102 protein-coding genes and 4 pseudogenes (1 of these 106 cut by a window edge) are annotated in these 113369 nt (G+C 62.5%); 41 read left to right on the forward strand and 65 right to left on the reverse strand.

The features are described 5' to 3' along the window. Window positions 1–111 precede the first annotated feature (111 nt). The 7 genes from ACLGGT_RS03425 to glpD are packed head-to-tail and all read right to left on the reverse strand — an operon-like array spanning window position 112 to window position 7744. Complete coding sequence (locus tag ACLGGT_RS03425; protein WP_198133554.1) at window positions 112–1830, reverse strand: ABC transporter substrate-binding protein; 1719 nt, start codon at window positions 1828–1830, stop codon at window positions 112–114. A 43-nt stretch (window positions 1831–1873) separates the two neighbouring features. After that, complete coding sequence (locus ACLGGT_RS03430; RefSeq protein WP_008279274.1) at window positions 1874–2146, reverse strand: DUF2160 domain-containing protein; 273 nt, start codon at window positions 2144–2146, stop codon at window positions 1874–1876. A gap of 13 nt (window positions 2147–2159) precedes the next feature. After that, window positions 2160–3002, reverse strand: a complete 843-nt coding sequence (locus ACLGGT_RS03435) for a carbohydrate ABC transporter permease (RefSeq protein ID WP_008279275.1) — start codon at window positions 3000–3002, stop codon at window positions 2160–2162. Further along, on the reverse strand, window positions 3002–3874 hold the full coding sequence (locus ACLGGT_RS03440) for a carbohydrate ABC transporter permease (RefSeq protein ID WP_008279276.1): 873 nt from the start codon (window positions 3872–3874) through the stop codon (window positions 3002–3004). Before ACLGGT_RS03440 ends, ACLGGT_RS03435 begins: the two co-directional genes overlap by 1 nt. Beyond that, window positions 3874–4968 (reverse strand): ABC transporter ATP-binding protein, encoded by a 1095-nt coding sequence (locus ACLGGT_RS03445; protein ID WP_151977173.1) that lies wholly within the window; start codon window positions 4966–4968, stop codon window positions 3874–3876. Before ACLGGT_RS03445 ends, ACLGGT_RS03440 begins: the two co-directional genes overlap by 1 nt. A 9-nt stretch (window positions 4969–4977) precedes the next feature. Then, on the reverse strand, window positions 4978–6066 hold the full coding sequence (locus ACLGGT_RS03450) for an ABC transporter ATP-binding protein (protein ID WP_081507614.1): 1089 nt from the start codon (window positions 6064–6066) through the stop codon (window positions 4978–4980). Window positions 6067–6082: 16 nt separating this feature from the next. Further along, the gene (gene glpD, locus ACLGGT_RS03455; RefSeq protein ID WP_437195047.1) at window positions 6083–7744 is read right to left on the reverse strand and encodes a glycerol-3-phosphate dehydrogenase; all 1662 of its coding nucleotides are present in this window, start codon (window positions 7742–7744) and stop codon (window positions 6083–6085) included. A 238-nt stretch (window positions 7745–7982) separates the two neighbouring features. On the opposite strand from glpD, the gene ACLGGT_RS03460 reads away from it, so the two are divergent. Next, on the forward strand, window positions 7983–8768 hold the full coding sequence (locus tag ACLGGT_RS03460; RefSeq protein WP_008279280.1) for a DeoR/GlpR family DNA-binding transcription regulator: 786 nt from the start codon (window positions 7983–7985) through the stop codon (window positions 8766–8768). Here ACLGGT_RS03460 and ACLGGT_RS03465 read toward each other — a convergent pair. Beyond that, window positions 8756–9010, reverse strand: coding sequence for a DUF167 domain-containing protein (locus ACLGGT_RS03465; protein WP_437197390.1), 255 nt, complete (start codon window positions 9008–9010; stop codon window positions 8756–8758). The genes ACLGGT_RS03460 and ACLGGT_RS03465 overlap by 13 nt on opposite strands. Window positions 9011–9123: 113 nt before the next feature. On the opposite strand from ACLGGT_RS03465, the gene ACLGGT_RS03470 reads away from it, so the two are divergent. Together ACLGGT_RS03470 and ACLGGT_RS03475 are read left to right on the forward strand one after the other, a co-directional pair. Then, a complete protein-coding gene (locus ACLGGT_RS03470; RefSeq protein ID WP_219435677.1) occupies window positions 9124–9702 on the forward strand; it encodes a nitroreductase family protein in 579 nt (192 codons plus the stop codon). Then, window positions 9699–10406: an EI24 domain-containing protein gene (locus ACLGGT_RS03475; RefSeq protein WP_437195048.1), complete on the forward strand. Its 708-nt coding sequence runs from the start codon at window positions 9699–9701 to the stop codon at window positions 10404–10406. Before ACLGGT_RS03470 ends, ACLGGT_RS03475 begins: the two co-directional genes overlap by 4 nt. Here the strand turns inward: ACLGGT_RS03475 and ACLGGT_RS03480 are convergent. Together ACLGGT_RS03480 and mce are read right to left on the reverse strand one after the other, a co-directional pair. Beyond that, complete coding sequence (locus tag ACLGGT_RS03480; RefSeq protein ID WP_008279284.1) at window positions 10372–10656, reverse strand: DUF1467 family protein; 285 nt, start codon at window positions 10654–10656, stop codon at window positions 10372–10374. The two genes, ACLGGT_RS03475 and ACLGGT_RS03480, sit on opposite strands and share 35 nt — an antisense overlap. Then, window positions 10656–11060: a methylmalonyl-CoA epimerase gene (mce, locus tag ACLGGT_RS03485; RefSeq protein ID WP_008279285.1), complete on the reverse strand. Its 405-nt coding sequence runs from the start codon at window positions 11058–11060 to the stop codon at window positions 10656–10658. Before mce ends, ACLGGT_RS03480 begins: the two co-directional genes overlap by 1 nt. A gap of 147 nt (window positions 11061–11207) precedes the next feature. Here mce and ACLGGT_RS03490 point away from each other — a divergent pair, with 147 nt between their 5' ends. Genes ACLGGT_RS03490 through pdeM form a run of 3 tightly spaced genes read left to right on the forward strand, consistent with a single transcriptional unit; the run spans window position 11208 to window position 15083 of the window. Next, the gene (locus ACLGGT_RS03490; protein WP_081507610.1) at window positions 11208–11909 is read left to right on the forward strand and encodes a response regulator; all 702 of its coding nucleotides are present in this window, start codon (window positions 11208–11210) and stop codon (window positions 11907–11909) included. A gap of 44 nt (window positions 11910–11953) precedes the next feature. Further along, a complete protein-coding gene (locus ACLGGT_RS03495) occupies window positions 11954–14362 on the forward strand; it encodes a ligase-associated DNA damage response DEXH box helicase (protein ID WP_437195049.1) in 2409 nt (802 codons plus the stop codon). A 43-nt stretch (window positions 14363–14405) separates the two neighbouring features. After that, the gene (pdeM, locus tag ACLGGT_RS03500; protein ID WP_008279288.1) at window positions 14406–15083 is read left to right on the forward strand and encodes a ligase-associated DNA damage response endonuclease PdeM; all 678 of its coding nucleotides are present in this window, start codon (window positions 14406–14408) and stop codon (window positions 15081–15083) included. Here pdeM and ACLGGT_RS03505 read toward each other — a convergent pair. Then, on the reverse strand, window positions 15071–15937 hold the full coding sequence (locus ACLGGT_RS03505; protein ID WP_437195050.1) for a LytTR family DNA-binding domain-containing protein: 867 nt from the start codon (window positions 15935–15937) through the stop codon (window positions 15071–15073). The genes pdeM and ACLGGT_RS03505 overlap by 13 nt on opposite strands. Before the next feature lie 90 nt (window positions 15938–16027). Between ACLGGT_RS03505 and ACLGGT_RS03510 the strand changes: the two genes are divergently transcribed. After that, window positions 16028–16441 (forward strand): PaaI family thioesterase, encoded by a 414-nt coding sequence (locus ACLGGT_RS03510; protein ID WP_437195051.1) that lies wholly within the window; start codon window positions 16028–16030, stop codon window positions 16439–16441. 27 nt (window positions 16442–16468) lie between these two features. On the opposite strand, the gene ACLGGT_RS03515 is transcribed toward ACLGGT_RS03510, so the two are convergent. Beyond that, on the reverse strand, window positions 16469–17155 hold the full coding sequence (locus ACLGGT_RS03515; RefSeq protein ID WP_437195052.1) for a class I SAM-dependent methyltransferase: 687 nt from the start codon (window positions 17153–17155) through the stop codon (window positions 16469–16471). A gap of 91 nt (window positions 17156–17246) precedes the next feature. Here ACLGGT_RS03515 and aat point away from each other — a divergent pair, with 91 nt between their 5' ends. Then, the gene (gene aat / locus ACLGGT_RS03520; protein ID WP_008279292.1) at window positions 17247–17888 is read left to right on the forward strand and encodes a leucyl/phenylalanyl-tRNA--protein transferase; all 642 of its coding nucleotides are present in this window, start codon (window positions 17247–17249) and stop codon (window positions 17886–17888) included. On the opposite strand, the gene ACLGGT_RS03525 is transcribed toward aat, so the two are convergent. The 5 genes from ACLGGT_RS03525 to ACLGGT_RS03545 form a co-directional block, all read right to left on the reverse strand. Continuing rightward, the gene (locus ACLGGT_RS03525; RefSeq protein ID WP_257898223.1) at window positions 17855–18214 is read right to left on the reverse strand and encodes a DUF2155 domain-containing protein; all 360 of its coding nucleotides are present in this window, start codon (window positions 18212–18214) and stop codon (window positions 17855–17857) included. The genes aat and ACLGGT_RS03525 overlap by 34 nt on opposite strands. Then, the gene (mlaD, locus tag ACLGGT_RS03530; RefSeq protein ID WP_008279294.1) at window positions 18211–18672 is read right to left on the reverse strand and encodes an outer membrane lipid asymmetry maintenance protein MlaD; all 462 of its coding nucleotides are present in this window, start codon (window positions 18670–18672) and stop codon (window positions 18211–18213) included. Before mlaD ends, ACLGGT_RS03525 begins: the two co-directional genes overlap by 4 nt. A 10-nt stretch (window positions 18673–18682) precedes the next feature. Continuing rightward, complete coding sequence (locus tag ACLGGT_RS03535; protein ID WP_437195053.1) at window positions 18683–19066, reverse strand: NADH:ubiquinone oxidoreductase subunit NDUFA12; 384 nt, start codon at window positions 19064–19066, stop codon at window positions 18683–18685. 159 nt (window positions 19067–19225) lie between these two features. Then, window positions 19226–20494 carry an ATP-dependent Clp protease ATP-binding subunit ClpX gene (gene clpX, locus ACLGGT_RS03540; protein WP_008279296.1) on the reverse strand — a complete coding sequence of 423 codons (1269 nt, stop codon included), beginning with the start codon at window positions 20492–20494 and terminating at the stop codon, window positions 19226–19228. 146 nt (window positions 20495–20640) lie between these two features. After that, window positions 20641–21273 (reverse strand): ATP-dependent Clp protease proteolytic subunit, encoded by a 633-nt coding sequence (locus ACLGGT_RS03545; protein WP_008279297.1) that lies wholly within the window; start codon window positions 21271–21273, stop codon window positions 20641–20643. Between the two features lie 262 nt (window positions 21274–21535). Between ACLGGT_RS03545 and ACLGGT_RS03550 the strand changes: the two genes are divergently transcribed. Beyond that, window positions 21536–21874, forward strand: a complete 339-nt coding sequence (locus ACLGGT_RS03550) for an ArsR/SmtB family transcription factor (RefSeq protein WP_008279298.1) — start codon at window positions 21536–21538, stop codon at window positions 21872–21874. Window positions 21875–21895: 21 nt separating this feature from the next. Here ACLGGT_RS03550 and ACLGGT_RS03555 read toward each other — a convergent pair whose 3' ends face one another. The 7 genes from ACLGGT_RS03555 to ACLGGT_RS03585 all read right to left on the reverse strand — a co-directional run bounded on the left by ACLGGT_RS03555 (window position 21896) and on the right by ACLGGT_RS03585 (window position 28986). Next, the gene (locus ACLGGT_RS03555) at window positions 21896–23131 is read right to left on the reverse strand and encodes an acyl-CoA dehydrogenase family protein (RefSeq protein WP_437195054.1); all 1236 of its coding nucleotides are present in this window, start codon (window positions 23129–23131) and stop codon (window positions 21896–21898) included. Window positions 23132–23201: 70 nt separating this feature from the next. Then, complete coding sequence (locus ACLGGT_RS03560; protein ID WP_008279300.1) at window positions 23202–24230, reverse strand: GlxA family transcriptional regulator; 1029 nt, start codon at window positions 24228–24230, stop codon at window positions 23202–23204. Continuing rightward, window positions 24211–25317 (reverse strand): ABC transporter ATP-binding protein, encoded by a 1107-nt coding sequence (locus ACLGGT_RS03565; RefSeq protein WP_081507603.1) that lies wholly within the window; start codon window positions 25315–25317, stop codon window positions 24211–24213. Before ACLGGT_RS03565 ends, ACLGGT_RS03560 begins: the two co-directional genes overlap by 20 nt. Continuing rightward, window positions 25314–26114 (reverse strand): ABC transporter permease, encoded by an 801-nt coding sequence (locus tag ACLGGT_RS03570; protein WP_081507602.1) that lies wholly within the window; start codon window positions 26112–26114, stop codon window positions 25314–25316. The genes ACLGGT_RS03565 and ACLGGT_RS03570 overlap by 4 nt, the downstream gene beginning before the upstream one ends. Then, window positions 26111–26953 carry an ABC transporter permease gene (locus ACLGGT_RS03575; protein ID WP_008279303.1) on the reverse strand — a complete coding sequence of 281 codons (843 nt, stop codon included), beginning with the start codon at window positions 26951–26953 and terminating at the stop codon, window positions 26111–26113. Before ACLGGT_RS03575 ends, ACLGGT_RS03570 begins: the two co-directional genes overlap by 4 nt. A gap of 73 nt (window positions 26954–27026) precedes the next feature. Next, on the reverse strand, window positions 27027–28139 hold the full coding sequence (locus tag ACLGGT_RS03580) for a polyamine ABC transporter substrate-binding protein (RefSeq protein ID WP_437195055.1): 1113 nt from the start codon (window positions 28137–28139) through the stop codon (window positions 27027–27029). A 46-nt stretch (window positions 28140–28185) separates the two neighbouring features. Continuing rightward, the gene (locus ACLGGT_RS03585; protein WP_008279305.1) at window positions 28186–28986 is read right to left on the reverse strand and encodes a creatininase; all 801 of its coding nucleotides are present in this window, start codon (window positions 28984–28986) and stop codon (window positions 28186–28188) included. Between the two features lie 94 nt (window positions 28987–29080). Between ACLGGT_RS03585 and ACLGGT_RS03590 the strand changes: the two genes are divergently transcribed. Together ACLGGT_RS03590 and ACLGGT_RS03595 are read left to right on the forward strand one after the other, a co-directional pair. Further along, entirely contained in the window at window positions 29081–29971 is an 891-nt protein-coding gene (locus tag ACLGGT_RS03590) for a LysR substrate-binding domain-containing protein (protein ID WP_008279306.1), read from the forward strand. A 102-nt stretch (window positions 29972–30073) separates the two neighbouring features. Beyond that, the gene (locus ACLGGT_RS03595) at window positions 30074–31291 is read left to right on the forward strand and encodes a M24 family metallopeptidase (RefSeq protein WP_081507599.1); all 1218 of its coding nucleotides are present in this window, start codon (window positions 30074–30076) and stop codon (window positions 31289–31291) included. 131 nt (window positions 31292–31422) lie between these two features. Here ACLGGT_RS03595 and ACLGGT_RS03600 read toward each other — a convergent pair whose 3' ends face one another. Further along, complete coding sequence (locus ACLGGT_RS03600; protein WP_437195056.1) at window positions 31423–32337, reverse strand: threonine/serine dehydratase; 915 nt, start codon at window positions 32335–32337, stop codon at window positions 31423–31425. Window positions 32338–32417: 80 nt separating this feature from the next. Between ACLGGT_RS03600 and ACLGGT_RS03605 the strand changes: the two genes are divergently transcribed. Continuing rightward, window positions 32418–33233, forward strand: coding sequence for an LOG family protein (locus tag ACLGGT_RS03605; RefSeq protein WP_151977145.1), 816 nt, complete (start codon window positions 32418–32420; stop codon window positions 33231–33233). A 78-nt stretch (window positions 33234–33311) separates the two neighbouring features. On the opposite strand, the gene ACLGGT_RS03610 is transcribed toward ACLGGT_RS03605, so the two are convergent. Further along, on the reverse strand, window positions 33312–34346 hold the full coding sequence (locus ACLGGT_RS03610) for a succinylglutamate desuccinylase/aspartoacylase family protein (protein WP_437197391.1): 1035 nt from the start codon (window positions 34344–34346) through the stop codon (window positions 33312–33314). 144 nt (window positions 34347–34490) lie between these two features. On the opposite strand from ACLGGT_RS03610, the gene ACLGGT_RS03615 reads away from it, so the two are divergent. Next, the gene (locus tag ACLGGT_RS03615; RefSeq protein ID WP_437195057.1) at window positions 34491–35093 is read left to right on the forward strand and encodes a methyltransferase; all 603 of its coding nucleotides are present in this window, start codon (window positions 34491–34493) and stop codon (window positions 35091–35093) included. A gap of 239 nt (window positions 35094–35332) precedes the next feature. On the opposite strand, the gene ACLGGT_RS03620 is transcribed toward ACLGGT_RS03615, so the two are convergent. Next, entirely contained in the window at window positions 35333–35986 is a 654-nt protein-coding gene (locus tag ACLGGT_RS03620) for a peroxiredoxin (protein WP_008279313.1), read from the reverse strand. A 132-nt stretch (window positions 35987–36118) separates the two neighbouring features. Here ACLGGT_RS03620 and ACLGGT_RS03625 point away from each other — a divergent pair, with 132 nt between their 5' ends. Both ACLGGT_RS03625 and ACLGGT_RS03630 read left to right on the forward strand, forming a co-directional pair. Next, on the forward strand, window positions 36119–37561 hold the full coding sequence (locus ACLGGT_RS03625; protein ID WP_437195058.1) for an aldehyde dehydrogenase family protein: 1443 nt from the start codon (window positions 36119–36121) through the stop codon (window positions 37559–37561). A gap of 4 nt (window positions 37562–37565) precedes the next feature. Beyond that, entirely contained in the window at window positions 37566–38288 is a 723-nt protein-coding gene (locus ACLGGT_RS03630) for a glycosyltransferase family 25 protein (protein WP_081507596.1), read from the forward strand. A 4-nt stretch (window positions 38289–38292) separates the two neighbouring features. Here ACLGGT_RS03630 and preA read toward each other — a convergent pair whose 3' ends face one another. The 5 genes and pseudogenes from preA to mnmD form a co-directional block, all read right to left on the reverse strand. Next, window positions 38293–39597, reverse strand: a complete 1305-nt coding sequence (gene preA, locus ACLGGT_RS03635; RefSeq protein WP_437195059.1) for an NAD-dependent dihydropyrimidine dehydrogenase subunit PreA — start codon at window positions 39595–39597, stop codon at window positions 38293–38295. A 3-nt stretch (window positions 39598–39600) separates the two neighbouring features. After that, on the reverse strand, window positions 39601–40101 hold the full coding sequence (locus tag ACLGGT_RS03640; protein WP_037296719.1) for a hypothetical protein: 501 nt from the start codon (window positions 40099–40101) through the stop codon (window positions 39601–39603). 3 nt (window positions 40102–40104) lie between these two features. Then, window positions 40105–41433: an NAD(P)-dependent oxidoreductase gene (locus ACLGGT_RS03645; protein ID WP_437195060.1), complete on the reverse strand. Its 1329-nt coding sequence runs from the start codon at window positions 41431–41433 to the stop codon at window positions 40105–40107. Window positions 41434–41582: 149 nt separating this feature from the next. Next, window positions 41583–42448 (reverse strand): annotated as a pseudogene (locus ACLGGT_RS03650) (DMT family transporter). Window positions 42449–42458: 10 nt separating this feature from the next. Then, window positions 42459–43135 (reverse strand): annotated as a pseudogene (gene mnmD / locus ACLGGT_RS03655) (tRNA (5-methylaminomethyl-2-thiouridine)(34)-methyltransferase MnmD). Window positions 43136–43199: 64 nt separating this feature from the next. Between mnmD and ACLGGT_RS03660 the strand changes: the two are divergent. Together ACLGGT_RS03660 and ACLGGT_RS03665 are read left to right on the forward strand one after the other, a co-directional pair. Then, a complete protein-coding gene (locus tag ACLGGT_RS03660) occupies window positions 43200–44228 on the forward strand; it encodes an NAD(P)/FAD-dependent oxidoreductase (RefSeq protein WP_151976719.1) in 1029 nt (342 codons plus the stop codon). Then, complete coding sequence (locus ACLGGT_RS03665; RefSeq protein WP_151976721.1) at window positions 44225–44638, forward strand: VOC family protein; 414 nt, start codon at window positions 44225–44227, stop codon at window positions 44636–44638. Before ACLGGT_RS03660 ends, ACLGGT_RS03665 begins: the two co-directional genes overlap by 4 nt. A gap of 4 nt (window positions 44639–44642) precedes the next feature. Here ACLGGT_RS03665 and ACLGGT_RS03670 read toward each other — a convergent pair whose 3' ends face one another. From ACLGGT_RS03670 to lgt, 4 genes are all read right to left on the reverse strand, one after another. Next, a complete protein-coding gene (locus ACLGGT_RS03670) occupies window positions 44643–44774 on the reverse strand; it encodes a hypothetical protein (protein WP_257788533.1) in 132 nt (43 codons plus the stop codon). A 245-nt stretch (window positions 44775–45019) separates the two neighbouring features. Next, the gene (gene pgeF, locus ACLGGT_RS03675) at window positions 45020–45775 is read right to left on the reverse strand and encodes a peptidoglycan editing factor PgeF (protein WP_437195061.1); all 756 of its coding nucleotides are present in this window, start codon (window positions 45773–45775) and stop codon (window positions 45020–45022) included. Beyond that, complete coding sequence (locus ACLGGT_RS03680) at window positions 45772–46833, reverse strand: class I SAM-dependent methyltransferase (RefSeq protein ID WP_437195062.1); 1062 nt, start codon at window positions 46831–46833, stop codon at window positions 45772–45774. Before ACLGGT_RS03680 ends, pgeF begins: the two co-directional genes overlap by 4 nt. After that, window positions 46830–47720, reverse strand: a complete 891-nt coding sequence (gene lgt, locus ACLGGT_RS03685) for a prolipoprotein diacylglyceryl transferase (RefSeq protein ID WP_437195063.1) — start codon at window positions 47718–47720, stop codon at window positions 46830–46832. The genes ACLGGT_RS03680 and lgt overlap by 4 nt, the downstream gene beginning before the upstream one ends. Before the next feature lie 95 nt (window positions 47721–47815). On the opposite strand from lgt, the gene ACLGGT_RS03690 reads away from it, so the two are divergent. Beyond that, the gene (locus ACLGGT_RS03690) at window positions 47816–48073 is read left to right on the forward strand and encodes an accessory factor UbiK family protein (protein WP_008279327.1); all 258 of its coding nucleotides are present in this window, start codon (window positions 47816–47818) and stop codon (window positions 48071–48073) included. Here the strand turns inward: ACLGGT_RS03690 and epsE are convergent. Continuing rightward, window positions 48058–49275 (reverse strand): exopolysaccharide biosynthesis GT4 family glycosyltransferase EpsE, encoded by a 1218-nt coding sequence (gene epsE, locus ACLGGT_RS03695; protein ID WP_219435664.1) that lies wholly within the window; start codon window positions 49273–49275, stop codon window positions 48058–48060. The genes ACLGGT_RS03690 and epsE overlap by 16 nt on opposite strands. A gap of 92 nt (window positions 49276–49367) precedes the next feature. Here epsE and ACLGGT_RS03700 point away from each other — a divergent pair, with 92 nt between their 5' ends. The 7 genes from ACLGGT_RS03700 (at window position 49368) to ACLGGT_RS03730 (ending at window position 65799) form a co-directional block, all read left to right on the forward strand. Beyond that, complete coding sequence (locus tag ACLGGT_RS03700; protein ID WP_219435663.1) at window positions 49368–50210, forward strand: glycosyltransferase family 2 protein; 843 nt, start codon at window positions 49368–49370, stop codon at window positions 50208–50210. A 78-nt stretch (window positions 50211–50288) separates the two neighbouring features. Continuing rightward, window positions 50289–51656, forward strand: coding sequence for an oligosaccharide flippase family protein (locus tag ACLGGT_RS03705; RefSeq protein WP_437195064.1), 1368 nt, complete (start codon window positions 50289–50291; stop codon window positions 51654–51656). A 104-nt stretch (window positions 51657–51760) separates the two neighbouring features. After that, the gene (locus ACLGGT_RS03710; RefSeq protein WP_437195065.1) at window positions 51761–58150 is read left to right on the forward strand and encodes a type I polyketide synthase; all 6390 of its coding nucleotides are present in this window, start codon (window positions 51761–51763) and stop codon (window positions 58148–58150) included. Next, window positions 58147–59109, forward strand: a complete 963-nt coding sequence (locus ACLGGT_RS03715) for a glycosyltransferase (RefSeq protein ID WP_437195066.1) — start codon at window positions 58147–58149, stop codon at window positions 59107–59109. The genes ACLGGT_RS03710 and ACLGGT_RS03715 overlap by 4 nt, the downstream gene beginning before the upstream one ends. After that, the gene (locus tag ACLGGT_RS03720) at window positions 59106–63617 is read left to right on the forward strand and encodes a MupA/Atu3671 family FMN-dependent luciferase-like monooxygenase (RefSeq protein WP_437195067.1); all 4512 of its coding nucleotides are present in this window, start codon (window positions 59106–59108) and stop codon (window positions 63615–63617) included. Before ACLGGT_RS03715 ends, ACLGGT_RS03720 begins: the two co-directional genes overlap by 4 nt. Next, window positions 63614–64273 (forward strand): 4'-phosphopantetheinyl transferase family protein, encoded by a 660-nt coding sequence (locus tag ACLGGT_RS03725; protein ID WP_437195068.1) that lies wholly within the window; start codon window positions 63614–63616, stop codon window positions 64271–64273. Before ACLGGT_RS03720 ends, ACLGGT_RS03725 begins: the two co-directional genes overlap by 4 nt. Window positions 64274–64500: 227 nt before the next feature. Further along, window positions 64501–65799: a Wzz/FepE/Etk N-terminal domain-containing protein gene (locus ACLGGT_RS03730; protein ID WP_219435658.1), complete on the forward strand. Its 1299-nt coding sequence runs from the start codon at window positions 64501–64503 to the stop codon at window positions 65797–65799. Window positions 65800–65805: 6 nt separating this feature from the next. On the opposite strand, the gene ACLGGT_RS03735 is transcribed toward ACLGGT_RS03730, so the two are convergent. The 13 genes and pseudogenes from ACLGGT_RS03735 to ACLGGT_RS03795 all read right to left on the reverse strand — a co-directional run bounded on the left by ACLGGT_RS03735 (window position 65806) and on the right by ACLGGT_RS03795 (window position 78986). After that, the gene (locus ACLGGT_RS03735; RefSeq protein ID WP_081507581.1) at window positions 65806–66279 is read right to left on the reverse strand and encodes a CoA-binding protein; all 474 of its coding nucleotides are present in this window, start codon (window positions 66277–66279) and stop codon (window positions 65806–65808) included. A 202-nt stretch (window positions 66280–66481) separates the two neighbouring features. Beyond that, window positions 66482–66781: a hypothetical protein gene (locus ACLGGT_RS03740; RefSeq protein WP_081507580.1), complete on the reverse strand. Its 300-nt coding sequence runs from the start codon at window positions 66779–66781 to the stop codon at window positions 66482–66484. Window positions 66782–66851: 70 nt separating this feature from the next. Further along, on the reverse strand, window positions 66852–68918 hold the full coding sequence (locus ACLGGT_RS03745; protein WP_437195069.1) for an exonuclease domain-containing protein: 2067 nt from the start codon (window positions 68916–68918) through the stop codon (window positions 66852–66854). Beyond that, window positions 68911–69294 (reverse strand): response regulator transcription factor, encoded by a 384-nt coding sequence (locus ACLGGT_RS03750; RefSeq protein WP_008279339.1) that lies wholly within the window; start codon window positions 69292–69294, stop codon window positions 68911–68913. Before ACLGGT_RS03750 ends, ACLGGT_RS03745 begins: the two co-directional genes overlap by 8 nt. Before the next feature lie 30 nt (window positions 69295–69324). Further along, window positions 69325–69831 carry a hypothetical protein gene (locus tag ACLGGT_RS03755; protein ID WP_008279340.1) on the reverse strand — a complete coding sequence of 169 codons (507 nt, stop codon included), beginning with the start codon at window positions 69829–69831 and terminating at the stop codon, window positions 69325–69327. Window positions 69832–69834: 3 nt separating this feature from the next. After that, complete coding sequence (locus tag ACLGGT_RS03760) at window positions 69835–71673, reverse strand: DUF294 nucleotidyltransferase-like domain-containing protein (protein WP_437195070.1); 1839 nt, start codon at window positions 71671–71673, stop codon at window positions 69835–69837. 118 nt (window positions 71674–71791) lie between these two features. Continuing rightward, window positions 71792–73555, reverse strand: a pseudogene (locus ACLGGT_RS03765) (sodium:solute symporter family protein). A gap of 15 nt (window positions 73556–73570) precedes the next feature. Then, window positions 73571–73831 carry a DUF4212 domain-containing protein gene (locus ACLGGT_RS03770; RefSeq protein ID WP_081507577.1) on the reverse strand — a complete coding sequence of 87 codons (261 nt, stop codon included), beginning with the start codon at window positions 73829–73831 and terminating at the stop codon, window positions 73571–73573. 68 nt (window positions 73832–73899) lie between these two features. Beyond that, window positions 73900–74586, reverse strand: coding sequence for an adenylate kinase (locus ACLGGT_RS03775; protein ID WP_008279344.1), 687 nt, complete (start codon window positions 74584–74586; stop codon window positions 73900–73902). Between the two features lie 13 nt (window positions 74587–74599). After that, the gene (gene acs / locus ACLGGT_RS03780) at window positions 74600–76540 is read right to left on the reverse strand and encodes an acetate--CoA ligase (RefSeq protein ID WP_008279345.1); all 1941 of its coding nucleotides are present in this window, start codon (window positions 76538–76540) and stop codon (window positions 74600–74602) included. Between the two features lie 318 nt (window positions 76541–76858). After that, on the reverse strand, window positions 76859–77149 hold the full coding sequence (locus ACLGGT_RS03785) for a DUF6525 family protein (protein ID WP_151976753.1): 291 nt from the start codon (window positions 77147–77149) through the stop codon (window positions 76859–76861). After that, a complete protein-coding gene (locus ACLGGT_RS03790; protein ID WP_437195071.1) occupies window positions 77139–77750 on the reverse strand; it encodes a DUF1826 domain-containing protein in 612 nt (203 codons plus the stop codon). The genes ACLGGT_RS03785 and ACLGGT_RS03790 overlap by 11 nt, the downstream gene beginning before the upstream one ends. An 18-nt stretch (window positions 77751–77768) precedes the next feature. Then, window positions 77769–78986 (reverse strand): GTP-binding protein, encoded by a 1218-nt coding sequence (locus ACLGGT_RS03795; protein ID WP_037296946.1) that lies wholly within the window; start codon window positions 78984–78986, stop codon window positions 77769–77771. Window positions 78987–79114: 128 nt separating this feature from the next. Here ACLGGT_RS03795 and uvrB point away from each other — a divergent pair, with 128 nt between their 5' ends. Both uvrB and copM read left to right on the forward strand, forming a co-directional pair. Next, on the forward strand, window positions 79115–81313 hold the full coding sequence (uvrB, locus tag ACLGGT_RS03800) for an excinuclease ABC subunit UvrB (RefSeq protein ID WP_037296948.1): 2199 nt from the start codon (window positions 79115–79117) through the stop codon (window positions 81311–81313). 257 nt (window positions 81314–81570) lie between these two features. Continuing rightward, complete coding sequence (gene copM, locus ACLGGT_RS03805) at window positions 81571–81942, forward strand: CopM family metallochaperone (RefSeq protein WP_437195072.1); 372 nt, start codon at window positions 81571–81573, stop codon at window positions 81940–81942. 94 nt (window positions 81943–82036) lie between these two features. Here copM and ACLGGT_RS03810 read toward each other — a convergent pair whose 3' ends face one another. Beyond that, on the reverse strand, window positions 82037–82777 hold the full coding sequence (locus ACLGGT_RS03810) for a YebC/PmpR family DNA-binding transcriptional regulator (protein WP_008279353.1): 741 nt from the start codon (window positions 82775–82777) through the stop codon (window positions 82037–82039). A gap of 154 nt (window positions 82778–82931) precedes the next feature. Between ACLGGT_RS03810 and bchE the strand changes: the two genes are divergently transcribed. Continuing rightward, the gene (gene bchE, locus ACLGGT_RS03815) at window positions 82932–84593 is read left to right on the forward strand and encodes a magnesium-protoporphyrin IX monomethyl ester anaerobic oxidative cyclase (RefSeq protein ID WP_437195073.1); all 1662 of its coding nucleotides are present in this window, start codon (window positions 82932–82934) and stop codon (window positions 84591–84593) included. Further along, entirely contained in the window at window positions 84586–85182 is a 597-nt protein-coding gene (gene bchJ / locus ACLGGT_RS03820; protein WP_437195074.1) for a bacteriochlorophyll 4-vinyl reductase, read from the forward strand. Before bchE ends, bchJ begins: the two co-directional genes overlap by 8 nt. A gap of 3 nt (window positions 85183–85185) precedes the next feature. On the opposite strand, the gene ACLGGT_RS03825 is transcribed toward bchJ, so the two are convergent. The 3 genes from ACLGGT_RS03825 to uraH all read right to left on the reverse strand — a co-directional run bounded on the left by ACLGGT_RS03825 (window position 85186) and on the right by uraH (window position 88322). Next, the gene (locus ACLGGT_RS03825) at window positions 85186–86958 is read right to left on the reverse strand and encodes an SLC13 family permease (RefSeq protein WP_008279356.1); all 1773 of its coding nucleotides are present in this window, start codon (window positions 86956–86958) and stop codon (window positions 85186–85188) included. A 152-nt stretch (window positions 86959–87110) separates the two neighbouring features. After that, window positions 87111–87923 (reverse strand): TIGR00282 family metallophosphoesterase, encoded by an 813-nt coding sequence (locus ACLGGT_RS03830; RefSeq protein ID WP_008279357.1) that lies wholly within the window; start codon window positions 87921–87923, stop codon window positions 87111–87113. 54 nt (window positions 87924–87977) lie between these two features. Continuing rightward, entirely contained in the window at window positions 87978–88322 is a 345-nt protein-coding gene (uraH, locus tag ACLGGT_RS03835; protein WP_008279358.1) for a hydroxyisourate hydrolase, read from the reverse strand. Window positions 88323–88434: 112 nt separating this feature from the next. Here uraH and uraD point away from each other — a divergent pair. Next, a pseudogene (uraD, locus tag ACLGGT_RS03840) lies at window positions 88435–88941 on the forward strand (2-oxo-4-hydroxy-4-carboxy-5-ureidoimidazoline decarboxylase); the annotation flags it as partial. Window positions 88942–88979: 38 nt separating this feature from the next. Here the strand turns inward: uraD and ACLGGT_RS03845 are convergent. Then, a complete protein-coding gene (locus ACLGGT_RS03845) occupies window positions 88980–90017 on the reverse strand; it encodes a hypothetical protein (protein WP_437195075.1) in 1038 nt (345 codons plus the stop codon). 256 nt (window positions 90018–90273) lie between these two features. Here ACLGGT_RS03845 and hutG point away from each other — a divergent pair, with 256 nt between their 5' ends. The 6 genes from hutG to ACLGGT_RS03875 all read left to right on the forward strand — a co-directional run bounded on the left by hutG (window position 90274) and on the right by ACLGGT_RS03875 (window position 96715). Beyond that, entirely contained in the window at window positions 90274–91086 is an 813-nt protein-coding gene (hutG, locus tag ACLGGT_RS03850) for an N-formylglutamate deformylase (protein ID WP_008279361.1), read from the forward strand. 128 nt (window positions 91087–91214) lie between these two features. Beyond that, entirely contained in the window at window positions 91215–92228 is a 1014-nt protein-coding gene (locus tag ACLGGT_RS03855; RefSeq protein ID WP_375552904.1) for a TAXI family TRAP transporter solute-binding subunit, read from the forward strand. Window positions 92229–92312: 84 nt separating this feature from the next. Continuing rightward, a complete protein-coding gene (locus ACLGGT_RS03860; RefSeq protein ID WP_437195076.1) occupies window positions 92313–94346 on the forward strand; it encodes a TRAP transporter permease in 2034 nt (677 codons plus the stop codon). Then, the gene (locus ACLGGT_RS03865; protein ID WP_437195077.1) at window positions 94343–95014 is read left to right on the forward strand and encodes a class I SAM-dependent methyltransferase; all 672 of its coding nucleotides are present in this window, start codon (window positions 94343–94345) and stop codon (window positions 95012–95014) included. Before ACLGGT_RS03860 ends, ACLGGT_RS03865 begins: the two co-directional genes overlap by 4 nt. 76 nt (window positions 95015–95090) lie before the next feature. Continuing rightward, the gene (locus ACLGGT_RS03870; RefSeq protein WP_081507566.1) at window positions 95091–95798 is read left to right on the forward strand and encodes a DUF484 family protein; all 708 of its coding nucleotides are present in this window, start codon (window positions 95091–95093) and stop codon (window positions 95796–95798) included. After that, window positions 95795–96715, forward strand: a complete 921-nt coding sequence (locus ACLGGT_RS03875; protein ID WP_219435644.1) for a tyrosine recombinase XerC — start codon at window positions 95795–95797, stop codon at window positions 96713–96715. Before ACLGGT_RS03870 ends, ACLGGT_RS03875 begins: the two co-directional genes overlap by 4 nt. 22 nt (window positions 96716–96737) lie before the next feature. Here the strand turns inward: ACLGGT_RS03875 and ACLGGT_RS03880 are convergent, their stop codons facing one another. From ACLGGT_RS03880 to ACLGGT_RS03905, 6 genes are all read right to left on the reverse strand, one after another. After that, window positions 96738–97946, reverse strand: a complete 1209-nt coding sequence (locus ACLGGT_RS03880) for a CpsD/CapB family tyrosine-protein kinase (protein WP_437195078.1) — start codon at window positions 97944–97946, stop codon at window positions 96738–96740. Window positions 97947–98112: 166 nt separating this feature from the next. Further along, window positions 98113–100218, reverse strand: coding sequence for an NAD-dependent epimerase/dehydratase family protein (locus ACLGGT_RS03885; RefSeq protein ID WP_437195079.1), 2106 nt, complete (start codon window positions 100216–100218; stop codon window positions 98113–98115). A gap of 11 nt (window positions 100219–100229) precedes the next feature. Beyond that, window positions 100230–101189 (reverse strand): glycosyltransferase, encoded by a 960-nt coding sequence (locus tag ACLGGT_RS03890; RefSeq protein ID WP_437195080.1) that lies wholly within the window; start codon window positions 101187–101189, stop codon window positions 100230–100232. Further along, entirely contained in the window at window positions 101186–102433 is a 1248-nt protein-coding gene (locus tag ACLGGT_RS03895; protein WP_437195081.1) for a glycosyltransferase, read from the reverse strand. The genes ACLGGT_RS03890 and ACLGGT_RS03895 overlap by 4 nt, the downstream gene beginning before the upstream one ends. Beyond that, entirely contained in the window at window positions 102430–103329 is a 900-nt protein-coding gene (locus tag ACLGGT_RS03900; RefSeq protein WP_008279372.1) for an NAD-dependent epimerase/dehydratase family protein, read from the reverse strand. Before ACLGGT_RS03900 ends, ACLGGT_RS03895 begins: the two co-directional genes overlap by 4 nt. After that, on the reverse strand, window positions 103320–104474 hold the full coding sequence (locus tag ACLGGT_RS03905) for a Gfo/Idh/MocA family protein (protein WP_437195082.1): 1155 nt from the start codon (window positions 104472–104474) through the stop codon (window positions 103320–103322). Before ACLGGT_RS03905 ends, ACLGGT_RS03900 begins: the two co-directional genes overlap by 10 nt. 209 nt (window positions 104475–104683) lie before the next feature. On the opposite strand from ACLGGT_RS03905, the gene ACLGGT_RS03910 reads away from it, so the two are divergent. Continuing rightward, window positions 104684–105433, forward strand: coding sequence for a WecB/TagA/CpsF family glycosyltransferase (locus tag ACLGGT_RS03910; protein ID WP_437195083.1), 750 nt, complete (start codon window positions 104684–104686; stop codon window positions 105431–105433). On the opposite strand, the gene ACLGGT_RS03915 is transcribed toward ACLGGT_RS03910, so the two are convergent. Genes ACLGGT_RS03915 through ACLGGT_RS03930 form a run of 4 tightly spaced genes read right to left on the reverse strand, consistent with a single transcriptional unit; the run spans window position 105387 to window position 109316 of the window. After that, entirely contained in the window at window positions 105387–106337 is a 951-nt protein-coding gene (locus ACLGGT_RS03915) for a metal ABC transporter permease (RefSeq protein WP_437195084.1), read from the reverse strand. The genes ACLGGT_RS03910 and ACLGGT_RS03915 overlap by 47 nt on opposite strands. Next, window positions 106337–107536 (reverse strand): metal ABC transporter permease, encoded by a 1200-nt coding sequence (locus ACLGGT_RS03920; RefSeq protein ID WP_437195085.1) that lies wholly within the window; start codon window positions 107534–107536, stop codon window positions 106337–106339. The genes ACLGGT_RS03915 and ACLGGT_RS03920 overlap by 1 nt, the downstream gene beginning before the upstream one ends. A 2-nt stretch (window positions 107537–107538) precedes the next feature. Continuing rightward, window positions 107539–108330 carry a metal ABC transporter ATP-binding protein gene (locus tag ACLGGT_RS03925; protein WP_008279377.1) on the reverse strand — a complete coding sequence of 264 codons (792 nt, stop codon included), beginning with the start codon at window positions 108328–108330 and terminating at the stop codon, window positions 107539–107541. Beyond that, entirely contained in the window at window positions 108327–109316 is a 990-nt protein-coding gene (locus ACLGGT_RS03930; RefSeq protein ID WP_437197392.1) for a metal ABC transporter solute-binding protein, Zn/Mn family, read from the reverse strand. Before ACLGGT_RS03930 ends, ACLGGT_RS03925 begins: the two co-directional genes overlap by 4 nt. 111 nt (window positions 109317–109427) lie before the next feature. Here ACLGGT_RS03930 and ACLGGT_RS03935 point away from each other — a divergent pair, with 111 nt between their 5' ends. From ACLGGT_RS03935 to katG, 4 genes are all read left to right on the forward strand, one after another. Then, window positions 109428–111071: a long-chain fatty acid--CoA ligase gene (locus tag ACLGGT_RS03935; RefSeq protein WP_437195086.1), complete on the forward strand. Its 1644-nt coding sequence runs from the start codon at window positions 109428–109430 to the stop codon at window positions 111069–111071. Further along, a complete protein-coding gene (locus tag ACLGGT_RS03940) occupies window positions 111068–112090 on the forward strand; it encodes a phosphotransferase family protein (RefSeq protein ID WP_437195087.1) in 1023 nt (340 codons plus the stop codon). The genes ACLGGT_RS03935 and ACLGGT_RS03940 overlap by 4 nt, the downstream gene beginning before the upstream one ends. Further along, complete coding sequence (locus tag ACLGGT_RS03945) at window positions 112087–112506, forward strand: PaaI family thioesterase (RefSeq protein ID WP_008279381.1); 420 nt, start codon at window positions 112087–112089, stop codon at window positions 112504–112506. The genes ACLGGT_RS03940 and ACLGGT_RS03945 overlap by 4 nt, the downstream gene beginning before the upstream one ends. Window positions 112507–112665: 159 nt before the next feature. Then, window positions 112666–113369: the 5' end (the start) of a catalase/peroxidase HPI gene (katG, locus tag ACLGGT_RS03950; protein ID WP_437195088.1), read on the forward strand. The gene runs 1462 nt beyond the window's last position; 704 of the gene's 2166 nt are visible here — the first part of the coding sequence; its start codon is at window positions 112666–112668; its stop codon lies off the right edge, out of view.

Raw genomic sequence — 113369 nt, forward strand, 5'->3', positions numbered from 1 at the left:
TGGTCATCCTCGGGCTTGACCCTAGGATCGCCCTACCCCGTCATCCTCAGGCTTGACCCGGGGATGACGGAAAGGTCCGGGGCGCGCGGCACGCGCCCCGATGCATTTCACTTACTGCCAGGACTTGATCAACTCGTCATAGGCGATGGTGACCGGCTCTTCGTCTTCGTTCTCAAGTTTGGCCTTGGGGGCACCGGGCTGACTCAGCCAATGCTCGGGGTCCATTTCCTCGTTGAGTTTCGGGCCGATGTCGCCTTGGATGCCAGCGCGCTCAAGCCGCTCAAGCACGCGCTCTTGATCCGCGCAGAGCGCATCAAGCGCCTCTTGCGGGGTTTTGGCGCCCGACATGGCATCGCCGATATTCTGCCACCAAAGCTGGGCCAGTTTCGGATAGTCGGGCACGTTGGTGCCGGTGGGCGACCACTGAACGCGCGCGGGTGAGCGGTAGAATTCCACAAGGCCGCCCAGCTTGTCGGCGCGCTCGGTAAAGCTGTCGTGCTGGATCGTCGACTCGCGGATGAAGGTGAGGCCGGTGTGGGCCTTTTTCACATCCACGGTTTTCGAGGTCACGAACTGCGCATAGAGCCACGCCGCTTTGGCACGGTCGACGGGGGTGGATTGCATCAGGGTCCAGCTACCGGCATCCTGATAGCCCACTTTCATGCCCTCTTCCCAATAAACGCCATGTGGGCTGGGGGCCATGCGCCATTTCGGCGTGCCGTCTTCGTTCATCACCGGCAGGTCGGGTTTCACCGAGGCTGCGGTAAAGGCGGTGTACCAGAACATCTGTTGCGCAACGTTGCCCTGCGCGGGGATTGGGCCCGCCTCAGAGAAGGTCATGCCAGCGGCGGCAGGGGGCGAGTATTTCTGAAGCCACTCGATCGCCTTGGTGACGGCATAGACCGCCGCAGGGCTGTTGGTGGCACCGCCACGCGCGACACAGGACCCCACAGGCTGCGAATTTTCATTCACACGGATGCCCCATTCATCGACCGGCAGGCCGTTGGGTTCACCCTTGTCGCCCATCCCGGCCATGGACATCCACGCGTCGGTATAGCGCCAGCCAAGGCTGGGGTCTTTCTTGCCATAGTCCATGTTGCCAAAGACTTCGCCCTCGACGCCCAAATGGCTGAGGTCACGGCCGGTAAAGAATTCGGCGATATCCTCATAGGCCGACCAGTTGACCGGAACGCCCAGATCATAGCCGTATTTTTCTTTGAAATCGGCCTTGTTCTTGTCGTCGTTGAACCAATCGTAGCGGAACCAGTAAAGGTTGGCGAATTGCTGGGTTGGCAGTTGATAGACCTTGCCATCGGGGCCGGTGGTGAACGAGAGGCCCACGAAATCGTCGATATCAAGCGTCGGGCTGGTCACATCCGCACCCTCGCCTGCCATCCAGTCGGTCAGGTTGCGCACCTGCTGATACCGCCAATGGGTGCCGATAAGGTCACTGTCGTTGACATAGCCGTCATAGATATTCTCGCCCGACTGCATCTGGGTTTGCAGTTTTTCGACCACATCGCCTTCGCCGATGAGGTCATGCGTGACCTTGATGCCGGTGATGGCGGTAAAGGCCGGGGCCAGCACCTTGGATTCGTAGCTATGCGTGTCGATGGTTTCCGACACAACCTTGATTTCCATGCCGGAAAAGGGCTGAGCTGCGTCGATGAACCACTGCATTTCCGCCTCTTGCTCGGCGCGGGTAAGCGACGACAGATCGCCGATTTCCGCATCGAGAAACGCCTTTGCCGCCTCCATATCGGCAAAGGCGGGCGAGGCCATCAGGCCCAGCGACACCAGCGCGGTGGTTGTTTTCATTCGAAAGTTCATGGTTTCCCTCCCTAGGTGAACTTTGTTGGTGATTGATCCCGGTCTAAACCCAGCGAAACACCGCCGCGGCATAGATCAGGCAGAGGATCAGCGCATAAGGCTGGTTCGCGCCGACAATTCCGAGCCAGGCCAGGTTGAGAAAGGCCGAGCCGAGAAGCGTGATGAAAAGACGATCGCCGCGCGTCGTCTCGATCCGAAGGATGCCAACACGCGGGGTTTCGGGGAATTTGATCGCCAGCACCGTGAAGGTGATGAGCAGCGCCGCGATGACCCCGAAGAAGATCGCGGTGGGGAGTGTCCAAGCCATCCAGTCCATGTTTAGTCCTCCCTCAGACGCGGCCTAGGGCGAAGCCCTTGGCGATGTAGTTCCGCACGAAATAGATCACGAGCGCGCCGGGCACGATGGTGAGCACCCCTGCCGCCGCCAGAACGCCCCAATCGAGACCGCTTGCCGACACCGTGCGCGTCATGGTGGCGGCGATGGGCTTGGCATCGACGCTGGTCAGCGTGCGGGACAAGAGCAATTCCACCCATGAGAACATGAAGCAGAAGAACGCGGCCACGCCTACGCCCGATGCAATCAGTGGCATGAAGATTTTCACGAAGAACCGCCCGAAGGAATAGCCGTCGATATAGGCTGTCTCGTCGATCTCTTTGGGGACGCCGCGCATGAACCCCTCTAGAATCCACACGGCCAGCGGCACGTTGAAGAGGCAATGCGCCAGCGCCACAGCGATATGCGTGTCAAACAACCCCACGCTTGAATAAAGCTGAAAGAACGGCAGGGCAAAGACCGCAGGAGGGGCCATCCGGTTGGTCAAAAGCCAGAAGAAGAGATGCTTGTCGCCCAAGAAACTATAGCGCGAGAACGCATAGGCGGCAGGCAGGGCCACGGCAATCGACAGAACCGTGTTCATCACCACATAGATCAGCGAATTGACATAGCCCATATACCAACTGGCATCGGTGAGGATGGTGGCATAATTCGCCAGAGTCGGGCTCTGCGGCCAGAGCGAGAAGGTGCCAAGGATCTCGTCATTGGTCTTGAAGCTCATGTTCACGAGCCAATAGATCGGCAAGAGCAGGAACACGAGGTAAAGCACCATCACCACGTTGACGCGCGGCAGGGCAAGGCCACGTGTGGTGCTGCGGGTCGCGGTCAGATCGGCCATCACTTGCCCTCCCGTTTATCGAGATTGACCATGACTGTGTAAAACACCCATGAAATCAGCAGGATTACGAGGAAATACATGATCGAAAAGGCGGCGGCGGGGCCGAGGTCGAATTGCCCGAGCGCCATTTTCACGAGGTCAATGGAGAGGAACGTCGTGGCATTGCCCGGACCGCCGCCCGTGACCACGAAAGGCTCGGTATAGATCATGAAACTGTCCATGAAGCGCAGGAGGATGGCGATCATCAGCACCCCCGTCATCTTGGGCAATTCAATATAGCGGAACACGGCCCAGCGGCTGGCCTGATCAATCTTGGCGGCCTGATAATAGGCGTCGGGGATAGATTGCAGCCCGGCATAGGCCAGAAGGGCGACCAGCGAGGTCCAGTGCCAGACATCCATCACGATCAGCGTCACCCAAGCATCCACCGCATCCTGAGTATAGTTATAGTCCACCCCCAGCGCCGCCAGCGTATGCCCCAAGAGGCCGATATCGACCCGGCCAAAGATTTGCCAAATGGTGCCTACCACGTTCCACGGGATCAAGAGCGGCAAGGACATGAGCACAAGGCAGACCGACACCCAGATGCCGCGCTTGGGCATATTGAGCGCCACCAGAATGCCCAGCGGCACCTCGATGGCGAGGATGATCGCGGAAAAGATCGCCTGCCGTTGCAGCGCGTCCCACATCCGCTCTGAGGCGAGCATTTCTTCGAACCACTCCAGCCCCGCCCAGAAGAACTGGTTGTTTCCAAAGGTATCCTGCACCGAATAGTTGACCACGGTCATCAGCGGGATCACGGCGGAGAACGCCACGAGGATCAGCACAGGCAGGACAAGGAACCATGCCTTTTGATTGACGGTCTTCTCCATCACGCGGCCTCCTGCGCCTGAGATTTCGGCGTGACGCGCCAGTCATCGGCATAGACGTTGATCGCCGCCGGATCGAAGGTAAGGCGCGTCATTTCGGGCGAAATCAGCGCGCCCTCGGCGGCAATGGCGTTGATCTGAACCCCGGCCAATTCGCAGCGGACGATCTTGTGACGGCCCACATCCTCGATCCGCCGCACGGTCACTGGCAGGCCATCAGCCCCCGCCGTCAGACGCACGAATTCCGGCCGCACACCGATTTGCACCCGGCCTGTGGGGCGGGCATAGTCGGCCCCAAGCGGGATTTCGACGCCCTGCACCACGGCCTTGGTGCCGGAAACCTCTGCATCGAGCAGGTTCATGCCCGGCGAGCCGATGAAATAGCCCACGAATGTATGTTCTGGCCGCTCAAAGAGTTCCTGTGGGGTGCCCATCTGAACGACGCGACCGTCATGCATGACCACCACCTTGTCGGCAAAGGTCAGCGCCTCGGTCTGATCGTGGGTGACGTAGATCATCGTATGGCCAAACTCGTGATGCAGCGCCTTGAGCTGCGTTCTGAGTTCCCATTTCATATGCGGGTCGATCACCGTCAGCGGTTCATCGAAGAGAAGCGCGTTGACGTCTTCGCGCACCATGCCGCGACCAAGGCTGATTTTCTGCTTGGCATCTGCTGTAAGGCCGCGCGCCTTGCGGCCTAGCTCTGCCTCCATCCCGATCATGCGGGCGATGGTTTGAACCCGCTCGGCGATATAAGACGCCTCTGCCCCGCGATTGCGCAGCGGAAAGGCCAGATTGTCGCGCACGGTCATGGTGTCATAGACCACCGGAAACTGGAACACCTGCGCAATGTTGCGCGCGGCGGTGGCCTGATCGGTGACGTCCTGATCGTTGAAGAGGATACGGCCTTGGCTTGGGCGCAAGAGGCCTGAAATGATGTTGAGCAGCGTGGACTTGCCACAGCCTGACGCCCCCAAGAGCGCGTAAGCCTCGCCATCGCCCCAGACGTGATTGAGTTCCTTGAGCGCGAAATCCGCCTCGGACGCGGGGCGCGAGAGGTAGCTATGCGCGAGATTATCAAGCGTGATCTTGGCCATGGTTCCCCCTCACGCCGCCTCGGCATAGGGCGCGGGTGCGACCAGCGCGCCATCTGCCCCGAATACATAGACATGCGACGGATCAAGATAGACCCGCAACGCCGCCCCCAGTTTCAGATCGCGCACCCCGTGGATAAGACCCACCCAGCGCTCGCCATGGTGATCCAGATGCACAAAGGTTTCAGACCCGGTGATCTCGGTCACGTTGAGGCGTGTGTCAAAGGTCAGCGCATCGGCGGTATGCCGATCAAGTTCCAGATGATTGGGCCGGAAGCCCGCCGTATAGGTGCCGTCCGCCAGAGCGGCCATGCTGCCCAGCGCCTCGGCCGATTGCCCATCGCCAAAGAGGATGCGGTTGCCGGTCTTGGTGACGCTGAGGAAATTCATCGGCGGATCGCTAAAGACGCGCGCGGTCGTGGCATCGCGCGGTTGGCGGTAGACCAGCGGCGTGGGGCCGAATTGCGTGACACGCCCCTCCCACAGGGTTGCGGTATTGCCGCCCAAAAGCAGCGCCTCTTCCGGCTCTGTTGTGGCGTAGACAAAGATGCTGCCAGCCGCCTCGAAAATCTTGGGAATTTCGGCGCGCAATTCCTCGCGCAGCTTGTAATCGAGATTTGCCAGCGGCTCATCCAGCAGCACCAGCCCCGCCTCTTTGACCAGTGCGCGGGCCAGCGCGCAGCGCTGTTGTTGGCCGCCCGACAGCTCTAGCGGTTTGCGCGCCAGCATCGGGGACAATTGCATGAGGTCGGCGGTTTTCTTGACCGCTGCGTCGATTTCGGCGCTGGATTTGCCCATCAGGCGCAGGGGCGAGGCGATGTTGTCGTAGACGGTCATCGAGGGGTAGTTGATGAATTGCTGATAGACCATGGCCACGCGGCGATCCTGCACGCGCATCCCCGTCACATCCGCGCCGTTCCACAGAATGCGGCCTGTTGCAGGCACATCAAGCCCCGCCATCAAGCGCATGAGCGAGGTTTTCCCCGAGAGGGTCGGCCCCAGAAGCACGTTCATCGTGCCAGCCTCGAGCGTGAGATCGGTCGGGTGAATATGCACCTGCCCGTTCACACGTTTCGATACCCCCTTGAGTGTCAGCGCCATGCGGTCGATCCCTCCGTTATCCCTTGGCAGCCACGGGGGCAGCCCGATCAAGGCCGCGCTCGTGCTGCATCCAGTCGTCGAGCGCTGCAATCTGCGCCTCGGTCATCTTGAGGCCCAAACGGGTGCGCCGCCAGACCACATCCGCCGCCGTTCGGGCGTATTCATGGTCCATCTGCCAACGCACCTCGGCCCCGGTCAAACCGGCCCCGAAATCGGGGCCAAGATCGGCTGCCTCGCGCGCTTGGCCCAGAATATCCTGCGCCTCGGTGCCATAGGCGCGCACCAAGCGGCGCGCCCCTGCCGCCGTCAGAAACGGATAGGCCCGGTGCAGACTCTCTGTCAGCGGGTCAAACCCGTCAACGGGGAAATTACCCCCCGGCAGGGCGGCGCCTGCGGTCCAATCCGCGCCCGCCTCTGGAAAGAAGGGCCGCAGTTTGGCCAGCGCTGCCTCGGCCAATTTGCGATAGGTGGTGATCTTGCCGCCAAAGATGTTCAAAAGCGGCGCGCCCGGCCCCTCGGCCAATGTCAGCACATAGTCACGGGTGGCGGCAGTGGCGGATTTCGCGCCATCATCATAAAGCGGGCGCACGCCCGAATAGGTCCAGACGATATCAGCGCGTGTCACGGGCGTCTGGAAATACTCGGATGCAAAGCGGCAGAGATACTCGGCCTCTTCCGGTGTGCATTCCGGGCGGCTATCGGCCTGCCCATGTTCGGCATCGGTGGTGCCGATCAGGGTGAAATCCCCCTCATAGGGGATGGCAAAGATGATCCGCCCATCGGTGCCCTGAAAGAAATAGCATTTGTCATGGTCAAACAGGCGGCGCGTCACGATATGGCTGCCACGCACCAGCCGCACCCCCTCGGCAGAATTAAGGCGCAGCGTGCCCGAGATCACATCCTTGACCCAAGGTCCGGCGGCATTGACCAGCGCGCGCGCCTGCACCACCTCGGTGATACCGGTTTCCTGATCCTTGAGCGTTACCTGCCACAAATCACCCACACGCTCGGCTGATTGCACGCGGGTGCGGGTGCGGATGCGGGCACCACGCGCCGCAGCATCGCGCGCATTGAGCACGACAAGGCGGCTATCCTCGATCCAGCAGTCGGAATATTCATAGGCGCGGGTGAACTTGTCCTTGAGCGGCGCGCCCTCGGGCGCGTTGCGCAGATCAAGCGTAGAGGTCGCGGGCAGGATTTTCCGGCCCCCAAGATGATCGTAGAGAAACAGCCCCAGACGGATCAACCAAGCGGGCCGCCGCCCCTTCATCCATGGCATGACCAAATTGAGGATGCGAGAGGTCGGCGTTTCGCCCTCGAACCGCATATCGCGGTGGTAGGGCAGAACAAAGCGCATGGGCCAGCTGATATGCGGCATCGCACGCAGCAGCGTTTCGCGCTCGATCAGCGCCTCGCGCACCAGCCGGATTTCGAAATATTCGAGATAGCGCAGGCCGCCATGGAAAAGCTTGGTCGACGCGCTTGACGTGGCCCAAGCGAGATCGTTCATCTCGGCCAGTTCGACCCGCAATCCACGCCCCGCCGCATCACGGGCGATGCCACAGCCGTTGATGCCGCCGCCGATGACGAACAGGTCGATCACTGTGTTCCCGCGGCCCTGCGACACGCGCCCCTCCCACCGTAAGATGAGCGCAAACGAACCATTTTTTGACCACATCGGTCAAGAATGAATGTTCGTTTTGTTTCTTTTTAAAATACACCTATTGATTTTATTCAATAATTTTCCAAACCCACCTCACTTCAACGGGTGAACGAACGGATTTTGCCACCCAACACCGCGCCAGCAGGCGATCCGGGCTGTCGATTCGTCCGCCATGCCGCAGCGCGGCGGAGGCTTTGCTTGCAGAGATCCCCAAAACGAACATAATCGAACCTGTAACCGATCAAGGCCCGCCATGTCCCAGAGCTTTCGCCAACCCGACATTCTCGAAATTGCCCGCGCCGAAGGCAAGGTTACGGTCGAGGATCTCGCAGAACGCTTTGATGTCACCGTTCAAACCATCCGCCGCGACCTGACCGAACTTGCCAATGCGGGCAAGCTGGAGCGCGTGCATGGCGGCGCGATCCTGCCGTCTGGCGTGTCCAATATCCTGTACGAGGAACGCCGCCGCCTGAATGAGCCTGCCAAGGCCGCGATTGGGCGCGCCTGTGCGGCGGCTATTCCGCATAATGCCTCGGTCTTTCTGGACATCGGCACCACGACCGAAGCGGTGGCGCGCGAATTGATGGATCATCGCAACCTCATGGTCGTCACCAACAATATGAACGTGGCGCAAATCCTGCTGACCAACAAGGATTGCGAGATTGTCGTGGCAGGCGGCGCGCTCAGGCGATCCGACAATGGCTTGGTCGGCAATCTGACCGCGCGCACCATCGAGAATTTCAAGTTCGATTACGCGATCCTGGGATGTTCCGCGCTGGACGAGGACGGCGACATGCTCGATTTCGACATTCAAGAGGTGGTGGTGGGCCAGACCCTGCTCAACCGCTCGCGCGAGGTGTTTCTGGTCGCCGATCACTCAAAATTCCAGCGCAGTGCGCCGGTGCGGCTTGGGTCTATTCGCGATGTCGATCAGGTCTTTACCGACCGCCCCTTGCCGGCACCGCTGGCTGAAAACTGTATTGGTTGGGGTACGCGGGTGCAGGTGGCGGGCATGCCGGGCAAGCGTCAGTCGACCTGAAACACCTTGTCCCGGCTGGTGTGACCGCGCAGCAGGGTCAGGCGCGATTTTGGCAGGCCCAGCGCCTTGGCCAAGAGTTTTTGAACGGCGGCATTGGCCTTGCCATCCTCGGGCACGGTGGTGACATAGACCCGCAGCACGTCATCCTCTGCAACGATGCGATTGCGCGCGGCCTTGGGCGTGACCCGCAGGGTAAAGGTGGTGCCGGGCTGGGCCAATGCGCTGAGGTCGGGGATGTCCATGGCAGTGCAATAGCGGCTGGCTTGAGCCTGTCCAAGAGGATTTGCAGCATCGGGGCTTGACCCCGGGCGCGCGCTTGCCGACATGTGGGGGGCCTTGCAGGAGAAAGACACCGATGCCCACGCCCAATCCCGCCGCCCTTGATTTTCTGCTGTCGCGCCGCTCGCGCCCAGCCAAGACGCTGGGGCTGCCGGTGCCCGACAGCGACGCCCTGCGCCCGCTCTTGGCCGCAGCCACCCGCGTGCCCGACCACGGCAAGCTGGAGCCGTGGCGCCTGATCGTGCTGGAGCGCGCGGCCCTCGTGCGGCTGGCGGGGCTGGTGGCCGAAGCAGGCGCGCGGCTGGGCAAATCCCCCGAGGATATCGCCAAGGCCGAGACGCAATTCGCCGATGCGCATCTGGCCGTTGCCGTGATCGAGAGCCCGAAACCCTCGGACAAGATTCCGGCGATCGAACAGACCTATTCGGCGGCCTGCGTCTGTCTTAGCCTCTTGAATGCTGCCCTTGCCGCTGGTTGGGGGGCCAATTGGCTGAGCGGTTGGCCCAGCCATGACCGGGGTTTCGCGCAGACCGCCCTTGGGCTGGCCGAACACGAGCGTATCGCCGGTTTTCTCCATATCGGGACCGAAGGGGCCGCCCCGCCCGAGCGACCGCGCCCTGACATCGACACCATCACCACTTGGGTTTCGGAATGATTTTCGCCAGTTTCTTCAAGGCCTTGGGTCAGATCGGCGACCCGCGTTTTCGCAAGGTGCTGTTCTTGGGTGTGGGTCTGACGCTGGCCCTGCTGATCGCGGCCTATGCTGGTGTGCTCTGGCTCATTCAGGTGGCTGTGGGCGACAGCACCACCCTGCCACTGCTCGGCGAGGTGACATGGCTGGGCGATCTTTTGAGCGGCGCGTCGTTCCTGCTGATGATCGTTCTGTCGGTATTTCTGATGGTGCCGGTCGCCTCTGCCATCACCTCGATGTTTCTCGATACTGTGGCGCAGGCGGTGGAGGACCGGCATTATCCGCACCTGCCCCCGGCCAGCATCGTGCCCTTTGGTGAGGCACTGCGCGACACGATCAACTTTTTGGGCGTCATCATCGGTGCGAATATTGTGGCGCTGTTTCTCTACGCGCTTTTCACGCCCTTTGCGCTTTTCATCTTTTGGGGCTTGAACGGCTATCTGCTCGGGATGGAATATTTCCAACTTGTCGCCATGCGCCGGGTCGGGCGCGCGGGGGCCAAGACATTGCGCAAGAAACATCGTCTGACCATTTGGGCGGCTGGTGTGTTGATGGCGATGCCGCTTTCAATCCCACTGGTGAACCTGCTCATTCCGATCTTGGGCGCGGCCACCTTTACCCATATCTTCCACGCTACTCAGGCGCGGCGGGTGGGGCCATCCGGTTGAACATATCCAGATCGCGCACCGTGATCATTCCCGAAATGATCGTGCCACCGATAATGATCCAGAGCACGATGGCGATGCCGGTGGTGATCCACGCCTTTTTCTTGAGGTGGTGATGTTCGGGTGATCCCGCATGAGTGCCGGGCACGATCTGACCCAGATCCCCTTGGGTCTGAATGCGGATCGGCAGCACGACGAAAAACGTCATGAACCAGATCACGGCAAAGAGCACGATGGCCGAGGTAACGCCCATCAGACCTGCTCCAGTTCCACGAGGCAGCCGTTGAAATCCTTGGGGTGCAGGAACAATACCGGCTTGCCATGCGCGCCAATCTTGGGCTCTCCGCTGCCCAGCACCCGCGCGCCGGTGGATTTCAGATGGTCGCGCGCCGCGATGATATCCTCGACCTCATAGCAGACATGGTGAATCCCGCCCGAGGGGTTCTTATCCAAAAACCCTTGGATCGGGCTGTTTTCGCCCAAAGGATAGAGCAATTCGATCTTGGTATTGGGCAATTCGATGAAGACGACGGTCACGCCATGATCCGGCTCGTCCTGCGGCGCACCCACTTTTGCGCCAAGCGCATGGCGATACTGATCGGCGGCGGCGGTAAGGTCCGGCACGGCGATGGCAACATGATTGAGGCGTCCGATCATGGGGCAATCCTTTCGCATGAATTTCCCCTGTTATGGGGATGAACGCAGGAACTGACAAGCGACAGGGGGACGCAACCCGCGCATTAACCTTGCGTTCACCACAATCGGGCCATGCTGCGGGGATGTCGTGACAGAAGGATGCGCCCGATGACCGATCTTGACAGCCTTGCGCGCCCGCGCACCCCCAATGCCCAACGCCCGCTTTTGGGCATGACCGTTCTGGCGGTCGAGGATAGTCGCTTTGCCTCAGAGGCGCTGCGCCTGATGTGTCTGCGCAGCGGCGCACGCATCCGGCGCGCCGATTGCCTGACCTCGGCGCGGCGGCATTTGCAGGTCTACCGCCCGTCGGTGGTGATCGTCGATCTGGGCCTGCCCGATGGGCGCGGCGAGGATCTGATTGCCGAGCTTGCCCGCGCATTGCCCCGTGTGGGGGTGATCCTCGCGACCAGCGGCGATGCCGGGGCCGAGGCGCGGGCGCGCATGGCTGGGGCCGATGGGCTGCTGCTCAAGCCGGTGGCGAGCCTTGGCATCTTTCAGCAAGAGGTGCTGCGCCATGTGCCCGCCGACCGGCGGCCCCTTGGCCCCTATGCGGTGCAGGCCGAGGTGATCCACCCCGATCCGCTGGCGTACCGCGACGATCTTGACCATGTGCAAAACCTGCTGAGCCATGATCGCACGCCCGACATCCTAAGCTATGCGGCACAGTTTCTGGCCAGCGTTGCACGGGCCGCCGAGGATACCAGTCTGGCCGAGGCAGCGGCAGGGCTGACCGGGCATTGCCCCGAGGCGGGGATTGCGCGGGTCATGGGGCTGATCACGGCAAGGCTGGCGGCGCAGGCGGCGCTCTAGCAGGACGCTTTGCTTTGCCGCAGCCCACCGCTAGATAGGGCGTCATGCGCGCCCTTCCCGCCCCTCTTGCCACGTGGATTTCTGCCCGCAACTGGCAGCTTCACCCGCATCAGGCGGAGATGCTGGCGCGGGCGGATGATCCTGCGACGCTGCTTATCGCCCCCACAGGCGGGGGCAAGACGCTGGCGGGGTTTCTGCCATCCTTGGCGGATTTGGCAACAGGCGATCACGCCGGGCTGCACACGCTTTATATCTCGCCGCTCAAGGCGCTCGCGGCGGATATTCGGCGCAACTTGACCACGCCTGTCACGGAAATGGGCCTGCCCATCCGGATCGAGGATCGCACCGGCGACACCTCTGCCCATACCAAGCGCCGCCAACGCGCCGACCCGCCCCATATCCTGTTGACCACACCCGAAAGTCTGGCGCTGCTGACCTCTTACGAGGATGCGCCGCGCATTTTTGCAGGCCTGAAGCGCGTTGTGATCGACGAGATGCATGCCTTGGCCGAGAGCAAGCGCGGCGATCAGCTCATGCTGGCGCTGACCCGGCTTCAGGCGCTCTGCCCCGACATGCGGCGCGTGGGCCTGTCGGCCACGGTCGAGGACCCACCGGCCCTCGCGCGCTACATGGCACAGGGCAGGTCAGATTGCGCGATCCTCATGGCCGATCCGGGGCCGGAACCAGATATCGCCATGTTGGAGACCACGGAGCCGCCCCCTTGGGCCGGGGGCGGTGCCGCCTATGCCATTCCCGCCGTGCTGGATGCGGTGCGACAGCACAAGACGACGCTGATTTTCCACAACACCCGCGCACAGGCCGAGATTTTCTTTCACAACCTCTGGCTTGCCAATGACGACGCCCTGCCCATCGGCATCCATCACGGCAGCCTTGACCGGGTGCAGCGCGAGCGGGTCGAGGCGGCGATGGTGCGCGGCGATCTGCGTGCCGTGGTTTGCACCGGCAGTCTCGATCTGGGGCTGGATTGGGGCGATGTCGATCTGGTCATTCAGGTGGGCGCGCCCAAGAACGTCAAACGCCTTGTGCAGCGGATCGGGCGGGCCAATCACCGCTACAATGCCCCGTCCAAGGCGCGTCTGGTGCCTGCCAACCGGTTCGAGGTGGTGGAATGCCGCGCAGCCCTTGAGGCCGTGCGCGCCCGCGATCTGGATGGTGAGGCGCGCGGGCCGGGGCCACGCGATGTGCTGTGCCAGCACATCCTGATCCGCGCCTGTGCGGGGCCGTTCGAGGCGGATGTGCTCTTTGCCGAAGTGATCGGGGCCGGGGCCTATGCGCAGCTGACGCGTGCCGAGTTCGACGCCTGTCTCGAATTCTGCGCCACGGGGGGCTATGCGCTCCGGGCCTATGACCAATGGCAGCGCCTGCAACAGCGCACCGATGGCCTCTGGCAGTTGCGTGATCCGCGCTCGGCCCGGCTTATTCGTATGAATATCGGCACCATTCAGGACACAGACACGCTCAAGGTGCGGATGCGGCGGACGCGCGGCGGCAAACCCTTGGGGGAAATCGAAGAGGGCTTTGCCGCCACTCTCACCCCCGGCGATACATTCCTGATCGGCGGGCAGATCGTGCGCTTTGAATCCCTGCGTGAAATGGTGGTCGAGGTCAGCCGTGATCCCGGCCGCAAGCCCAAGATTGCCACCTATATGGGCACCAAATTCGCCACCTCGACGCAGTTGTCAGAACGTATCCTGCACATGCTCGGGGCCCCCGACTGGCCGGATTTGCCCACCCCGGTGCGCGATTGGCTGCACCTGCAACGGCAGATGTCGCAAATGCCGGAACCTGACAGCCTGCTGATCGAAAGCTTTGCCCATGAGGCGCGCGAACATCTGTGCATCTACGGCTTTGCCGGGCGCAACGCGATGCAGACACTGGGCCTTTTGGTGACAAAACGGATGGAGGAGACGGGCCTTGCGCCGCTGGGTTTCGTTGCCACCGATTACGCCACGCTGATCTGGGGGCTGGAGCCGGTGACGGATGCGGCCCCCCTCTTTGCCCCCGATGCGCTGCGCGAAGGGCTGGAAAGCTGGCTCATGTCCAATGCGGTGATGAAGCGCACTTTTCGCGCCTCGGCCACGATTGCCGGGCTTATTCAGCGCAACACCCCCGGCGCGCGGAAGAACGGGCGGCAGGCGACGCTCTCGTCGGATATTCTCTATGACACGCTGGTGAAATACGACCCAAACCATCTTTTGCTCGATATTACCCGACAAGAGGCGATGCGCGGGCTGGTGGACTTTGGCCGCATCGAAGAGATGCTGGCGCGCGTTGCAGGACGCATCACCCTGCGGCGGCTGGCACGGGTCAGCCCGTTTGCGGCGCCACTCTTCCTTGAAGCGGGACGCATGCCAGTGGAGGGGGCCGCGCAAGAGCGGCTTTTGGCCGAAGAAAGCGCGCGGCTCTTGGCGGCGGCGGGTCTTGCCCCCTGAGCACGGTCTTGCCATTTCATCGGCAAAGCGGCACCAATGCCGCATGAACGGTTACGGATTCACCCTCGCTGGAACGGCGTTAACGGCCTTGCCCTCGGGTGCGCTGTATTGGGAGGCGCGCAATTTGCTGTGTGTCTCGGACCTGCATTTGGGCAAGGCGCTGCGGCGTGCGCGCCTTGGCGAACCGCCCCTGCCCCCCTATGAAACCCGCGACACGCTGACCCGGCTCGAAAGCGATCTGCGCCGCACCGGGGCGGCAACGGTGATCTGCCTCGGTGACAGTTTCGATGACAGTGCCGCCGCCATGCATCTGCCCGAGGCGGAAAAGCTGTGGATCGCCAAATTGCAGGCGGGGCGCCGATGGGTCTGGATCGAGGGCAATCACGATCCGGGTCCGATTGACCTTGGCGGGGCACATATGGCCGAACTGCCGGTGCCGCCGCTGTTGTTTCGCCATATCGCCCGCGCGGGGCACAGTGGTGAAATCTCGGGGCATTATCACCCCAAGGTGCGGCTGGCCCTCAAGGGCCGCAGCCTGAGCCGCCCCGCCTTTTTGATCGACAGCGACCGGATCATTCTGCCCGCGTTTGGCACCTATACCGGCGGTCTTTGGTCTGACGATCCGGTGCTTACCGGGCTGATGCGGCGGGATGCGGTGGCGGTGCTGACCGGGGCCATGGCCCATGCGGTGCCCATGCCCCGCGGCACTTATCGCGCCTGAAACACCGCATCGAGACTGTCGATCACCCCCGCAGCCTCGAGGTTGGGGCGGTATTTTCGGCTGACTGGCACGCGGTCGCCATTCTTGAGCAGCAGGAATATCTTGCCGCCGCTCTCGCGCTCGGTGCCGCTGATGGCAGCAAAAGCAACCCAGTGCGACCGATGGGTGCAAATGCCCTCAACCGGCTCCATCTCTTCGATCGCATCGACAAGGCGCAAGCGCAGCGTTTCGATGCCGTCGCTGGTTGCCACCTCGACATAATGGTTATTGGCGGACAGACGGTGTATTTCGGCAAAAGGCGGGCAGGACAGTCGCCGATGCAACCGGGTTTGCGCGGGCGTCTCCGGCTTGGGCGCAGGGCGCGACCAATAGCTGGTCGGCGCCTCGGCACCGATTTGCCGCCGCACAACAAAAACCCCGCAGGCAATCAGAAAACTGTTGAGGGTAATCTTGATCGGGTTCAGATCCTCATGCGCCAAAATCGGGTCCATCCAGCCGCGCAGAAACCAGATCAACGGACCAAGGGCGATGCCGACAAGAAAACTTGCGCCAAGATCGAAAAGCGCCGGATGCCGCCCCCCCAAGAGCGCCCGCATGGTCGCCCGGGCAGCAAAGCCAACCAGGATGGCCGCCGTGATGACCGCAGCCCAATAGGCGGTGCGGATCGGCCAGCTCATTGTATCATAGCTTCCGAACGGGCCGGCCAGAACCGCAAAGCCCAATGTGGCCGTCCAAACATAGAATGTCACGGACGAGAACAGCAGTGAAAACGTATCTACAAAATGCAGGCGCAGATCAGACCAGTTCAACGTGCCACCCTTGTCCGTTCCCATTTCATATGCATTTATCAGCATGATTGCTCTAGTCCAACCTAACGTCGCCAGAGTGGTTCAATTTACTGTCAACGTAACGTGACATCATAAACAATGGGAAAGCCTCGGAAAATGTCCCCTGACATTGAACAGAAAATTCGCCGCAGCTTTGCGGCGCAGGCGATGATGACCACCTTGGGCGCGCGTCTTGTGGCCCTTTCTGACGGGGCCACGGTGATCGAGGCCCCCATTCTGCCCGGCAGCCGGCAACAACACGGCTTTGGCCATGCCGGTCTGACCTTTGCCATTGGCGACAGTGCGGCGGGCTATGCCGCGCTCAGCCTGATGGCCGACGGGGCCGAGGTGCTGACCACCGAGATGAAAATCAACCTGCTCGCCCCAGCGCAAGGAGAGCGCCTGATTGCCCGTGGCAGGGTGATCAAGCCCGGGCGTCGCCTTGTGATCGTGCAGGCGGATGTCTATGCGGTGCAGGATGGGGTTGAGACCCATATTGCCCTGCTCACCGGCACGATGATCCCGATCTGAGTGTGGACGAGGAATCACCACGCGCCGTCAGGCTGTGATTTCCGGGGTCAGGGTGAAACTCGCGCGCATTCCCAGCCCTGTGACATAGTAATCGTCCAGCCCGATCCGCACCTCTGGGTCGAGCACGGACCAGTCGATCCAATCAAGATCAAAGCCGGTATCATAGGCCACCATGGCAACCGCCCCCCGCCCCGGCACAAGCGCCGGGCGCGCGCGCCCTGCCACCGCCTCGCGCGTGCGGTCAATCCACAGAACCGGATCTTCGGTATCGACAAATCGGCCATCCACCACCACGAGGCGCGGGTGCAGATCCCGGATCAATTCAAAAAGATCATGCAGGTCGGCCACCTTTTCCAAGAGATCAAAAAGCACAATCACATCATATTGCCGCCCGGCCCGCACCTCTGATCGGATTTCCTCGACCGGATCGGCAGAGCGCAGATCAATCCGCTCGCGCAATCCGACATCGGGCAGCCGGCCAAACCGCTCGACCATGGTGGCATCCGTTTCGATCCCCACCACCTGCAAGGCCCCCGCCGCCGCCAACGCATAGCACCATGCCCCATCCCCGGCCCCGATCAGCATCACCGTCGAATCGGCAATCGCATGGCGATAGCTATCCACCAACAGCGCATGCCGCGCCTGCGCCCGGTTCAAGCCGCCGGTTTTGTCATCGCCCGCCTGCCGTTTGAACCCATACCCCATGATCGTCATCACACACCCATCAGCCTGTATCGCCTTTGGTCTTGTAACATGACAAAAGATAGCAAACCCTTAAGCGCGATTTGGTTCAGTACGCAGGCCCATGACAACACCCCTGACCCCCGCTCTCTTGCTTCAGGCCTATGCCTCTGGTGTGTTTCCCATGTCGGAACGCCGCGACGATCCCGAGGTGTTCTGGGTTGATCCGCACCGCCGGGGGATTCTGCCGCTTGATGGGTTCCACATTTCACGGTCGCTGGCGCGCCGGATGCGGCAAGGCCGCTATGAGGCCACGCTTGACCGTGATTTCGAGGCGGTGCTGCGCGGTTGCGCCGACCGCGCCGATACGTGGATCAGCCCGCCAATCCACCGCGCCTATATGGCGCTGCATCGTCAGGGCTATGGTCATTCGCTGGAAATCTGGCAAGAGGGGCACTTGGTTGGCGGGGTCTATGGCGTGGCGCTTGGTGCGGCCTTCTTTGGCGAGAGCATGTTTTCACGGCGCACCGACGCGTCGAAACTCGCCCTCGCACATTTGACCGACCATCTTGCCCTCTGTGGATTTCGCCTGTTCGATACACAGTTCATCACGCCGCATCTGGGGCGGCTAGGCGCGTTGGAAATTCCGCGCACGCAATATCGCGCGCTTTTGGAGGATGCGATGGAGGAGGAGGCGGATATCACCCGCCCTGCGTTCGATCCTGATCCGCGTCAGATCTTGCAGCGCAGGACCCAGATGTCATAGCGCGGATGTTCCAACGCATTCAGCGCCGGAGAAGAGGCCAGCATCCAGCCGGAAAAGATCACCGCGCCACCCGCCTGTTCGGAAATTGTCAGATAGGCATAGGCGTCTGCGGCCGGGTCGTCTTGGGGATACCGGCACTCGCCCAAGACCACGTCGAGCGAGCCAAACACGCCCGATTGCCCGTTGGCGAGTTCCAGATCCTGTGCGCTGCCGTTGATCTTGTCGAGGCCACGCAACAACGCGCCTTGCGCAACTGCCGCCACTTCCTGCGCCGTTCCCACGCCCGCGCCGAAGCAGAGCATAAGAGCGAGCCAGAGCGCTCTCATTGCGCCGTCTCTCCCTCGCCGCCCGAGACGAATTTCATCAGCAGAGATACAAGGCTGACCGACCCTTGGGTGAATTCGATCTCAGAGCCCGGTTCAACAGCAAAGGGCGAGCCGCCCGGCATGATTTCAACGTAATTGCCCCCCAACAGCCCCTCAGAGGAAATCGCGACAGCGCTGTCATCGGGCACGTTGATGCCTTCTTGCACGGTAAAGGTCGTCTTGGCGCGGTAGGTTTCCGGGTCAAGCGCGATCTGCGTGACCCGGCCAACCTTGACCCCGGCCAGACGCACATCGGTGCCCACGCTGACGCCATCAGCGCTGCGAAAACTGGCACTCAGTTGATATTCGCGCGCGCTGCCCGTGGTCATGCCGGTGGTCTTGCCCGCATAGATCAGAAATCCGACTGCGACAGCCAGAACCACGCCGCCAACCAGAACCTCGGCTTTACTCTCAGACATTTTCCTGTCCCTATTCCGGTGACCATGCCTCGTAATCGCGCCGCTCTGCGGGCGCTGCGCGGCGGATCGACCCTGCGGGCGCATAGGCCAGCGGCGTGCCGGTCAGATTCTCGCTATGCGGCTTTTCCCAAGGCTTATGGGCAAGTGGTTTGTCGGTCGGCGGCTCTTTAAAGGTGTGATGCAGCCAACCGTGCCAATCGGGATCAACGCGGCTTGCCTCGGCCTCGCCATTGAAGATCACCCAGCGGCGCTTGTCGTCGCGGGTGCGATAAAACACATTGCCCTGCGCATCCTCACCGACCCTGACGCCATTGCGCCAAGTGTAGAGTTGCGTATTGAGTGTCTGCCCGTTCCACCAAGTAACGGCGCGCAGCAAGGTGTTGAGAATGCCCATTCGACCCTCCGACATCATTCAATCCCGATATGGCGGATTTGATGGCGAAGGTCCAGTGCCCGCAACACCGCATGACAGGACAGGGGCCCCAACAAAAAGCCCGCAACACGACTGTTGCGAGCTTTTTGATTCGATTTTGGGTTGGCACGGCGGGCGGGATCAGCCCGCGCTGGCGCCTTCCTTCTTGCCCTTGCTTTCGGCGTAGATGACCAGCGGCGCGGCATCGGAATTGACCGCCTCTTCGTTGACCACAACTTCTTCGACATGGGACATGCTCGGCAATTCAAACATCGTGTCGAGCAGGATATCTTCGAGAATCGAGCGCAGACCGCGTGCGCCTGTCTTGCGGGCAATGGCACGCTTTGCCACAGCTTTGAGCGCGTCCTCGGTAAAGCTAAGCTGAGCACCTTCCAGCTCAAACAGGCGCTGATATTGCTTGACCAGTGCGTTCTTGGGCTGGGTCAGGATCGTCACAAGCGCCTCTTCGTCGAGGTCTTCCAGCGTTGCGATCACCGGCAAACGGCCCACGAATTCAGGGATAAGGCCAAACTTGAGCAGGTCCTCCGGCTCGAGATCGGTAAAGATCTCGCCGACGCCGCGCGCGTCATTATCACGCACATCAGCCCCAAAGCCCATGGCGCTGCCCTTGCCCCGTTGCGCGATGATCTTGTCCAGACCGGCAAAGGCGCCGCCGCAGATGAAGAGGATGTTTGTCGTGTCCACTTGCAGGAATTCCTGCTGCGGATGCTTGCGCCCGCCCTGTGGGGGCACGGCGGCCACTGTGCCCTCCATCAGCTTCAAGAGCGCCTGTTGCACGCCTTCGCCCGACACGTCGCGCGTGATCGAGGGATTCTCGGACTTGCGGGTGATCTTATCAACCTCGTCGATATAGACGATGCCACGCTGCGCGCGCTCGACATTATATTCGGACGACTGGAGCAGCTTGAGAATGATATTCTCGACATCCTCGCCGACATAACCAGCCTCGGTCAAGGTCGTGGCATCGGCCATGGTAAAGGGCACATCGAGGATTCGCGCCAAGGTCTGCGCCAGCAAAGTCTTGCCGCAGCCCGTGGGGCCGATCAGCAAGATGTTGGATTTGCTGAGTTCGATATCGCTTTTGCCGGAATTGTTCAGCCGTTTGTAGTGGTTATGCACCGCCACAGACAGAACCTTTTTGGCGCGCGCCTGACCGATCACGTAATCATCCAGCACCTTGCAGATATCGCGCGGTGCGGGAATCCCCTCACTCGACTTGATACCGGCGGTCTTGGTCTCTTCGCGGATGATGTCCATGCAGAGTTCGACACATTCATCACAGATGAACACGGTCGGCCCTGCGATCAGTTTGCGCACCTCATGCTGGCTTTTGCCGCAAAAGCTGCAATAGAGCGTGTTCTTGCTGTCGCCGCCTGAGTTATTCGCCATTCCGTACCTTTCGGGCCCTGCGCCGTCTGCCGTGCATGCGCCCCGCGCGGGGCCTCGTCTGTGATCTGTGCTGCCCTTCAGCTTAAGTCAGGCCGTATGGCACCACAATCCGAAAATATCCGGCCCGCCGTTGGGCCGGATCACGTTTACTTCGCGGCTTCGTCGCCCTTGTCGCGATTGGCCACGATCTCGTCGATCAAGCCCCAGGCCTTGGCCTCTTCGGGGGACATGAAATTGTCGCGCTCCAGAGCCTCTTCGACCTTTTTCAGGGTCTGGCCGGTGTGCTTGACATAAATCTCGTTCAACCGATCCTTGAGCTTTTGCGTCTCGCGCGCATGGATCATGATATCGGTCGCCTGCCCCTGATACCCGCCCGAGGGCTGGTGCACCATGACGCGGCTATTGGGCAGCGAGAAACGCATCCCCGGCTCGCCGGCGGTCAACAACAGACTGCCCATGCTGGCCGCCTGACCCACGACCAGCGTGCTGACCTTGGGCTTGATGTATTGCATCGTGTCATAGATCGACAGTCCCGAGGTCACGACCCCGCCGGGGCTGTTGATGTACATGCTGATTTCCTTGGACGGATTCTCCGCCTCAAGATGCAAGAGCTGTGCCACGATCAGGCTTGACATGCCGTCATGCACCGGGCCGCTCAGAAAAATGATCCGCTCTTTAAGCAGGCGCGAGAAAATATCATACGCCCGCTCGCCCCGGCTGGTCTGTTCGACCACCATCGGCACGAGGGTGTTCATGTAGATGTCCATAGGGTCTTTCATTACAGCCCGCCTGTCCTGCGCCCGACCGTTGCCGTCAGGCTTTGTCAATCACTCCGACCATAGCCGGTCAGTTCCTAAAGGAGTCTTAGTGTTGCGCCCAAGGGGCTGCAAGGGCATCGCTCGATTTTGTAGCAGAGCCCCTGAGCGATGGCGCTTTGCGCGCCACATCTGCTCACTTTTTCGCGCGTAAATGCGGCCAAGTTTTGCACATCCGGCAAAAACGACCTAGATACACCCAAATCAGCATCAGGATCCTAGAAAAATGCCGCTTCCCATTCTCGATGACACGCTCGACGCCGCCGAAATGGATCGCATGGTCGAAAATGCGACCACCGCCGCCAATTTCCTCAAGGCCATAAGCCATGAGGGGCGGTTGATGATTCTCTGCCATCTGGTGTCTGGTGAGCGGTCCGTGACCGAGTTGGAAACCTTGCTCTCGGCGCGTCAGGCTGCGGTGTCGCAGCAGTTATCACGCTTGCGCCTTGAGGGGCTGGTGACCGCTCGGCGTGACGGCAAGACCATCTATTACAGCCTCGCCGATGACCGGCCTCGCAAGGTGCTCGAAGTCGTCTACGAATTGTTCTGCGCGCCCAAACCCTAAAACCGCGCGACCGCCACCCAATCAGACCTTATCCTGCGTGTGCTTGCGCAACTCTGCCCGCGCCACCTGCCTGCGATGCACCGCGTCGGGGCCGTCGGCCAGACGCAGGGTGCGCACATGGGTCCACATCGCCGCCAGCGGCACATCCTGCGAGATGCCCTGCGCGCCGAACATCTGCACCGCCTCGTCGATCACCTTGAGTGCCACGCGCGGGGCCACCACCTTGATTTGGCTGATCCAAGGGGCGGCGGCGCGCGCGTCGCCCTGATCCATCATCCACGCGGCCTTGAGGCAGAGCAAACGCGCCTGTTCGATCTCCATCCTAGATTCTGCGATAATGTCGTAATTCGCGCCCAATTGCGCCAGCGGCTTGCCAAAGGCCTCGCGCGCAAGGCTGCGCTTGCACATCATCTCGAGCGCCGCCTCGGCCTGCCCGATCGCGCGCATGCAGTGGTGAATACGCCCCGGCCCGAGGCGACCTTGTGCAATCTCAAACCCGCGCCCTTCACCCAAGAGCAGGTTTTCCGCAGGCACCCGCACATCCGCAAAGTTGAAATGCATATGCCCATGGGGCGCGTCGTCATGGCCGTAAACCTGCATCGGGCGCAGTTTCTCGATACCGGGCGTATCGGCAGGGACGACAATCATCGAATGGCGCTGATGCTTGGGCAGGTCATCGCCGCCGGTTTTGACCATCACGATATAGACCTTGCAGCGCGGATCACCGGCCCCCGTGGCCCACCATTTCTGGCCATTCAGCACATAATGATCCCCGTCGCGCACACAGGACATGGCGATATTGGTGGCGTCAGAACTCGCAACATCCGGCTCTGTCATGAGATACGCGCTGCGAATCTCCCCCTCCAAGAGCGGGGCCAGCCATGCGGCCTTCATCGCCTCGGTGCCATAACGCTCGAACACTTCCATATTGCCGGTGTCGGGGGCGTTGCAGTTGAACACCTCGGCCCCCATCGGGGTCTTGCCCATCTCCTCGGCGAAATAGGCATATTCGACCGTGGTCAGGCCAAAGCCCCGCGCGCTGTCAGTCAGCCAGAAATTCCACAGCCCCGCCGCCTTGGCGCGCGCCTTGAGCCCTTCCAGAATCTCGGCCTGCCGGGGGGTATAGCCCCAGCGATCCCCTTTGCCGATTTCAGCGTGATACTCGGCCTCAAGCGGCATGATCTCGTCGCGCACCATGGCCGACACCCGCGCCAAAAGCGCGCGCATCTCGGGGCGCATTCCCAAATTCATATCCATATCACCGGCCCTTTGCTGTCAGTCGCCTCAATTGACAACATCAACCGCCCGGCGACAAGCGCTGTCGCACTCAGCCCGCGCGCCGATACTGCCCCGGCGAATGGCCAAAGCGGCTGCGGAATGTCTTGATGAACACCATGGGCGAGGCAAAGCCAGAGGCCATGGCAATCTCGGTCACGCTCAAGTCCGTCTCGCGCAACAGGCTGCGGCCATGATCCAGCCGCAGATCGCGGAAAAAGCGATAGGGCGTCTTGCGCAGATATTTCACGAAAAGCCGCTCCATCTGGCGGCGCGAACAGCCCGCCGCATCGGCCAATTCATCCATGCTAATCGGGGTTTCGATATTGGTCTGCATCACCTTGATCGCCCGCACCAACAGCGGATTGCGGCTATCCAGCGCATTGCTGATCGAGGCGCGCTGCGGGCTGCGCTCGGCCCGGCGTTGGCTATAGAGGCACATATCGGCCACCACATCGGCAAAGGGCCGGCCATAATCGGCCTCGATCATTTCCAGCATCATATCGGTGGCACCCACCCCGCCACCGCAGGTGAAAATCCCGCCATCCACCTCAAAGGTATTGCCCGTCACCTCGACCTCGGGGAATTTCTCGCGAAACGCAGGCTGGTTTTCCCAATGCAGCGTTGCACGCCGCCCCTCGAGCAGCCCCGCCTGCGCGAGCGAAATGGCCCCGGTGCAAATGCCCCCCACGCGCCCACCAAAGCGCGCATGCTGACGCAGCAGCGCCAGCAGGTCCTTGCTGCCCGTGCCGGTGCGCACGGTGCCGCCACAAACCACAAGATCGGTTTCACGCGCAAACGCCCCCAACGACTGATCGACATTCACCGACATGGCGCAAGAGCTGACCACCGGCCCCCCATCCTGAGAGGTGACGGTCCAGCGATAGAGCGGGCGTTGCGCCAGTTGATTGGCAATGCGCAGCGGATCAAGCGCCGCGCTGAACGCCAGCAGCGTGAAATCCGGCAGCAGGTGAAAGGCAAAATGCCGGGCAGGTTTGGTGGTCTCTATGGCAAAGAATGCCGCCCCCTGCGGCACAATCGCTTTGCGTGTGATATGGGCGTCATTCTCCGGGTAGGACATGACAGGCTTCGGGCTCCCAATGCAGGGTCAGGGGGCTTCCTGAATGCAGATCAATGGATGCCAGTTCACCATGACTTTTCTGCACCTTCAACTCCTCTCCTGCATCCGTCTCAAGAAAGACAATCGCCGAGGCCCCGACAAACTCTTCGCCGACCACCCGCGCGCGAATTCCCGGAACGCCCGCATCTGCCGCGCTGATCTGCATCTTTTCGGCGCTGACGACAAAAGACAGCGTATCGCCCACGGATTTCGCAGGGGTTTGAGGCGCTTTGACCGCAAATCGCCCATGCGCCGTCTCGACCTGCCACAGATCGCCCGTTTTCTCGACCAGCTTGCCGGTAAAGATATTCGCCGAGCCCAGGAATTCCGCCACGAACCGATTGCGCGGCGCATGATAGATTTCCTGCGGCGTGCCGATCTGTTCGATCTTGCCCCGGCTCATGATCACCACGCGGTCGGCCATCGAAAACGCCTCGGACATGGAATGGGTGACATAGACAAAGGTGATGCCCAGATCCTTTTGCAGATTGGACAGAACCGCCTGCATCCGCACCTTGAGATGCGCATCGAGCGCCGAAAGCGGCTCGTCCAGCAGCAGGATTTTCGGCTCTGTCACCAGCGCGCGCGCCAAGGCAACCCGCTGCCGCTGCCCGCCCGACAATTGCGAGATATTGCGATCCGCGAATTCAAGGATCTGCATCTTGTCCAGCCATTTGCGCGCCCGTTGCGCGCGCTCCGCCTTGCCCACACCGCGCATCTTGAGGCTGAATTCGACGTTTTCCTGCACCGTGAGAAACGGAAACAGCGCAAGGCTCTGCCAGACCATCGGCGTGTCGCGGTCCCATGTTGCCTTGCCGTTTACCCGCGCCCCGTCGAGATAGATATTGCCCTCGCTCGGGTCCTCGAGCCCCGCCAGCATCCGCAGCGTCGTGGTCTTGCCACAGCCCGACGAGCCCATGATCGCCAGAAACTCGCCGCGTCCGATCTCGAAATCCGCGCGTTCCACGGCGGTGAACTCGCCAAACCTTTTGACCACACCTTCCAGCCTGACAATGGCGTCGGATTTCACAGGGGTTTGCATGTTCATGGCTTGTCCTTTGTCGAATTGCGCAACAGCATCTGCGCCAGAATGATAAGTGTGATCGAACTGAGAAAGGCGAGCGAGCCGATGGCATTGATCCGCGGGCTGACCTGCCCCTGAAGAAAGCCCAGAATTTTCACAGGCAGCGTTTCATTGAGGCCCGAAACGAACCACGCCACCGCGAATTCATCAAACGACACCGCCATGGTGATGAAGAGCGCGGCAAAGATCGCGGGCTTGGTAAAAGGAATGATGACATGGCGCAGCGTCGCCCATTCATTGCCCCCAAGGTTCCACGATGCCGCCTCTAGATCCGGGTCCATCTGCGACAGACGCAGGCGGATGATCGCCATGGCAAAGGGGCTGCACATCACCCCATGCGCAATGATGATGGAAATCGCGCTGCCCGACAGATTGACGCGCGACAGGAACGCCAGCATCGCCAGCCCCATGATCACCACCGGAATGGTCGGTGGCAAAAGCGCGAGCGCGAGATAGACGTTCTTGCCAAAGAAGTTGTAGCGAAAATCTGTATAGGCCCCGCCAAATCCCAGCACCGTGGCAATCACCGCCACGATCAACCCCACGACCACCGTGTTCAGGAACCCGGCCCAGACAAACGGATCTTCCCAGATCAGCCGATACCACTCGGTCGAGAAATGCCCCAAGGGCAGCGACGGGAACCGGTCGGAATTGAGCGAAAAGACGAAGCTGCCAAGGATCGGCGCAAAGATGAAGAGGACACAAACCGCGATATGCAGTTTCAAGGCGCCATTGATCAGGCGATTGTCATTGCCGGTCATTTGCCGCGCTCCTTATAGGCATAGGTGATGGCGGCAAAGGCCACGGTCAGCAGCGTGCCGATCATCATCAACGCGACCACGGCAGCGCGCGGCCATTGCTGCCCGGATTTGGTGATATCGGTGATCAGGATCGACAGCGTTGGCGGATTGCCCCCACCCAGATAAAGCGGGCTGACGAAATCGCCAAACGACAGGATAAAGGCAAAGAGTGCCGCAATCACAAGGCCAACGCGCGCCGATGGCACGATCACCGAAAACACCGTGCGCAGCCGCCCGCAGCGCAGATTATGCGCCGCCTCGACAAAATCGCGATTGACGAAATTGAGGCTGAAAACCTGCAACAGGATCACCAGCGGCAGACAGAGCGTGACCATGCCCACCAGCGTCCCGAACGTGGTGTTGAGCATGCCAAAGGGCCCAACCCCCAGCATCCCCAGCGCGGCATTGATGATGCCCCCATCCGACAGGAACACCTGTAGCGCATAGATACGCACCAGATAGCTGGTGAAGAACGGGATGATCAGCACGAAAATCACCCATTGCTTGACCCGCTCCGACAGCTTGAATGAAATCGCATAGGCCGCCGGGAAGGCGATGGCGCTGGTCAGAACCGCGCTTGCCGTGGCCAGAAGAGCGGTGCGCGCATAGGCATCCCAAAAGGTGCCGCGCGTCAGGATACGTTCCCAATTGCCGAAATTCAGATCCGGCATCATCTGGAAATTGCGCACCGTCCAAAAGCTGATGGCGATCAGGAAAAGCAGCGGCACCGCAAAGAACGCCAACTGCCAGATCAAAAGGGGCAGCGACAGGGTGAGAGAGAATAGGCTGGGTCGGGTCATGGAATGCGGCTTTCTCAGAGGCAAGAACAGAGGGGCCGGGGTCTGGGGAGAAGAGACCCCGGCCAAGCCCCCGTCAGGCGCCCTTGTAGTCGGACCAGAAGTCGTTCCAGTCCTCAAGGCTTTGTTGCACAGGCAATTGGCGATACTGGATACGCCCTTCGCGGATCATGTCCATCGCGTTATGCTGGCCCAGCACCATATTCTGCCGCTTGGCCTCGGCGGGGTTGGTGGCATTCAGCACCTCCCAGCCTTTCTTGTTGGGGATGAGCGCGGGATAGGCGGCCATATCGGCGGATTTTGCTTGCCCCTCGGCTGAGGTGATCCACTGAATCCACTTGCGCGCCATGTCGTAATTCTGCGTGCCCTTGCCAATCGAAAACGACTCGGTCCACTGCAACCCGCCCTCTTCGGGAATGGTGGTGCGGACCTTGGCACCGTTCTTTTCCAACACGCCGGTAATCCAGTCACCAATCCCGGCAAAGGCCACCATCTGCCCATCATTGAGCGACGAGAAGGTGCCGCCATAGTCAAAGAACCCGCCGACCTGCCCGCGCAGCGCCATCGTGGCCTCTTGCACCTTGTCCCAGCCTGCGTCGTCGATGTCATAGGCAGACCCATTGCCCGCCGAGAGGCTCAGTTGCCCAAGGTTGGGCAAATGCCAGTCGAAATGCCCCAGCTTGCCGGTCACGCGGGCGTCCGAGAACACCGCATAGCTGGCCGCGTCCTTTTCGCTCAGCACATCGGTGTTATGCGCCACCCCCAGAAAGCCAAAGCGCGTGATCACGGAGTAGAGCGTGTCATCCTGCCAATGGCCGGGGAAGTTCTGGAACTCGGGGTAAAAATCATCAAAGGCGTAATCGGCGGCATCGAGCGCCTCGATATAGCCCGCCGCGTTCAACTGCTGCACATATTCGGCATCCGACAGGATCACATCATAGGTGCCCGCCGGGGATTGCGCGATCAGGCCCAGCATATTGTCGCCGCCAGTATAGTATTTCGGCGTGAACTTGACGTTATTCTCTTCTTCGAACGCGCCAACGATGTCAGGCTCTGCATGGCCATACCAGGCCAGCATCGACAGGTTGACGGTCTGCGCCGACGCCCGGATCGACAGGAACGGAGTGGCCAGCGCCGCGCCTGCGGTCATCTTCAAAAGGTGGCGGCGGGTGGGGGTTCTCAGGGTCATTGTGGTCTCCTTGTTGGCATGCATTTGTTTTTAATTTTCAATCCAGTCACTCAGCCGCCACGCGGTCGCGCGTTGCAAACTCGGTGCGCAGCGCCGCGACGATTCCGCGCGTGCAGACATCAATCAGGATGTCGCCCTTTTCCGCCGTGGCATTCTTGGGCGAGGACAGCGTGCCACTTGCGGGCGTCCACTCGGGATGCGGCGGATAGACATCGTAGGGCGGAAAACTCGCCGGCGCGTGATCCACCGCGCGCTCCAGCGATACAAGGTCTGGATAGAGCCGCAGCATGAGCGAGGTTTCCAGCACCCCGCCATGCTCGATATCCCAGCCCAGAAACCCCTCGGGGTATAGCTTGGCAATCGCCGCCTGATCGACAAAATCCCAGTAGGACAGCACCACGACCTTGGTGTCATGGATGCCCGACCAGCCCAATTCGCGCAGCGCAAGGTCGATCCCCTCGGCAATGAACCACGAATTCTCGAAATGACCATTCACGATGCAGATCTGACGGTTGCCGTGGCGCGCAAACTCGCGGATCACATCCTTGAGCGCATTCACAAGGCTCGCGCCATCAAGGCTGGTGGTGCCCGGAAAGAAATTGCCACCGCCAGATTTCTGCTGCGATTTATACCCATATGTAAACGGCGGCGCGACCAGCCCGCCCACCTCAACCGCCGCGCGGCGCGCAAATTCGGTGGGCAACAGCACATCGACATGCATCGGCATGTGATGGCCATGCTGCTCCATCGACCCAAGCGGGATGAGAATCGGCACCCCGCCACGCGCGACCCGGCGCTGATACTCGGGCCAGGCTAATTCTGCTGCAAAAACCGTATCTTGGGCCATGTCATCCCCTTTTCTCTCGGATTGAGGGACCCTAGAACAGCTTGCCTCATGCGCAAAATTCATAGTAACAATGCATGAATAAGGATTCTTAATCATGCGCCATTTCGTCAATCTGCAAACCGACCTGATCCGCACGTTTGTGACGGTGGTGGACCTTGGCAACTACACCGAAACCGGTCAGGTTCTGGGCCGCACGCAGCCCGCGATTTCCCTGCAAATCAAACGGTTGGAAGATTTGGTGGGCGCCAAACTCTTGCATCACAAGGGCAAGGTTCTGGAGCTGACACCGCAGGGGCACGCCCTTATCGGCTATGCCCGCGAGATGTTGCGCCTGAATGATCGTGCGGTTGCCAACCTGCACGAGGCTCAATTCATGGGCACGCTGCGGGTGGGTTTGCCCACCGATTACGCGATTGGATATTTTCAGCGCATCATCGCCGATTTCGCCCGCGCCAATCCCGAGGTGACATTCGACATCCGCTGCGACTGGAGCCGCAATATCCTCAGCCAGCTGCATGTCGATGAATTGGACCTTGCCATCGCCATCACCGATACGATGCCCGCGCCCTATGTCTCGCTCTACTGGTCAGAGCGCCCATTCTGGGTCTGTGGGCGCGACTATCAATTCTCGCTCGACAAGCCGGTGCAAATCATCGCCCACCCCAAGGGCTGCTTCTATCGCAAACGGATGATCGACGCACTGAACACCGAGGGGCGCGAATGGCGCATCTGCTTTGAGAGCCCCGGCATCACAGCCGTGCAAAACGCAGTGCTGGATGGGATGGGCGTGACGGCGTTGACCAAGAAAACGCTCCTGCCCGGCATGCGCGTGCTGTCACCCAAAGAGGGATTCCCACCGCTCGCCAATCTGCATGTCGGCCTCTTTTACAAACATATCAAAGCCTCTGACGCGGCGCTGAAACTGATCGAACAGATCACCGAAGGGGTCAGCGCATTCCGCAAACCAACGCATGCGCGCAGCTAGCCTACATTTCATTTTCTTATTCTCAGATCAAACCTATTAATTTCTTGCAGAGCCTCTTTGCTGGTAGCGGATAAACATCCAAGCCAGTGAGGAGAGACCCAAATGCTTGACGACATGTTGCACGTCACGGAATGGCACAACGGCGAAAAGGAGTTTTCGCCCTTTTCCGACAATGAAATGGCCCGCCGCCAGAACGAATTGCGCGTCTGGATGGCCGATAACAACGTCGATGCGGCGCTCTTCACGTCCTATCACTGCATTAACTATTACTCAGGCTGGCTCTACTGCTATTTCGGTCGCAAATATGGCATGGTCATTGACCAAAAGAACGCCACGACCATTTCCGCAGGCATCGACGGCGGCCAGCCCTGGCGGCGAACATTCGGCAGCAATGTCACCTATACCGACTGGCGGCGCGACAATTTCTACCGCGCGGTGCAGGGCCTGACCAAGGGTGCCCGCCGCGTCGGCATCGAGTTTGACCATGTTTCGCTCGATTATCGCCAGCTTTTGCAGGATGCCCTGCCCGGCGTCGAATTGGTGGACGTGAGCCAACCCTCGATGTGGATGCGCACCATCAAATCCGCCGAGGAAATCAAGCTCATCACCGAAGGCGCGCGCATCTGTGACGTGGGTGGCTATGCCGTGGCGGGCGCTGTCAAGGCAGGCGTGCCCGAACACGAGGTGGCGATTGCGGGCACAAATGCGATGATCCGCGAGATTGCCAAATCCTTCCCCTTTGTCGAACTGATGGACACCTGGACATGGTTCCAGTCGGGCATCAACACCGATGGCGCGCATAACCCCGTGACCAACCGCGTGGTGCAATCGGGCGACATCCTCAGCCTCAACACCTTTCCGATGATCTTTGGCTATTACACCGCGCTCGAACGCACGCTTTTTTGCGATCACGTCGATGACGCCAGCCTCGACATCTGGGAGAAAAACGTCGCCGTGCATCGCCGCGGGCTGGAGTTGATGAAACCCGGCGCGCGCTGCATGGATATCGCGATTGAGCTGAACGAGATGTATCGCGAATGGGACCTGCTGAAATACCGCTCTTTCGGATATGGCCACAGCTTTGGCGTGCTCAGCCACTATTATGGCCGCGAGGCGGGCGTGGAACTGCGCGAGGATATCGACACCGTGCTGAAACCCGGCATGGTCGTGTCGATGGAACCGATGGTGATGATCCCCGAAGGCCAGCCCGGTGCCGGTGGCTACCGCGAGCATGACATTCTGGTCATCGGCGAAGAAGGGGCCGAGAATATCACCGGCTTCCCCTTCGGACCTGAACATAACATCGTCGGCAAAGGCTAAACGCCCTTGCGGGATGCCATTGAAATCATAATTGCGGCGGCCAGTGTCCTTATGACGCTGGCCGCCTTGGCGCTTGCAGACCGGCCCGCCATGGCGCTCCTGTCCGGGTCGCGCGCCATGATCGTTCCCGGTTATGCCAGCGGGTCAGGCGCGATATTGCCACCACAGATCAGAACCGCCACCCGCTCCCCCGCCGCAGGCCGATAATCGCCCGACAAAAGCGCCGCCAGCGCCGTGGCCCCCGCCGGTTCCACCAACTGCCGCACCTCCCGCCACAAAAGCGCCTGCGCCTCAAGAATTGCAGCGTCACTCACCAGCACACTGGCCACGCCCTGCGCCTCGGCCAGACCATAGCACAGGCCTCCAATCCGCCGCGCACCCAGCGCATTGGCCGCCACCCCCGACACCTCGACATCAACGGGCGCGCCCGCCGCCAGCGCGGCATGCAGCGCGCAAGAGGTCTCTGGCTCGACCGCCACCACCCGGCGACGCCCCTCAAGCCAGCCCAAAGACCCGGCAATCAGCCCGCCACCGCCCACGGCAATCAGCACCGTGTCCGCGTCCAGTCCCTGATCCTCCCATTCCGCCATCACCGTGCCTTGTCCGGCCACGGTCGCCTCGGCGTCATAGGGATGCACCTGCATTGCACCCGTCGCCGCCTGCCATTCAGCGGCGCGCGCCGCCGCCTCGGCATAGGCCCCGGGCACCACCTGCAAATCGGCCCCTTGGGCGCGGATGAGCGCAATCTTGGCCGGTCCTGCAATCTCGGGCACGTAGATCCGCGCGCGGTGGCCCAGCCGTGCCGCCGCATAGGCCACTGCCGCCCCGTGATTGCCGCCAGAGGCCGCAACAATCCCCGCCTCCGGCACGGTCGCCTGCAAGAGCGTGTTGAACGCGCCGCGCGCCTTGAAACTGCCGGTATGCTGCATCTGCTCCAGCTTGAGCGCCACAGAATATCCACCAACCTCCGCCTGCATCACCGGCGTGCGCCGCACATGCGCAACAATGCGCTGGCCCGCCTCTCCAATACGTCCCTGCCACGCCATCGCTTGCACCTCTTTGCCTTTTCTTGATGGGTCAAACCCTATACTCCTGAAGTCAAAGACCCAAGCAAGGATCGCCCGCGATGAAAGACGACCGCCTCAGCCAATTCCGCGATGCCGGCTCCGACCGCTCCACCGCTGAACAGGTGCCGGACACGCCCCAGACCCGTGCGCCTGCCTATCGTCTGGCCTTTGCCGATCCCGATTTCATGTGCCGCGACGAATTGCGTCCCGTGCGCTTGCAACTCGAACTCTTGAAGCCCGAGATGATCCTGAACGAGCGCGGCATCCAGAGCACCGTCGTGCTCTTTGGCGGCGCGCGCATTCCCGAACCGTCGCAAAAGAACACGGCCCGCACCAAAACGCTCGCCGATCTCTCGCGCTATTACGACGAGGCGCGCAAATTCGCGCGGCTAATGACCGAAAAATCCATGGCCAGCGATGGGCGCGACTATGTGATTGCCACGGGCGGCGGTCCGGGCGTGATGGAGGCGGGCAATCGTGGTGCTGCGGATGCGGGCGGGGCCTCGATCGGCCTCAATATCGTCTTGCCACATGAGCAGGCCCCGAACGAATATGTCACCCCCGGCCTGTGCTTCAACTTTCACTACTTCGCCATCCGCAAGATGCATTTCCTGATGCGCGCCCGTGCCATCTGCGTCTTTCCCGGCGGCTTTGGCACGCTCGACGAGATGTTCGAGGCGCTGACGCTCATTCAGACCGACCGGATGAAGCGCGTGCCGTTCCTGCTCTTTGGGGCCACCTTCTGGCAATCCATCATCAACTGGGAGGCGCTGTCCGAGGCGGGCACAATCAGCGCCGAGGATCTCGATCTCTTCCAATTCGTTGAAACGGCGGATGAGGCGATGCAGATCATCAACGACTGGCCCCAAGGCTGAACGGCCCAAAACGCCTTTCCGCTTCTTCTTGGTGCAAATACTCAATGTCACCGCCGTGCCGTAACGCGGCGGTGCCGCTCAGATGATCTCATCCTCGTCAAACAGCGCCGCCGCCTCGAGATGGGCGCTGATCCCCTCTGCCGCCGCTTCGGCACGCGGCGTTTCCGCCACATGGCACAGCGCATCACCCTCATAAACCACTGGCAGGTTGGTACGCCCGATGATGATGCCGGTCACATCCGCCACCACCTCGGTTTCGACATCGCCAAAGGCATTGGCCACCGCGCCCAGCACCGTGCCCGGCTGCACCGCATCGCCCACCGCCAGATAGCCGCGAAACAGCCCGCCGCGCGGCGCACGATACCAACGCGAGCGCGCCGCCCGGATCGGCACACCGCGCGCACGCGGCACACCCTTGGCACCGATCATGCCCAGATGCTGCATCACCCGCAGGATACCGCTCACCCCCGCCCGCGCCGCGAATTCGTCAAACCGGAGCCCCTCGCCCCCCTCGTAGAGCAGCACGTCCACCCCCGCCTGTTCCGCGGCCATCCGCAACGATCCGTCGCGCAGCTTTGACTCCATCATCACCGGCGCGCCAAAGGCACGGCCCAGCTCTTCCAGCCGCGTGTTGCCCGGCGTCAGCCGGATTTGCGGCAGGTTGGTGCGGTGAATGGCCGCCGAATGCAGGTCAATGCCCACATCCGCACGCCGCACCACCTGATCCATGAAAATATACGCCAGTTGCGACGCCATCGAGCCTTCGCTCACCCCCGGAAACACCCGGTTCAGATCGCGCCGGTCGGGCAGATAGCGCTTGTGATTGAGAAAGCCGAAGGTGTTGACAATCGGCACCGCCATCAGCGTTCCTGCCATCGAGGCCAGCGGTGCCGCCTTGAGCAGGCGGCGCATGATTTCGACCCCGATCACCTCATCGCCGTGGATCGCCGCCGAGACAAACAGCACCGGCCCCGCCCGCCGCCCATGGATCACCTCGACCGAGAGATTGACCGGCGTGTGATTGGACAGCGTGCTTACAGGGATATCCACCCGCGCGCGCGTGCCCGCCGCGACCGTTACACCGCCGATGTCAAAGGGTTTGCGCCGCGCCATGGCATCCTCGCTCTGTCTGACAGCAAGGCTTAGGCAAATAGGTTCGGCCTGTCCATGGGGCTTGGGGGGCGGCACGGCTCTGGCCTTTGCGCCGCGCGTATGGCACAGCGGCCCATGACCCGTGCCAACCCACAGAGGCCCGTTGTGACCACCGCTTTGCATGATGCCCGCCTTCAGGCAGTAGAGACCGCCGTGACCAAGACCGGCGCAAGCACTCTGCTTGATCTGGGCTGCGGTGCGGGCGATCTTTTGCTGCGTCTGGCGCTCTTGCCCGGCCTCACCCGCCTGACCGGCATCGACATTGATCTACCCTCGCTGCGCGCGGCACAGGCGCGGCTGGCGGACCTGCCCCCCGAGACACGCGCCAAGGTGCAACTGGCGCAGGCATCCATGACCGTGGCCCACCCCAATTTGCGCGGCTATGACTGCGCTTGCCTTGTGGAAACCATCGAACATCTGCCACTTGGTGATCTCAATCGGCTGGAACGCGCGCTCTTTGCCGATATGCGCCCCGGCCATGTGATCGTGACCACGCCCAACGCCGAATTCAACCCGGTGCTGGGCGTGCCCAGCCACCGCTTTCGCCATCCGGGGCATCATTTCGAATGGGATCGCGCGCGGTTCTCAGGCTGGGCCGAAGGCGTGGCGGCACGCCACGGCTACACGGTCACCTGCCACGCCATAGGAGAGGCCCACCCCGCCTTGGGCGGAGCAAGCCAGATGGCGGTGTTTGCGCCACTGGGGTGAGGGCGATGCAAGCAAACGGCAGCCCCAATCACCCACGCGCGGGATCAAGGCGCGGTACGCGCCGCCGCGCGATCGCTGGGCCGTCCCGCGGCCTAGCGATTTGGAGAGCGAGCGTATCACTGACGGGTCGCATAGCCTTGGCTGGCATAAAGTGGCAGCCAAGGCTGTTGCTTCGCTAGTCCCCGGCCCAGCAACCGCGCGGCTCCTCGCGCGGTGTCAAAGCCTTCCTCAGAGCCAACCTACCCCTTCAAGCTGGTCTTTCTGAGATACGGCAACACCTTCTCAAAGCTGCCAAACTTGGCTTCGGCATCGGCATCGCTCAGGCTGGCCGGGATGATCACGTCCTGCCCCACGGTCCAATCCGCCGGTGTCGCCACGCCATTGCGCGATGTGGTTTGCAGCGCATCAAGCGCGCGCAGAACTTCGGCGAAATTGCGCCCCACGGTCATCGGATAGGTCATGCTCAGTTTCAACTGCTTGTCCGGCCCGATGATAAAGACCGAGCGCACCGTGGCGCTGTCGTTGGGCGTGCGCCCGTCGGGCAAATAGGCCTCGGCGGGCAGCATGTCGAAGGCCTTGGACACCACAAGCCCCGCATCAGCGATAATCGGGAATCCCGCCGCACTGCCAGCAACCTTTTCAATATCGCCCTTCCACTTGCGATGGTCCTCAACCCCATCGACCGAGACGCCGATCACCTTGCATCCGCGCTTCTCCCATTCCTCGGCCAAGCGCGCCACAGCGCCAAACTCGGTGGTGCAAACGGGGGTAAAATCCTTGGGGTGAGAAAACAGAATCGCCCAGCTGTCGCCAATCCACTCATGCAGTGAAATCGTGCCCAGATCGGTTTCCACCGTCAGATTGGGGATCACATCATTGATTCGAAGGCCCATAGCCTATCCTTTCCTGATTTCCGCCTTGGGGTGCAGAAATTTGATCAAATTGCCCCAAAGCGCCCTATTTCAAACCTTGCAGCCCGGCATTACCCCTGACAGAGTGCCGCCAAATCACTGGAGGTCAATACCATGATCGAGAAACGTCAGTTCTACATCAATGGCGCGTGGGTCAACCCCCTCGCGGCAAAAGATCACAAGGTCATCAATCCCTCGACCGAAGAGCCCTGCGCGGTGATCTCTTTGGGCGGTCAGGCCGATACCAACGCCGCCGTCGCCGCAGCCAAGGCGGCCTTCCCGGCGTGGATGGCCACGCCAGCGGCAGAACGCATTGCTTTTGCAGAGAAAATTCTAGAGGCCTACAAGGCCCGCGCCGAGGATATGGCACAGGCCATCAGCCTCGAGATGGGCGCGCCCATCGACATGGCCCGCGAACAACAGGTCGGTGCCGGAAGCTGGCATATCGCCAATTTCATCGCGGCCGCGCGCGACTTTGCCTTTGACGAACCGCTTGGCGATCACGCCCCCAATGACCGGATCATCCACGAGGCGGTGGGCGTTGTCGGCATGATCACGCCGTGGAACTGGCCGATGAATCAGGTCACCCTCAAGGTGATCGCGGGTCTGGTCGCGGGTTGCACCATGATCCTGAAACCCTCTGAGGAGTCGCCGCTCAACGCCGTGATCTTTGCCGAAATCGTCGATGCGGCGGGCCTGCCCAAGGGCGTCTTCAACCTCGTCAACGGCGATGGTGTGGGCGTGGGCAGCCAACTGACCGCGCATCCCGATGTGGACATGATCAGCTTTACCGGCTCGTCGCGCGCCGGGCGCATCATCTCCAAATCCGCCGCCGACACGCTCAAGCGCGTAAGCCTTGAGCTGGGCGGCAAAGGCGCCAACCTGATCTTTGCCGATGCCGATGACAAGGCGGTCAAGCGCGGCGTGATCCGCTGCATGAACAACACCGGCCAATCCTGCAACGCGCCCACCCGGATGCTGGTGCAGCGCGAGATTTACGACCAAGCGGTCGAGATTGCCGCCGAAACCGCGAATGCCATCCCCGTGGGCCCCGCCAACGAGGCCGGTCGCCACATCGGCCCCGTGGTCAACGAGGTACAGTTCAACAAGATCCAGGACCTCATCCAGCAGGGTATCGACGAAGGCGCGCGGCTGGTTGCGGGCGGCACCGGGCGGCCCGACGGTCTCAACCGGGGCTTTTACGTGAAACCCACGGTCTTTGCCGATGTCACCAACGAGATGACCATCGCGCGCGAGGAAATCTTTGGCCCGGTCCTGTCGATCATCCCTTTTGATACTGAAGAGGACGGCATCCGTATCGCCAATGACACGCCCTATGGCCTCACCAACTATGTGCAGACCGGTGATCCGGCACGGGCCAACCGGCTGGCGCGCGCCCTGCGCTCGGGCATGGTGGAAATGAACGGCCAGTCGCGCGGTGCAGGCTCGCCCTTTGGCGGGATGAAACAATCGGGCCATGGGCGCGAAGGCGGCAAATGGGGCATCGAGGATTTCCTCGAGGTCAAATCCGTCTCGGGCTGGACCCCCGGCGCCTGACCCTATGGCGGGGCGCGCCTTTGCCCTGCACGGCGCGCGCGACGCCACGCGACGCGAGCGGGCGCGCGATACGCTCAACACCTGCGGGCTAGAGGGCGACCTCTGGCCCGAGGTCGAGGCCTCTGTGCTGTCCTCTACGGTGCTTTCGGCCACGGTCGGGGCGGGGCTCTTTGCCCCGCTCTATCCGTTCACGCTGACCACCCCCGAAATTGCCCGCTTTCTCAGCCATCGGCAAATCTGGGCCGAGATTGTCCGACAGGGTCTCGATTATGGGCTGATCTTCGACGAGGATGCCGCCCTTGACCCCCAAATCTTTGCAAGAGCGCGCGATCTGGCGCGCGACCATATCGACGATCTTGGGTATATCGCCTTCCAGCCCCAAGCCGTGCGCGGACCTGCGCGCGTGATCGACACCAACGGCGGTTGCGTGCTTTGCCTGCCGGTGGTCAACGCCCCACGCAGCCCGGTGCAGATGGTTGGACAGGATGCCGCCGCCCACCTTCTGCACCTGACCGAGATCTTCGACCGCCCGGTCGAGTTTCTCATTCAAAGCCATTGGCACACGCATCTGCGCGCGGGCGCAGTCTATCCGTCCGGTGTATCACGGATCATGCAAGGCTCAGGGCACACCTCGCTTGCGGCGGCTTGGCCACGCTACCTTTATCGCCGTGCCGCCCGGCACGCGGCACGCGATAGCGCGGCACCGCTTACCGGTGGATTACTTTAATCCTTTACTCCGCCGCGCAGCGCCCCGGATTATTGGGATGGGTTGTCCAGTTGGCATACTCGTCCTGCACCACCTCGCCGGTGCGCGGATCGACCATGCCCGCCGCCATCCGTTCCATCGTGATGCATCCCTCAATCGGGCAGACATTGACGCAGAGGTTGCAGGCGACGCACTCGTCATCCTTGACGGTAAAGACCCGATCCTCGGACATCGCAATGGCCTGATGGCTTGTATCTTCGCAGGCGGCATAGCAGCGCCCACATTTGATGCAGTCATCCTGATTGATCTTGGCCTTGGTCACGTAATTGAGGTTCAGATCCTTCCAGTTGACCACATTGGGCACGGCGCGCCCAACCAATTGGTCAACAGAGGTAAAGCCCTTGTCATCCATATATTGCAACAGGCCCGAGATCATTTCCTGCACGATCTTAAACCCATAGGTCATGGCCGCCGTGCAGACCTGCACATTGCCCGCCCCCAGCGCCATGAATTCTGCCGCATCGCGCCAAGTGGTGACGCCGCCAATACCGCTGATCGGCAGGCCCGCCGTGGCGGGATCGCGCGCAATCTCGGCCACCATATTCAGCGCGATGGGCTTCACCGCAGGCCCGCAATAGCCGCCATGCGCGCCCCGCCCGTCAATCGTGGGCTCAGGCGCAAAGAGATCAAGATCGACGCTCGTGATCGAATTGATCGTGTTGATCAGGCTTACGGCATCCGCGCCGCCGTCCTTGGCGGCCTGCGCGGGCTTGCGGATATCGGTGATATTGGGGGTAAGCTTCACGATCACCGGCAGGTTCGAGTGTTTCTTGCACCAATGCGCCACCTGCCCCACATATTCGGGCACCTGCCCCACCGCGCTGCCCATGCCGCGCTCGCTCATGCCATGCGGACAGCCAAAATTCAGCTCCACACCATCACATCCCGTATCCTCGACCCGGTGCAATATCTCGCGCCAGGCGTCCTCATTGACCGGCACCATCAGGCTCGCAATCAGCGCCCGGTCGGGCCAGTCGCGCTTGACCCGGCGCATCTCTTCCAGGTTCACTTCCAGCGGGCGATCCGTGATCAACTCGATATTGTTGAGCCCCAGAAGCCGCCGATCCGCGCCGTAAATCGCCCCATAGCGTGGCCCGTTGACGTTCACCACGGGCGGCCCCGCCTCGCCCAATGTCTTCCAGACAACACCGCCCCAACCCGCCTCGAACGCGCGGCGGACGTTATATTCCTTGTCCGTCGGCGGCGCGGAGGCCAGCCAGAACGGGTTGGGCGATGTGATACCGATAAAGTTGGTTGTCAGATCCGCCATGGCTCAGCTTCCTTCCGCTAAAGGTTTGAAGTTGTCGGGATCAATGCCGGCCAATGCCAAGCGCCGACGCGCACAGTCGAGAACTTCGTCATCAAAAGTCTTTGGGTGACGTAGGGCGACCGCCTCAAAAGTAAGTTCCGGGTGACCGCGTTGAACCAGATCCGTGAAGCCAGCTGATGCATCCTTCTTCAAGGTAAGGTCAGCTGCTGTCTTTGCTTCCCCATCACGAGCGATCTTGTGACGCGTTCGTGATAGCATCACGGTCTTACCACGTTCTTCGCGAAGCATTTCTTCGAGAGCGTGAATCGACTGCCAGACGTCATGCTCCACAGTTCCTGGTGTTGCTTCGGGCTGAACAAGGCACAAGCGAGCAAATGCAGCCCGCTCGACAACCGGCGATTTCGTGCGTCGCGCATTTTCAATGAAGTTTCTGAGTTTCTCGGGCGATTCAAGACTGGAGATTCTCGCAAGTGCAGCACGTTCTCCATCCGACAGATCCGCCATGGCTCAGCCCTCCGGCATCAGGGTTGCGTGGATGTCTTCGGCAGCGTCGCGCCCTTGGGCCACTGCCGTCACGGTCAGGTCATCGCCCCCCGCCGCACAATCGCCCCCCGCCCAGACCCCGGGCAGGGAGGTGCGCCCGGGGCCTGAAACGGCGATCTTGCGCCCGTCGAGCGCGGGCAAATCGGCCCCCTCAAGCGTCTGACCAATCGCCTTGAACACTTGATCAGCAGCAAGCCGGAATCGTTCGCCCGTGGGCCTGAGATCGTCGTCGGAATACTCAAACTCAACCTCGCGCACCGCGCCATTGCCATGCACCGCGATGGGCGTGGCATTGGTCACGATCCGCACACCTTTGGAGGCCGCAAGATCCTGTTCATAGCGGCTGGCGTTCATCCGGTCGCGCCCCCGCCGATAAACCAGCGTGACGTTGAGCGCGCCCAAAAGTTTGGCCTGCACAGCGGCATCCACCGCCGTCATGCCGCCCCCGATCACCACCACATCGCGGCCCACTGGCAAATCGTTGAGATCCTCGGCCTGCCGCAAATCGGCAATGAAATCCACCGCATCGCGCATTCCCTCGCGGTCCTCGCCGCTCAGCCCCAGCGCATTGACCCCGCCCAGACCAATCCCAAGGAACACCGCGTCGTGATCTTCCTGCAATTCCGCCAGCGTCATCTCGCGCCCCAGACGCTGCCCGGTGGCCAGCGTGATCCCACCAATCTGCATCAGCCAGTCAACCTCGCGCGCGGCGAAACTGTCGGTGCTCTTGTAGGCGGCGATGCCAAACTCATTAAGACCGCCGGGCTTGGCGCGCCCATCGTAGAGCGTGACATCATGGCCTTTCATCGCCAACCGGTGCGCGCAGGCCATCCCCGCAGGCCCCGCCCCCACCACCGCCACCCGCCGTCCCGTGGGCGCAGCACGGGTAAAGGGATGCACGCCTTGGTCCATCACGGTATCCGTCGCATAGCGCTGCAACCGCCCGATCAGCACCGGCTGCCCCTCGGCCGCCTCCCGCACGCAGGCCTCTTCACACAGGGTCTCTGTGGGGCAAACGCGGGCGCACATGCCGCCCAGGATATTCTGGCTCAGGATCGTCTTGGCCGCCGCCTCGGGCGTGCCGGTGGCGATCTGCCGGATAAAAAGCGGGATGTCGATCGAGGTGGGGCAAGCGGTGATGCAGGGCGCGTCATGGCAGAAATAACAGCGATCCGCCGCCACCAGCGCCTCGTGATCATCAAGGGGGGGATGCAGATCGGTGAAGTTGCCCTGCAAGGCGGCGGGATCAAGCCGGCCTGCGACGATACCGGGGGCGAGTTGGCGGTCTCTCATGGCTGTCTCCGGTCATGGATGGCTGAGGATCAGTATTCCACGATTCGAAATTTTATCAATTGGTAAAATTTATCGCCGCGCGAAAAAGAACCCCCTGAGAAGCTCAGAGGGTAAAGCCGATGAAAATTGCGGCAAACCTTGGCCCCGCCTCATCCCACCTTGCGCTGACGCCACAGCGTAAACAGACCCGCGCCAACCACCAGCGCGCCGCCCAAGGCCACATTCAGCGCAATCGTTTCACCAAAGATGAAAATCCCGATGCCCGTCACAAAGAAAAGTTGCAGATAGGCAAAGGGTTGCACCGCGCTTGCCTCTGCCACTTCGTAGCATTTGATCAGCGTGTAATGCCCCGCCGCTCCGGTGATGCAGAGCGTGATCATCCACGCCCAGGCATCCGACGTCATCGGCTCCCAGAACCAGATCCCGGCCAGCGTCATGGCAACCGACCCGACTGTCCCGGTCCAGAAAAAACTCGTGGCCGCCGTATCCTTGCGCGCCACATAGCGCGTCAAAAGCCCGTAGAGCGCAAACATCAAAGCGGCGATAAAGGGCACAATCGCCTTGGGGTCGATCACGCCCAGCCCCGGCTCCAGAATGATCAGCACGCCGATGAACCCGACCGCAATCGCCAACCACCGCCGCCAGCCCACCCGTTCGCCCAGAACCGGACCCGAAAGCGCGGCAATCAATAGCGGATAGCAGGCAAAGACCGCATGCACCTCGATCAGCCCCAGAAGGGTAAAGCCATAGACCATCACGCAGATTTCCGCCACCAGCAGCACGGCGCGAAACCCCTGCATCAAGGGCTGCGATGTGGTGGCCGCGGCCCGAAGACCCCCGCCTTGCGCGCGGCGATCACCATCACAAAGGCAGCAAAGAACCAGAACCGGATCATCACCACCATCAGCACGTTGTAATTCTCGGCCAGGTGGCGGGAAATGCCGTCCTGCGCGGCAAAGATGACCGTGGTCAGCACCATCAACAAGATGCCCAAGCGGGTGTTTTGAACTGTCACGAGCGGTCTTTCATGGGTGGTCTTTCCGGGCCGTGGTCATATGCCGCTTGCGGCCATATCCCTGATCCCGCGTAACACAAAACCCAGCCGCCTCAAGCCCCTTGCGCACAAAGCCCGCCGCCGTATAGGTGGCCGCCGTGCCCTTTGGCGCTGTATGCCGCGCCACCTCGGCCATCAACTCTGGCTGCCACAGTTCGGGGTTCTTGGCGGGGGAAAACCCATCCAGAAACCAGGCATCCGCCCTGCCCGGCCAAGCCTTTAGCGTCTCGCGCGCATCGCCTGCAATCAGGGCAAACTCCAGGTCCGGCAGGCTGATCCGCTGTGCCTGCCCCTGCCAATGCGGGGCCAGTTCCGCCGCGACCCCCGCCAGTTCCGCAAAGCGGGCTTGCGCGCGGCGCATGTCTTGCGGGGCCATCGGATAGGCCTCGAAACTGGTAAAGTGCAAACGCCCGGATACGCCCGCCGCCCGCCACGCCACCAAACTGGTCAAGAGGTTCAGCCCGGTGCCAAACCCCAATTCCGCAATGTGAAACCCGTCGCGAAACCGCGCTGGCAGGTCATTGCCCCCAGAAACACATGCCGCGTTTCCGCCAACCCATTGTCGAGACTGAAATAGGGATCATCGAACCGCACCGATACCGGCACCTCACCCTCACGCCAGATCAGGTCTGCGGTCTGGTCCTGCATGGTACGATCCTCTAAAGCATGGCGAAAACGCGCGCGACCATCGCGCGACGGCAAAGGATTGGCAATGGTTGACATCACGGTAATGGGCGCGGGCATCTTTGGCCTGTCGGTGGCGTGGTCTTGCGCGCGGCGCGGCGCACGTGTGCGCGTCATCGACCCGCATGACCCCGGCGCGGGTGCGTCGGGCGGTATTGTCGGTGCCATGGCCCCGCATGTGCCCGAGCTTTGGAATAGCAAAAAGGCGTTTCAACTCGACAGTCTGCTTATGGCCGCGGGGTTCTGGGCCGAGGTGGCCGAGGTCTCGAACCTCTCCCCCGGTTATGCCAGCCTTGGCCGCCTGCAACCCATCGCCGATGCCGCAGCCCTTGCCTTGGCGCAAGAGCGCAGCCAGAACGCCGCAACCCTCTGGCAGGGGCAGGCCGAATGGCGCATCATCCCCGCCAGCGGCCCGTGGTGCCCAGAAACAGACACCGGCCAGATCATCCATGACACGCTCACCGCGCGCCTGCATCCCCGTCAGGCCTGCGCCGCCCTTGTCGCCGCCCTGCACGCGCGCGGTGCCGAGGTTGTGACCGAAGGCCCCATGACGGGTCGCATTCTCTGGGCCACCGGCATCGCGGGTCTCGAGGCGCTCAGCGCCGCGCATACCCGCTCGGTTGGCAACGGGGTTAAGGGGCAAGGCGCGCTTTTGGCCTTTGACGCCCGCAATCAGCCGCAAATTTTCGCCAATCAGGTGCATATCGTGCCGCATGAGGATGGCACAACTGCCGTCGGCTCCACCTCAGAGCGCAATTATGATGATCCCACCAGCACCGATGCCCAGCTTGACGATGTCATCGCCCGCGCCGTGGCGGCGGTGCCTGCGCTTGCCGGTGCGCCCGTGGTCGCGCGATGGGCCGGGGTGCGCCCGCGCTCGCGGTCACGCGCACCAATGCTGGGCGCGCATCCCTTCCGACCGGGCGAATTTGTTGCGAATGGCGGCTTTAAAATCGGCTTTGGCATGGCCCCCAAGGTGGGCGCGGTCATGGCCGATCTGATGCTCGATGGCATCGACAGTATTCCCGATGACTTCAAACCAGAGGCGTCCCTATGACCCAGCCGACACTCGCCGCTCTTGACCATCTTGTGCTGACCGTGGCGGATATTGCGGCCACCTGCGCCTTTTACCGGGATGTTCTGGGGATGACGCCTGAGGTGTTTCACCCCGCCGATGGCAGCACACGCTGGGCGCTCAAATTCGGCGCGCAGAAGATCAACCTGCATCAATGGCGCGCGGAATTCGATCCCAAGGCGGCTCATGTCCAACCCGGCAGCGCCGATCTGTGCTTTCTCAGTGAAACCCCGCTAGAGGACTGGCAGCAGCATTTCGCAGCGCTTGGCGTAACGGTCGAGCTTGGCCCCTTGCCCCGCTCCGGGGCCACTGGCCCGATCCGCTCGCTCTATCTGCGCGATCCCGATGGCAATCTGATCGAGGTGTCGAACAGGGCCGAGAGCAGCGCCTGATCGCTCAGGCCGTCTTGACCGCCTTGGGCAGTTCCACGATCCGCACCGCAACCTTGCGCTGACCGCGCTGATACGGCAGCGCAACGGCGGCCTCTTTGCTGTGCTTCACAACCGATTTCAACCAACGTGCTTTCATGGCTCTTAACCTCTGGCCTCTGGCCCCAATTTGCGGGGCTCATTGTTTCGTTACCAGCAACTATGCCGCCGGTTTGGGGCCAAGGTTTGACGGAAATCGTGAAAATTCAGACAAGATCAGGGCATGCAAGCCATCCAAGCCAAATCTCAATCCATTGAATTTAAATAAAATTTTTCAAAGACATCTTGGGGCATCCCCGATGCCGCCCGAATAGCCCCACAATTTCGGCCCAAATTGCGCCCCAATCAGAGACGGATCACCGAGATCAGCCGGCCATAATCGGCCTCACCGGCATGGGTGGTGCGGCGATAGGAATAGAATCGCTCGGGATCGGCATAGGTGCAATGCCGCGTCCATTCCGCCTGCCCGATGCCAGACTGCCGCAGCCGGTGCAGCCCAAAGCCCGGCAGATCGAACTGATACCGCCCGCCCTCGCCATTGGCAAAAAACCGGGCATTGTCCGAATCCTCTGCCAAAAACGCCTCGATAAACTCGGGTCCCACCTCATAGGCCGCTTGCGAAATCGACGGGCCAATAACGGCCCTGATGCGGCGGCGGTCCGCGCCCAGACCCTCCATGCCGACAACCGTCGCCTCCAGCACACCATCCAGCGCGCCGCGCCATCCGGCATGCGCCGCGCCGATCACCCCATTGGCCACATCGGCAAACAGCACCGGCTGGCAATCCGCCGTCAGAACCGCCAGCGCCACGCCCGGCACATCCGTCACCATCGCATCGGCGCGCGGGCGCGTCCCCATGGGTCCCGTCACTGTCACCACATCCGCCGAATGCACCTGATGCACCGTGATCAGGTGATCCGGGGCCACCCCCATCGCCTCGGCCACCCGCGCCCGGTTGATCTGCACGATCTCGGATTGATCCGACGAACCCGGGCCACAATTGAGGCCAGCAAACACGCCCGAAGACGCACCGCCCTTGCGGGTAAAAAACCCGTGGCGCAGCGGGGCCAGGCTGTCAGCAGTGAGAATTTCTAGCGTCATGGCTCCAATCCGGGTGGTGGTGCGGCCCCCTCGGGATAGAGGCCCATCACCTTAAAGAGCGTCCCCATTTCCTCTGCCCCGGTCAAGCGCTGATATGCCGCCAGATGCGTTTCCAACGCCGGGCCGCTCAGATTGCGCGCCAAGGCTTCGGCCCGCGCCGCGATCCCCAACCGCTCCAGAAACACCCCTTGCGGCGTCAATCGCGTGTGCATCGCAGGTGCCGCCGCCAGCGCCAGCGCCTCGAAATCCACATGCGCGGTCAGGTCCGCCGCCCCCGGCTCGGCCAAGGGATCAACCGGCTGATGCGCCTTGAGCGCCTGAAACGTATCGCCCAGTGATCGCCAATCGCCGTAATCCACAATCAGCGCGGCACCGCCCTGCGCCGCAATCCGCGCGCCAATCTCTGCCATGACCGCCGCCGCAGGCCCGCAAGTCTCGACAATATCGCCCTCGCGCGTGTCCGCCAACCGCTCGGCCAGCGCAGGCAGGGCCACCGGCCCGCCCAGACCCAGCAGCAACTGGCCCGCGCTCTGTCCCACGACCCGCTCGCGCCAGCCCTCGCCAGACCGCTGAAACTGTCGGATCGGCAGCGCATCGAAAAACTCATTTGCCAGCAGGTAAAGCGGCCCCTCCGGCAGGCTCTCAACCCGCTCATGCCAGATCACATCGCCCGCAATCGCCCGGCGTTGCGCCGCGCGCAAGGCCGCCGATCCCTCGACCAGATGCACCTCGGCAGCCTCGCGAAACCCCGGCACGCCCCGCGTCGCGCGCAGCACATCTGCCATCAGCGTCCCGCGCCCCGGCCCCAACTCGGCCAGCAAAAACCGCGCCGGCCGTCCCTGATCCAGCCACACCTGCGCAAGGCACAGCCCCAGGAACTCGCCAAACATCTGGCTGATTTCAGGCGCGGTGATAAAATCGCCCCTCGCCCCAAACGGATCGCGTGTCGCGTAATAGCCAAACTCGGGGTGCATCAGGCACACTGCCATATAATCCGCAAGGCTCATCGGCCCAGCCTCGGCGATCCGCGCCAGAAAATGCGCCCGCAGCCCGCTCATGCCGCCTGCGCGCGCCGCGCCCAGAGCGCCATGCCAATTCCAAAGGCAATCATCGGCAACGACAGAATCTGCCCCATGGTCAGGCCAAATTCGCCCAGCTGAAGCGCCCAGCCCAGCGGGTTGCCTTCACCCACAAACTGCGCATCGGGTTGGCGCACAAATTCCACCATGAACCGCGCGACGCCATAGCCTGCAAAGAATAGCCCCGTCAGCGTGCCGGGAATCCGCAGCGCGCCGCGCCGCCAGCCCAGCCACAACAGCACGGCCCCAAGGATCAACCCCTCAAGCAGCGCCTCATAAAGCTGTGAGGGATGGCGCGCGCAAAGCCCGACAACCCCGGCACAATCCTGCGCCGCCGCCGAGGGAAAAACCACACCCCACGGCAGGTCCGTCGCCCGCCCCCACAATTCGCCATTGATGAAATTCGCGATCCGCCCCAGCAGCAATCCCACCGGCGTCACCATGCAGAGCGCATCAGCCACCGATAGCCACGCAATCCCCTGCTTGCGCGAAAACAGCAACACCGCCAGCACCACGCCCATAAGGCCACCGTGAAACGCCATGCCGCCTTGCCAAACCGCCAAAATCTCGCCGGGATTGGCAAGGTAGTAGCCCGGCTGGTAAAACAGCACATAGCCCAGCCGCCCGCCAAGGATGACCCCCAGAATGACCCATGTCAGCAGGTCCTCGACCTGCTCGGGCCGCATCGGCGCCACACCCCCCGGCCACAGCCCCGGACGGCGCACGCTCGCCACCACCAGCCGCCAGCCGATCACGATTCCCGCGATATAGGCCAGCGCATACCAGCGCAGCGCAAACTCCATACCAAAAAGCGAGATCGAAAAGATCTCGGGCGAAATGTCGGGAAAGGGGATCATGGCCTGCATATGCGTCTCTGTGCCTCTGGCTCTGGGCCAAGTCAACCTTGTGATCTGGTCCCGGCAACACATATAAGACAGCAAATGTAACGCCGGAGAAACCGATGCAGACCCGTAACAAAGTACTCGACGATCTCAGCCAGTTGATGACCAATGCCATGGGCGTGGCCCAAGGCGCGCGGGCAGAGGCCGAAACCGCGATGAAATCGCTGATTGACCGCTGGCTTGCCGACCGCGATTTCGTCACCCGCGAAGAATTCGACGCTGTGCGCGCCATGGCTCAGAAGGCGCGCGAAGAAAACGAAGCGCTCAAGGCGCGGATTGACGCGATGGAGTCAAACAGCGGTCAAAACCGCCCCTGAGCCGCCAAGGCCCGGCGCGCGCCCGCGATCAGCGTTTCGGCCCCTTTGGACGAACGGAAATCGCGCACAATCCGCGCGCGCCCGGCCTCTGACAGGCGCGCGCAGAGGCCTGGATCAGCGGCCAGTGCCGCAATCGCATCGGCCAGCACCTCCGGCGCTTTGGGTGGCACCAATAGGCCACTCTCGCCCGAATCGATCAATTCGCGCACGCCGCCAGCATCCGTGCCAATCGTCGGCACGCCGCAGGCCATCGCCTCCATATAGGCCACGCCCAGTGGTTCGTGCCAACTGGCCAGCGCAAACACATCCGCCGCCAAAAGGTGCCGCCGCACCTCTGGCCCGCTGATCGCCCCAAGCAGGCGGGCATGCACCCCCAGATCGAGCGCCTCCAGATGCGCCTGCAATTCGGCGCGATAGCCCGTGCCGCCCGCGTCATCCTCGCCCGCAATATCCAACTGCACGTCAATCCCGCGATCCAGCAACAGTCGCACGGCGCTCAGCAAATCCTGATGCCCTTTGACCCGGTGCAATCGCCCACAGGAAAAAATCCGCAAAGGCGCGCCGGGGCGTGGCGGTTCATAGGGCGTGTCACGCTTGAAATCTTCGGTATCCACGCCCATTGGCTGCACCATCACATCCGCAGGCAGGTCAGGGCCGATGACCTCGCGCATTTCAGCCATCAGCTTGTGGGTGATGATCGTGGCAAAGCCGGCATGCCGCCACTTGAACCCCTGACCGGGGCCATAATCCGACAGCGCCCCATGCAGCGTCAGGCTATAGCTTGGCCCCCCCATCAGCCGCGCCAGCGCACAGATGAGCGCGGCACGCCCGCAGGAATGGGCATGCACATGGCCAATCCCCCGCGCGCGACACGCCGCACTCAACGCCCGCGCCGCAGGCAGGCAGATCAGCACATCCTTAAGGAATTCGCCCCCCTGCCCTTCGCGCAGGATCGCAGACCACGGCGCGCGCAAGAGACCCGCAAGCGCGTGACCGGGCGTGGGCCGCCCCAGATAGGTGGTGCGCGCAATCGCAGCGTCTGACCAGTCATGCGAGACAAGTCCGGGCGGCGGCGGCCGCGTGCTAAATAAATGCGGCACACACCCCAACCGCTCCAGATCCGCAATCTCGCGCCAAAAGAAAATATGCGTCTGCCCCGGAAACTGAGGCACAAGATAGCCAAGATTGATCGGTTCAGGCATTTTCGGTTCCGCTTGCCGCCGCTTTGTCGGATAAGCTCTAGCATGCCGCGCAGGCTCAGCACAGACTCGCGGGCGATGGATTTGGAAACCCTTTGTTGACAGGCAAAACCGCACCCCGGCTCAGCGTCATCATCCCCGCCCATGACGAGGCGGGCATGATCGGCGCCTGCCTACGCGCCCTCTTTGCCTCAGACCCGGTGCCGGGCGGGGCCGAGGTGATCGTGGTCGCCAATGGCTGCCGCGATACCACCCTGGCCGAGGCCGAGGCCTGCCGCGCAGCAGCGCGCGACTGGTCCCTCACCCTGCTCGACCTGCCGCAGGGCGGCAAACCCGGCGCGCTCAGCGCGGGCGAGGCCGTGGCGCGGGGCGCGGTGCTGGCCTATCTTGATGCCGATGTGATGGTCTCGCCCCCGCTCCTGCGCCAGATCGCCAAGGCCCTCGACCGCCCCGAACCACGCTATGCAAGCGGTCAGGTGGTCATCCCCGCCCCCACAAACCGCTTCAGCCGCCTCTATGCCAATTTCTATCGCCAAGTGCCCTTTTTTCACTTCGGCGTGCCGGGTTGCGGCCTTTTCGCGATGAACCGCGCAGGCCGCGCAAGGTGGGGCGATTGGCCGGGGATCATCTCGGACGACACCTTTGCCCGCCTGCAATTCACCCCCCGCGAACGCCATGCGGTGCCCGCGCGCTATGACTGGCCCCTTGTCGAGGGGTTCGGCGCACTGGTGCGCGTGCGGCGCAGACAGGATGCGGGCGTGGCCGAGATTGCACAGCGCTACCCGGCGCTCCTCGCCCATGACGACACCCGGCCAAGTGGGCCGGGATGGGTGCTGCGCGCCGCGCTGCGCGCGCCTCTGGGCTTTCTCGCTTACGTCGCCGTGGCCTTGGCCGTTCGCGCACGGCGGGGCGGCACGGATTGGGCGCGCGGGCGATAAATCCCCGAGATTTCAATCAAAGGTCGTCAAATGGCCGCAAATCTCGGACAAGAAACACCCAAAAGGCAGAGGGGGCAAATGCAGCAGGTCAAGGCGATATTCACGGGTGACGGGCTTTTGGCACGCGCTCTACGCTCCTCTGCGCTGACCGTCGCGGGATTTGGCGGCGCGCAGGTGCTGCGACTGGCGTCGAACCTGATCCTTGCCCGCCTTCTCTTCCCCGAAGCCTTCGGCCTGATGGCCATTGTCTCGGTCATCATCCAAGGCCTTATGCAATTCTCTGACGTGGGCGTCAGCCCCGCCATCATGCAGAGCAAACGCGGCGACGATCCCGCCTTTCTCAACACGGCATGGACCATTCAGGTGCTGCGTGGCGTGGGCCTCTGGCTGGTGGCCTGTGCCTTGGCGTGGCCGGTGGCGGTGATCTATGACGAACCGCTCTTGATGCAGCTTTTGCCAGTGGCCGGGCTGTCGCTCCTGATCACCGGGTTCAACCCTACCGCGCTTGATACCGCCAAACGGCATCTGCGTTGGGGCCGGGTCACCGCCATCGAATTCGCCGTTCAGATCACCGGCATCGTGGCGGCGGTGGCGCTGGCGTGGTGGTGGCACTCGGTCTGGGCGCTGGTGGTGTCGGGCGTGCTCAGCGCGGGCGTGGCGCTGGTGCTTTTCTGGCTCTTCCTGCCGGGGGCTGGCAACCGCATGGGCTGGGAACGGCTGGCCGCCTCGGAACTCATCCGCTTTGGCAAATGGATTTTCCTCAGCACCATCTGCGGATTTCTGTTCAATCAGGCGGACAAGCTGATCTTGGGCAAATACCTCAGCTTTGATGTGTTCGGCGTCTATAATATCGGCTTTTTCCTCGCCTCCTTTCCGATGCTCTTGGGCCATATGCTGACATGGCGGCTACTTATTCCGATCTACCGCGAACTCCCCCCCCAAGAGAGCGCCGCCAATTTCGCCAAGCTGCGGCGCATGCGCTTTGCAGTGACGGGCGGACTGATGGCGCTGTCGGCCGGGTTTGCCCTCCTTGGCGTCTGGCTGATCGGGATCATGTATGACGACCGCTATGCCATGGCGGGCGCGGTGGTGGTGCTGATGGCGCTCATGCAACTGCCGCAGATCATCGTGATGACCTATGATCAGGCCTCGCTTGCGGCGGGGGATTCGCGGCGCTTTTTCATCCTGACGCTGGCCAAGGCGGCGGCGATGATTCTGGCGCTCTTGCTGGGTCTCGAATGGGGCGGCCTCATGGGCGCGCTCTTGGGCTATGGTGCGGCGATGGTGCTGGCTTATCCGGTGGTGATCTGGCTCGCGCGGCACATGCGGGCCTGGGATCCGGTCCATGACGCCGCCATGACAGCGCTAGGGCTGGGGCTGGCGGCATTGGCGCTTTGGCTCAATGGCGCAGCCCTCACTGATCTGGCGCAGCTATCGGGCTGGTAGGGGCGAAAACACCATTATCGCCAAGGGCCTGCCGCAAAACAGTCGCATTGTCTGGCGATGCTGCACCCGATATGATTTGAGCAGTGGATTTGATGGCGGATGACATGACCCAACCGTCGCCCGACGGCACCGAGATTGCCATTGTCGGCATGGCCGCGCACCTGCCGGGGGCGCGGAACGTGGCGGAGTATTGGCAAAACCTCTGCGCCGGGCATCGCGCGATCCGCCGCATGACCGAGGCCGAGTTGCTGGCCGCAGGTGAGGGCGCGCAGACCCTCCGCCGCCCCGATTACGTGCCCTTCGCCGCCCCCCTTGACGGATTCGAGATGTTCGATGCCGAGTTCTTCGGCTTTGGCCCCAAAGAGGCCGCGATCCTTGACCCTCAGCACAGACGGTTTCTGGAGGTGGCATGGGAGGCGCTCGAGGATGCCGGTCACCCGCCCGAGCATTTCCCCGGCGCCATCGGCGTTTTCGCGGGCTGCGGCATGGGCAGCTATTTCTATTTCAACCTCTGTTCCAACCGCGATCTGGTCGACGATGTCGGCATGTTCCTGTTGCGTCACACCGGCAATGACAAGGATTTCCTGACCACCCGGCTCAGCCATATTCTTGATCTCAAGGGGCCATCGCTCGGGCTGCAAACCGCCTGCTCCACCTCGCTTGTCGCGGTGCATGTGGCGGCGCAATCGCTGCTCAATGGCGAATGTGACATGGCGCTCGCGGGCGGTGTCACCATCGAGATGCCGCAGGGGCGCGGCTATCTTTACAAAGAGGGCGAGATCCTGTCGCCCGACGGCGAATGCCACGCCTTTGACCACCGCGCGCAGGGCACGGTGTTCGGCTCTGGTGCAGGCGTCGTGGTGCTGCGGCGGCTCGCGGATGCGCTGGCGGATGGCGATCACATCTGGGGCGTGATCAAGGGCTCTGCCGTCAATAATGACGGCGCAGCCAAGGCAGGCTATCTCGCCCCGTCGGTCGACGGTCAGGCCGCCGCCGTGGCCGAGGCGCAGGCCGTGGCAGGCATCACAGCGGATACCGTCGATTACGTCGAATGCCACGGCACCGGCACCTATCTGGGCGATCCGATCGAGGTCGCCGCCCTCACCCAAGCGTTCCGCGAAACCACCCAAGCGGTCGATTTCTGCCGCATCGGCAGCGTCAAAACCAACATCGGCCATTTGGATACGGCGGCGGGTGTGGCCAGCCTCATCAAGGCGACGCTCGCGGTCTATCACGGGCAAATGCCGCCCTCCTTGGGCTATGAGGCCCCCAACCCCGCGATTGCCTTTGACGGCAGCCCCTTTGCGGTCAATGACCGCCTCAGCGCTTGGCCACGCCGCGACCACCCCCGCCGCGCGGGCGTGAATTCACTGGGCGTGGGCGGCACCAACGCGCATGTGGTTCTGGAGGAACCGCCCGCGCGCGCAGCCCCCGAGGCCAGCGATTGGCCGTTTCAGCCGCTGGTGATCTCTGCCCGCTCCAAAGCAGCGCTGGAGGAAAACTCTGCCCGCCTTGCCGCACATCTGCGCGCCCATCCCGAACAGGACCTGGCCGATATCGCCTGGACGCTCAAGCAAGGTCGCCGCGCCTTTGAACGCCGCCGCGTGGTCGTGGCAAGCAGCCATGACGAGGCCGCAACCCTGCTGGAAAAGGGCGATCCACGCCGCGTCTTCACCCATGAGGCGCTCAATGCCCCCGATGTCGTGTTCATGTTTCCCGGCGGCGGCGCGCAATATGCCGGCATGGCGCGCGACCTCTACGAGACCGAGCCGGTCTTTGCCGAATGGATGGATCGCGGCCTTGAGGTGCTGCAACCCAAACTCGATTACGACATCCGCGCGCTCTGGCTGCCTGCGCCCGCCGATATGGCCTCCGCCGCCGAACGGCTGAAACAGCCCTCGGTACAATTGCCGCTGATCATGATCACCGAATACGCGCTGGCGCAGCTTTGGCAAAGCTGGGGCGTAACCCCCGCCGCCCTGATCGGGCATTCCATGGGCGAGAATACCGCCGCCTGTCTCGCGGGCGTGCTCAGCTTTGAGGATTGCATCGGGCTGGTGCATCTGCGCGGGCAGTTGTTTGACACTATCCCCAAGGGCGGATTGCTCAGCGTGCCGCTCGGGGCCGAGGCGCTGCGCCCCTATCTGGGCGAGGCACTCGACATCGCCGCCGTCAATGCGCCGGGCCTCAGCGTGGCCTCTGGCCCACAGGCGGCGCTGGATGATCTGGCCGCACGTCTGGCTGGGGACGGGATCGAAACCACCCGCATTCCCATCGACATCGCCGCGCATTCGCGCATGCTGGAACCGATCCTGGGCCGCTTTGGCGACTACCTGCACTCCATCCCCCTGCACGCACCCCAAATCCCGATCCTGTCCAACCGCACCGGCGATTACCTCACAGCGGCCGAGGCGACAGACCCGGCCTATTGGGTCGCCCACCTGCGCAACACGGTGTATTTCGCGGATGGTCTGGGGCGTCTGGCCGAGGGCGGCAAACACGTGTTTCTCGAGGTAGGGCCGGGCAAGGCGCTAAGCTCCCTCGCCCAAGCGCATGGCGCGATCAGCGCCAATCAGGTCATCGGCACCCTGCGTCACCCCGACGACAACATTGCCGACGATGCCTATTTCATGGCGATGCTGGCGCGGATGTGGGCGGTGGGCGTCGAAATCGACTGGGATCAGATCTGGGGCGAGGCGCGGCGCAGCCGTGTGCCGCTGCCCTCTTACGCCTTTCAGCACAAACCCTATTTCATCGCCCCCGGCAAGGCGCGCGAACCCGAGCAAGACACCTGGCCCACGCGCCGCGAGAACCTGACCGATTGGGGCTATCTGCCCCATTGGCGCCCGCATCTGGCCGAGGTCGAAATTGCCAGCGATGCCGATCTGGCCGCATTCCCGCCCGAGACATGGCTGATCTTCGAGGATGACACCGGGCTTGCCGCCGCCGTCGGCAAACGGTTGGAGGCCGCAAAACATACGGTAACGTATGTTACGACGGGCGATGCCTTTGCCGCACTCGCACCGGGCCGCTACGCCCTTTCGCCGGAACGCGGGCGCGAAGGCTATGACGCGCTGATCCGCGCGCTGATGGCCGAGGGGCGCGCGCCCAATCGCATCGCACATTTCTGGCTTGTCACCCAAGACGCCCGCCACCGCCCCGGATCAAGCTTTTTCCACCGCGTGCAGGAACAGGGCTTCTACAGCCTGCTCTTTCTGGCACAGGCCATGGCGGATGAGGGGCTCTCGACCCCGTTGCATATCACGGCGATCAGCAATGGCGCGGCGCAGGTCCGCGACGAGGGATTGCGCGATCCGGCCAAGGCCACGCTGATGGGGCCGCTCCAGGTGATCCCGCGCGAATTGCCGGGGGTGACAGCGGCAAGCCTTGATCTGGCGCTGCCTGCGCGCGGGACCGACGCGGCGCTGGTGACGCAGGTGATCGAGGATCTGATGCAGCCGCCGCGCAGCCATGTGGCGGCGCTGCGCGGCGCGCGCCGCTATGAGGCGGGCTGGCGCGCGGCCCCCCTGCTACCCCCTCAAACCCCTTTGGCACAGGGCCAGACGGTTCTCATTACCGGCGGCTTTGGCGGCATCGGCCTCACCTTGGCCGAAGATCTCATCACACAGTCCGCCGCCAAAATCGCGCTCATGGCGCGCAGCCCGCTACCGCCCCGCGCCGACTGGCCGCGCACACTGGCCACGCGCGGTGCAGGCGATCCGCTGGCCCGCCGCATCGCTGCGGTCGAGCGGCTAGAAGGCTTGGGCGGTCAAGTCATGGTCGTGGCAGGCGATGTCAGCAATATCGAGGATATGCACGCCGCCCGCGCCGAAATCGAGGCGCGTTTTGGCACGCTGAATGGCGTGATCCATGCCGCTGGCGTGATCAAGGATGCCCCCCTCCTAAGCAAAAGCCCCGACACAATCGAGGATGTGTTCACGCCGAAAATCCACGGCACGCAGGTGTTGGACGAGGTGTTTCCAGACGGCACACTCGACTGGCTGGTGCTATTTTCCTCCTCCTCCACCGCGACCGCCCCGGCGGGACAGGTGGATTACGTCGCGGCCAACGCCTATCTCAACGCCTATGCCCGGAGCCGCGCCGGCGACAAAACCCGCGTGATTGCCCTTAACTGGGGTATCTGGTCCGAGGTGGGCATGGCCGCCGAAGCGGTGGCCCAGCAACGTGGCGAGACCATCGCCGCCCCGCGCCTGCCGGTTGCGGCCCCCTTGGTGCATGAGGCCAGCCATGATGCAACAGGAAACCGGGTGCTGCACGCCCGCTATGACGCCGGGCTTTGGCTGTTCGATCAGCACCGCACCAAATCCGGTCAGGCGCTCTTGCCCGGCACCGGCTATCTGGAATTGCTCGCCGAGGCGCTGAGGGCGCAGGGCGAGGATGGCCCGTTTGAAATCCACGATCTGTGGTTCCTGCGCGCCTTCGACATGCCCGAGGGTGGCAGCCGCGACATGCGCCTCACCCTCACCCGTAACGACACCGGCTATGCCGCCCGGATCGAGGGCGATCATGCACAGGCCGGGCGGCAAGGATGGGTCACACTGGCCGAGGCGGGGCTGAGCCTGCTTCCCTTGAAACCGCCCACAACGTTGGACATCGCGTCCATACGCAGTCGTATGGAAACCTGGCAAGAGGCAGGCGATACAGCCCTCCCAGCCCCGCAAGAGGTGCATCTTGAGTTCGGCCCACGCTGGCGCGTGCTGCGTGCCATGGGGCTAGGACACGGCGAAGGGCTGGCACATCTGCACCTGCCCGAGAGCGCCCAACGCGATCTGGCGACGGGTTATCTCCTGCACCCCGCGCTGATGGATATCGCGACAGGCTGGGCCATGGGGCTGATTGCGGGCTATGACGGGGCAGACCTCTGGGTGCCCATGTCCTATGGCGCGCTACGCGTCCACGCCCCCTTGGGGGCCGAGGTCTGGTCTCATGTCCGCAACGCCGCCCAAAACAGCGCACGCGACGAAACCGCGCGCTTTGACATCACGCTTTGCGATGCCACGGGCCGGGTGCTGATCGAGATCACTGATTTTGCCATCCGCAAACAGGCGGGCGGGCTAACCCTCACCGCCCCGCGCGCCAGCAACGTCCGGTTCGAAGGCCAGACCGAGAGCGCACCGACAAGCCCCGCCGAAGAGCGCCTGCGCCATAATCTGCGCGAGGGGATCCGCCCTGCCGACGGGGCCGAGGCCTTTCGCCGTGCCTTGGCGCAACCCGCGCCGCAAATCCTCATCTCTTCGCTCGACCTGCCCGCGCTTATCGCGCAGGCCGAGGCGGGCGCAGAAGGCCCCGACACCGCCGGTCAACGCTTTGAACGCCCCGATCTCGACAGTGATTTCACCGCCCCCGAGGGCGAGATTGAGACCCGGCTGGCAGGCTTCTGGTCTGACCTTCTGGGGCTGGAACAGGTCGGCGCCGAGGATTCCTTCTTTGACCTTGGCGGGCATTCCCTGATTGCCGTCCGCCTCTTTGGCATGATCCGAAAGGCCTATCGCGTCGATCTTCCCATCTCGATCCTGTTCGAGGCCCCCACAATCCGCGCCTGTGCCGCCCTCATCGAGGCGCAGATCGGCCCGCAAGAGGCCGGGCAAGACGCGCCCGCACCACAGCACCCGCAGCGCCGCTTTACCCATCTGGTGCCGATGCACCGGGGCGAAGGCGGGCCGAAAACCCCCTTCTTCCTTGTCGCGGGCATGTTCGGCAATGTGCTGAACCTGCGGCATCTGGCCCATCTCTTGGGCGAGGATCGGCCCTTCTACGGCCTTCAGGCACGCGGCCTTTATGGCGGGGCGGCCCCGCATGACGATCTGACCGAGGCCGCAGCCGACATGATCGCCGAACTCCGGCAGATACAGCCGCACGGCCCCTATCTCTTGGGTGGCTTCTCTGGCGGTGGCATCACCGCCTATGAAATGGCGCAGCAACTGCACGCGGCGGGTGAAGAGGTGGCACTCATTGTCATGCTCGATACGCCGCTGCCACAGCGCCGCCCCCTCTCGCGCCGCGACCGGCTGATGATCCAAGGGCAGGAACTCAAGGCTGGCGGCCCGCTTTATCCGCTGCGTTGGGCGGCGCGCAGGCTGGCGTGGGAAATCACGAAACGCCGCCCCAAACCCGCGTCAGAAACCGACGCGCATCACTTCCACGACAGCGCCATCGAAGCCGCCTTTTACCGCGCCATCGCGAAATATCAGGTGCGGCCATGGGCGGGCGCGCTGCATCTCTTCCGCCCGCCGCTGGTGGGCAAATGGCAGGTCTCGGACGGGCGGTGGGTCAGCAGCGAGCGCGCTTATGTTCTGCCTGACAATGACTGGTCCGGCTTTGCCCCACAGGTGCAGGTGACAGAGGTGCCCGGAACGCATGACTCCATGGTGCTTGAACCCAATGTGCGCGTGCTGGCCGCGCGCCTGCGCCGGGTGATCGCGGCAGCCGAATCCCTACCCGCCGCCCCCGATCACCGGGAAGCCGCGGAATGACTGCCCCCCGCGTCCTTACAATCGTGCTCAACTGGCGCACACCCGACATGAGCCTCAAGGCGGCAGGGGCCGCTCTGCGCGCCATGCAGGGCATTGCCGGCGAAATCGTGCTGGTCGACAACAATTCCGGCGATGGCTCGTTCGAAACGATGCAGGGTGCCACAGCCGATTGGGACCGCGTGCGCGTGGTGCAATCCGGGCATAACGGCGGCTTTGGCGCAGGCAATAACGCAGGCATGCGCGCCGGTCTCAGCGACGGCACCCAGCCTGATTACGTCTATATCCTCAATTCCGATGCCTTTCCCGCCCCGGATGCGATCGCCGCCTTGCTCGACCATCTGGAAACCCATCCCAAAACCGGCCTTGCGGGCAGCTATATCCACGGCCCCGATGGCGCGGCGCATGTCACCTGCTTTCGCTTTCCCTCGATCTTGGGCGAATTCGAAGGGGCGGCGCGGATCGGCCCCTTCAGCCGCCTTTTGCGCAATCACACCGTGCCCCTGTCCGTGCCCCAGACCACGCAAACCGTCGATTGGCTGGCCGGGGCCAGCCTGATGATCCGCCAACAGGTGCTGGACGAGATTGGCGGCTTTGACGAGCGGTTCTTTCTCTATTTCGAGGAAACCGACCTATGCCTGCGCGCCGCGCGCGCGGGCTGGCGCACCGATTTCGTCGCCGACAGCCGGGTCGAACATATCGGCTCGGTCAGTACCGGCATGAAGGGATGGGGCCGCGTGCCCGCCTATTGGTTCGCCTCACGCCGCTATTATTTCACCAAGAACCACGGCGCCGCCTATCTCGCCCTTGTCACGCTGGCGCATGTGCTGGGGGCCGGGCTTGGCGCGCTCTGGCGGCTTCTGCGCCGCAAGGGCGCAGGCAGCCCGCCACATTTCCTGCGCGATCTGGTGCTGGGCGATCTTGGCGCGGCGCTGAACAGACCAAAAAGGATCAAGCCATGATGCAGGCCCTCTTGATCGGCAACGAATCCCTTGCCCTGCACTGTGGCACGGCTTGGCTCGCGCGTGGGCATGGCATCGCGGCGGTGATCACCCGCCACGCGGATGTGGCGGCTTGGGCCGAGGCCAAGGGGCTGCGCATCGTGCCCCCCGGTCCGGGGCTGGCCGAGCGCTTGGGCGATCTACGCTGTGACTGGCTCTTGTCTATCGCCAATCTCGATCTTCTGCCGCAAACTGTGCTGGCGCGCGCCACAGGCGGCGCGGTCAATTTCCACGATGGCCCACTGCCGCGCTACGCCGGTCTCAATGCGCCGGTCTGGGCCATTCTGAACGCCGAGGCGCAGCATGGCATCACCTGGCACCTGATCGAGGGCGGGGTAGACGAGGGGCGCATTCTGACACAGCGCATGGTCGACATCGCCGGGGATGAAACCGCCTTTACCCTCAACGCGAAATGCTATGCCGCAGCGCTCGACAGCTTTCCCGATGTGATCACCGCCCTCGAACAGGGCGCCGTGACGGCACAGACCCAGGACCTCAGCGCGCGCAGCTATTTCGCCCGCGATCAGCGCCCCGAGGGGCTCTGCCTCGATTTCACCCAACCCGCCGAATCCTTGGCGCGGCTGGTGCGCGCGCTTGATCACGGCGGCTATGCCAACCCGCTCAACAAGACGCGGATCATTGCGGGCGGCCGCGTGCTTCTCGTGGGCCGGGCCGAGGTCGTGCCGGGCAGCGGCACACCGGGGCTGGTTCTCAGCGTCGAGGCCACACGCCTGACCGTTGCCACCGCTTCGGGCGCGCTGCGGCTCAGCGCGCTGACCGGGCCAGAGGGTGGCGCGGTCGATCTTACCGAGATCGCCGTGGGATCCGTGCTGACCACCGATGCCGTCACCGGCTTTTTGACAGAACTTGCGCCGCAAGATGGCTATTGGCGCAGCGCTTTGCGCGCGATGCGTCCCGTCACCCTGCCCTTGGGCAACGGTGCAGGCGCAGAAGAACGCCGCCCGCTTAATCTGCCCGCCGATGCGTTCGAGGCCATCGGCCTCTGGGCCGCGCGCTTGGGCGGCGCAGAGGCCACGCATATCGCCTATGCAGGTGCGGCGGTCGAGGCCGCAGCCCGGCCGGGCCATGTCTGCCCTTGGGTGCCAGTGGCAATAGCAGACCTGCCCCACGCCATAACAGACCTGCCCCACGCCGTCGCAGAGGCCGAGGCGCGCGGGGCCTTCGCGCTTGATCTTTTTGCCCGGGACCCGGCGCTTGACGCCGCACAAACCCCGCATATCGGCCTGCGTCTCGCGGGGCGCGGCCTTATCCCTGGCACGGCGCTGACCATCGACCTCTCTGACACCCCCACGCTCACCTATGACGCAGCGCGGCTCTCGCCCGCCATGGCCGATCTGCTGGCACGGCGGCTCGAGGCGCTTGCCCATGGCGACCGCGCCCCCATGCCCGAGACCGAGCGCAAGCTGGTCACAGAGGCGTGGAACCGCACCGACACCCCCTATGACGCCCGCCCCCTGCACCGCCTGATCGCCACCCAGATCACCAAGACGCCTCAGGCCCGCGCCGTGGTGTTCGAGGCCGAAACCCTCACCTACGCAGCCCTAGACACCCGCGCCAACCGCATCGCCCATGTGCTGCGCCAGATGGGCGTTGGCCCCGGCGTGTTGGTGGGCCTTTGCCTGCCGCGCTCGGCCGATATGTTGGCCACCGCCTTGGCCATTTGGAAGGCGGGCGGGGCCTATGTGCCGATGGACCCGGCCTATCCCGCCGAACGTCTGGCCCTCTACCTCAGCGACAGTGGCGCACGCGTGGTCGTCACCCGTTCTGACGTGGCCCATACCCTGCCGCCAACGGCGCAGACCCTCACGCTCGACATCGACACACGCCTTAGCGACGCGCCCGACACAGAGCTTGACGGCGGCGCAGGCCCCGACGATCTGGCCTATGTGATCTATACCTCCGGCTCGACGGGCCGCCCCAAGGGCGTCATGGTCACGCATCGCAACGTCGCCAATTTCTTTGCCGGGATGGATACCCGTATCCCGGCAGAACCGGGTGCCGTCTGGCTTGCGGTGACCAGCCTCAATTTCGACATTTCCGTGCTCGAACTCTTCTACACCCTCGCGCGCGGCTACACCGTGATCCTCAGCGGCGAGGAAAGCCGCGCATTGGTCTCGTCGGGGCAGCTCGCCACCTCTGACCGGGGGATGCAATTCAGCCTTTACTATTGGGGCAATGACGATGGTTCCGGGCGCGACAAATACAAATCCCTGCTCGAGGGCGCGCAATTCGCCGATACCCACGGCTTTTGCGCGGTCTGGACACCCGAGCGACATTTCCACGCCTTTGGCGGCCCCTATCCAAACCCCTCGGTAACCGGCGCAGCCGTCGCTGCCGTTACGCAGAACATCGCCGTGCGCGCGGGCAGTTGCGTGGCCCCGCTCCACCATCCTGCCCGCATTGCCGAAGAATGGGCGGTGATCGACAACCTCACCAACGGGCGCGCCGGGCTGGCGATTGCAAGCGGCTGGCACCCTGATGATTTCATCCTGCGCCCGCAAAATACCCCGCCCAACAACAAGCCCGCGATGTTCGAGGCGATCCGCGATCTGCGCCGCCTCTGGCGCGGCGAGGCGGTGGAATTCCCCCGCGCCGATGGCACGCTGCACGCCGTGGTGACGCAACCGCGCCCGGTGTCCAAGGTGCTGCCCGTCTGGGTGACAACCGCCGGCAACCCCGAAACATGGCGCGAAGCAGGCGCACATGGGGCCAATGTGCTAACGCATCTCTTGGGCCAATCCATTGACGAGGTGGCGGGCAAGATCACGCTCTACCGCAACGCCCTGCGCGAGGCGGGCCATGATCCGGATGCCTTTACCGTGACCTTGATGCTGCATAGCTATGTGGCCGAAACCCGCGACGAGGCGCGGCGCGTGGCGCGCGAACCGATGAAGGATTATCTGCGCTCCGCCGCCGCCCTCATCAAACAATACGCTTGGGCCTTTCCCGCCTTCAAACGCCCCCAGGGTGTGAGCAACCCGTTTGAATTGGACCTCGGGTCGCTCAGCGAAGAGGAACTCGACGGCATCCTCGATTTCGCCTTCGAGCGCTATTTCGAGGAGTCCGGCCTTTTTGGCACTGTCGAGGATTGCGTCGCGCGCGTCGAGGGATTGAAACGCATTGGCGTGGATGAGGTGGCCTGCCTCATCGACTATGGCATTCCCGCGCGGCAGGTGCTTGATGGGCTGCGCCCGCTCGCCCGCGTGCTGGAACGCTCGAACCGCGTGGGGGCCATCGCGCCCGATGACTTTTCCATCGCCGCACAAATCCTGCGCCACGGTGTCACGCATCTGCAATGCACACCGTCCATGGCGCGCATGATCGCCATGAATGACGAATCCCGCCACGCCCTCGGGCGGCTGCGGTATCTGATGCTGGGCGGCGAGGCGCTGCCCGGCTCTCTGGTGCAAGAGTTGCGTCAAGTCACGCGCGCGCGCATCGAGAATATGTATGGCCCCACCGAAACCACCATCTGGTCCACCACCGGCCCCGCCGAAGACACACCCGGCCCTTGTCCCATCGGCACGCCCATTTCCAATACGCAGGCGTATGTTCTGGATACCGAGATGCAGCCAGTGCCCGTCGGCATAGCCGGAGAGCTCTGGATTGGCGGTGATGGCGTCACGCGCGGCTATCTCGGGCGCGACGATCTGACAGCAGACCGCTTTCGCCCCGATCCGTTTCGCACGGGCGGGCGCATCTATGGCACCGGTGATCTGGTGCGCTGGCGCGCCGATGGGCGGCTCGATTTCATCGGGCGTGCCGATGCGCAGGTGAAACTGCGCGGCTACCGCATTGAACTGGGCGAGATCGAGGCCGCACTCGAGGGCTGCGCAGGTGTCGCACAAGCGGTGGTGCTGGCGCGCGAGGATACCCCCGGCGACATGCGCCTTGTCGCCTATCTGCGCGGCACCATCACACCCGACGCCGCGCGCGCGCATCTGGCCACGCATCTGCCCGCCCACATGATCCCGGCACATGTCATGCTGCTCGATCACTTCCCCCTCACCCCCAACCGCAAGGTGGACCGCAAAGCGCTGCCAGCGCCGGAAACGCAAGTGAAGGCCCCCCGCCCCGCCGCCGCCCCCAAGCCGGTCACGCCTGCCAATACGATAGAGCGTGATATCGCGGCGATCTGGGCGCGGATCTTGGGCGTGTCCGAGATCGGCGCGCAGGACAGTTTCTTTGATCTGGGCGGTCATTCGCTCTTGGCGGTGCAGGCGCATCGCGAAATCCGCAGCACGCTGGCGGTTGACCGGCTCAGCATCACCGATATCTTCCGCTGCCCGAAACTCGCCACTCTGGCCGCACGTGTGGCGGAATTGCGGGGCGACGTGGCCCCAACACCCGCCAATGCCCCCGCTCCGGCCCCGGCCCCCGGTCGGGCCGATGCGCGGGCCGATGCGATGGCCCGCCGCCGCGCCATGCGCGCGGCCCGGCACGGGTGAGCGAGGCGCTGATATCGGCGCTTCGCCCGCTTTTGCCCAAAGGGCTGGCACTGGCCGCCTGCGATCCGGCGGCCGAGGCAACCGGCCTCTGGCCTATCGAGACCGCCGCCATCGCCCGCGCGGTGCCCGCACGCCGCCGTGAATTCGCGGCAGGCAGGCGTGCCGCACGCGCCGCGATGGCGATACTCGGCCTTCCGCCGACCGCAATTGCCATGGCCCCGGACCGCGCGCCGCTCTGGCCTCAGGGCGTGACTGGCACAATCAGCCATAGCGCCAGAGCCTGTCTGGCCTTGGTGGGCCTGACCGAGCATTGGGCCGGGCTTGGCCTTGATCTTGAACCCGCCTTGCCCCTGCCCGAGGATATCCTGACCACGATCTGCACCCCTACCGAGCGTGCAGCATTGGCCCAAGACCACAGCGGCCTCCTCTCCCGCCGCCTCTTTTGCGCCAAAGAGGCCACCTACAAGGCGCAATATGCCCAAAGCCGCAGGCTGCTGTCCTTCGACGACCTCGAAATCACCTTTGACGGATCGCACCGCTTTTCCGCCCAACTCCAGATCGCTTGCCCCCCCTTCGCCCGCGCCACGCGCTTTGCCGGCCACAGCCTGCAAGCCGGCGATATGCTAGCGGCCCTCGTCACGCTGCCCCGCCTCTGAACACAGTGTTTCCAAAGCTCGACAAATAACCTGTGGCGAAATTGTGGCACGATTGCTAGATTGTGGCCAAGTTGAGACCTAAATCTGTCAGGGCCGTTTGGGGGCATTCGGCTGATAGGATGGTAGCCCGCCTGCGCGGGCCCTTCCGTCAGCATGAAACATCCCGAGCGGCTTTTTGTTGTCAGCGACCAAGTTGATGACCTTGAAACGACACCGATAGGCAAGCCATGAGCGCGATTCAATCCATGCCCGATGTGATGCGGCTCCTGCGCCGCAGGCTGTGGCTTATCGCGCTTGTGGGTGTGGTGGGCGCGATCCTCTCGGTCATCATCGCCCTCAACCAGCCCAAGGTATTTCAGGCCACCGCCGTCATCCAGATCGAATCGCCACAAGTGGGCCGCGATCTGACCGGGCAGACCATCGCCACCGATGCCAACCACCGCCTGCAACTGATCGAGCAGCGCCTGATGGCGCGTGACAATCTGGTCAAAGTGATCGAGCGGCATGGCCTCTTTGCCAATGTCCCGAATATGCCGCTTGCCGAAAAGGTGCATCAACTGCGCATTTCCGCCCGGATCACGCCGATTACCGTTGGCATTCCCGGCATGGGCCCGGCAACCGCGCCTTCCGGTCTCAGCGTGACGGTCAATCTCAACGATCCGGTCAAGGCCGCCGAGGTGGCCAATGATTTCGTTGAAACCGTGATCACCCAGAACCGCGAGCGGCGCATGGACCTCGTGCGCGAAACGCTCGATTTCTTTAGCGCCGAAGAGGCCCGCGTCAGCGCCCAGATCGCCGAAGTCGAAGGCGTGATCGCCGATTTCAAACGCGCCAACGGCGCATCGCTGCCCTCCAGCATCACGCCGGTACGCGAAGAATTGCGCACCCTGAACGAAACCCTGCTCGACCTTGACCAGCAGATCATCTCGTTGGAAACCGAATCCACCCGTCAGCGGCAAGAGGTGTTTGCCCGTCAGATCGGTCAATTGACGGATCAGCGCGCGCTGGTCTCGGCCCGCATCGCCCAGAACGAGGCCGCCCTTGCCGCCGCCCCCCGCGTCGAGCGGGAATTGGGCGCGCTCACCCGTGATCTAACGCAATTGCAGGACCAATTGAGCACGATCACCACCAGCCGGGTCGAGGCGGAAATGGCCAGCGTGCTGGAATCGCGCCAGCAACAGGAACGCTTTGAAATTCTGGAAACGGCCATTCCGCCGCAATTCCCGGTCTCGGCCAGCCGCAAGAAACTGGCGATCGCGGGGGCACTGGCCAGCCTTGTCTTGGGCTTGGCGCTTGTCATCACACTCGAACTTCTCAATCCGGCGATCCGCAGCGCCGCCCAATTGGAAAAAGAGCTTGAGATCACGCCGGTCGTCACCATCCCCGTGGTGCGCCTGCGGCACGAGCGCCGCCGCCGCGCACTTCGGATTGCGGGAACGGTCCTGATGATCCTGTTGGTCGTGCCCATCGTCGTGCGTCTGGTCCAAGAACGCCTGATGCCGCTGCGCCTCTTGGGCGGCAATTGATGCGGCTCACAGCTTGGACGAAATCACGCCCGTGTTGAACCCGCCCATGCGCAGCTCACCGAACAGGCGCTGATACTCGATCTTGGGGCAGCGGTTCATCACCACGTCAACGCCGCGCGCCCGCGCCATTTCGGCCGCTTCTGCATTCTCAACCCCGATCTGCATCCAGACCGTGCGTAACCCCGGCAAAACCTCCAGCGCCTCTTCCACGATGGGCCCGACATGCTCGGATCGGCGGAAAATGTCGATCATATCGACCGGACCTTCAATATCGCGCAAGCCCGCCACAACCGTCTGTCCAAACAGAACCTCCCCGGCATGGCCCGGATTGACCGGCACCACCGCGTATTTCTTAAGGCTGAGATAGCGCGCCACATAATAACTCGGGCGCACCGGGTTCATGGACACGCCAATAACCGCGACACGCCGGGTGCGTGTCAGGATGTCGCGCAGATGGGAATCGCTGTAATTTTCGCTCATGGCCCTATCAAACACGGATTGCGCCCAGAAAAAAGCGCCCAAGTTATCAACTTGGGCGCCAGTCGCGGAACGAGGGACAGTGATAGAAGGCAACGATGTTCCGTATCGAAGCCTCTGGGACAAACGTAGGTCCGATTCTAAGAATATAAAGGGATTGTAATATACCTGTGACTGCATGTGAGCGCCCGGCGCAGCCTTCGCGTCAGTCGAATATATCCTCGACCGTGTCCCAGATTTCCTCAAGCATCCGCCGCCCAAACCCCTTGCGCCGCTTCACTTTGCGGGCAGGGGGCGGCACCTGCCGCTCTGGCCCATAGTCCTGCCGGGGCAGCGGCATCGGTCGCGCTTTGGGCCGCACAGCCCCAGTCTCGCGCGTGGGCATCGCCTTCATCTCATGCAGCGGCGCGCCACAACTCGAACAGGCCAGCTCATGCCGGGCCCGGTCCAACACCAGAACCGCACGCGTGCCGCAATATGAACAGGTCGCAATCTTGTGTCCCATAGGTCCCATATCGGTCAGGGGGGCGGGATTGCCAAGAGGCGGGCGCAAAAATGCCTCAGGCCTGCGGGCTTCAGTAATTCTGCGCCTTGCGAATCTTGGTCATCCGCCCCTCTTCGGCAATAGCGCCCCCCAGCGTGGTGACACCCTTGGCCTGCAACAGGCCCAGCATCCGCACAAAGACCTCAGCCGTGGCAACCGTATCGCCCATCGCCGTATGCCGCGCCTCAGGCGGGATGGTGATCCCGAACCTCTCGCAAAGCGCATCCAGCGTATGCTGCCCGCTATGGTCGAACAGCCCCGCCGACATCAGCACTGTGCACAGCACCGGATTGTCGAACCGCCGCCCGATCACCTTTTCCTTGAGCCGCAGAAACGCCAGATCGAACGGCGCGTTATGCGCGACCAAAACCGCCCCTTGGCAAAAATCATGAAACCGCCGCCCAGCCTCGATGATATCCGGCGCGTCCTGTACCATATCATCGCTGATATGATGCACCCGCGTCGAGGTGGGCGGAATCGGGCGGCCCGGATTGACCAGCATATCGAAACTCTCGCCGCGCAGAATGCGCCCGTTGACGATACGCAGCCCGGCAATCTGCACGATCTCATCCCCGCCCCGTGGCGAAAGGCCGGTGGTTTCGGTGTCAAACACCACGAAACTCAGGTCAGACAGGGGCCGGTTGGCCAATTCCCCGCTTGCCACCTCAGGCAGGTTGAAATCATAAAACTCGGGCCGCGCATCCCCCGGCTCCAGCGGTGGCGCAGCGGTGGCCAAAGGCAGCACGATGCGATGCCCGCCTGCCCCCGCCTCGGCCCAGACATCGGTCTGATGCGCGCTCAGCGCATCACGGCCCGAATAATCCCCATAGGCGGTGGACAGTGGCGCCTTAAGCCAGCCGGTCAATTGCCCATCCGTCACCGCCTCACCCTGCCAACTCAGGATCAGGCACGTTTCCGCGCCGTCCGGCTCGGCACTCAGGCTGAATCCCTCGCGCGTGCCCTCCTCTGCGAGATGCCCAAGGATGCCGCCCAAAAGCGTGGTCACGGCAAAGCCATCGCAACTCAGCATCGCCTCGCTTCGCACCACCCCTAGCGGCACAGGCGCCTGCACGCTCAGGCCGTCGAAAACATGCGCCGCAGCAACCGGCGACATCGGCCAGCTTCGGGATTTAATCCCGGCATGCCGCGCGCCCATCTCGCGGAGACACTCAAACAGCCGCGCCACTTCGTCCTCGATCCCTTTGCGAAACTTGGCGCGGCTCTCGGGGGGCAGATCCTCGGCGGATTGCAGCACATCCAGCAACGCACCAATGGTGGCCGCAGGTCGGCGCACCCCTTCCAACAGCCTGTTGAACAGATGATCCTGCTGCGCATGCGCGCTTAGATCCTCGGTCGCATCACGGAAAATAAGCACATGCCCCGATAGTTCCTCATCCGACAGGATCGGGCTCACGCGGCCCAAAAGAAACCGCTTGCCGTTCGCAGAGGCCGCAAGGAATGTCTCGGCCTCGATGCGCCCGCGCACCCGCGCATCCTGCATCCGCGACAGCGCCTCCATGATCGGCTCGGGGCGCAGAACATTCGACAGCGGGCGATCAAGACCAATCTCCCCCAACAGCTCTTGCGCCATACGGTTATAAAGCATGACGCGGTTGTCGGGCGTGGCCACCACCGCCCCCTCGCCCAGATCACGAAACAGCGCCTCGAACAGCGCCTTTTCGCGGGCAATCCGCGCCGTCTCGCGCTCTACCGCGCGGGCGCGCGCGGCGCGCGCCTCTGAAAGGGCTGCGTTGATCGCATTGGCGGCAGGGGCCAGCGTGCTCAAATGCTTGGCCTGCGTCTCGTTGATCTGCAAATCCACATCGGCCCGCGCCCGCGTGGTCAGGTCCGAGGCGAGCGCGAGAATGGGCTTGGCCACGTTCTCATCAAACAAAAGACCGATCCACGCCGAGAGCCCCATCACCCCCAGCGTCGCAACCATTCCGCCGATGACATAGCCATCCAGCGGCCCGCCCGCCCGCGCATAGCCAAACCACAGCGCGCCCGCGATTACCCCCGCGCCCCCCAACCCAAGAGCAGCAAAAAACAGCGCGAACCGGAGCCTGAGGCCCAAACGCGCTGTCAGGCGTTCAATCATGATCTGCCCCGGCCAGCAACTCACCGATCTGCGCGGTCAGATCAGCGGTGGCAAAGGGCTTGGTCATAAACGCATCCGCCCCAACCGCCAGCCCCTTGCGGCGCTCAACCTCGCCGCCGCCGGCGGTCATCATCAGCACTTTGATCCCTTTGAGGGCGGCATCGGCGCGGATCATCTGGCAGATCTCATAGCCCGACCGCTCGGGCAGCATCACATCCAGAACCACCAGATCGGGCCGGTCCTCGGCCATTGCCTCCAGGGCTGCATTGCCCGTGGCCACCCGCCGAAGCCGGTATCCCGCCCGCCCGATCAGATGCTCAAGCGCCAGCGCGATATTGTCCTCATCTTCCACCAGCAGAACGGTTTTTTCAGGCATGACGGGCCTCCTCTCCCGGTTACGACTGACTTAGCTTTGGCAAAGTGCCGTGATCACGGGGTCCTCCACCCCAACGACCAGCCACTCGGCCTGCGATGGATCGGCCAGCGCCGCCTCGCTTACATCGGCGCGCGCCGCCTTGGCGCAATCCACCAGTTGCGGGCGCTTGACCGGCACGGCCCAACGGCCAAAGAGATAGATATCCGCCAACAGGATTTCCGGCACCGTCGGGTTGGTCTGAACCCCGGCCCGGTCCAGCACCATCATCCGCGTGACCTGCGGCACCACATAGGTCCAAGGCTTCCAGAACCTTGCTTCTTCTACAGCGCTCACCACTTCGACACTCTCTGGCAAGGTGCTCAGCGTGCGATCCGCCCAAGTGTATTCCGACCAGATCGCATAGCAGAGCATCGCAATACCCGCCAAGATCGGCGCGGAATACCGCGGCAACCGGCCCCGGCTCAGATGCCCCGCAACTAGGGCCAGACCGGCGGCGGCGATGCCAACGGCGAAAGTGGCGATCAATTCAAAAAACATAAGTTATCCCGGTGCTCCTCTGGATTGTGCAATGGCCGATTGCATGGTCTTGACCACCATGAACGCATCTCGCAAGTGATTGCGCTCAAGGTCCGATAGATCGGCGGGGGCCATGAAATTGTCCGGGCTGCGCCCCGCGCGGATGCGCGCCGCCTGATGCCGCAACCGCGTTTCCGCGATCAGGTCATAGGCATCCAGCAAATCGCGCGCACCGCTCTCGGAAATCACTGCCCCCGCCCGTGCCCCCGTGATCCGCTCGCGCGTGCCCGCCACCTCAAGCGATCCCAAGAGCGCGTAAATCCGCCCCAGATCAACCACCGGCACCACGCCCGAATGTTTAAGGTCAATCGTGTTCTTATGCTCGCCCGACCGGATCAGGGCAAATCCGCGCAAAAGGCCCAAGGGCACCGTATGCTTTAGCGAATTAGACACCATGTGCGCGACAAAGATCGAATTCTTGCGCGCACTTGCCAGCACTTCGGCCTGCAAATCGTCAAACAGCGCATTCTCTCCCGCAATCGCCCGCAGGTCGAACATGACCGAGGCCAGCATCTGCGCTTCTGTATCCGGCTGCGCGATCCAGCGTGCGAAATAGCTCCGCCAAACCCGTCGCGGCTGCCGCCAGCGCGGATTGGTTGCCATCATATCGCCGGGGCAATAGAAAAATCCGCAGGTGTTCAGCCCGTCGCTGACATATTTGGCCAGCGCGGCGAAATAGGCATCATGCTCGGGCAGGACACTGTCGTCGATGATCAGGCAATTGTCCTGATCACTCACCCCCGTCTGCTCGCGCCGCCCCTGACTGCCGCAGGCCGCCCAAAGGTAGGGCACCGGGGCCGGGCCAAGCGGCTGCTCTGCCAGCCTCAGCAAACGCCGGGTGATCGCATCGGTGATATCGGTAATCCGCCGCGTGATCGACTGTGGCCGCACCCCGGCCTGTACCAGTTGTACCAACAGCATCGGCACCCGCTCCATGACATGCGCCATGTCTTCGGCTGTGTCAGCGCTGGCAATATCGGCGACCATATGGCTTGCCGTTGCGGCCTGTTGGCGGAACAAATCGGTTTTGCCGATCATGCCCAGCACCCGCCCACCCTGCGCCACCGGCAGGTGATTGACCTTGAGTTCCGACAACAGCATCAACGCATCAAGGCCCAGCCGCCCCGGCTCAATCGTCACCGGGTCCGGCGTCATCACCTGCGCCACGCGGATGTCCCCGCCCAGCCCTTCGGCCAGCACCTTATTGGCCAGATCGCGCACGGTGATGATGCCCGCCAGACGCGCGCCCTCCATCACCACGACCGACGAAATCACATTGTCCCGCATCAGCCGCGCCACATCCTTGACCGTGGCGTCGGGGGTGCAGGTGATCGGCGTCGCGGTCATCAGATCCGACACCTGTAGCGCCGTCAGACCCGTGGCATAAGGGCCGTCATCGCCCTGCGCCGTGGGCCGTGCCCGCGCGAACCAGCGTGCGATCTCATCCGACTGCTCCATCAGGTCCAGAAACGCCTCGCGCGGCACGACGACCAACTCCGAGGGTTCCGCCGCCCGTGCCGTCAGCAGCGCATTGCCATCACGCAAAAGGCCGCGCTCGCCCATGATGTCGCCCGGCCCACGATGCGACACCAGATCGGCATGCCCCGTTTCGATATCGAGCCCGCCAGTCTCGACCACGTAAAGCCCCGCCAGCGGCGCGCCCTTCTCAAAAAGCACAACACCCTGCTCCAGAACCACCCGTGCCAGCTTGGGGGCCAACGCACTGCGCAACACATGCGGCAAGCCGGAAAACGGCGCATGGCGTGTCAGGCTGTCAATGGGATCGGGTTTGACGTCGCTCATCGGGCGCGGCTCTCCTCGGATATGGTGGGAAATCACCTAAAAGCACCCGGTTTCCGGAAATATCGGCGGGCGGCAGAGGGAAAAGGGGCGGCACGCGCCGCCCCTGTCCATTGCTTGCTTAGTGGTTCACGGCCGTGCCGGCACCGCGCGGAATACGCACGCTTTCGACCAGGTCCTGAATTTCCTGCGGCGGTTCTGCCGTCATGCTTGCCACGATGAACGCAACACCAAAGTTCAGCAGCGCACCAATCGGCCCAAAGTGGGTCGGCGGAATACCGAACAGGTATTGATCCGGGGTCAACATGTTCGTGCCGGGGATAAAGAACCAACCCAGGAAGAGGAACAGGTAGAGCGTGGTCGAGAGCAGACCGGCCAGCATGCCAGCGGTTGCACCAGCAGAGTTCATCCGCTTCGAGAAGATGCCCATCATCAGTGTCGGGAAGAGCGACGCCGCCGCCAAACCGAACGCCAAGGCCACAACCTGAGCCGCAAAGCCCGGAGGGTTAAGGCCCAGATAGGTTGCCACCACGATCGCCGCCGCCATCGAAATACGGGCTGCCAAAAGCTCGCCTTTTTCCGAGATGCCGGGATTGATCGTCGATTTGATCAGGTCGTGGCTCACCGCCGAAGAGATGGCCAAGAGCAGACCCGCCGCCGTCGAGAGGGCTGCCGCGATACCGCCTGCGGCGATAAGTGCAATAACCCAACCCGGCAGACCCGCAATTTCCGGGTTTGCAAGCACCAGAATGTCCTGATTGAAGGTGACAAGCTCGTTGCCCTGCCAGCCACGCTCGGCCGCCAGCGCAGTCATCGCTTCGCTCTTTTCGTTGTAGTATTGGATCTTGCCGTCGCCGTTCTTGTCTTCCACAGCCAAGAGGCCAGTGGCAGACCAGGTCCGGAACCAATCGGGAAGTTCGTCCACAGCCACAGCTTCGCCCTGCACACCCTGCGGCCACATGGTGGTCATGATGTTCAGACGCGCCATCGCACCCACAGCCGGAGCGGTGAGATAGAGCAACGCGATAAAGACCAGCGCCCAACCAGCCGACCAACGTGCATCAGACACTTAGGGAACGGTGAAGAAGCGGATGATCACATGCGGCAGACCGGCGGTGCCGATCATCAGCGACAAGGTGAACAGCGCCATCAGCCACGGGCTGGACCCCGACGTATACTGATTAAAGCCCAGATCGTTCAGCAGGCCGTCCAGCGTCACCAGCAGATACTGACCCGACGCCGTGTGCTCACCAAACAGGCCCAACTGCGGCAGAACATGGCCGGTCAGCTGCAGCGAGATAAAGATCGCCGGAATCGTATAGGCGACGATCAAAACGCAATACTGTGCCACCTGCGTATAGGTGATGCCCTTCATCCCGCCCAGAACGGCGTAAACGAAAACCACAGCCGACGCGATCAAAAGGCCAGTGGTGTTGTCCACCTCAAGGAAACGCGAGAAGGCCACACCGGCACCCGCCATCTGACCGATCACATAGGTCACCGACATGGTGATCAGGGCGATAACGGCCACAACGCGGGCCTTGTTGCTGTAAAACCGGTCGCCCACGAACTCGGGCACCGTGTATTTGCCGAACTTGCGCAGATAGGGCGCAAGCAGCATGGCCATCAGCACGTAACCACCCGTCCAGCCCATCAGGAAGGTCGAGTTGTTGTAGCCGACAAAGGCGATGAGACCCGCCATCGAGATGAACGAGGCCGCCGACATCCAGTCCGCCGCCGTTGCCATCCCGTTGACGACCGGATTCACGCCGCGTCCCGCAGCATAGAATTCAGCCGTAGATCCCGCCTTGGCCCAGATCGCGATACCGAAGTAAAGCACGAAGCTGAGGCCAACGACGATGATATTGAGTGTTGTTTGATCCATTGTCCCTCCCCCTACTTATTCTTCACCGACGCCATGTTCGGCATCGAGTTTGTTCATCCGCCAGGCGTAGAAGAAGATCAAAATCAGAAAGACGATGATCGACCCTTGCTGCGCGAACCAGAACCCAAGATCGGTGCCGCCAATGGCGATCCCCGAGAGCATGGGCCGCAGCAAAATGCCAAAGCCAAACGAGGCAAAGAACCAGATCACGAGGCTCCATGTGATAAGACGCAGATTGGCCTTCCAATAAGCGTTCGCTCTTTCTTGATCGGACAAAGCGTGCCCTCCCTTTTATAACGGCTTCCTCCAGACCGCGCCGGGACCATCCCGGCACGGGCACTCCTTTACGCAACCGCCTTGGCGACGATGGCGTTCAGCTCTCTTGCAACGGCCTCGATCTCGGCCATCGCATCGACGCGGGCCAGAACGCCGCGCGATTCATAATAGGAAATCAACGGCGCGGTCTGCGCATGATAGGCGCGCAGCCGCTGTTCCACCGTTTCCGCATTGTCATCGGCGCGCCGCTTCATCTCGGTGCCACCGCATTTGTCACAGATGCCGGCAACGTTCGGCATCTTAAAGCTGTCGTGATAACCTTCACCACAGCCGCCACAGGTGTAGCGGCCCGAAATCCGCGTCACCATTGCCGCGTCATCCACCTCAAGGCTGATCGCCGACCGGATACCCTGACCGATTTCCGCCAAGAGACCATCCAACGCCTCGGCCTGCACCGTGGTGCGCGGGAACCCATCAAGGATCACGCCCTTGGCACAGTCCGGTTCGGCCAGGCGGTCGCGCAGAATGGCGATGACGATTGCGTCAGACACCAGATCCCCCGCCTCCATCACTGCCTTGGCCGCACGACCCGCCTCGGTGCCCGCCGCTACAGCCGCGCGCAATAGGTCGCCGGTCGACAGTTGCACCAGCCCGAATTGCTCCTCCAGCATCCGGGCTTGCGTGCCCTTGCCCGCGCCCGGCGGTCCAAGCAGAACAAGATTGGCGGCATTACGGGGCGTGTCGCTTCCGTCCATCACGAGTCCCCTCTCAGGCTTTGGTGCGATTGGCAATCAGCTCGTCCACGACCGACGGATCGGCCAGCGTCGAGGTATCCCCAAGGCTGTCAAAGTCGTTCTCGGCGATCTTGCGCAGGATGCGGCGCATGATCTTGCCCGAACGGGTTTTCGGCAAGCCCGGTGCCCATTGGATAACATCCGGCTTGGCAATCGGCCCGATTTCCTGACGCACCCAGTTGCCCAGTTCCGTGCGCAGCGCCTCGGTGGCCTCAACCCCATCCATCAGCGTGACATAGCAATAGATGCCCTGCCCCTTGATGTCATGCGGATAGCCCACAACGGCGGCCTCGCTCACCGTGGCATGGGCGACCAACGCCGATTCCACCTCGGCGGTGCCCATCCGGTGGCCAGAGACGTTGATCACGTCATCCACCCGGCCCGTAATCCAGTAATCGCCATCCGCGTCGCGGCGGCACCCATCGCCCGAGAAATAATAGCCTTTGAACATCTCGAAATAGGTCGAGACAAACCGGCTGTGATCGCCCCAGACGGTGCGCATCTGCCCCGGCCAGCTATCCTTGAGCGCCAGAACACCCGAGGTCTCGCCGTCCAACTCGTTGCCCTGATCGTCCAGCACAACGGGCTTCACGCCAAAGAACGGCTTGGTGGCCGAACCGGGCTTGGGCGTGTCGATCACACCGGGCAGCGGCGTGATCAGAATGCCGCCGGTCTCGGTCTGCCACCAGGTATCCACGATGGGGCATTTGCCCTTGCCCACATTCTCATTGTACCAGTTCCACGCCTCGGGGTTGATCGGCTCGCCGACCGACCCCAGAATGCGCAGGCTCGACAGGTCCGATCCTTCAACCGGCCCGGTGCCCTTGCCCATCAGCGCGCGAATGGCGGTGGGGGCAGTGTAGAACTGTGTCACCTTGTGGCGCTCGCACACCTGCCAGAAACGCCCGGCATCCGGATAGGTCGGCACGCCCTCGAACATCAGCGTGGTGGCCCCATTGGCCAGCGGGCCATAAACGATATAGCTATGCCCTGTGACCCAGCCCACATCGGCGGTGCACCAGTAAATATCACCCTCGTGATAGTCGAAAATATACTCATGCGTCATCGACGCATAGGTCAGATAGCCGCCCGTCGTATGCACCACGCCCTTGGGCATGCCGGTCGACCCCGAGGTGTAAAGAATGAACAGCGGGTCTTCGGCGTTCATTTCCTCTGGCGGGCAATCGGCACTGACCTTCTCGGCCTCTTCATGCCACCAGAAATCCAGATCACGCCGCCATGCGACCTGATCACCGGTGCGCTGCACCACAAGACACTTCACATCCGAGGTGTCATGCAACAGCGCCTGATTGACGTTATCCTTGAGCTTGGTCTTGCGGCCACCACGCGGCGCATGGTCGGCGGTGATCACCACCTTGGCATCGCAGCCATTGATCCGCGCGCCCAGCGCGTCCGGGCTGAAGCCCGCGAAAACGATCGAATGAATCGCCCCGATCCGCGCACAGGCCAGCATCGCATAGGCGGCCTCGGGAATCATCGGCATATAGATTACGACGCGGTCACCTTTGCCCACGCCCATCGCCTTCAGCACATTGGCCATCTTGCAGGTCTGCGCGTGCAGTTCCTTATAGCTGATGTGCTGCGGCGTCTCGTTGGGATCATCCGCTTCCCAGATGATCGCCGTCTGATCGCCGCGTGTTGCCAAATGCCGGTCGATGCAATTGGCCGACACGTTCAGCGTGCCATCTTCAAACCATTTGATCGACACATTGTCATACGCAAACGAGGTGTTCTTGACCTTGGTATAGGGCTTGATCCAGTCCAGCCGCTTGCCATGCTCCCCCCAAAACGCTTCGGGGTTACTGATCGAATCGGCATACATCCGCTCATACTTGGCCTGATCAATGTGAAATCCGGCTTTTTTTGCACCTGCGGTTGCGTTTGCGTCGCTCATGACTTGAAATCCTCCATCCCAACGGCCACCTGCTCCTCGTGACAGGCTCTGCCGCATTCCTTCGCATACCCTAGCCGAAATTGCGCAGAAATTAACAAAATCCTGACAAACGTCCATAAGATCAGTGAATTTCTTGCATTAATCGGGGCACAACTTTGTAAATAAATTTTCCACTGCTGTTTTGCTGGTCTTTTGCCCGCCCTGAAACGACTCATGTGCTCAAAATTGCGACAGACCCACTTCCAAAACCCACGCGTGCCCAGTGGGTGCGGCACTATGCCCCGCGCCCGAATCGTATGACGCAGCGTCACAATCCCTCTACGATTCGTCACCTGTAAGGTCTGGCGTGGGATATCCCATCCCCCAAACTACAGAGGCCTCGCGCTCCAGCGCGCGCGCTTCGATCCGGTTCAGACGCGCCAGCGCCGCCGCCTCGCATCCCCCCGCCGCCTGCAACGCCCGCGCCCAGACCGCACGCACCGACCGCGCCGACCAAGGCAGCGCCGCCTGTGCCACCCAGCGGCGCAGCGGCCCCGGCAAGCGGTCATACTCGGTAAGACCATGGGCGCGCCGACGGCGTATGGCGGGGCTGCGCAGGTTACCGGCCATGCTGCGCCGTCCCCAACACGTCCAACACCAACAAAAGCCGCGCCGCGCCAAAACCGGCAATCGGCGGCGAGCGATGCACCACGCCGCTCATCTCGTCCCCAGACCACAGCGCGCCGCGAAAAATGCCCACATCCCCGGTTGCCATTCGACACACAGGTTGCGGATCGCCCTGCGCCCGCATCAACCCGTATTCCGTGCCTGCCCCGCGATAGCTGCACAGCAGCCGCGCAGGAACCTGATCCAAGTGAAACTTGCGGCAGGCATCGTCGCGCACCACCTCTAACCGCAGATGCAAGGCGCTCCGCCCCATGACCTGCCCAAACAGGACAGCCAGCGCGCCGATGTCATCACACAACACCTCACGCGCCCGCCCGATGGGCAAACCTGCGCCCTCACAGGCCGCCTGCGCCACCGCACGCGCACGCTGCGCCGTGCAATAGCATCGGGCCTGCGGCAAGTTTTCCACCGCCACACCGTCGATCCACTCGGCAAGCCCGGCCTCTCTCTGCCGCGTCCAGATCGCCGCCGCTTGTCCCGCCCTCGTCACTTGATGCAGGATACCGGGGCTATCCCCCCGCGCCACGCCGGTGGCCAGCGTCATGCCATGGTCCCGCATCGCTCACGCCGCCTCAGACCGCCGCCACACCGGGAAGGGATCAGGCAAGCCGCGAAACACCAGCGGATCAAAGACTGTCTCGCTGCCAACCAGCGCCGCATCCAAGGCTGCCGTAATTGCCGCTTGGTCCATGCCCGCGCCGATAAACACCAACTCCTGTCGCCGATCACCATAGGGCGCCGCCCAATGCCGCATCACATAGTCCCGCGCCTGCGGATGCGTGGGCCAGCGCTCTTCGGGCACCGACGCCCACCAGGTGCCCAGCGGTCCCACCTTGCTCAAGGCCCCTGCAAGGCTGAATTCCGCCACCCACTCGGGCCGCGTCGCCACCCAGAAATGCCCCTTGGCCCGGATCACACCCGGCAACGGCCCATTCAGAACCGCATGCACGGCTGCCGGATCAAACGGACGCCGCGCCCGGTAGACAAAGGAAGTAACACCATATTCCTCAGTCTCGGGCACATGCTCGGCAAAGCCATAAAGCTCTTTGGCCCAAAGCGGATGATCATGCGCCGTCGCAAAATCAAACAACCCTGTGTCAAAAATCCGCGCCGGATCGACCTGCGCATAATCCGTCTCGATGATCTGCGCATCCGGGTTGAGCGCCACGATGATACTGCGGGCCGCATCGCGCCGCGCGGGCCCGGCATCACTGACCTTGTTGAGAACGATCACATCGGCAAACTCGATCTGATCAACCAGCAGATCAACCAGCGTCCTCGTGTCGCCCTCGCCGGCCACCTCGCCCCGATCCGACAGGAAATCATGGCTGGAATAATTCTCGAGCAGGTTCACGGCATCCACCACCGTAACCAACGTGTCCAACCGCGCCACATCCGAAAGGCTCTCGCCCGCCTCGTCGCGAAATTCGAACGTGGTCGCCACCGGCAACGGCTCTGACACCCCAGTCGATTCGATCAACAGATAGTCAAACCGCCCCTCACCTGCCAGTTTGCGCACTTCCTTGAGCAAATCGTCGCGCAGTGTGCAGCAGATGCAACCGTTCGACATCTCGACCAGCGCCTCATCCGTATGGCTGAGGTTTGCACCACCCTCTCGCACAAGGTCGGCATCAATATTCACCTCCGACATGTCATTGACGATCACCGCCACCCGGCGGCCGTCGCGGTTATTCAGCACTGCATTCAAAAGCGTGGTTTTGCCCGCCCCCAGAAATCCGGAAAGCACGGTCACGGGCAAGCGCAGGTCGCGGGGTTGCATCGGCATCTCCATTTGTATTTATAATGTTATATCATTACATCATCAATCCCCCCGAACACAACCCGCTTTGGGGCTTGAACCCAACGCCAAAGAGAACAAATGTGGACATCGAGCCCAAGGAGCGCCCCATGCCCTATGCCCATTCCGACAAGACCCCAGCCGTGCTCAGCCATCCCGCGCCGGATGTGAAATCCCGCCCCAAGCTCGAAGGCGGCAAGCGCTTCCTGCTGGCCTCGGATTTTGAACCGGCGGGCGATCAGCCCACCGCCATTGCCGAACTGTCCCAAGGTCTCAATGAAGGCGAGCGCAATCAGGTGCTCTTGGGGGCCACCGGCACCGGCAAGACCTTTACCATGGCGAAAATCATCGAGGCGACACAGCGCCCCGCAATCATCCTTGCCCCGAACAAAACACTTGCCGCACAACTATACGGGGAATTCAAAGGATTTTTCCCCGAAAACGCGGTGGAGTATTTCGTCAGCTACTATGACTACTACCAGCCCGAGGCCTATGTTGCCCGCTCCGACACCTATATCGAGAAAGAATCCCAGATTAACGAACAGATCGACCGGATGCGCCACTCCGCCACCCGCGCCCTTCTGGAACGCGACGATGTGATCATCGTGGCCTCGGTCTCCTGCATCTACGGTATCGGCTCGGTCGAGACCTATGGTGCCATGACCCAAGACCTGACCGTCGGCGCGCAATACGACCAGCGCGCCATCATGGCCGATCTCGTCGCCCAGCAATACCGCCGCAACGATCAGGCGTTCCAACGCGGCTCTTTCCGGGTGCGCGGCGATAGCGTTGAAATCTTTCCCGCCCACCTTGAGGATCGCGCGTGGCGGCTGTCGTTCTTTGGCGAAGAGCTTGAGGCGATTACCGAATTCGATCCCCTCACTGGCGAGAAAACCGACACATTCGACAAAATCCGCATCTACGCCAATTCGCATTACGTGACGCCCAAGCCCACGATGCAACAGGCCATCATCGGCATCAAACGCGAATTGCGCATGCGCCTTGATCAGTTGGTCAACGAAGGCAAGCTGCTCGAGGCGCAGCGGTTGGAGCAACGCACCAACTTTGACCTTGAAATGCTCGAGGCCACCGGCGTGTGCAACGGGATCGAGAATTATTCCCGCTACCTCACAGGCCGCGCCCCCGGCGAACCGCCCCCCACCCTCTTTGAATTCATCCCAGACACGGCCATCGTCTTTGCCGATGAATCCCACGTCTCGGTGCCCCAGATCGGCGGCATGTACAAAGGCGACTACCGGCGCAAATTCACGCTGGCCGAACACGGCTTTCGCCTGCCTTCCTGCATGGACAACCGCCCCCTCAAATTCGAGGAATGGGATGCCATGCGCCCGCAATCGGTCTTTGTCTCCGCCACCCCGGCGGCATGGGAAATGGAACAGACCGGCGGCGTCTTTACCGAACAGGTGATCCGCCCCACCGGGCTGCTTGATCCTCAGGTCGAAATTCGCCCTGTCGAAACCCAGGTCGATGACCTTTTGGACGAGGTGCGCCGTGTCGCCGCCGATGGCTACAGGGTGCTCGTCACCACCCTGACCAAGCGTATGGCCGAGGATTTGACCGAATACATGCACGAACAGGGCATCCGCGTCCGCTACATGCACTCTGATATCGACACGATCGAGCGGATCGAGATTCTGCGCGACCTGCGCTTGGGCGCGTTTGACGTGCTCATTGGCATCAACCTTTTGCGCGAAGGCTTGGACATTCCCGAATGTGGCCTTGTCGCCATTCTCGATGCCGACAAAGAAGGCTTCCTGCGGTCCGAAACCTCGCTGATCCAGACCATCGGCCGTGCCGCCCGCAACGCCGAAGGCCGCGTCATCATGTATGCCGACCGCATCACCGGCTCGATGGAGCGCGCGTTGGGCGAGACCAACCGCCGCCGCGATAAACAGATCGCCTATAACGAGGCGCATGGCATCACCCCCGCCACAGTGCGCAAGAATGTCGAGGATATTCTCGCCGGGCTTTACAAGGGCGACGTGGACATGGCCCGCGTCACGGCGCAGGTCGACAAACCCTTGGCCGGCGCAAACCTCGCAGCCGTGCTCGATGGCCTGCGCGCGGATATGCGCAAGGCTGCCGAGAATCTGGAGTTCGAAGAAGCCGCCCGCCTGCGCGACGAGGTCAAGCGCCTAGAGGCCGTGGATCTGGCAATCTCCGACGACCCTCTGGCCCGTCAATCCGCCGTCGAAGCGGCAAGTGCCGAAGCCGTCAAAGGGCGCGGCCGCTCAACAGCGGGCCGCCCGGGGCAGCGCGGGGGGAATGTAAAGCGGCGAGGGCGGTAGGGTGCGCAGTCATTGCGCACCTGCGGCCTTCCCCCTCTCGCCCGAGGTCTGGCTACACGAACGCCTCATCCTCCAGCGCCCGTAGGGTGCGCATTCATTGCGCACCAACCAACCACTCCCCAATCAACCCGGTGCGCAATGAAGGCGCACCCTACCTGCTTAACACCCCGCACTCACCTTTTCGCGCATCCTCTCTTGCCTTCCAGCAGGGGGAAGCTCCTATCTCTCCCTCAGTCACCACAGATAGGACAAACCCGATGCGCATTCCCCTGACTGCCGCTCTGCTGGCTTTCACCCTTTCACCGGCCCTCGCCGATAGCCATGGTCACGGCACAGACCACAGCAACCACTCCGCGCATGCGACCCACGGCCTGCCCGCCTCGACCCAAGCCTATATCGAGGCGAACGCCGCCATGCATGGCGCGATGGACATCGACTTTACCGGCGACGCCGATGTGGATTTCCTGCGCGGCATGATCCCGCATCACGAGGGGGCCGTCGCCATGGCGCGGATCGTTCTCGAACATGGCAAGGACCCGGAGGTGCGCAAATTGGCCGAGGATGTGATCACCGCACAAGAGGCAGAGATCGCCTGGATGCGCGTACGCCTCACCGAACTGGGCCACTAAGTTGGCGGGCCTTTCAGCCCCCCTCAAAGCGCCGCGTAAGGTTTGTACCAAATCCCTGTAAGAACCGTACAAACCTTACGCGCACGCCCGCGTTTTACAGCTGTTCCATCACCGCATCCGAGGCTTCGAAATTGGTGGTGACGCGCTGCACGTCGTCGTCATCCTCCAGCGCCTCGATCAGCTTCATCAGCTTCTGCATGCTCTCAAGGTCCATCTCGGTCGTGGTGGTGGGTTTCCACACCAGCTTGGTCGATGTGCTCTCGCCCAAGGCCCCCTCCAGCCCCGAGGCCACCTCGCTCAGATCGGTATCCGCACACCAGATGGTGTGGCCATCCTCACCCGATTCCACATCTTCTGCCCCAGCTTCCAGCGCGGCCATCATCACCGTATCGGCATCACCCACGCTCGCCGCATAGGTCACCTCACCCTTGCGCTCGAACATAAACGCGACACTGCCGGTCTCGCCCAGATTGCCGCCGTTCTTGGTAAAGGTCGAACGCACGTTCGACGCGGTGCGATTGCGGTTGTCAGTCATCGCCTCGACGATGATTGCCACACCATTGGGGCCGTACCCTTCATAGCGGATTTCTTCATAATCTTCGGCATCGCCCCCCATCGCCTTTTTGATGGCGCGCTCAATATTGTCCTTGGGCATGGATTGCGCCTTGGCTTCCTTGATTGCCAGACGCAGGCGCGGATTCTTGTCCGGGTCGGGATCGCCCATCTTGGCAGCAACGGTTATCTCTTTGGAAAACTTGGAGAATAGTTTCGCCCGCACGGCGTCTTGGCGCCCCTTGCGGTGTTGAATATTCGCCCATTTGGAATGGCCGGCCATAGTGCCTTCTCCTGCATATCCGGGAATCTGACGCCTTTTATACGCTTGCCGCACGCAGGGCAACGCCCCGCCCCACCGTGGTATGGTTTGATTTATGTCAATTTTATTAGACACATTACGCTGTAACCTAAAACGATACACAGGGAGTCCCGCCATGCGCATCGTCTTGATCCATCCCAATTACCATTCCGGCGGGGCTGAAATCGCCGGCAGTTGGCCACCGGCTTGGGTCGCTTATCTGGCGGGGCACCTGCGCGACGCAGGGTATACGGATGTCACATTCATCGACGCCATGACCAACCACCTTGACGATGACAGCCTGCGCGCCCGTCTCAGGGATCTGAACCCAGATGTTGTGGGGGTCACCGCAATCACCCCCTCGATCTATGTCGCGGAAAACATCCTCAAACTCGCACAAGAGGTGGCGCCAGATGCGCTGCGGGTTCTGGGCGGCGTGCATGCAACCTTCATGTATAAACAGGTCCTGTCCGAGGCCCCTTGGGTCGATGTGATCGTGCGCGGCGAAGGCGAGGAAATATTCCTCAACCTCATCCGCGCCGCAGACTCTGGCCAATGGCTTGAAAAACGTAAATCAATCAAAGGCTTGGCCTATCTAGACGGTGAGACGATCACCGCCACCCCCGCCGCCTCAACCGTCAAGGACCTTGATGCGATCAACCCAGACTGGTCGCTCTTGGAGTGGGAGAAATACATCTACGTTCCCTTGGGCAAGCGCGTGGCCATCCCCAACATGGCGCGCGGCTGTCCTTTTACCTGTTCCTTCTGCAGCCAATGGAAATTCTGGCGTGACTACCGCGTGCGCGACCCGAAAAAAGTGGTGGACGAGATCGAGAACCTTGTGAACAACCACGGTGTCGGTTTCTTCATCCTCGCAGACGAGGAACCTACGATAAACAAAAAGAAATTTGTGCAATTCTGTGAGGAATTGATCGCCCGAGACCTGCCACGCCGCGTGCAATGGGGCATCAACACGCGCGTCACAGACATCTACCGCGACCGCGACTTGCTGAAATTCTACCGCAAAGCGGGGCTGGTGCATGTCAGTCTTGGCACCGAAGCGGCAGCGCAACTCAAACTCGACCAGTTCAACAAGGAAACCACCGTCGCCCAGAACAAAGAGGCGATCCAACTTCTGCGCGAGGCGGATATCTTTACCGAAGCTCAGTTCATCGTCGGTCTGGACAATGAGACCCCCGAAACGCTGGAGGAAACCTTTCAGATGGCCTGGGACTGGCAACCAGATCTGGCCAACTGGGCAATGTATACGCCTTGGCCCTTTACACCGCTCTTTCAGGAACTCCGAGATCAGGTCGAAGTCTTTGATTTCTCGAAATATAACTTTGTCACACCAATTATGAAACCGGCCACCATGACGCGCGGTGAACTCCTTGACGGAGTGATGAAAAACTATCGCCGCTTCTACATGCGCAAGGCGCTATTTCACTATCCATGGCGCGGCACCGGCTATCGGCGGCGCTATCTCTTGGGCTGTCTCAAGGCGTTTCTCAAGGCTGGCGTCAGCCGCACCTTCTATGATCTGGGCAAGGCAGGCTATTGGGGGCCCCAGACCAAGAACTCGGTCACGTTCGACTTTGACGAAACCCGCACCATCGCCGAGGCACAGATGGAGGATTGGGAAGCCAGCGCCGACCGTGCCGCCCGCGCGGCGGAACGTCGCGAAGCGGTGCGCACCCAGATGAAGGACCGCGCGTCCGAGCGCAACGAAGGGTTCAAGATGCCAAATGGGGCCGAAGTCCGCGCCTGCGGCGGCAGTACGCAGCAGATGGATGCCTGACGGCAGTCAGATAACGGCCCGCATCGGCCCAAATGCGGTCCTGCAACTGGCCCCCGCGATGGACCGCATCGTGGGGGCAGATGCCCGCCGTGCCCTTTTTGCGCCTCTGGGATTTGATCCTCTGCCGGATTCAAACGCCATGATCAACGAGGCTCGCGTTGCGGCGCTGCATGGCGGGCTTCGGCGGCAACACCCTGAAAATGCTCGAAAAATCTCCATCGCCGCTGGTCAAGGCACGGGCGATTACATCCTCGCCCATCGCATCCCACGCGCCGCCCAGACCCTTCTGCGCGCCCTGCCTGCGCGTGTCGCAGCCCCGATCCTGACCCGCGCCATCCTGGCCCATAGCTGGACATTCTGCGGCACGGGCACTTTGGCCGCAAAGTCCGGCCCGCCGGTGGTTTTTACCCTCGCCGACAATCCGATCATTCGGGGCGAACACGCAACGGCCCCGCTTTGCCATTGGCACGCCGCGGTGTTCGAGCGGCTTTTTTCCCGGCTCGTTCAACCACGTTCTCAGGCCATCGAAACCACGTGCTGCGCTACGGGGGCCTCCGCCTGTCGGTTCGAGATTGACTGGCGGCATTAGCCCTCAGAGTGGCCAGAGAAGCGGGATCAGCGCACTGGCCAAAAGGCCGATGCTCAGGTTGAGCGGAATACCCACCCGCAGGAAATCGGTGAATTTATACCCGCCGGGGCCATAGACCAGCGTGTTGGTCTGATAGCCGATTGGCGTTGCAAAGCTCGCGCTTGCCGCCACCATCACTGCCACCACCAGCGGTCGCGCGTCGATGCCCATGGCATCCGCCAACCCGATTGCAATCGGCGTGACCACCACAGCCACGGCATTGTTGCTGATCAGTTCCGTGAGGAATGAGGTCAAAAGGTAAATCGCCCAGACCACCAAGAACCCCGGCATAACCGACAATGTGGGGGCAATGCCGCCCACCAACAACTCGACCGCGCCCGAGGTCTGCAACGCCGCGCCGATGGCCAGCATGGCAAAGATAAGCGCTAGTAACTGCCCGTCAATAAACGAAAAAGCCTCGTCGGCGTCAATGCAGCGCGCCAAAAGCACCATGGCCACCGCGATCACCGCAAGCGCCAGAATGGGCGCAACGCCAAGCGCTGCCAGCACAACGATGCCCGCGAGCGACAGCACCGCCAGCGGGGCATGCCCACGGCGAAATGCCCGGGCCGACGGGTGCGAGACATCCACCATCTCCATCTCGCGCGAGAGGCGCTGAATATCCTCAGGCGCCCCCTCCAGCAGCAGGGTATCGCCGACACGCACCACCAGTTCATCCAGTTGGCGCCCGATATTCTGGTTACGGCGATGCACCGCCAGCGGATAGACTCCGTACCGCCGCCGCAACCGCAGCGCGCCCAAGGAACGGCCCACCATCTTGCAGCCGGGCGTGATCAACACCTCAACCGTGGTCGTCTCCACCGCCGAAACCTGATCGACCCGCTTGAGGCTCTTGTTACGTTGCAGGCTCAAAAGCTCGGTCATCTGCGTGCGCAGAACCACCCGGTCGCCGACCTGCAGGGTGACATCTGCCAGATTACGACGCAGCGATTGATCCCCCCGGATCACGTCAATCAACCGCACACCTTCCCGCTTGAAAAGCTGCACACCGGTCACGTCACGGCCTATCAGGTTGCTTTCCGGGGGGATGACCGCCTCTGTAAAGAATTTCATCTTGGATCGGTCCGACAACAAGTCCGCCATGCTGTCGCGTGCGGGCAAAAGGAAGGGACCGAAAAAGCGCAGATAGATCGCCCCCCAAATGACCAGCACAATCCCAAGCGGCGTCACCTCGAAGATTGTGAATGGGGCCATGCCCGCCGAACGGGCCACGCCATCAACCAAGAGATTGGTCGAGGTGCCAATCAGCGTTGTGGTGCCCCCAAGGATCGCGGCATAACTTAGTGGAATCAGCAGCTTGGAGGCAGGAATCTTGAGCGTGCGCGCCAGTTGCACGAATACCGGGATCATCACGACGACAACCGGGGTATTGTTCATAAAGGCAGATCCGATCACCACCGAAATGAGCAGCATCGCAATCGCAAGGCGCGGGTTATGCTTGGCCTGCTGGTCGGCCAGCGTGGTAAAAGCATCCAGCGCGCCAGTGCGCACCAAGGCCCCCATGACGATGAACATCGCTGCAATGGTCCAAGGCGCGGGGTTGGAAAAGACGTCAAGCGCCGCGCCATAGGGCAGCACACCAAGGGCCAGCAACACCGCCACGCCCGCAATCGCCACCACCTCAGTCGGATAGATTTCGCGCACAAAAAGCACGAACATGGCCGCCACAACCAGCAGCGTCAGCAACGCCTGACCGGTCTGGGATACGCCGAGCATCTCAATCACTTAAACGCACCTTTCATGGCCCTGCGCAAGTTTCCCCGATCCGTCGAGGGGCGGCAAGCGCCATATGTCCTATTGCCGGGAAGAAGGGAAAGGATGCACAACACGAACCACCAGTTGCCGGGTTTGTACCATTTATCGCCACCTCAGGGGCCAGACTGTTCCAATCGCCCGCCTTGGCGCACCATTTCAATACGCGTAGCGCGGCCTGTGGCGTCGTCGGTTTCGATATAGACGCCCGATACCGTGACCGCGCCCATTGCAGGTGTAAACCGATCCTTGGTCATCCCGGTGACAAAGCGGCGCATCGGTTCGGCCTTATCCATGCCGATCACACTCAGGTAATCGCCGCACATCCCCGCATCACCCTGAAACGCGGTGCCGCCGGGTAAAATCTGCGCGTCCGCCGTAGGGATATGGGTATGGGTGCCCACCACAAGGCTTGCGCGGCCATCGCAGAAATGCCCCATCGCCATTTTCTCGGATGTGGCCTCGCAATGCATATCGACCACCGCAGCCTGCACCGCGCCCCCCAGGGGATGCACCCGCAATATCGCGTCAATTGCCGAAAATGGATCGTCATAGGCGCGGCGCATGAAAACATTACCCAGAACTTGTGCCACCAGCACCTTGCGCCCGCGCCCATCGGTAAACACACGGTGTCCGCGCCCCGGTGCCGCCTTGGCATAATTGAGCGGACGGATCAAACGGCCCTCACGCTCGACGGCTTGCATCATGTCCTTTTGGTCAAAGGCATGATCGCCCAAGGTCACGCAATCTGCCCCCGCTTCGAACAGGTCTTTGGCATGTGCCGCCGTCAAACCCATCCCACCCGAGGCATTCTCGCCATTGACCACCACAAAATCGAGCTTCCACGCGTCACGCAGCTTGGGCAGCCGTTCCGCCACCGCCGCACGCCCCGCGCGCCCCATCACATCACCGAGAAATAGTATTTTCATGGGTCATTGTGTTAGGCCTCTGCCACGCCAAGGGCAAGGGCCAATGCAGCCCCCTCAACTGCCGCGATAGGTCGTGTAGCCATAGGGCGAGAGCAACAGAGGCACATGATAATGCACCGCTTGCGTCATACTGAACCGGATTGGGATCAGATCGAGAAAGCCACTCTCTACGCCCATGAGACGCAGATACTCGCCTGCATGAAACAACAATTCATAGGGTCCGGCGGCAAAGTCGGCCTCGGTCAGAATAGGTCCATCGGTTCGACCGTCCGCATTGGTGCGCCTTTCACAGAGCAGCACCGGCCCGCTATCCGTGATCCGGCTCAAGCGGATCAAAAGCCCCGGCGCCGGGCAGCCGCGCGCGGTATCCAGCACATGTGTCGTCAAATAGCCTGACATTTCGGGGGCTCCTTGCGTGACATGACGAACGATGTCTGTATCTCCTTACGGAACGGCCCCAAGATCAACCCCAGAAATGCCGCAAGCCCATGTCGAAGGAATGCCCGTGGCCCAAGACCGCCCCTCGCAAATGGACCGTGACCGCTTCGTTGCCCAATTTGGCGGCGTGTTCGAGCATTCGCCGTGGATAGCCGAGCGCGCCTATGATCTGGGAATATCCCCCCGCCATGATAGCGCCTTGGGCCTGCATGATGCCTTGTGCCGTGTCTTTCGCGACGCAACAGAGGTGGAGCGGTTAACTGTGCTGCGCGCGCATCCCGACCTTGCGGGCAAGCTGGCACAGGCACGGCGGCTTACTGCTGCCTCGAGCCATGAGCAGGCCAGCGCAGGGCTCGATGCGCTGACCGATGCCGAGCGCGCCGCGTTCGAGCGCCTCAATGCCGCCTATATCGCGCGCCATGGCTTTCCTTTCATCATCGCCGTGCGCGACCATGACAAGGCGGGGATCAGAGATGCTTTTGCCCGCCGCGTCGATCAAGACAGCGCCACGGAACAGGCCGAGGCCTGTCGTCAGGTGGAACGTATTGCCTTTTGGCGGCTGCAAGACATGCTGCCCTGACGCAGGCCGCATCCGCGCCTGACACGTGAAGACTAGGATCAGCCGCCGCAAATCTCCTGCAAGCGCAGCCAATCTGCATCGCTGAGCAAGGGCGGCGGCGGCGCGGTGCCGGCAAAGGGGTCTGCCTCGATCAACGTGACCGTCGTTTCCCCGGTGATGTCCTCCGCATAGGCATAAGGGCGTGCGCGCACCTGCCACTGGGCAAACCCTGCCAGCATTGCATCAGGGGCCACCGCCTCGGGCGCATCACGCATCAGGCGTTCGGCATGGGCGCGCAACACATCGTCAGGCAAGAGCCCGGTTGCCAATAGTCGCAGCGTCGCCGACAGCCCCCCCTCTTCCAACAGCTTGGACAGGGGATCATGCGCCTCTGCGCGTAGATAGGCCGCGATGATGTGCCCCGCCAAAACATCGGGCTCGTTATGATCCTCAACCAGATCGGTATTGATCAGCACCGTCCCGCCCGGCAGGCGCAAGGCCCCGTCGATACCGCCGCGCACCACCAGAAACTCTGCCGCGCCTCCCGCGCGTGACGGGAGGCGGCGCGCCAGCTGCGCAAGGGCCGCGGCACCGCCCGGCCCCTCGCAGACCGGCCCAGTCACCCGTTGCAGATGCCCCAGCAGCGCGCGGCCGATTTCGGCCCGCTTGACCATCGGCACCACCTCTAGCGCGTGCTGCCGCGCGGCCCCCGGCAGCCAAAAAAGCACCAGCGCCGCAACCGCCGCCACACTTGCCAGCATGCCAACCAGCCTGAGCCGCCCCGGTTTGGGTCGTTGCCGCGCCACAGCGCCGCGCAATGTCTCGATGGCAGCGATCATGTCGGCCTCGTCCTCGGCCAGTTCCAGCGTCTCGCCGGGATCACCATCTGGGTTATAGATGGCCGGGTATTGCCCCGGATTGGCGCGCGCCACCGCCGCGATCGACCAATGCGCCTGAACCCGCTCGCGCATGTCGGTAATTGTCAGTGTCGCCTCGCCAACAGAGACGATCACATCCACCCGCTGCGCGTCCGGATTGGCCCGCCAAAGGCCCGCCGCCTCAAGCCTCTGATATCTGGTCAGTGCCGTCTTTTTCATGTTCCGGGGGCTGCCTGCCTTTATTTCCAGCACGCTAGCACGCCGGGGCAGAGGCGGGCAATCGCAAGAGTGCGACGCCAAGACGCCGGATTTCGCGCGCCAGTCGGGATGATTGCGCCTATCTGCGCCCGCAACGGGCGTTGGACGGCAACAAACCGTGCGACAATCCCCGCACGGTTGCCATGGCCCCCCGCCTTGACTCAATTATTATGTACAAGCATATTGCCGCCAAGCCCCTTTGAAAGGAAAGACGCACGTGCCAGCCTCCGCCACCGACAGCGTTGTCTCGGTGCATTCGGGCGAAAGCCCCCTTGTGCTGGCCATGCCCCATGCGGGCACCGACCTTCCAGCGGATATTGCAGCGCGGCTCAACGACACTGGGCGCGCACTCAGCGATACAGATTGGCATATCGACCGGCTCTATGATGGTCTCGTGCCGGAGGCGAGCGTGGTTGCCGCGCGCTTTCACCGCTATGTCATCGACGCCAATCGCGATCCGTCTGGGACAAGCCTTTATCCCGGACAAAACACCACGAGCCTAGTCCCTTTGACCGATTTTGACGGTGCGCCCCTCTGGTCCACACCCCCGACCGAGGCCGATACCGCAGAGCGGCTTGCCCAATTCCATGGCCCCTATCACGCGGCACTCAGCGCCGAACTTGACCGGGTACAGAGGCGGCACGGCTTTGCCATCCTCTATGATTGTCACTCGATCCGCTCGGAAATCCCGTTTCTCTTTGACGGGCGGTTACCCGATTTCAACATCGGCACCAACGACGGGGCCACCTGCGCCCCAGCACTTGCCGCCCTAACAGAGCGCCATTGCCATGCAGCATCCCGCTACACCACCGTCACCAACGGACGTTTTCGCGGCGGCTGGACCACGCGTCACTATGGCCGCCCCAAGGACGGGCTGCACGCCATACAGATGGAACTGGCGCAAGCCACCTATATGCACGAAGCGGCCCCGTGGGACTATGCCCCAGACCGCGCCACGGATTTACGCGCTGTGCTGGCCCCGATGCTGCGCGAGATTGCAACGCTCGATCTGAGCGCTTCGCACGCCTAAGCCCTTGCCGGTAACAGCCTTGCCTTGGCAGGGCGGTTTGCATAGCCTGATCGCAGTATTCCTTGTGAATGCTGGCTACAATGCGGGGAACACGCAGGACTGCGCCCTGCCAAATCAGGGAGAAACAGATGTTACAGCTTGTCAGGGGCGCACGCGGCCTCATCGTCGGGGCGGCGCTTGCGGTCGGAATGGCCACGGGCGCGCTCGCACAGGACCTCAAATTCTTTACCATCGGGACCGGCGGCACCGCCTATACCTATTACCCGGTGGGCGGCGTCCTCGCCAATGCCATCTCCAAACCGCCCGGGTCGCGCCCCTGCGAAGAAGGCGGAAGCTGCGGTGTCGAGGGCCTCATCGCCTCTGCCGTGTCGTCACGCGGATCGGTGGACAACGTCAACGCAATCATGTCGGGGCTGCGCAACTCCGGCTTTGCCCAGTCGGATGTGGCCTATTGGGCCTATACCGGCACCGGCACGATGGCGGGCCAGCCCCCCGCCGAGAAACTGCGCACCATCGCAGCGCTTTTTGACGAGCATATCCACCTCGTTGCCCTCGCCGACAGCGGCATCGAGAGCGTCAAGGATCTTGCGGGCAAGCGTGTCTCGCTCGACGAGCCGGGATCGGGCACCTATGTTGATGCGGGTCTTATCCTTGAGGCCAATGGCCTCTCGGTTGACGACGTGACCGCCGAGGCGCTCAAGGGCGATGCCGCCTCCGAAGCGCTGCGCAACGGCAAGATCGACGCCTTCTTTGTTGTCGCAGGCTATCCGGCAGGCTCTTTGGTGGAACTGGCCTCTGCCGCCGATATCAAATTGGTGCCCATCGCAGGCGAGGGCGCGGCAGAATTGACCGCCAAATATAACTTCTTCTCGCAAAGCGCGATTCCCGAAGGGGTCTATGAAGGGGTCGGCGCCACGGAAACCGTCTCGGTCGGGGCACAGTGGTTCACCTCTGCCGATGAAGACCCCGACCTGATTTATGAAATCACCAAGGCGCTCTGGAATGAAAACTCGCGCATCCTTCTCGATGTGGGCCATGCCAAGGGCACGACAATTACCCTCGACACCGCGATCAGCGGCGTGGGCGTTCCTCTACACGACGGGGCCGAACGCTTTTACAAAGAGGCCGGGCTGATCAAGTGATCCGCCGCGCCTGACCCCAAATCCCGGCCGCCGCACCCCGGTGGCCGGGATTTCCTTTTCGCCCCCCACAGCAGGACAGACCCTATGGCCGATCCCGACCTCACCGCCGAAGAGCTGCACGAGATCGAACGCAAATACGATCCCGAACTGGCGTTTCGCCCCACCGGGCGCGGCATTGCCATTCTGGTCTCGGTCTGCCTTGTGGCGATGTCGGCCTATCATTTCTACGCCTCGGGCTTTGGCCTTGTGCGCGAAGTGCTGCACCGGGGCATTCACCTGTCCTTCGTGTTGGGCCTCGTGTTCCTGCTCTTTTCATGGCGGCGCAGCGCCAGCACCGCCTTGCCCGCGTCAACATGGTATCGGATTTCCGGCGTGCCGCTTCTCGATCTGGTTTTTGCAATCATGGCGGTGGCGGCGGCGATGTACCTGCCTCTCTTACCCCCTGCCGCGCTCTCGGTCCGGGTTGGCAACCCTTCAGAGCTGGATGTGCTGATGGGCACGGCCCTTTTTGTGCTGACGCTCGAGGCTACGCGCCGCTCAGTCGGTCCGACCCTGCCGATCATCGCACTTGTGTTTGTGGCCTTCGCCATTTTCGGCCCCTACGCCCCCGGCGCGCTCAAACATGGCGGGGCCAGTTGGGAAGGGTTGATCAATCACCTCTACATGACCAACCAAGGCATCTACGGCATCGCCATCGGTGTGATGGCGCAATATGTGTTCCTCTTCATCCTCTTTGGCGTGCTGGCCACGCGCATCGGCCTTGGCCAGTTGTTCATCGACCTCGCGATGGTCATCGCTGGCCGTTACGCCGGTGGCCCGGCAAAGGTGGCGATCTTTTCCTCGGCCTTCATGGGGACCATCTCAGGCTCGTCCATCGCCAATACCGTGACCACCGGCGCGCTCACCATCCCGGCGATGAAGCGCGTGGGCTATCCCGCCCATTTTGCAGGCGCGGTCGAGGCCACTTCGTCGACCGGCGGCCAGATCACCCCACCGATTTTGGGCGCAGCAGCCTTTATCATGGTGGAATATCTGGAAATACCGCTGCGTGACATTCTGGCGGCGGCCCTTTTCCCGGCCATGCTGCACTATTTCGGCATCTTCATCATGGTGCATCTTGAGGCGCGCAAGCTGGGCCTGCGCGGATTGCGCGCCGATGAACTGCCCAAGGCGGGTTTGGTGCTGCGCCAGCATTGGCTGTCGATCATCCCACTTGCCATACTTGTCTACCTGATCCTCAGCGGCAAGACGCCCGATTTCGCCGCTGTCTATGGCATCATCGCCTGTGTCGTGGTGGGCATTCTCAACCCGGTCAATCGGTTGACGCTGCGCGACCTGTGGCAGGCCTTGGCGGACGGCGCGCGCAACACGCTGGCTGTGGGGGCCGCCGCCGCCACGGTGGGCGTGGTCGTCGGCGTTGTCACCCTCACCGGCGTCGGCTTTCGTCTGGGCTATGTGGTGGTGCAAACCGCAACCGACATGGGCGCAATGCTCAGCGAAATGTGGTTGCTCAGTTACTTCACCCTGCAACAATGGGCGCTCTTTGTTTCGCTCATCCTGATCGCGGTATCCTGCATCATCATGGGCGCAGGGATTCCAACGACAGCCACATATATCATCCTTGTGGCGGTCGCAGCGCCTGCCCTCGCGCAGTTGCAGGTCGAGCCACTGGTGGCGCATTTCTTTGTCTTCTACTACGGCGTTCTGGCCGACATCACACCCCCTGTGGCGCTTGCGGCCTATGCGGCGGCAGGCATCGCCGGGGCCAATCCGTTTCGCACTGGCAACACCGCGTTTCGTCTCGGCATCGCCAAGGCGCTGGTGCCTTTCGTGTTTGTCTATTCACCCGCTCTCTTGCTGGTGACGGATGGGTTCACATGGTCCGCCTTTTCCATCACCTTGATAGGCGCGATGTTGGGGATTGGCGGGCTCGGAGCGGCCTTTTCCGGTTATCTGCTTGCCCCGATGCGCGGATGGGAACGTTGGGCCGTCGGGCTGACCTCGCTTCTCTTTATCGCGCCCGGGCTTACGACCATGGCAATTGGCCTCTTGCTCTGGTCACCCATCCTCGTCTTGCAATGGCGCAAAGCGCGCCTCAGCGCGGCCTTGCCCCAATGAAACCGCCACAAAACCCCTATGACGTGGACGGGTTTCACGCCGAGGCGATTGCCGCCGGGCGGCATCGCGACGTGGTGGGCGGACGGTGGGAAGAAACCGGGCGGGTGCAGATGACGCTTTTGCGCGATGCGGGCCTCTTGCCGCATCATCACCTGCTGGACATCGGCGCAGGATCATTGCGGCTGGGATGTAAGGCGGTGCCCTATCTCGAGCCGGGGCATTACTGGGCCACGGATACCTCACGCGCCCTTATGCTCGCAGGGCATGCGGCAGAGCTGACAGACCCCGCACGCCTCAGCCCCGGTCACCTGATCGAAGATACCCGGTTCGACTATCCCGGCGTGCCGGGGTGCATCACCCATGCCATAGCGTTTGCGGTGTTCCCGCATCTGCCCATGGCGCATCTGCGGCGCGCGCTGACCAATCTGCGCCGCTTTGACCGGCTCGAGGCGTTTTTCTTTACCGTCTTCCTTGCCCCGGACGCCACGCATGCCGCCACAGCTTATCGTCAACCGGACGGCGTTGTGACCCATGACACCCGCCCGCCCTATCACATCCTGCCCGAGGATGTGGACCATATGGCCCATGTCACCGGCTGGCAGGCGGCGCGCAGCCCCCTGCGCCTGCCGCGCGGTCAGGTGCTCTATACCGCGCGGCCGATCCGTTGACTTGCCGCCGCTGCATTTTCTTGCGGCATATTATTTTTGCATCTGTTAAGGTGCTGCAAACCCGAAAGAGGTCGGAATGAGCAGCAAGCCCGAAATGAATGATGCCCTGCGCGAACATATCATCGCGCAACCCGATCTGATCCTCGAGGATCAAGATCTGATGCGTGCCCTGATCGCCGCCAACGAGCGGGCGATGGGCGGCAATATCGTGGACCTGCGCGGCATTGCGATGGATAGGCTCGAAGCGCGGCTTGACCGGCTTGAAGACACGCATCGCTCGGTGATCGCGGCGGCTTATGAAAACCTTGCGGGCACCAATCAGGTGCATCGCGCCATCTTGCGCATGCTTGACCCCGTCGAATTTGAAACCTTCCTACGGGATCTTGGCGGCGAAGTGGCGCATATCCTGCGGGTGGACGCCGTGCGCCTCGTGCTCGAATCCGTGCAAAATGACAGCGACCCTGCGGTGCGCCGTCTCGGCGATGTTTTGTCGGTCGCTGAACCCGGCTTTATCAGATCCTATCTCATCGGCAGTCGCGATGTGCCCGCGCGTCAGGTGACCCTGCGTCAGATTGAGGAGGGTGACATGCGCGTCTATGGCCGCGAGGCACCCTATCTGCGCTCCGAGGCGTGCCTATTGCTCGATTTCGGTGCAGACCGTCTGCCCGGCATGCTCGCCATGGGCGCCGAAGACCCGCATCAGTTCAGCCCGCAACAGGGCACGGATTTGTTGGCCTTTTTCGCGGGAGTTTTCGAGCGCACCATGCGCCGCTGGCTGTCATGATCTCAGAGGCCGCCCGCGACGCGCTGTCGACATGGCTGGCCACGCAAAAGGCGCTCAAGGGGGCCGCCGCCAATACAATTGATGCCTATGCGCGCGATGTTGGCGACTTCCTGCGCTTCATGACACTGCACAATGGCGAAACACAGGGCTTGGGCGCGCTCTCTCGCATCACCACCTCTGACATGCGGGCCTGGATGGCCCATACCCGTGGCGGCGATGTCGGGCCTCGCTCGCTCGCGCGCAAACTCTCGGCGGTCAAGAGTTTCTATCGCTGGCTGTCCGAGCGCGAAGGGTTTGAACCAACCGCCGTTCTCGCAACACGTTCGCCGAAATTCCAGCGCAAATTACCCCGCCCCCTTTCGCCCGAAGCAGCATCGGACATGATCAATACGCTCGACGCGCAGAGCCTCACGCCATGGATCGCCGCGCGGGATCAGGCGGTCGTGACCCTGCTCTATGGCTGCGGGTTGCGGATATCCGAAGCGCTGAGCCTAACCGGCGCAGACCTGCCGCTCGGGTCGGTTTTGCGCATAATTGGCAAAGGCGGCAAGGAACGGCTGGTGCCGGTGATCGAGCCTGCCCGCGCGGCGGTGGCACAGTATGCCCGCCTCTGCCCCTATGACATCCCTCGCAATGGCCCACTTTTCTTGGGCGCACGCGGCGGTGCGCTTAGCCCGCGCCTGATCCAGAAGGTCATGGAACAGGCCCGCGCGCAGCTTGGCCTGCCCGCCACCGCCACGCCCCACGCCATGCGCCACAGCTTTGCAACGCATCTTTTGAATGCGGGTGGCGACCTACGCGCCATTCAGGAACTTTTGGGGCATGCCTCGCTCTCGACCACACAGGCCTATACGGGCGTTGACACCGCCCGACTGATGGAGGTCTACGCCCGCGCTCATCCGCAGGGGGGCGGGTAGCGCCGGCATCACTTGGCCCCGATCAATACCCGTATTTCGCGATGCTCTCACCCTCGGCCCGGTTCATAACCACGCCCAAGAGCGGCGTATCCGAACCAAACCGCGCCTTCACATCGCGGATATGCTGCGCGGTCGTGCGACCGCCGCCAACCACGATCAGCACCCCGTCAAATTGCGGGCGGAACCCCAATACATCGTCGTAATAGAGTGCGGGCGGCATATCGAAAATCACCACATCCGGGGCAAGGTGGTGATACATATCCTGCAACACCTCGCCGGTTTCCGGCGCATGCAGAATTTCGGCGGCATAGGGCTCTGCCCGGTCGTTGAGACCCATGGCGAGGGTTTGACCGATATTGAGCAGGTTATCCTCAGGACAGGTCAGAAAGCGTTGCAACGGGATATCCCCGCTAAGAAACCCGGCCATGCGACCGGGATCGGGCTGGCCAAGGGTTTGGGCCAGCGAGGGGCGCCGCAGATCCATATCCATCAGAACGGTGCGCACACTTGATTGCCGCGACAGGCTGATCGCGAGATTGGCCGCAACAAAGGATTTGCCGCAATCGGGCGTGGGCGAGGTGATGGCAACCCGATGCCAGCCATGGGCGCGCAGCGCCGCCAAGAGTTTGGTGCGCAGCACGTCAAAGGCCACATGCGCAGGATCCTCACGCGTGGCGGAAATGAGCCGGTGCTTGGCCAGATGTTTGGGATCAAGCACGACACGGCGCAAGGCAGGCCAAAGCAAGGCTGCGGGGCGCGAGTCTGCCGGGGCCTCCAAAGCGGCCAAAGCAACCGGCTCAGGCTCAGGCTCAGGCTCAGGCTCAGGCTCAGGCTCAGGCTCAGGCTCAGGCTCAGGCTCAGGCTCAGGCTCAGGCTCAGGCTCAGGCTCAGGCTCAGGCTCAGGCTCAGGCTCAGGCTCAGGCTCAGGCTCAGGCTCAGGCTCAGGCTCAGGCTCAGGCTCAGGCTCAGGCTCAGGCTCAGGCTCAGGCTCAGGCTCAGGCTCAGGCTCAGGCTCAGGCTCAGGCTCAGGCTCAGGCTCAGGCTCAGGCTCAGGCTCAGGCTCAGGAATGTTCAACGATTCGGGGCTTAGGGCAAGCGGCGCCTCTTCTTCTGTCGGCTCCGCCACTGGCATTTCAGGGAAATGCGCCGCGTTCTCTTCTGCCTCAGCCTCTAGCGCGGCCCGGCGCGCAGCGCGGCGCCGCATATATTCTTCATGTCGCGTAAGGCTCATGACCACATCCCACGGCACAGCCCCGCGCCAACGCGCGCGCCTGTGTATCTGCTAAGGATGGCCTGTCCTGCCATTGCAAGGTCTCCTGCCCGTTGGAACGGGTATGCCCAGAGATTCCGGCAACAATGCGACCAAAACCGCAGGATTATATGCCCCATCTCCTTGTTCAGAACCCAATCAGCCCGGCACGGTCCACGGCCTCTTGCAAGAATTCTTCGCGGTTCGACACCGGTTTCCAGCCCAACAGCGCCTTGGGCTTAGCGTTGTCGAACTGCGCGTAATGCGCCCGCGATTGCCAGTCGCGCAACGAGGCCCGGATCACACCGGGGCGGCGCAGGGCATAGGTCTTGAGCGCCGATTTGACCGCATCCGCCGCCCACATCGCCGTCAGATTGCCCGAACTCACGCGAATTCCCGCACCCAACCGCATATGGATGGCATTAAAGTATGTGCGCGCTGTCAGGGGAACATCGCCGACGAGGTTAAAGGAGTGCCCCGGCGCGGCCACACTTTCGCCCATGCGGATCAGCGCGTCGGAAACGTCGCCGATCAGAACGAAAGGCAGGGGGTTATCCCCCGTCCCCCAAAGCCGCACAGCACCCGCCCCATGCCAACGCCCAATGCCCCAATGTTGCAACGGACCGCCATGCCCCACCACAATACCCGGTCGTGCGATGGTCAGTGGCAGGCCGTGATCACGCTGCATCTCCAAAAGCCGCCGCTCGCATTCCGCTTTGGAGCGGGCGTAGAGATTGCGGTCGGTCATATCCTGCGCGAAGGGCGTCGATTCGGTGATGACCGTCTGCGGGTTGGACATGTCATAAGAGGCAATCGTGCCGGTATAGACGAACCGCCTGACCCCCGCAGCCAGTGCTGCGCGCGCAATACGGTCCGATACGGCAACGTCATTGTCCAGACAGTCCTCCCATGTGGTGCCAAGCGCGCGGGCGAGGTTGTAAACGACGTTGATCCCCTCCATCGCGCGGCACAGCCCTGCCTCATCGCGCAAAGACACCGCGCAGGTCTCGACAGTCTCGGGAAGGTCGTCAAACGGGCCATGCGCACCGCGCGACAGCACCCGCACATCCTGCCCGCGCGCCACCAAGGCGCGCGTCAGGTCACGCCCCAGAAATCCCGTGCCACCGATCACCAACGCCGTGGGCTTTGGATTGCGTTGCGCCTTGGGCGGTACCCATGTCTCGCGGCCCCGATTGGGCATCACCGCAAGAGCCGCATCAATCGCACGCATGACACCCTCTGCGGCCATGCCATCAAACCGCGGATCAAGCGGCTTACCCTCGCGAATGGCAGTGTAAAACGCCTCAAATGTGCCAACAAACCCAAGCGCATAGGGTGATTTGCGATTGAGCGATCCGATCTGGCGCGCCGCATTGCCCACACCTTCGCGCAGGTGGCCCCAAGCAGCGCCCATCTGGCGCAAGAACGGGTTGAGCACCAGATCAGCGGTGTTCTCATGGGTTACAGTCAGCACATCGGCGGCGTAATCCAACCGCGCAAGACCCGAAGACCCGCGTAGCGTGACAGAACGATCATCAACGCTCTCAATCAATTGCAGGTTAAAGGCGATATCAACGCCGCCCGCCTCTGCCGTGATCCGCCAGCTTTGCGGTCGTATGCCGGCCCCCGGTAGGGTCACAGGCTTGCCCAGATAGACCCCGGAAACTGTGACTGAACCAAAAAGGTCATGCGCAAAGGCAAAGAGATGCGGCCCAAGCTCTAACAACAGATTACGAGGTTCGCGCAAGAGCCAGAGACCATAAGGGCCAGAGCGCAAAGGGGCCAATGGCAAGGCCCAAGTGATCTCGGCGCTGGAAATACGACCCAAGTCGCCGCGCCCGATCTGCGCCTTGAGGCGTTGATAGCCGGGCAGCCCAAGGAAATTGTGCCCGGCGGCAAAATGGCGGTTTGCCGCCCGTGCAACACTGGCAATCCCGGCGGTCTCTTCGCCCGAGAGAGCCACCGGCTTTTCCACCAGCACATGCAGCCCCGCCGCCAGACATTTGCGTGCCAGCACCGCATGGCTATCGGGAGGCGTAAGGATATGCACCGCCTCGACCGCGCCGCTTGCAATCATGTCATCGAGCGCGGCAAAGGCCCGCGCCCCATGCGCAGCAGCCAAGGCCTCGGCGGCGGAGGTCGACAGATCACAAACCGCCGCCAGCCGCGCACCCGGCGTCAGCTTGAGCGCCTCGGCATGCCAGCCCGCGATATAGCCCGCGCCAATGAGACCTACGTTGATTGCTTTACTCATCACAGGTTTCCTTATTTATACTCGATAATTTGCATCGTCGCGCCGCGCCATTTGCGCAGCTTGTAGGTCAGCATGCCGATCAGATTTGGAAATTTGGACAGGCTGAGGAAAATCGCCTGATGCAGCGCGCTTCGCGTGTCCATCCCCGAGGTGCGCAGCCCCTGCACCGTCTTGGCATAGGACATCGCATAGGCCGACAAAACGCCGACCAGCAATGGAAACCAGAAAAGCCCTGCCACCGCCAGCAAAGGCAGGGCCAGCCCATAAACCCAGACCCGCGTGCGTTCCCGCGCAAAGTAGCCGGGGTGCAATTCTCCCACCTGAGCAAAGCCATGCCCCGAGCGCACCGCCCGCTGCCACCATTGGCCAAACGTCCGCATCGCAGCATCGTGCCGGGTCATCGGTTCGGCCAAGCGGATCAGCCGCCAACCCGCCTTGCGCAGACGTTGGCAGAATTCTTCATCCTCAGAAGCGATGATTGTGCCGTCAAAGCCGCCAACACCTTGAAAGGCTGAGACCCGCAGCAACATATCGCCGCCGCAGGCTGTGATCTCACCCGCAGGCCGGTGCCATTCGTGATCGCACAGCGCATTGTAGACCGAGGCCTCAGGGTAGATTTCCGACCGCCAGCCGGTGACAAGGCCGATGCTGTCATCCGCCATCAGCGCCGCCGCAGCCCGGTCGATCCAGCCCGGCACCACGATGCAATCGCCGTCGATGAATTGCACCGCGTCGGGCAGGTCTGGGGACAGTGCGGCAAAGCCCGCGTTGCGTGCCCGCGCCGCGGTAAAGGGCATCATTGTATCCAATTCGACCACCTCAGCCCCCGCCGCGCGTGCCGCCGCCACGCTGTCATCGGTTGAGCCGCTGTCGACATAGACCAACCGCAGCCCCTGCCCGCTGAGCGACGCAAGGCTCGCCTCCAATCGCGCGCCTTCATTGCGGCCAATCAGGACAACGGCGATTCTCATTCTTGCCCCTCCGGTCTGAGGTGTTTGGGGGGCACGCCCTCTGCATACCCCTCAAAGAGAGCAGCCATCCATGCCGCCTCGATGTCCGAGGCGAATTCGGCTTGCACCCGTGCGCGCCCAGCCACGCCCATATCGCGGCACAGATGGGCATCATAGAGAAGTCGCCCAATCGCCATGCGCAGGGCATGAGCATCACCCGGCGGCACCAAAAGACCGCTGACCCCATCCTCGACCAGCTCTGGCACGCCTGCAATGCGGGTTGTCACGACCGGCACCCGCGCCGCCATCGCCTCCATCAATACGACTGGCACGCCTTCGGCAAAGCTGGGCAGGATCAAGGCCGTCGCCGTTTGCAGCAGATCCGCCACCTCGGCCTGTGACCGATAGCCCGCAAACGTGATCCGCGATGTCAGGCCCATTTCGCGGGCGCGCCGCTCTAGTTTGCTGCGCTCTGGCCCATCCCCCACCAACGTCAGATGCAGCGCGGGATGATCAGCGCTCAGATCACGCACCGCGTCCAGCAGCATCGGAACGCCCTTAACCCCCGCCAGCCGCCCCACAAACAAAAGCTGCGCCGGTTCAGGCATAGCAGGGCGCTCATACCGCGCCGGATCAACACCGCAATGGACGATATGCAGCTTGCCCCAATGCTCCGGATCGGAAAACGCCATGGCCTGAGAGCGGGCGAAATGGCTGATACAGGCGACGAAACGCGCGCGCGCAATCTTTTCATCCAGCCGCCAGCGATAGGGCTCATAGAAAATATCCGGCCCGTGCAGCGTGAAACTATAAGGAATACCCGACATTTCCGACATGAGCATCGCCACGGTGCAGCTGGATTTGGCGATATGATTGTGCAGATGCGTCAGCCCACGGGCGCGCAGATGCTCCGCCAGAACGGCGGCTTCGGCAAGATAGATGAACTGGTAAAGCGTGGCCTTGATCCCGCCGGGGCTGGTGCGCCATGCCAAACGCAGCGCGCGCAGCCATGCCCCCGGCCTGCGCCACGCCGCCAGATGCGCCGCGATCAGATGCCGGGGCGAAAGGGCGGATTCGAGGACATGAAATGTTCCCAAGGCCTCGGTCTTCTGCTCGGGTCCGGTGTGATGCTCTGGCCCCGTGCGCCGGATCGAGCATGTCTCGACCGTGAGCCCCTGCGCGCGCAGGGCCGCCACTTCGCGCTGGATAAAGGTATCGGTGGCGCGGGGATATTCGCCGGTCAGATAGGCGATGCGCAAGCTCATGTGGCGGCCTTTGTTGCGCGCAGAAACGCGGTGTCGAAATCATCCTGCGGCACCCAACCAAGCGCCAGTTCTGCCGCCGCGATATCATAGCGGAGCGGCCGCATGCGCGCACGCAGCACTGCGGGGCGCAAGAGCCCCGGCCGCCGCGCACCCAAAGGCGAAAGCAACCACGCCAAAGGCAGAATAAGCCGCCAGTTGAGCGGCACCACATGGCGCGGCCAGCCCGTGCGCCGCAGGGCGGCCACATACCGCGCCCGCGTCGGCAGGTCCGCGCCCAGAATATTGAGCGCGCGCCCCTCGCCCGGTGCCTCTGCAGCCAATGCAAAGGCGCGGGCACAATCGGCCAAAGAGACAACCGGCACCTCACCGCCCTGCTCCATCAGGATCAAGGCGCTGCCGATACCCGGCCCCAAATGGGCATTCATCACCCGCCCCGGTCCAAGGATCGCACCGGGGCGCAAGATGGTGTGCCGCAGACCACTCTCGCGCAACATCGCCTCTTGCGCCAGCTTGGCACGGGCATAGGCATCACGCTGCTCAGGGTGGTCTTCCAGAGGCGTCGCCTCGGTGACAACGCCCATTGCATCGGCGCTATAGACTGCGATCGAACTCGACAGCACCAGACGCGGCGGCAGGGGCTGTGCCTGCATCGCCGCAATGAGGCGGCGTGTGGCGTTCAGCGTGTCACTGGTTTGCACCGCCCAATCGCCCGAGAGCGCCCCGGCCAGATGAATCACGCAATCAACGTCCTCGAAAAACCCGCCCAGATCATCCGTCGCCAGATCGACATCGGCGCGCGTTAGGCCGCGCACCGCATGCCCGCGCGCACGCGCTTCGGCCATAACCGCGCGGCCCAAAAACCCGCCTGCCCCCGTCACGATCAGGTTCAGACCCATGAGGCAACCTCCATCGGGGCGCAGCGGCTTTCGATCTCGACCACACCGGTTGGACCCTGAAGCGCCAGTGTCACCTCGGTCAGATGCAGCGCCATGGCATTCGTCAGCCGACAGGCCCGCCGCTCGGCCAGTGCCTTTAGCATCTCTGCGGGGCCGAGGGCGAAATTCATCGACGCCGCCCCCCACCGCCCCACCTTGGGATGCGAGGGCCCACGCGCGCGGATGCGCCGCCCGATCGGATGCTCGATCAGCCTGCGCCGCAAGGTGAACCGCCGGTAAAACCGCACTGCCGCAGCATTGTCCCAGACTTCACGCACCTGAAGCACACCCTTGTCGCCAAAGATACGTAAACGGTGATCATGACTGCCCACAATTGAGCAGGTCAGCCGTGTCACCGGGCCATTTTCAAAGAAAAGCGTGGCCACCGAAACATCAGGCGCACCGCTCGCGCCGGGTTTGTCAGGGATCACCTCGGCAGAGGCAGACACGACCCGCGTGACACTGCCGAACATCGCGATGAGCCAACTGAGCACATAGCCTGCATGCTCCAGCGTGCAGCCAACCGCGAATTCATCGGCATGGGGCCACGCCGCGCCACTTTCGCTCTGCCATTTGGCGTAGGGGGCTTGCGGGATAAAGCCATCATCCATCTCGGCATAGATCAGTCGGGGCGTGCCCGCCACACCGCGCCGCACGGCTCCAATCAGCACCTGCGCTGCCTCGCCCAACAAGGACGAGGGCGCAGAAGCCAGCATGAGGCCGCGCGCCTCCGCCAGATCATGCAGCGCGCGGGCCTGCGCCAATTCCAGTGTCAGCGGCTTTTCGCACCAGACGTGATGGCCCGCCTCCAGACAGGTGCGGCTCACGGCAAAATGCGCCGCAGGGTTGGTGAGGTTCAGCACGACATCGCCGGGGCTAAGCCGCGCCAAGAGGCTCTCAAGCGTTGGCGCACGCGCAATGCCCCAATGCGCTGCAAACGTCGCGATACGGGCTTCGTCATGGTCATGGGCGGCGACCACGGCAATCTCGGGATGGGCCGCGAGCGAGCGCATATAGAGATCGGCAACGAATCCGCACCCCACCAGCGCCACACGCCCCAGCTTTGCCTCTCGGCTGCTGTTCCCTTTGCCCTGTGCCTGCATCATTGCCCCTGTATCTCGGCCTTCGGTTAATCACAGGATCATGGCGAGAATCTGACCATTTCCCTACAGTTTCAAGCCTTTGCGAGCCCATGATGCAGCGCGGGCACAGTCGCCCTTCGCAGCGCCGCGAAAGCCGCGCAATTTCGCCCTAGTGACACCAAGACCTGCGGTTCATATAGCATCAAACGCCGCGACTGTCGCAGGGGGATCGGGTGGAATTTCGCATTCAGGATGAGGTGATACGCATCGCGCCCCGCGATGCCTCGCGTCTGTTGTCGGTCCTCAGAGATCGGTTTCGTGCCCGGCGCGGCTTTGCTCTGGCGACGCTGAACCTCGATCATCTGGTGAAACTGCGCCACGATTCCGCGTTTCTGGCGGCCTATTTACGGCATGATCTGGTGGTTGCCGATGGCAATCCGGTGGTGTGGTTGTCACGCCTTGCGGGGCGTCCCGTCGGGCTGGTGCCGGGCGCGGATATGGTGGTGCCCATGACGCGGCTGGCGGCAGAGGCCGGGGCAAGCGTGGCCCTTGTCGGCAGCACAGAGGCAGCCTTGCACGCCGCCGGAGAGGGGCTTTGTGACCGTGTGCCGGGGCTGGTGATTGCCGCACGCATCGCGCCGCCGATGGGGTTTGATCCGTTGGGCACGCAAGGGACAGAGGTGATTGCCGCGCTGCGCGCCTCGGGCGCGGGGCTGTGCCTTTTGGCGCTTGGCGCACCCAAACAAGAGATTTTCGCCGCCCGCGCCCACGCCGCACTGCCGCATATGGGATTTGCCAGCATCGGTGCCGGTCTTGATTTCATCGCAGGCGTGCAACCCCGCGCGCCCCTTTGGGCGCGGCGTCTGGCGCTCGAATGGCTATGGCGGATGCTGTCCAGCCCACGTCGGTTGGTGCCGCGCTATGCACGCTGCGCGGCTATTCTGCCGGGACTGATGGTTGCGGCGTGGCGCCTGCGCGGCTGACACTGCGCCGCCGTGGCCCCCAGAGTGCGGCCCCCCCCAGGATCACGCCCGAGACCGTGGCGATCATCCCCGCCGCACTGACCGCGTTGTCATAGCCCAGCCAGAGCGGGCCATAGCCCGCCAGCACATAGCCCAAGACCGCCGATAGCGTGGCAAACCCTACGCTCCACGCCACTTGCCGACCCAGCCGGTCTGTCATCAGCCGGGCGCTTGCGGGCGGGCAGATGAACATCGCAATCACGATGATTGAGCCCACCGCGTCAAACGCCGCCACCGCCGCCAATGCCGCCACCGCAACAAGCGCCAGCCCCAAAATAGCCGTTGGGATGCCCATGGCGCGGGCAAACCCCTCGTCAAAGGTTGCAATCACAAGTGGCCGCCACAGCACCGCGATAAAGAGCGTCGTGCAGATCAGCACCGCCACCATACGGCCCAATTCGGGCGGCAAACCCGCCAAAGCCGCGGGATCGGTCAGCGCGCCCCAACCATAGCCATCCAGCCAGATCAGGCTTTCTAGATTGCCATAAAGCGCATGTTGAACATCGAGATGCACGCCGGACGCAGCACTTTGTTCCAAGAGCAGCACACCGCCCGCGAACATGGCAGTAAAAACCACGCCCATCGCCGCCCCCGGCTCGATCCGGCCGAGACGACGGATCGCCTCGATAAGGATCACAGCCACCAATGCCGCAGCCGCAGCCCCCAGCATCATAGGCCCGGTGGCGACCATGCCGGTCACCAGGAATCCGGCCACGATCCCCGGTAAAACCACATGGCTGATCGCATCACCGATCAGCGCCTGCCGCCGCAACAGCAGGAAATTCCCCGGCAGCGCACAGGCCACCGCCGCTGCAATGCCGATCAGCAGTGGCGCGAGCGACAGCATGACGAAATCCTGCCCCATCACACCGCCCCCTCTGGCCAAAGCCTCCGGTCGAGTGCGGCGATCTGATCGCCCGTCAACACCTCGTCCAATGGGGTCAGACCATCATACCGCGCTGCCGCTGCCTCGAACGCCGGGTCCGAGCGCAGGATTTGCCAACGCCGCTCATCCAGCCGCGCCCGCGCCGCCATTGCACGCCCTGCCTCGGTCGCAACTCCATCGGCGCGCGCCAGACCCGCGCGGCGCATCAATCGCAGCGTCAGCGGCTCATAGACCGGCTGCCCCGCCGCCAGCGCCAAGAGACCTTGGCGCAGATGCACCCGCCGCTGGAACCGCAGATGCCGCAGCGCCGCTGCCAGCACACCGCGACCCGGCGCCATCAAGAGCGACAGCACGAAAAGCGCAAAGGCCGCCAGCACAATCAGCGGCCCGGTGGGCAGGTCGGGTGCCGTAGCGGAAAACGCCGCGCCGAGATAGCCAGCAACCCCGCCAACCGCGCCCGCGATCATCACCACATGGCCTGCGCGTTCCGACCAGAACCGCGCCGCCACCGGCGGGATGATCAAGAGCGCCACGATAAGCACAAGTCCCACCACCTTGAGCCCGGTCACGGTAATGGCCAGCGCCAGCCCCATCATCGCCAGATCGACACGCGCAAGCCGCATCCCCTGACCCACAGCATAGTCCGGATCAAAGGCCACCAGGATCATGGGCCGATGCAAGAGCCGCACCAGCGCCAGAACCACGACACCGCCAGCAGCAATCGTCAGCGCCTCATCGCGCAGCATGCCCGCGGTAGCGCCCAACAAAAAGGTTTCCAGACCCGCCTGCCGCCCCGCATCCATCACCTGCACCACCGTCAGCAGGACCACGCCAAAACCAAAGAACACCGACAGCACCGCGCCAATCGCGGCATCCTCATGCAACCGCGTGCGCGTTGTCAGCCATGTCACCGCCAAAAGACCAAGCACCGCCGACAGCGCCGCCCCCAGCATCAGACCGGGCAAAAACCGGCCCTCGCCACCCAGCGCCACCATCACCATGAACCCCAGCACGACACCGGGCAGCGTGGCATGGCTAATGGCATCAGAGACCAGCGCGCGCTTGCCCAGATAGAGATAGGTGCCCGTCGCGCCCGCGCCCACGCCCAGCATGGCAGCGCCCAGCGTGACCAGCGTGGCGTTATAACCCAGTTGCAGCGTGAGCGCGTCCCAGAGCATGCTCAGCCCGCCGCCGCCCCACCCATCTGCGCCAGCGCCAACCGTCCGCCATAGGCGGCTTGCAAATGATCGGGGGTAAACACCTCGGCCACCGGCCCTTCGGCAATGGCGGTGGTGTTGATGAGAAACACGCGGTCGAAATATTCGGCCACCGTGGCCAGATCGTGATGTACGGCAATCACCGTCTTGCCTTCGGCCCTGAGGCCATGCAGCACGGCGATGATTGCCTTTTCCGTTGCGGCATCGACCCCGGCAAAGGGTTCGTCCAGCAGATAAAGATCCGCCTGCTGCGCCAAGGCGCGCGCCAGAAACACCCGCTGTTGCTGCCCACCCGAGAGCTGCCCGATCTGGCGATGCGCAAAGCCCTGCATGCCAACTCGGTCGAGACAGGCCATGGCCCGAGCGCGGTGGCTGGCCCGTACCCGGCCCAAGAGACCCAATTCGCGGGCCAGCCCCATCATCACCACATCGAGCACACGGGCCGGAAAATCCCAATCCACGCTGGCGCGCTGCGGCACATAAGCAATCTGCGCGCGCCGCTCTTGCAGCGGACGCCCAAGGCTTGTGACCTGTCCAGACAGAGGCCGGATGATCCCAAGCGCGGCCTTGAGTAGCGTCGACTTGCCTGCGCCATTAGGGCCGACAATCGCCGTCATCTGGCTTGGGTGAAAATTGACGTCAACGGAAAAAACCGCAGGCTTCTCACCATAGGACACGGTTAGCCCCCGGATCGATAGCGGGCTGTCGGTATTGGGCGCGGGCCGTGTTCCGACCAGTTCCAATGGCATGATCATCCCCCTGCCGACAGATTGCCATCCATGCCCCGTGCTGGGGCAGCGCCGCCAAGGGCATTGGCAATGGTTGTCACATTATGGTCAATCATGCCCAGATAGCTACCCTCATAGGTGCCCGGCGTACCCATGGCATCCGAGAACAGCTCGCCGCCGATGATCACCTCATGTCCCTCGGCCGCAGCACCTTCGATCAAGGCACGGATATTACGATCCGACACGGTGCTTTCGACGAACACTGCGCGGATTTCACGACTGACCAGCAGATCGACCAGATCACGGATGCGCGCCAGACCGGCCTCAGATTCCGTGGACAGCCCCTGAATGCCCTCCACCTGATACCCATAGGCCCGGCCAAAATATCCGAATGCGTCATGCGCCGTGACCAGCACGCGCGCAGGCTCAGGCACAGAAGCAAGCGCGCCAGTGGCGTAGTTGCCCAATCGCGCCAGTGCTTCTTTGTAGCGCGCGGCATTGCCGGCAAAGAAATCCGCATCCTCGGGCCGTTCGGCGCTCAGCGCCTCGGCGATGCGATCCACAACAGAGGCCCACAACTCTGGCACCATCCAGACATGGGGATCAAAGCGCCCCTCGTAATCCTCATGCGCGATGCGCGCGGCCATGGGCACCGCCTCGCCCACCGGGACAACGGGCGAACGGGCGGCGAGTTTCAGCAAAAACTCTTCCATCTGCGCCTCAAGATAGAGGCCATGCCAGAGCACCAGATCGGCGCGCGCGAGGGCAGCGATATCGCTGCGGGTCTGACGATAGGAATGCGGATCAATCCCCGGCCCCATCAGGGCCCGCACCGCAACCCGGTCGCCGCCCACGACCCGCGCGGCATCGGCGATCATGCCGGTGGTGGCAACCACCTCGAGCGGGGCGGTTTGGGCGAATGCAGGGCGTGAGGCAAATACTGCCGCGCCAATCGCTAGGCCAAGCGCGCGGCGGCGGGTCAGAGACGGAAAGGCTGTGATATGATGTGACATGAGAATGAATATGAGAACTATTCGCAACAAGTCAAGGGCTCCTCCGGCCCGATTGATCCCCCTCTGCTTTCATGCCACCGTCGCGGCTGAGGCACGAAGGAGGGAACCACCATGCAGGGTCAGATGATGCATCGGCCGCTCAGGATCATAGACATCCTGTTGCACGCCGCCGAAGCGCATGCCACCGAAGGCATCGTATCCGCACGGGTTGAAGGTGACCTGCACCGCCAGAGCTATCCGCAAACGCTGGCGCGGGTGGCGCAACTTGCGCAGGCTCTGACCGCATTGGGCGTTGAACCGGGCGACCGGGTTGCCACCTTGGCATGGAACGGCCACCGACATTTTGAGCTCTACTACGGGGTCTCCGGCATCGGTGCGGTGTGCCATACGCTTAATCCGCGCCTCTCGCATGAGCAATTGCTTTACATCATCGCCCATGCCGATGACCGGCTCTTGTTCCTTGATCTTTCCTTTGTGCCGCTGATCGAGGCGATCTTGCCTGATCTACCACAGGGTCTGCGTTTCGTGATCCTGACCGACCGCGCCCATATGCCGGACTGCTCTTTTGACGCGCTCTGCTACGAGGATTTGCTGGCCGCGCAGCCGCCCGATTTTGACTGGCCCACCTTCCCCGAGGATACAGCCGCCGGTCTTTGCTACACCTCTGGCACCACAGGCAATCCCAAGGGCGCGCTCTACACGCACCGCTCTACTCTGCTGCATGCGTTGCAAGTGCCGCTTTGCCAGACCTCCAGTTTTCGCGCGGGGGCGCGTGTGTTGCCGGTGGTGCCGCTCTTTCATGTCAACGCTTGGGGTCTGCCCTATGTGGCGCCGCTCACGGGGATGACACTTGTGATGCCGGGGCCAAATCTGGACGGTGCCAGCCTTTTTCGCCTCATGGAGGCCGAAGGTGTCTATTCCGCTTGGGGGGTGCCAACCGTCTGGGCGGGGCTGCTGGCGGAGATCAAGGCACAGGGCCGCATTCCTTCCGGCTTTGCTGATCTGGTGGTCGGCGGATCGGCCATGCCGCGCGTGATGATCGAAGCTTATGAGACGCGCGGCGTCATTGTCTCACAGGCGTGGGGCATGACCGAAACCAGCCCGATTGGGGCCTATGGCGTGCTGTCCCCCGCGCAGCAAACGGCACCGCTGCCAGAGAGGATCACCGCCAAATGCTGTGCAGGGCGGCGGCTTTTTGGGGTAGATTACAAGATCGTCGATGATGCTGGCCAACGCCTGCCGCATGACGGACAGGCGGCAGGCGAGCTATACATACGCGGCAACACTGTGATCAGCGGCTATTTCAACAACCCCGAGGCCACCCGCGCCGCGATGGATAGCGAGGGTTGGTTCGGCACCGGCGATGTCGCCTCGGTCAGTCCCGAGGGGCGGCTCACGATCCGCGACCGCTCAAAGGATCTGGTGAAATCGGGGGGCGAATGGATCAGCTCGATTGATCTGGAAAACGCCGCCCTCTCGCATCCCGGCATCGCTGCCTGCGCGGTGATCGCCGTGCCGCATCCGAAATGGGACGAGCGGCCAGTTTTAGTGGCGGTCGCCACGGGTGCAGAGCGCCCCACACTGGCCGATGTCTGCACCCATATGGCATCGCATTTCGCCAAGTGGCAATTGCCCGATGATCTGCTGTGGGTCGAGGCCCTGCCAATGACCGCCACCGGCAAGGTCTCGAAACTGACACTGCGCGACCAGTTCGCCGATTACATCCACCCCGACATTCGCAGGGACGGCGCATGAGCGGTCTTGACACAGACGCCGTCGCGGCATGGCTTGCCGCGCATTTGCCGGGCTTTGCCGGGCCGCTCACGGCGCAGAAATTCAGCGGCGGGCAATCCAACCCGACCTATCGTCTCATAACGCCCACGCGCAGTTACGTCCTGCGTCGCAAACCGCCCGGCGTTCTGTTGAAATCCGCCCACGCGGTCGAGCGGGAATTTCGCGTGCAACGCGCGTTGCAGGACACATCGGTTCCTGTCGCCCGCATGCACATCCTGTGCGAGGATGAAAGCATCATCGGCACGCCCTTCTACATCATGGACGAGGTCAAAGGCCGCAGCTTTGACGCCCCCGCGATGCCCGGTCTCACCCCGCCCGAACGCCACGCTATCCTAGACGAGATGAACCACGTTCTGGCCGCCATCCATGACGTTGATCTCGTGCAAACCGGCCTTACAGACTATGGCCCGTCCGGCAATTACTACCGCCGGCAGGTGGACCGCTGGTGCGCGCAATATACCGCCACAGCAACCGATGACCTGCCCGAGATGACCGCCCTTATGGCCTGGCTCGATGCGCATATCCCTGAAGATGACGGGCAACGCACGCTGGTGCATGGCGACTACCGCCTCGACAATCTGCTTTTTGCGCCCCATGGCACCGCGTGCGTTGCCGTGCTGGATTGGGAGCTGTCGACCCTTGGCCACCCCTACGCCGACCTTGCCGCCGTGATCATGCAATGGTCGATGCCTGCAACCGCAGAGGGGCGCGGGCTGGCGGGAGAAGACCGCGCCGCCCTTGGCCTCTGGTCGGATGCAGAGTTCATCGCCCGCTATTGCGAAAGACGCGGGATTGCGCCCATTGAGGGGTTCCATTTCTACCTCGCCTTCAGCTATTTCCGCATGGCGGCCATCCTGCAAGGCGTCAAAAGACGCGCACTGGATGGCAACGCCTCTGACCCCGCGCGCGGTCTGCGTCTTGGGGAGTATGTGCCCGAATTCGCCCGCGCGGGCCTCTTTGCGACCAAGGACAAGATATGACGCAAGACATAGACCCAAACCTGCTTGAACCACCCTCTGCGCTGCAAACCCATCTTGGGTATCGCCTGATTGCCTGGTCCACAGATTTTGCGCGGATCGAACTGCCGCTAGAGCCATTCCTGATGAACCGTCAGGGGCTGCCGCATGGCGGCATCCACGCCACGCTGCTCGATACCGCCATGGGCTTTTGCGGCTGCTACACCGGCGACCCGGCGCGGCAACAGATGGCTCTGACCCTGTCGCTCACGGTCAATTATCTGGGGCAGGCCAAAGGCACGCGGCTCGTTGCCGAGGCCCGCCGAACGGGCGGCGGCAAATCGACCTATTTCGCAGAAGGCATTGTGCGGGATGACAACGGTACGCATATCGCAACCGGTACAGGCGTATTCCGGCTGCGGCGGGATCAGGTTCAATAATCAGTAGTTATGGTTACAGTTAGTAAATCCAATTATTAATTATTGAACGCATCTGTTACACGACCCGAGGATAACGCGCGTGGCCACTGGAATCGGTCGCATTCTGATCGGCGCAACCAGACCACTCACCAACGACAACGATCTAGGTAGGAGACGAAAATGGACGGTAACAACATCGGCAAATGCCCGGTCATGCACGGCAGCGTGACAGAAACAGGCACCAGCGTCATGGATTGGTGGCCCAAATCCCTCAATCTCGACATCCTGCATCAGCACGACCAGAAAACCAATCCGCTCGGCGCAGACTTCAACTATGCCGAAGAGGTCAAGAAACTTGACTTCGAGGCCGTCAAGGCCGACGTCAAGGCGCTGATGACCGACAGCCAGGATTGGTGGCCCGCCGATTGGGGCCATTACGGCGGCTTGATGATCCGTCTCGCCTGGCACTCGGCTGGTTCTTATCGTCTGGCCGATGGTCGCGGTGGCGGTGGCCATGGCAATATCCGCTTTGCTCCGCTGAACAGCTGGCCGGACAACGGCAACCTCGACAAGGCGCGCCGCATTCTCTGGCCGGTCAAAAAGAAATACGGCAACAAGCTGAGCTGGGCCGACCTGATCCTGCTCGCGGGCAACATGGCGTACGAATCCATGGGCCTCAAAACCTATGGCTTTTCCTTTGGTCGTGAAGACATCTGGCACCCCGAAAAGGACACCTACTGGGGCGCGGAAAAGGAATGGTTGGCGCCGAGTGACACCCGCTATGAAAGCGTCGAAAACCCGGCCACGATGGAAAACCCCCTCGCCGCTGTGCAGATGGGCCTGATCTATGTGAACCCCGAGGGCGTGAACGGCCAACCCGATCC

Origin of the sequence: Roseovarius sp. MS2 (genome assembly GCF_051447875.1) — a bacterium.
GTDB classification, from domain to species: domain Bacteria; phylum Pseudomonadota; class Alphaproteobacteria; order Rhodobacterales; family Rhodobacteraceae; genus Roseovarius; species Roseovarius mucosus_A.

Excerpts from the sequence above, each read along its gene's own strand:
- ACLGGT_RS03425 (WP_198133554.1), bottom strand. The coding sequence starts at position 1,830 with ATGAACTTTCGAATGAAAACAACCACCGCGCTGGTGTCGCTGGGCCTG.
- ACLGGT_RS03430 (WP_008279274.1), bottom strand. The coding sequence starts at position 2,146 with ATGGACTGGATGGCTTGGACACTCCCCACCGCGATCTTCTTCGGGGTC.
- ACLGGT_RS03435 (WP_008279275.1), bottom strand. The coding sequence starts at position 3,002 with ATGGCCGATCTGACCGCGACCCGCAGCACCACACGTGGCCTTGCCCTG.
- ACLGGT_RS03440 (WP_008279276.1), bottom strand. The coding sequence starts at position 3,874 with ATGGAGAAGACCGTCAATCAAAAGGCATGGTTCCTTGTCCTGCCTGTG.
- ACLGGT_RS03445 (WP_151977173.1), bottom strand. The coding sequence starts at position 4,968 with ATGGCCAAGATCACGCTTGATAATCTCGCGCATAGCTACCTCTCGCGC.
- ACLGGT_RS03450 (WP_081507614.1), bottom strand. The coding sequence starts at position 6,066 with ATGGCGCTGACACTCAAGGGGGTATCGAAACGTGTGAACGGGCAGGTG.
- glpD (WP_437195047.1), bottom strand. The coding sequence starts at position 7,744 with ATGTGGTCAAAAAATGGTTCGTTTGCGCTCATCTTACGGTGGGAGGGG.
- ACLGGT_RS03460 (WP_008279280.1), top strand. The coding sequence starts at position 7,983 with ATGTCCCAGAGCTTTCGCCAACCCGACATTCTCGAAATTGCCCGCGCC.
- ACLGGT_RS03465 (WP_437197390.1), bottom strand. The coding sequence starts at position 9,010 with ATGGACATCCCCGACCTCAGCGCATTGGCCCAGCCCGGCACCACCTTT.
- ACLGGT_RS03470 (WP_219435677.1), top strand. The coding sequence starts at position 9,124 with ATGCCCACGCCCAATCCCGCCGCCCTTGATTTTCTGCTGTCGCGCCGC.
- ACLGGT_RS03475 (WP_437195048.1), top strand. The coding sequence starts at position 9,699 with ATGATTTTCGCCAGTTTCTTCAAGGCCTTGGGTCAGATCGGCGACCCG.
- ACLGGT_RS03480 (WP_008279284.1), bottom strand. The coding sequence starts at position 10,656 with ATGGGCGTTACCTCGGCCATCGTGCTCTTTGCCGTGATCTGGTTCATG.
- mce (WP_008279285.1), bottom strand. The coding sequence starts at position 11,060 with ATGATCGGACGCCTCAATCATGTTGCCATCGCCGTGCCGGACCTTACC.
- ACLGGT_RS03490 (WP_081507610.1), top strand. The coding sequence starts at position 11,208 with ATGACCGATCTTGACAGCCTTGCGCGCCCGCGCACCCCCAATGCCCAA.
- ACLGGT_RS03495 (WP_437195049.1), top strand. The coding sequence starts at position 11,954 with ATGCGCGCCCTTCCCGCCCCTCTTGCCACGTGGATTTCTGCCCGCAAC.
- pdeM (WP_008279288.1), top strand. The coding sequence starts at position 14,406 with ATGAACGGTTACGGATTCACCCTCGCTGGAACGGCGTTAACGGCCTTG.
- ACLGGT_RS03505 (WP_437195050.1), bottom strand. The coding sequence starts at position 15,937 with ATGCTGATAAATGCATATGAAATGGGAACGGACAAGGGTGGCACGTTG.
- ACLGGT_RS03510 (WP_437195051.1), top strand. The coding sequence starts at position 16,028 with ATGTCCCCTGACATTGAACAGAAAATTCGCCGCAGCTTTGCGGCGCAG.
- ACLGGT_RS03515 (WP_437195052.1), bottom strand. The coding sequence starts at position 17,155 with ATGACGATCATGGGGTATGGGTTCAAACGGCAGGCGGGCGATGACAAA.
- aat (WP_008279292.1), top strand. The coding sequence starts at position 17,247 with ATGACAACACCCCTGACCCCCGCTCTCTTGCTTCAGGCCTATGCCTCT.
- ACLGGT_RS03525 (WP_257898223.1), bottom strand. The coding sequence starts at position 18,214 with ATGAGAGCGCTCTGGCTCGCTCTTATGCTCTGCTTCGGCGCGGGCGTG.
- mlaD (WP_008279294.1), bottom strand. The coding sequence starts at position 18,672 with ATGTCTGAGAGTAAAGCCGAGGTTCTGGTTGGCGGCGTGGTTCTGGCT.
- ACLGGT_RS03535 (WP_437195053.1), bottom strand. The coding sequence starts at position 19,066 with ATGGGCATTCTCAACACCTTGCTGCGCGCCGTTACTTGGTGGAACGGG.
- clpX (WP_008279296.1), bottom strand. The coding sequence starts at position 20,494 with ATGGCGAATAACTCAGGCGGCGACAGCAAGAACACGCTCTATTGCAGC.
- ACLGGT_RS03545 (WP_008279297.1), bottom strand. The coding sequence starts at position 21,273 with ATGAAAGACCCTATGGACATCTACATGAACACCCTCGTGCCGATGGTG.
- ACLGGT_RS03550 (WP_008279298.1), top strand. The coding sequence starts at position 21,536 with ATGCCGCTTCCCATTCTCGATGACACGCTCGACGCCGCCGAAATGGAT.
- ACLGGT_RS03555 (WP_437195054.1), bottom strand. The coding sequence starts at position 23,131 with ATGGATATGAATTTGGGAATGCGCCCCGAGATGCGCGCGCTTTTGGCG.
- ACLGGT_RS03560 (WP_008279300.1), bottom strand. The coding sequence starts at position 24,230 with ATGTCCTACCCGGAGAATGACGCCCATATCACACGCAAAGCGATTGTG.
- ACLGGT_RS03565 (WP_081507603.1), bottom strand. The coding sequence starts at position 25,317 with ATGAACATGCAAACCCCTGTGAAATCCGACGCCATTGTCAGGCTGGAA.
- ACLGGT_RS03570 (WP_081507602.1), bottom strand. The coding sequence starts at position 26,114 with ATGACCGGCAATGACAATCGCCTGATCAATGGCGCCTTGAAACTGCAT.
- ACLGGT_RS03575 (WP_008279303.1), bottom strand. The coding sequence starts at position 26,953 with ATGACCCGACCCAGCCTATTCTCTCTCACCCTGTCGCTGCCCCTTTTG.
- ACLGGT_RS03580 (WP_437195055.1), bottom strand. The coding sequence starts at position 28,139 with ATGACCCTGAGAACCCCCACCCGCCGCCACCTTTTGAAGATGACCGCA.
- ACLGGT_RS03585 (WP_008279305.1), bottom strand. The coding sequence starts at position 28,986 with ATGGCCCAAGATACGGTTTTTGCAGCAGAATTAGCCTGGCCCGAGTAT.
- ACLGGT_RS03590 (WP_008279306.1), top strand. The coding sequence starts at position 29,081 with ATGCGCCATTTCGTCAATCTGCAAACCGACCTGATCCGCACGTTTGTG.
- ACLGGT_RS03595 (WP_081507599.1), top strand. The coding sequence starts at position 30,074 with ATGCTTGACGACATGTTGCACGTCACGGAATGGCACAACGGCGAAAAG.
- ACLGGT_RS03600 (WP_437195056.1), bottom strand. The coding sequence starts at position 32,337 with ATGGCGTGGCAGGGACGTATTGGAGAGGCGGGCCAGCGCATTGTTGCG.
- ACLGGT_RS03605 (WP_151977145.1), top strand. The coding sequence starts at position 32,418 with ATGAAAGACGACCGCCTCAGCCAATTCCGCGATGCCGGCTCCGACCGC.
- ACLGGT_RS03610 (WP_437197391.1), bottom strand. The coding sequence starts at position 34,346 with ATGGCGCGGCGCAAACCCTTTGACATCGGCGGTGTAACGGTCGCGGCG.
- ACLGGT_RS03620 (WP_008279313.1), bottom strand. The coding sequence starts at position 35,986 with ATGGGCCTTCGAATCAATGATGTGATCCCCAATCTGACGGTGGAAACC.
- ACLGGT_RS03625 (WP_437195058.1), top strand. The coding sequence starts at position 36,119 with ATGATCGAGAAACGTCAGTTCTACATCAATGGCGCGTGGGTCAACCCC.
- ACLGGT_RS03630 (WP_081507596.1), top strand. The coding sequence starts at position 37,566 with ATGGCGGGGCGCGCCTTTGCCCTGCACGGCGCGCGCGACGCCACGCGA.
- preA (WP_437195059.1), bottom strand. The coding sequence starts at position 39,597 with ATGGCGGATCTGACAACCAACTTTATCGGTATCACATCGCCCAACCCG.
- ACLGGT_RS03640 (WP_037296719.1), bottom strand. The coding sequence starts at position 40,101 with ATGGCGGATCTGTCGGATGGAGAACGTGCTGCACTTGCGAGAATCTCC.
- ACLGGT_RS03645 (WP_437195060.1), bottom strand. The coding sequence starts at position 41,433 with ATGAGAGACCGCCAACTCGCCCCCGGTATCGTCGCAGGCCGGCTTGAT.
- ACLGGT_RS03660 (WP_151976719.1), top strand. The coding sequence starts at position 43,200 with ATGGTTGACATCACGGTAATGGGCGCGGGCATCTTTGGCCTGTCGGTG.
- ACLGGT_RS03665 (WP_151976721.1), top strand. The coding sequence starts at position 44,225 with ATGACCCAGCCGACACTCGCCGCTCTTGACCATCTTGTGCTGACCGTG.
- ACLGGT_RS03670 (WP_257788533.1), bottom strand. The coding sequence starts at position 44,774 with ATGAAAGCACGTTGGTTGAAATCGGTTGTGAAGCACAGCAAAGAGGCC.
- pgeF (WP_437195061.1), bottom strand. The coding sequence starts at position 45,775 with ATGACGCTAGAAATTCTCACTGCTGACAGCCTGGCCCCGCTGCGCCAC.
- ACLGGT_RS03680 (WP_437195062.1), bottom strand. The coding sequence starts at position 46,833 with ATGAGCGGGCTGCGGGCGCATTTTCTGGCGCGGATCGCCGAGGCTGGG.
- lgt (WP_437195063.1), bottom strand. The coding sequence starts at position 47,720 with ATGCAGGCCATGATCCCCTTTCCCGACATTTCGCCCGAGATCTTTTCG.
- ACLGGT_RS03690 (WP_008279327.1), top strand. The coding sequence starts at position 47,816 with ATGCAGACCCGTAACAAAGTACTCGACGATCTCAGCCAGTTGATGACC.
- epsE (WP_219435664.1), bottom strand. The coding sequence starts at position 49,275 with ATGCCTGAACCGATCAATCTTGGCTATCTTGTGCCTCAGTTTCCGGGG.
- ACLGGT_RS03705 (WP_437195064.1), top strand. The coding sequence starts at position 50,289 with ATGCAGCAGGTCAAGGCGATATTCACGGGTGACGGGCTTTTGGCACGC.
- ACLGGT_RS03710 (WP_437195065.1), top strand. The coding sequence starts at position 51,761 with ATGACCCAACCGTCGCCCGACGGCACCGAGATTGCCATTGTCGGCATG.
- ACLGGT_RS03715 (WP_437195066.1), top strand. The coding sequence starts at position 58,147 with ATGACTGCCCCCCGCGTCCTTACAATCGTGCTCAACTGGCGCACACCC.
- ACLGGT_RS03720 (WP_437195067.1), top strand. The coding sequence starts at position 59,106 with ATGATGCAGGCCCTCTTGATCGGCAACGAATCCCTTGCCCTGCACTGT.
- ACLGGT_RS03730 (WP_219435658.1), top strand. The coding sequence starts at position 64,501 with ATGAGCGCGATTCAATCCATGCCCGATGTGATGCGGCTCCTGCGCCGC.
- ACLGGT_RS03735 (WP_081507581.1), bottom strand. The coding sequence starts at position 66,279 with ATGAGCGAAAATTACAGCGATTCCCATCTGCGCGACATCCTGACACGC.
- ACLGGT_RS03740 (WP_081507580.1), bottom strand. The coding sequence starts at position 66,781 with ATGGGACACAAGATTGCGACCTGTTCATATTGCGGCACGCGTGCGGTT.
- ACLGGT_RS03745 (WP_437195069.1), bottom strand. The coding sequence starts at position 68,918 with ATGATTGAACGCCTGACAGCGCGTTTGGGCCTCAGGCTCCGGTTCGCG.
- ACLGGT_RS03750 (WP_008279339.1), bottom strand. The coding sequence starts at position 69,294 with ATGCCTGAAAAAACCGTTCTGCTGGTGGAAGATGAGGACAATATCGCG.
- ACLGGT_RS03755 (WP_008279340.1), bottom strand. The coding sequence starts at position 69,831 with ATGTTTTTTGAATTGATCGCCACTTTCGCCGTTGGCATCGCCGCCGCC.
- ACLGGT_RS03760 (WP_437195070.1), bottom strand. The coding sequence starts at position 71,673 with ATGAGCGACGTCAAACCCGATCCCATTGACAGCCTGACACGCCATGCG.
- ACLGGT_RS03775 (WP_008279344.1), bottom strand. The coding sequence starts at position 74,586 with ATGGACGGAAGCGACACGCCCCGTAATGCCGCCAATCTTGTTCTGCTT.
- acs (WP_008279345.1), bottom strand. The coding sequence starts at position 76,540 with ATGAGCGACGCAAACGCAACCGCAGGTGCAAAAAAAGCCGGATTTCAC.
- ACLGGT_RS03785 (WP_151976753.1), bottom strand. The coding sequence starts at position 77,149 with ATGGCCGGTAACCTGCGCAGCCCCGCCATACGCCGTCGGCGCGCCCAT.
- ACLGGT_RS03790 (WP_437195071.1), bottom strand. The coding sequence starts at position 77,750 with ATGACGCTGGCCACCGGCGTGGCGCGGGGGGATAGCCCCGGTATCCTG.
- ACLGGT_RS03795 (WP_037296946.1), bottom strand. The coding sequence starts at position 78,986 with ATGCAACCCCGCGACCTGCGCTTGCCCGTGACCGTGCTTTCCGGATTT.
- uvrB (WP_037296948.1), top strand. The coding sequence starts at position 79,115 with ATGCCCTATGCCCATTCCGACAAGACCCCAGCCGTGCTCAGCCATCCC.
- copM (WP_437195072.1), top strand. The coding sequence starts at position 81,571 with ATGCGCATTCCCCTGACTGCCGCTCTGCTGGCTTTCACCCTTTCACCG.
- ACLGGT_RS03810 (WP_008279353.1), bottom strand. The coding sequence starts at position 82,777 with ATGGCCGGCCATTCCAAATGGGCGAATATTCAACACCGCAAGGGGCGC.
- bchE (WP_437195073.1), top strand. The coding sequence starts at position 82,932 with ATGCGCATCGTCTTGATCCATCCCAATTACCATTCCGGCGGGGCTGAA.
- bchJ (WP_437195074.1), top strand. The coding sequence starts at position 84,586 with ATGCCTGACGGCAGTCAGATAACGGCCCGCATCGGCCCAAATGCGGTC.
- ACLGGT_RS03825 (WP_008279356.1), bottom strand. The coding sequence starts at position 86,958 with ATGCTCGGCGTATCCCAGACCGGTCAGGCGTTGCTGACGCTGCTGGTT.
- ACLGGT_RS03830 (WP_008279357.1), bottom strand. The coding sequence starts at position 87,923 with ATGAAAATACTATTTCTCGGTGATGTGATGGGGCGCGCGGGGCGTGCG.
- uraH (WP_008279358.1), bottom strand. The coding sequence starts at position 88,322 with ATGTCAGGCTATTTGACGACACATGTGCTGGATACCGCGCGCGGCTGC.
- ACLGGT_RS03845 (WP_437195075.1), bottom strand. The coding sequence starts at position 90,017 with ATGAAAAAGACGGCACTGACCAGATATCAGAGGCTTGAGGCGGCGGGC.
- ACLGGT_RS03855 (WP_375552904.1), top strand. The coding sequence starts at position 91,215 with ATGTTACAGCTTGTCAGGGGCGCACGCGGCCTCATCGTCGGGGCGGCG.
- ACLGGT_RS03860 (WP_437195076.1), top strand. The coding sequence starts at position 92,313 with ATGGCCGATCCCGACCTCACCGCCGAAGAGCTGCACGAGATCGAACGC.
- ACLGGT_RS03865 (WP_437195077.1), top strand. The coding sequence starts at position 94,343 with ATGAAACCGCCACAAAACCCCTATGACGTGGACGGGTTTCACGCCGAG.
- ACLGGT_RS03870 (WP_081507566.1), top strand. The coding sequence starts at position 95,091 with ATGAGCAGCAAGCCCGAAATGAATGATGCCCTGCGCGAACATATCATC.
- ACLGGT_RS03875 (WP_219435644.1), top strand. The coding sequence starts at position 95,795 with ATGATCTCAGAGGCCGCCCGCGACGCGCTGTCGACATGGCTGGCCACG.
- ACLGGT_RS03880 (WP_437195078.1), bottom strand. The coding sequence starts at position 97,946 with ATGAGCCTTACGCGACATGAAGAATATATGCGGCGCCGCGCTGCGCGC.
- ACLGGT_RS03885 (WP_437195079.1), bottom strand. The coding sequence starts at position 100,218 with ATGAGTAAAGCAATCAACGTAGGTCTCATTGGCGCGGGCTATATCGCG.
- ACLGGT_RS03890 (WP_437195080.1), bottom strand. The coding sequence starts at position 101,189 with ATGAGAATCGCCGTTGTCCTGATTGGCCGCAATGAAGGCGCGCGATTG.
- ACLGGT_RS03895 (WP_437195081.1), bottom strand. The coding sequence starts at position 102,433 with ATGAGCTTGCGCATCGCCTATCTGACCGGCGAATATCCCCGCGCCACC.
- ACLGGT_RS03900 (WP_008279372.1), bottom strand. The coding sequence starts at position 103,329 with ATGGGTCTGAACCTGATCGTGACGGGGGCAGGCGGGTTTTTGGGCCGC.
- ACLGGT_RS03905 (WP_437195082.1), bottom strand. The coding sequence starts at position 104,474 with ATGATGCAGGCACAGGGCAAAGGGAACAGCAGCCGAGAGGCAAAGCTG.
- ACLGGT_RS03915 (WP_437195084.1), bottom strand. The coding sequence starts at position 106,337 with ATGGGGCAGGATTTCGTCATGCTGTCGCTCGCGCCACTGCTGATCGGC.
- ACLGGT_RS03920 (WP_437195085.1), bottom strand. The coding sequence starts at position 107,536 with ATGCTCTGGGACGCGCTCACGCTGCAACTGGGTTATAACGCCACGCTG.
- ACLGGT_RS03925 (WP_008279377.1), bottom strand. The coding sequence starts at position 108,330 with ATGATCATGCCATTGGAACTGGTCGGAACACGGCCCGCGCCCAATACC.
- ACLGGT_RS03930 (WP_437197392.1), bottom strand. The coding sequence starts at position 109,316 with ATGTCACATCATATCACAGCCTTTCCGTCTCTGACCCGCCGCCGCGCG.
- ACLGGT_RS03935 (WP_437195086.1), top strand. The coding sequence starts at position 109,428 with ATGCAGGGTCAGATGATGCATCGGCCGCTCAGGATCATAGACATCCTG.
- ACLGGT_RS03940 (WP_437195087.1), top strand. The coding sequence starts at position 111,068 with ATGAGCGGTCTTGACACAGACGCCGTCGCGGCATGGCTTGCCGCGCAT.
- ACLGGT_RS03945 (WP_008279381.1), top strand. The coding sequence starts at position 112,087 with ATGACGCAAGACATAGACCCAAACCTGCTTGAACCACCCTCTGCGCTG.